Consider the following 115,343-nt stretch of genomic DNA (forward strand, 5'->3'; position numbering starts at 1 on the left):
AGAAAACACCAGATAAAATCCCGAAGTAAAAAGATCTGTCAAATTCTAAATTTGCAAAAAATTCAAAACCAACGATAATCATCATGCCTAATAAAGCTACAACAGTCCCAAACCAGAAATTTGTTTTTGGCTTATCAACCAAAAAGAAGAAAGCGCCAATCCCAACCCAAATTGGAGACAGATTTGTCAATAATGTCGCTTGTGTTGCAGTTGATTCCTCAATTGCGATATTCCACACAGCGACATCAGCACCAAATAACAAACCACATAATAATGATAACAAAATGAGACGACCGGTTGGCCACTTAAATTGTTTTCGGAATATGACAATAGGTAACAGGATGATCAACGCAAAGAACATTCTGTAAAATGCAGAAATCAGACCAGATGTCAGACCTAATTTCACTAAAATTGGGAAGATAGATATTCCCGCTATGCCTATCATTAAGGCGATTCTAGACTTCTTCATCTCAAAAAAATATTTTGCAAAACTAGCTCTAAATTTTAGATGGACAATGTTAAATTTTCATCAAAAAGTAAAATATTTTATGAGCTTAAAATTTGATTTTAAAAGCCTTAAAAAAGACGCTATCTTTGCCACTTATTTAACACACAACACATGACAGCTTTAGAAGCCATTACACCTATTGATGGGCGTTACGCCTCAAAAACAAATTCTCTTACCCCTTATTTTAGCGAAAGTGCTTTAATCAAATATCGCTTGCGTATTGAAATTGAATACTTCATTTCACTTTGCGAACTTCCACTTCCTCAAGTGAAAGATTTTGATAAGAGTTTGTACAAGGATTTAAGGAGTATTTATAAAGATTTTTCTCTTGAAGATGCAGAAAAAGTGAAATCAATTGAAGCGGTCACCAATCATGATGTTAAAGCTGTTGAATACTTTATCAAAGAGAAAATGGATGAACTCGGACTTAAAGATTCTAAAGAGTTTATTCATTTCGGTTTAACATCTCAAGACATCAACAACACAGCCGTACCTTTGAGTTTAAAGGAAGCACTTTCTGAAGTTTATTTAAAAGATTTAGAAGAACTTATTTCTAAATTAAAAAGCTTAAGTGCTGATTGGAAAGAAATTCCGATGTTAGCAAGAACACATGGTCAACCAGCCTCTCCTACCCGATTAGGAAAAGAAATACAAGTTTTTATAACACGTTTAGAAGAGCAGCTTAAAACTTTAGAAGCAACACCAATTGCTGCAAAATTTGGTGGTGCAACAGGAAATTTCAATGCACATGTTGTCGCTTATCCTGATGTTGATTGGCAAATTTTTGGTCAAAACTTTGTTGAGAAAAGTTTAGAATTAAAACACTCCTTCCCAACAACGCAAATTGAACATTACGATCATATTGCAGGTGTTTTTGATGCTTTAAAACGTATCAATACAATTATTCTTGATTTGAATAAAGATATATGGACGTACATTTCCATGGATTATTTCAAACAAAAAATCAAAAAAGGCGAAGTCGGTTCATCTGCAATGCCACATAAAGTTAATCCGATTGATTTTGAAAATTCAGAAGGAAACCTCGGTATCGCAAATGCTATTTATGAGCATTTATCAGCCAAGCTACCTATTAGTCGATTACAGCGTGATTTGACTGATAGCACTGTCTTAAGAAATATTGGCGTGCCGATGGCGCATAGCATTATCGGTTTTAAGTCAAGCTTAAAAGGTCTGAATAAACTTTTATTAAATGAGACTAAAATCAATCAAGATTTAGAACAAAATTGGGCAGTTGTAGCTGAAGCTATTCAAACAATTTTGAGACGTGAAGCATACCCAAATCCTTATGAAGCCCTAAAAGGATTAACACGTACAAATACAGCGATGACACAAAAAAGTATTCATGATTTTATTGAAACATTAGAAGTTTCTGATGACATCAAAAATGAATTAAAGCAAATTACGCCACAAAATTACACAGGACTTTAATGGTAAAAATAAGCGCATGGATTTCAGCGGCAAGACCTCGCACCCTACCGCTTTCCGTTGCTGGAATTTTGGTGGGCGCGGCAACTGCTGCTATTGAAAATAGTTACGATAATTTAATTTTTTGGTTGGCCATTTTAACCACTTTAGTTTTACAAATTTTATCAAATTTTGCTAATGATTACGGAGACGGTGTGAAAGGTACAGATAATCATGAGCGTTTAGGACCTCAACGCGCTTTACAAAGTGGTGCTCTGACTGATAAAGTTCTCAAAAAAGGAATTATTATCACGGTATTTATATGTTTGCTTTCTGCATTAGCTTTAATTTATTCAGCTTTTGGAAAAGAAGACTTCATAAGTTCCTTTTTCTTTTTCTTACTTGGTGTAGCTTCAATTGCAGCAGCTATTAAATACACTGTCGGTAATTCAGCTTACGGTTATCGAGGTTTAGGCGATTTATTTGTTTTTATATTCTTCGGATTAGTGAGCGTCATTGGCTCTAACTATTTAATGACAAAATCCATTAATTTTTGGTTGATTTTTCCAGCGACAAGCATTGGTTTATTAAGTAGCGCTGTTTTGAACCTCAATAATATGCGTGATGAAAATAGCGATAGAAATGCTAATAAAAATACTTTAGTTGTGATCCTCGGAAAAGATAAAGCCAAAATTTATCATTTCTCTCTGATCATCATTGCCTTTTTAAGTTTAATGATTTACGCTGTTTTTCAATTTAATAGTCAACTTCAGTTTCTTTGCTTCATCGGCTTTGTTCCATTGTTTATTCACTTAAGAAAAGTGGCGAATTATTCAAAACCACAAAGTTTAGACCCAGAACTCAAAAAAGTTGCTTTAAGCACTTTCGCCATTGCTATATTAATGTTGATCACACAAATATTTAATTTTTAAGACTTCCTCAAAATTATATTTCTGAAGATATTGTATCTTGTGTGAAAACAATTTTTTATGGATTTTAAAGCAAAGATGTTACGCGATGATGCCCTTAAAGGCAAAACAATTTTGGTCACTGGCGGTGGCTCAGGCCTTGGAAAATCAATGTCAAGATATTTTTTAGAAATCGGAGCAAAAGTGATTATCACCTCCCGAAATCTTGACAAACTCAAAAATACTGCTGAAGAACTAGAGAAAGAAACTAACAGCACATGCATCCCTTTACAATGTGATGTGAGACATTATGATCAAGTTGAGAAAATGCTAGAAGAGGCTCATCAAAAAGTTGATACTATCGATGTTCTACTCAACAATGCCGCAGGAAACTTCATCTCTCCAACCGAACGTTTATCATCAAATGCCTTTGACACAATTATCGATATTGTTTTAAAAGGTTCAAAAAACTGCACCTTGGCATTAGGAAAACATTGGATTGAGAAGAAAGAGGAAAATAAAACTGTTTTAAATATCGTCACAACTTATGCTTACACAGGTTCTGCTTATGTTGTGCCGAGTGCTACAGCAAAAGCTGGCGTATTAGCGATGACAAGATCTCTTGCTGTGGAATGGGCAAAATATGGTATTAGATTTAACGCCATTGCACCAGGTCCTTTTCCTACAAAAGGTGCTTGGGATCGCTTATTACCAGGCGAGTTGAAAGATAAATTTGATCTTGCTAAGAAAGTTCCTCTAAAACGCGTTGGTGATCATCAAGAATTAGCAAATTTAGCTGCTTATTTAGTATCTGATTTTGCACATTATCTTAATGGTGAAGTCATCACAATCGATGGAGGCGAATGGCTAAAAGGTGCAGGACAATTCAATTTACTCGAACAAATCCCAACCGAAATGTGGGACATGCTCGAGGAAATGATAAAAGCCAAAAAATCTAAATAAGATTTCTTTTCTTTAAATCGGTTTGTTTACAAAAATGAACCGATTTTTTTATTTCAGTTGCCATTAATTTGTCGTCTTTTACAATTGGTACTTCTTTTCTAAAATCTTCAATTAGATTTTCTATTTCAGCTGAAGACTTTTCTTTTCTAAAGTGTAAAGCTTGTGAAGCATTAAAGAGTTCGATACCCAAAACGGTGTAAACATTTTCAACAACTTTCAATAATTTGGTTGCTGAATTTGCTCCCATACTCACATGATCTTCTTGCCCGTTTGAAGAGACAATCGAATCAATACTCGCTGGCGTACAATATTGTTTATTCTGACTGACAATACTTGCCGCTGTGTATTGCGGAATCATAAAACCACTGTTCAAACCTGGTTTTTCAACTAAAAACGCTGGTAAATCTCTCAAGCCTGATACCAATTGATAGGTTCTTCTTTCAGAAATATTAGCGATTTCTGCTAATGCCATCGCCAGATAATCCATTGGTAAAGCAATTGGTTGTCCGTGGAAATTTCCTCCTGAAATAATTTTATTTTCATCCACAAAAATATTCGGATTATCCGTGACACTGTTAATTTCAACTTCAACCGTCTTTTTTACAAAATCAAAAGTATCTTTTGAAGCACCATGCACCTGAGGAATACATCTAAATGAATATGGATCTTGCACATGTTTTTTTGGTGCATTCGCCAAAGGACTTTTTTCTCTTAATTTTAAAATACGCCGTGCCGTTTCAACCTGACCTTTATGTGGTCTCACTTGATGAACCAAAGCATCAAATGGAGATAAATTACAATCAAAACCTTCTTGAGAAACAGCAGAAATCACATCGCCTAAATCGATTAGTTTTTCAGTTTGTATTAAAGCATAAACAGCATGTGCGCTCATGAATTGAGTTCCATTCAGCAATGCCAAGCCTTCTTTAGATTGAAGTTCTAAAGCTTTTAAGTCATGAGATTCCAAGACCTCAGCAGAAGTTTTAATGTCACCATTAACTCTAACTTCACCTTCTCCCAAAAGCGGTAAAGATAAATGTGCTAAAGGTGCTAAATCTCCAGAAGCACCAAGCGAACCTTGTGAATAAATTACTGGAAGAATATCATGGTTATAAAAATAAATCAAACGTTCAACAACTTCAAGACTAATGCCTGAATGCCCATAACTTAAAGATTGAATTTTGAGCAATAACATCAGTTTAACAATAATGTCATCAACTTCATCTCCAGTTCCGCAAGCGTGTGATAAAACAAGATTGCGCTGTAATTCTGATAATTTTTCAGAAGAAATCTGAATATTGTAAAGCGAACCAAAACCTGTATTGATACCGTAAAGCGCTTCAGATTTAACAGCTTCATTATTGTCTAAATAATGTCTTGCTTTCTGAATTGCTGCTTTAGACTCTTCACTTAGAGCTAATTTTTGTTCAGAATATATGATTGATGAGATTTTATCAATACTTAAATGAGACGCCTTGATATGATGTATAGCCATATTAGAATTTTCAAATTTGCACGAAATTAAGCAATTTTTTAAGATTGTTTATCGCTCGATTGTAGAAAAAGCATTTCCCAAATAATCAATAAGGTCTGATGCAATTAATGAATTTACTGAAAATTTATCGACGTACAAATCAGCCGACAGACCATGCAAGTAAACGCCCAAAATACTAGCCTGAAGCGAAGTATAACTTTGAGCTATCAGACCTGAAATAATACCTGCCAAAACATCTCCGCTTCCAGCTGTTGCTAAGCCTGCATTTACAGTAGAATTAATGTAAGCTTTATCATGATAAATTACTTTCGTATAAGCTTCTTTAACAACTAAAATACAATCATATTTTTCAGAAAATGATTTTGCTTTATCAAGCATTTCAAAACTGTTATTCCACTCGCCTATCAGTCTTTTTAATTCGCCAATATGCGGCGTTAAAACTGATTTCGCTGGTAAAAGTTGTAATAAATCTTTGTTTTGAGAAATTAAATTCAATCCGTCTGCATCGATTAAAATGGGTTTTTCTGTTTTCTCTAAATAATTTTTTAAAGCAGAAAAAGCATTTTCAGAAGTGCCAATCCCCATCCCGATGCCTAATGTTTGATACGAAAAATCAAATTCCTGATAAGCAATAAAATTTTCACTCTCTGATTCAATTGTCATCGCTTCTGGTAAAATAATATTAAGCATTTCCACAGCTTTTGGTGGACATAAAACTGTCAACTTACCAACGCCAGAACGCATTGCAGCTTTAGCGCTGAGCATGATGCTACCGAACATTCCTTTTTGGCCGCCAATTAAAACTAAATGTCCGTAAGTTCCTTTATGACTGAAGGTTTCACGTTTTTTAAAAATCGATTTAATAAATTTTTGATCAATGAAATTATATTCAGATTTAAGATGATGATTTTGAAGCAAACCGATGTCTAAAATTTTCATTTCTCCAACTTTATTTCCAAAGTCAGAGAATAGAAAACTTAGTTTTGGTGCGTGAAATGTGAGTGTCAAATCAGCATTAAAAACAACATCCTTTTTCTGATTAGCTTGATGCGCATACAACCCAGAAGGACAATCAATCGCAACTTTGTATGCTTCTGTTTTGTTTAAAGAAGAAATAACTTCTTGAACAAATTTGGGCAGTTCACGATTTAAACCCACACCGAAAATAGCATCAATCACTACAGAATTATTTTCAAAATCAGGTAATTCTTCAACTTCAGAAACTTCATGAAATGTTATTTTTTCTTTTAAAATATCATAATTCAGCTGAGCATCAGGACTCAAATTATCAGCGTATTTTAAAATAAAAACTTCAACATTTAAACCTTGATCTAAAAATATTTTAGCCATTGCAAATCCATCACCAGCATTATTACCAATACCACAAAAAACATAGATTTTCTCATTATTATCAAGCTGCTCTAAAAGCAGATCACTCGCTTTTTCTGCAGCAGTTTGCATGAGTTGATGTGAACTGATTTCTTTTTCCTTAATTGTTAGTTGGTCTAATTCTGAAAGTTGTTCTGGCGAATATATTTTCATTGTTTTAAAGTCTTCAATTCTTAAATACAATTTAGCAAAAAACCTAGAGCTATTAGGCTTAAAAGGCTAAATTTGCAAAAAACGAATACAATGAAAACAACAGCATTAAATCATATTCATAAAGAATTAGGAGCTAAGATGGTTCCATTTGCAGGTTACGAAATGCCTGTCTCATACGAAGGTGTTAACGCAGAACACGAAACTGTACGCGAGAAAGTTGGTGTCTTTGATGTTTCTCATATGGGTGAATTTTTTATTGAAGGAAAAGAAGCTCTCGATTTACTCCAAAAAGTTTGCTCTAACGATGCGAGTAAACTTGTTGATGGAAAAGCACAATATACTTGTATGCCAAATGAAACTGGCGGTATTGTTGACGATTTGATCATCTATCGTTTTTCTGAAGAAAAATATTTGATGGTGGTTAACGCTTCTAACATCGAAAAAGATTTCGCTTGGATTACAAAACACAATACTTTTGACGCACAAGTCATAAACCGATCAGACGAATATAGTTTGTTAGCTGTTCAAGGCCCAAAAGCTGTTGAAGCAATGCAGTCTTTAGCAAAAATTGATTTATCAGCAATCAAATTTTATCACTTTGAAGTTGGAGAATTTGCTGGCGCACAAGATGTGATCATTTCAGGTACTGGATATACAGGTAGCGGCGGATTTGAAATTTATTTCAAAAACGAAGATGCTGAGCAAATTTGGAATAAAGTTTTTGAAGCTGGTAAAGATTTTGGCATTAAACCTATCGGTTTAGCAGCACGTGATACTCTGCGTTTAGAAATGGGTCTATGTTTATACGGAAATGATATTGACGAAACAACATCTCCTATTGAAGCAAAATTAGGTTGGATTACAAAATTTACTAAAGATTTTGTCAATGCTGAAGCTTTAAAAGCTGAAAAAGAAGCTGGCTCAAAAAGAAAACTCATTGCTTTTGAATTGAAAGGAAAAGGAATTCCGCGTCAAGGTTATGATATTTTAAATGTTGACGGAGAAAAAATCGGTCATGTCACTTCAGGCACAATGTCACCAAGTCTTAAAAAAGCAATTGGTTTAGGTTATGTTGAAACCGCTTACAGCAAACTTGAAACACCGATTCAGATTCAAATTCGTAAAAAAGCAGTTGACGCAGTCATTGTAAAACCGCCTTTTTACAAAAAATAATTAAAGATTACAGACAAAAAGAAAATACTGATTTTAGGTGCTAGTGGCTTTTTAGGTGGTGAGCTTTATAGAGAGTTACATCCATATTTTGATGTTTATGGCACTTACCATACGCCAGATAAAAAGCTGCTAAAAAATCAAAAATTTATTGAATGGGATTTAGAGATAGATCCCATTCATTATATTCTACAAGATCTAAAACCCGATATCATTATTTCTTGTCTCAAAGGGAATTTTGCAGGTCAAGTTCACGTTCACGAAAGGATTGCTGAGTTTTTATTAACCCATGAAAGCAAGCTCATTTATGTTTCTTCAGCTAATGTTTTTGATACTTTCACCAATTATCCTTCTTATGAATATGACAAAACTTTATCCGGAAGTGTGTACGGAAAATCAAAAATTAAAATTGAAAACGCTTTAATGCGATTGCCAAACGCGCTTTTTACAATTGTTCGCCTACCGATGGTTTTCGGGTATAATTCTCCAAAAGTTAAGGAAATAAAACTGCTTTACGATCTTAATGAAGCCATTGAAGTTTTCCCGAATGTTGTCATTAATGCGACAACACATCAAAAGTTTACGCAACAAATTCATTACATCATTAATCGTGATTTAGAAGGCACTTACCATTTAGGCAGCAGTGACTTGATTCACCATAAAGAATTGATTGAAGAAATATGTGATGCCTTACAGCTTGAAGCTCCGCTTTTTAAAAACGTATATAGTTCCAACAGAGATCGTTATATTGCTGTTCTACCAAAATTTCATAACTTACCTGAGCATCTCACGATAACAATCGAAGATGTGATTTATAATTCAGTAAAAATTTAAATGTTATGGAAAAAATGTCTAAAAACGAAGTTCAAGAAAAATTAAAGAGTCTTAATAATTGGAAACTTCATGATGATGTAATCAAAAAGGAATTCACTTTTGATGATTTTAAATCTGCTTTTGCTTTTATGACGCGTGTTGCTTTTGAAGCTGAAGCATTGACGCATCACCCAAATTGGGAAAATGTTTACAACACTGTCAAAATCAGCTTAAACACGCATGATGCAGAGGGAATAACTGAAAAAGATTTTGATTTGGCAAAAAAAATTGATGCCATTTACAAATAAAAAAGTCACTCCTAGAAGTGACTTTTTCATATTGGCTATCAAATAATTTTATTTTAAATCTCGAATCGCATCCCGATTTGGAAGTTATTTTCATCAACAAGATTATCTTTAAAAACTGGATTTAGGTTATACTGAAAGTAAAGCTGTGCGCCTTCCCAACCGATATAACCACTTAAACCATACAAAAAGTTATTGGTGTTAAAATCGCTTCGCTGTTTGATTTTAAAATGGTCTCCTCCTTCTTTATATTTTAATTTCTGCTTGTTGTGTAAATTTAAACCAACAAATCCACCTAACCCAAGTTTAAAAGCTGGTCTCGTAAAATTAGGAAGTTCAGTATCTTTTCGTTTTGAACTTGTTAATTCTAAATGTAAAGGCATAATCAAATTGTCCATTCTCAGTTTAGATTTGTCAAGATTTATTGCAAAGTCTTGTAACTCAGTTTGGTCTCCATTTTCAACAAAGTATTGATTATCTTCAGGTTTTAGACCATTAAATTGTAATGCCAATCCGTATCTGAACCTTAAAAAATTAGTTTCTTTAAAAACACGCGTACTCCACTGCCAACCGAACTCAAAATACCGACTTGCTGCAAATTTATAATTTGGATTTTCCATAAATTCGCCATCGTTAAAAGTGTTATTAAACCCAACTGCAAAAACCAATTTAGAGAAAGTTCGATCTTGCGCTGTTGGTTTCTTTTCCTTATCATCATCTTCGGAAGAGGAAATAGAAATTTTTAAAGTTTTTAATTCGCCTTCACTATCTTTTTGACTCACTATTCTGAGAGCGCCAACCTTCATGCTATCTGTGACAGATCTCAAATCGTCCATATTTTCTAAATGAACATTATTTCTTTTAGCATAGTTAGCAGAAAGTTTGGCGATTTCTTGACGGTTTTGAATATTTTGGGCTGTCAATTCAGAGGCTTTTTTCTTGAGCTGATCGCTTTCAGATTTAGTGATTTCATCAGCCTTATATCTCGCATCAATCGCTTTAATTTTTGCTTTTAAAGCTGAAACTTCCTCTTTTTCAATTTGATTGAGAAGTTTCTCTAAATTTTCTTGTATTGCCAAGCTCATGCTGTCTTTTGTTGGCGTGACTTGTGCCTGAACATTACCAATGTAAAATAGGCTCAGCACACAGAAAATAAGTGTCATTTTTTTCATCTTTCTTTGTATTTAATAAGTGTTTATAATTTGGTTAAGGCTGATTTAGCCTCCTTAAATTTTTCTTTAATGGCGAACCAGACTTTGGTTCTGAAGCTTTCATCTTCAATATCAGCATTCACTTCTGCTAAAAGTTCTTCTGCAGAAATTTCTGCTATGATTTTCTGATCTTCACTCGTCTTTAATTTTGATTGTGCCTCAGCCAATAAAATTTCAACCTCATCAATTGGAGACATGTTTTCGGCATGAATTTCAGTTTCCACTTGACTTAATAAAGTTTCAGCATAATTTGAAATCTTTTGAGAATTTGAAAAAGCTTGCATTTTTGATGAAGCGATTCGGTAAATTGAAATATTTTGTTTTGGGATTTTAACAAAGGAAACCCCTTGTGATTCTATTAAAGGTAGTTGAGTTTGTTTTGGTAGATTTTGAGTTTGTTTTTCAACAAAATTGTTTTGATTTTGAATTTCAATTTGATTTGATTGTATATCAGACAAGAAATAAATCCCAAAAAATAAAATCAAACCTACTGCTAACCCTCCGATAAAATATAATTTACGGTAAGGTTTTTTTTGAGGCTGATCTAACTCTTCAACCACCTTAAACCACGCATGATCACTAGGCTGAATTTCTCTCTCTTCCATTTGAGACCGAATATTTTTTTCTAAATCCTTCATAAGAATCGATTTTGGGAATGATTCATTTTCTCTTTTAACATTTTTTTCGCCTTGTAAAATTGTGATTTTGATGTTCCTACACTGATATTTAATAAATCTGCAATGGATTGATGCGGATACTGTTCAATAACATGTAAAACAAAAACCGTCCGGTAACCTTCTGGCAATTCATCAAGAAAATGCTAAATTTCACTCTGAGATATGCCAACTGAATCTTCAGTTTCATTAACCTGCTCCATCATAGAAAAATCATCAGTTGGAAACTCTAAACCTTTTAATTTTCTCAAAAAGTCAATAGCTTCACGAATGACAATTTGCCTCATCCAACTGAAAAATGCTTCTTCTGGACCTTTAAAACTTGACATCTTTTTAAAAACTTTGACAAAAGCCTTTGACAAAACATCTTCTGCAAACTGAATATCATTGATATACATCCGACACAAACTCAACATTTTTGGTGCAAATCGCTGATATAACTCATATTGCGCTCGGCGATCATTTCGCTTAGCTTTTTTAATAAGTTGACCGAGCTCGGTATGTAGTTTTATGATTTTCACAATTAAGCTTCTATTTATAAAGACGAAAATAAATGAATGTTGGTTGCCTGAGTGCTCAAAAAAAATATTTATTGGGTTTCTTGATCATTTAATGTGTGGTTTTTCAAATGAGATCATCTGATGTAGTTTCATATATGAGTTGGGTTATGTATTTTTGTCAAAAATTAACTTATGCTCATAATCGGTATTGCTGGTGGAACTGGTAGTGGAAAGACAACGGTTGTTAACCAAATTATTAACCAATTACAACATGATGAAGTTGATGTCATCTCCCAAGATTCTTACTACCAAGACACCTCACATTTAACCCTTGAAGAACGCGTGAAGATTAACTTTGACCACCCAAAATCAATTGATTTTGATCTTTTAGTTGAGCATCTACAAATTTTAAAAACTGGAAAATCAATAGAGCAACCTGAGTATTCATTTACAGAACATAATCGCACAAAAGAAACAATCACTACAAAACCACGTAAAGTAATGATTGTTGAAGGCATTTTGATTTTTACTCATCCGGAGATCAGAAAAATGTTTGACATCAAAATCTTTGTTCATGCAGATAGCGATGAAAGATTGATGCGCAGATTAAAAAGAGACATTGCTGAACGTGGTAGAGATTTACATGAAGTTGTCGATCGTTATAAAACAACATTAAAACCAATGCATCAACAATTTATTGAACCAACAAAAGAATATGCAGACATTATCATTCCAAATAACCGTTACAATACCGTTGCGATTGATATTGTTCAGACAATTATCAAGGAAAAATTGGTTTAATTTTGTAAATTTATACAATGAAGTTTAAGGAAATCAAACAAAAAAGATGGTTTAAAGTACTGGGGAATACTTATGTACTTGTGGGTTTGATTTTTTTAATTTGGATGCTATTTTTAGATACAAATTCATGGTTGACACATCGAGAACTCAATGCAGAAATCAATGAATTAAACAATAACAAAGCTTATTACCTCAAAGAAACTCAAAAAGATAAACAAACACTAAGCACGCTGACTGACAGTATCGAAATTGAAAGATTTGCGCGTGAAACTTACTTTATGAAAAGAAAAAATGAAGAAGTTTATATCATTGAGTACGAGGATAGTTTAAAAAACAACACATCAAAATGAGTGAAGAATTATTTAATGATTTTGAACAAATTTCTGAGAAAGCTTGGAAGCAAAAAATACAAGTTGACCTCAAAGGTTTGGATTATAACGAAACACTTGTAACATCAACGGCTGAAGGAATTGACATCAAGCCTTTTTATCATCAAGATTCGCATCAATCAATTAGTTTACCGCAAACAGATAATTGGCTCATCACCGAAAAAATCTATCTTGAAAACTACACATCTGTCAAGCAAATTGCAACAGATGTTATTGATAGAGGTGCAGAAAGCTTATGGTTAATTTTGCCAGAAGCAAATGAAGAACTCTTTGAATTACTTGATATCATCAACGCAAAAAAAGTTCCCGTTTTTATTGAGGCTTTAAAGTTTGATCGTGATTTTTTTGAAAAATTAGACCAAAAAATAAAAGCTCTTGATATTGATGTTAAGCTATGTTGCGATCCGCTCCATCACTTGGCTAAAACAGGCAACTGGATGAGTAATAAAGAAACTGATCTTAATAATTTCAGTCAATTGATTTCACTTAAAAATCTGAATCATCAGCTTTCAGTAGATGCGCGATTATATCAAAATGCAGGTGCAAACTTAACCGAAGAATTGGCCACTGCGTTATCACATCTCAATGAATATCTCAACATGATTGAATCGAGCCAAACTGATATAAAGAAATTTCATTTGAACCTCATCGTTTCTGTAGGCTCAAATTACTTTTTTGAAATTTCAAAAATTAAGGCTTATAGAATTTTAATAGAAAGTTTAGTTGAGACTTACACTTTTGATTTAGAGATCAATATTATTGCTGAACCCACGAAACGCAATAAAAGTTTATACGATTATAATGTCAACATGCTCAGAACAACAACTGAATGTATGAGCGCAGCTCTTGGTGGTGCAGATTGGATTAACAATTTAGCTTTTGATGAAATTTATCATAAAACAAACGAGTTTGGTGAGCGTGTCTCACGTAATCAACTTTTGATTTTAAAAAATGAAAGTTATTTTGATAAGGTTTCAAATCCAACTGATGGGAGTTATTACATTGAAAACTTGACGCAACAACTTTCAGAAAACGCTTTAGAACTGTTTAAAAAAATAGAAAAAAATGAAGGTTTCATCGATCAACTTTTTAAAGGTCAATTGCAAAAGATGATTAAAACATCTGCCGAAATCGAAGTTTCAAAACTTGAAAATCAAGATTTCGTTATGGTTGGTACCAACAAATACGAGAATAAAGAAGATAAGATGACTCACGAATTGGAGCTTTATCCTTTCCTAAAAAAGAAATCTCGCAAAACTCTTTTTGAACCCATTATGGAAACTCGAATAGCGTCAAAAATTGAACAAGAAAGATTAGCACAAGAAAAATCTAATCTTTAAAAAAGAAATCATGGCACGTCACAATATTCAAGATATCACACTCAAACTTCAATCTGAAAAACAGCAAGAAGTTAAAGAAAAATCCTCAACGGCTGAGGGAATTTCGATTAAGAAAAAATATTCAGAAAAAGATTTAAAAGAGATAAACCATTTGAATTTTGCTGCAGGGATCTCACCTTATTTACGCGGTCCATATTCTACCATGTATGTTCGCAGACCTTGGACAATTAGGCAATATGCAGGATTTTCAACAGCTGAAGAAAGTAACGCTTTTTATAGAAGAAATTTAGCCGCAGGTCAAAAAGGACTTTCTGTCGCTTTTGATTTACCAACGCATCGCGGTTACGATTCTGATCACGAACGCGTTATTGGTGATGTTGGAAAAGCAGGTGTTGCAATTGATTCAATTGAGGACATGAAAGTGCTTTTCGATCAGATTCCGCTTGATAAAATGTCAGTTTCCATGACAATGAATGGTGCTGTTTTACCAATTATGGCTTTTTATATCGCTGCGGCTGAAGAAACCGGGGTGACGACAGAAAAATTATCAGGAACAATTCAAAATGACATTTTGAAAGAGTTTATGGTCAGAAATACATACATCTATCCACCAACACCTTCAATGAAAATCATTTCTGATATTTTTGAATACACATCTCAGAATATGCCAAAATTTAACAGCATTAGTATTTCTGGCTATCATATGCAAGAAGCCGGAGCTACTGCTGATATTGAGCTGGCCTACACTTTAGCTGATGGTGTTGAGTATATCAAAAAAGGACTTGAAGCCGGAATGGATATCGACAAATTTGCACCAAGACTTTCATTTTTCTGGGGAATTGGAATGAATCATTTTATGGAAATCGCTAAAATGCGAGCTGCCAGAATGCTATGGGCAAAACTTGTCAAACAATTCAATCCAAAAAATCCAAAATCATTAGCTTTAAGAACACATTGTCAAACAAGTGGTTATTCTTTAACAGAGCAAGATCCGTTTAACAATGTCGCCAGAACTTGCATTGAAGCTTCAGCAGCTGCTTTCGGCGGAACGCAAAGTTTGCATACCAATGCACTTGACGAAGCCATTGCGCTCCCGACAGACTTCTCTGCGAGAATTGCAAGAAATACACAAATTTATCTTCAGGAAGAAACGCAAATCACGAAAACTGTTGATCCTTGGGCTGGTAGTTATTATGTTGAAAAGTTAACCAAAGATATTTCTGATAAAGCCTGGAAGCATATTCAAGAAGTTGAAAAACTTGGAGGAATGACAAAAGCAATTGAAGCTGGTATTCCTAAACTGAGAATAGAACAAGCGGCTGCGCAAAAACAAGCAAGAATCGACAGCGGAACAGATAAAATTATCGGTGTTAACGCCTACAGACTTCCTAAAGAAGATCCGATTGTTACTCTTGAGGTTGACAACCAAAACGTGCGCCGTCAGCAACTTGAAAAACTTGATAAAATTAAAGCTGAACGCGATCAAAATAAAGTTGATGAAGCTTTAAAAAATTTAACCAAAATTGCACGTGAAGAAAAAGGAAATTTATTAGCAAGTGCCGTTAAAGCTGCAAAAGCGAGAGCAACTTTAGGCGAAATCAGTATGGCATTAGAAAAAGTTTATGGCAGACATGAAGCCAAAATTCAGTCATTCAGCGGTGTATATAGTAAAGAGATGAAAACAGACGAATCATTTGAAAAAGCGAAGCAACTCGCAGACGAGTTTGCAGAAAAAGAAGGCCGACGCCCACGTATTATGATTGCTAAGATGGGACAAGACGGGCATGATAGAGGCGCAAAAGTTGTCTCAACTGGTTATGCTGATGTTGGTTTTGATGTTGATATTGGTCCACTTTTTCAAACCCCACAAGAAGCTGCAAAACAAGCTGTAGAAAATGATGTTCATGTTTTAGGTGTTTCATCATTAGCAGCAGGACACAAAACTTTGGTTCCTGAAGTGATTGAAGAATTAAAGAAAAGAGGGCGCGAAGATATTATGGTTATTGTTGGCGGCGTTATTCCTTCAGCTGATTATGATTATTTATTTGATGCTGGTGCCGTTGCCGTTTTTGGTCCTGGAAGTAAAATCAGTGATGCTGCAATACAAATTCTCGAAATTTTAAATGATTCTTTTTAAGAAATCATTTTTTGTTTTTCTATATATAAAACTATCTCATAATCTTTACTAAGAGTTCTTTGAGTAAATCACCTTGTGGGATTTGATGTGCTCCAACGCCCTTCCCTTTTAAATCTATCATTTTAATATGATGAATATTTTGCGTGGCTTGGCGTAAAGAATAAAATGTAGAAGCCTTGTTATATTCATCTGCAAAGAATGGATGTATGCCCAAGACTTTGGCAATGTTTCCTTTTGATCTATCTTTTAAGGCATGATATTTCACGATTTTTTGAAAGTAAGCGTAAAGTTGTGCTGTTGTTAAAAGCAAAGGATTATTCTTCGGATTTTGAGCAAAGTAGTTTATAATTTTGAAAGCCTTAGTTTCATCCCTCATCCCTATTGCTTTTGTAAGCTCAAAATTGTTGTAATCTTTACTGATACCAATATTTTCCTCTATAATTTCAGGTGTAATACGTGTTCCTGGTTCACAAATGCTTTGTATTTTCTCCAATTCTTTTTGGATGTGAGATAAATTCACACCCAGAAATTCGACCAGCATCATTGATGCTTTTGGTTCGATCGTATAACCTGCAGAATGCATGGATTGTGAAATCCATTCAGGCACTTGATTATCATAAATTGTTTTGGTTTGATAAAAAACAAAATTCTTTTTTAATAATTTAACTGCTTTTTTACGTGCATCAGCCTTTTTATACTTTACCACAAAAACAAGAATAGTTGTTGATTGTGGATTCTCAAGATATGAAACCAAATCGTCAATTTGCTTTAATAAATTCTGAGCTTCTCTGACAATAACAACTTGATGTTCAGCCATCATCGGGAAACGTTTTGCACTCGCGACAACTTCATCCATTGTCACATCCTTTCCGTACAAAACACTTTGATTAAAAGCTTTTTCATCTTCAGACAAAACAGTTTCTTCTATCGTGTCAGCAATTTTATCAACAAAAAAAGTTTCGTTTTCTCCAACCAAAAAATAGACAGGTTTGAAGTTTCTTTGTTTAATATCTTTGATGATTTTGGAAGATTCTTTCATAGGATGAAATCACTTTAAAAATGAAATTATTTAGTAGTTTTGGCGCATGCAAGTCTTAAATTTTCCCGCATATCACTTCGACCTCAAAAGTAATGAAAATAATAAGTTTATTTTTTCAAGACTCAGAAAAAAGTATTTACATTTTACACCAGAAGAATGGGTGAGACAGCATTGCGTTCAATATTTAGTCAAAGAAAAAAACTTTTCCATCAATTTACTCAATGAAGAGAAACAAGTGATGATTAATGGCATGTCTAAGCGTTATGATTTGGTTGGCTATCAGCCCAACGGAAAAATACGTTTACTAGTTGAATGCAAAGCACCTTCAGTTAAAATCACACAAGATACTTTTGATCAGATTGCGAGATACAACATGATATTAAAAGCAGATTACTTGATGGTCACTAACGGCATTCAGCATTATTATTGTCAAATTGATTATGAAAAAGAAACTTATATTTTCTTAAGAAGTTTACCAGATTTTAAATCTTTAAGAAAATGAAAACAGCTGTCGTTATTCTTAATTGGAACGGACGAAAACTATTGAAAGAGTTTTTACCTTCAGTTGTTTCTCACTCACAAGGAGCCAAAATATATGTGATTGATAATGCGTCAATTGATGATTCTGTCTCATTCTTAAAGAAAGAATTTCCTGAAGTTTTTATCATCCAAAATAAAGAAAACTATGGTTTTGCTGGAGGTTATAATCATGGACTAAAACATGTTAAAGAAAAATACTGGGTTCTTTTAAACAGCGATGTTGAAGTTACGCCAAACTGGATTACACCCCTCATTAAAACTTTAGAATCCTCACCAAACATTGCAGCAGTTCAACCAAAAATCAAATCTTATTTAGAAAAAAATAAATTTGAATACGCAGGGGCAGCTGGCGGATTATTAGACAAATTGGCCTATCCTTATTGTCGAGGTCGAATATTTGACATTGTTGAAGAAGACCATCAACAATATGATGAAAACTGTAGAATTATGTGGGCAAGCGGTGCATGCTTTGCCGTGAAGAAAGAAATTTATGAAAATCTAGGTGGTTTTGATGAAGATTATTTTGCACATCAGGAAGAAATTGATTTATGCTGGCGGATGCATAATTTTGGTTTCGAAATTTGGTACACCTTTGAAAGTGAGGTATTTCACCTAGGCGGTGGTACTTTAAACTACAATAACCCTAGAAAGACTTACCTGAATTTTAGAAACTCACTTTACAACATTATTAAAAACACACCAAAGCATACAAATTTTCTTATTTTACAACGATTTATGCTTGATGTTTTAGCGAGTCTTAAATTTCTTTTTGCTTTCCAAATAAAAAATTTTTTTACTGTTTACAAAGCTTATTTCAGTATGATACTGAATTTCAACAAGATGAAAAACAAGAGAAAAAATACGTTTAGTGATGTTAAATATTATAAGATCAAAAGTATAGTTTGGCATAGATATTTCAAAGGAAGGAATCACGAAAGCAGTATTAAATAAAAAAATTGTTAATATCAATCTTAATGCTGTCTAGTGTCGTATTTTTGTTAATCAATAAATTTAAAATTAGAATCTCATGAAAAAATTAATTGGCATTGGTTTAATGGCCGTATTACTAATGGGAACTTCATGTGTGTCGAAGAAAAAGTATTCACAACTTGAAAATGACCTGAAGAAAACCGAAAATGATTTAAAATCAGCTGAAATGGCTCTTAGCGTTTGCGAAGAGAAAAAAGCAAGTTTTAAAGATCAAGTCAATACCTTGAAAAACACCAACGCTGCTTTATTAAACAGTCAAGGAGACTTAGCATCGTTATCTAAGAAAGGTGCTGAAAACTTGGAGCGTTCATTAGAAAGCATTCAAGAAAAAGATTTACAGATCAAAACAATGCGTGATGCAATTAATAAAAAAGATAGTGTCACTTTAGCGCTTGTTACAAGTTTAAAAGGAGCTTTGGATGATGTGAATGATGAGGATATTGAAATTAGTGTAGAGAAAGGAGTTGTTTTTGTCTCTATTTCTGACAAACTTCTTTTCGGAAGTGGAAGTTATAAGATCACTAGCGACGCTAAACGTGTTTTAGGAAAGGTTGCTAAAGTTGTTAAGGACAAATCAGACTTTGACTTTATGGTTGAAGGACATACTGATAATGTGCCAATTTCAAGAGAATGTTTTGAAGATAACTGGGATTTAAGTACTAAACGTGCAACTTCTGTTGTGAGATTATTACAAAACGAATATAACGTTGATCCTAAACGTATGACTGCTGCAGGACGTAGCGAATACTTGCCTGTTGCTAGCAATGATTCAAAAACAGGTCGTGCTAAAAACAGACGTACAAGAATCGTTGTTTTACCTAAATTAGACCAGTTCTTTGGAATGATTGAAGAAGGTATGAAAGACGCTAAATAATTAGAGTTCAAAAAATATTTGATAAAAGCTGTGTTTTTCGAAACACAGCTTTTTTATTTTATTTATGTGAATAAGTCTTGCAGGAATAAATAAAAAGATTAACTTTGCAACCGCAAATTAAGGTCGCATAGCTCAGCTGGATAGAGCACCTGCCTTCTAAGCAGGCGGTCCCAGGTTCGAATCCTGGTGCGATCACTAAAAACCTCTTGATTTTCAAGAGGTTTTTTTGTTTTATGAAGTATATATTTGTCACCTGTTTTGAGAACTAAATCTATGAGTTGAATACTTTATCAAACGCTTTACATACATGTATTGTCAATAGAACTTTAATTTATCTAATTTTTAATGAGCTCCGGCTTTTTCTAAAATAGTTACAATACTTTTATAATCACTTCTTTTTGCATGTTGAAGCGGAGTAATTCCGTTTTTGTCAGGGATGTTAACATCGCAATCTGCTTCTACCAACAATTGAACTATATGCGTATGAATCTCACCTCCATCGCCTAGAACAATAGCTTCCATTAAAGCAGTCCAAGTCAAATTATTAATATGATCAATAGGATAATCTTCAATTTTCAACAACTCTTTTACAACTTCTGTGTGGCCTCTCTCACATGCAGGAATAAGTGCAGTACCTCCATATCGGTTTAAAACCATGTGATCAGCTCTGCCTGTTTTGAGAATAGCCTTAAGTATTTCTATATAACCTAATGCTCCAGCATGTAAAAGCGGAGTTTCAAGTCTATCGTCTTGTGCGTTTACACTTGCACCAAATTTTATAAGTAATTTGGATGCTTCTAGGTTATTTTCATAAGTAGCTACCATCAAAGCTGTTCTTTTATTAGTATCAGTGGCTTCAAGATCAACTCCCTTTTTTAATAGATTTTGTAATTTTTCAATTTCATTATTTTTGGCGGCCTTTATCAACTCCATTTCCATTTTATTATTAGTGTTAATAGATTTTTGTCCACAAACATTAAGAGTACTGAATATCGTGAAACAAAAAATCATTGCTATGTCCTTCATCATCTAAAATTATTTTTTTATTTAAATATAAAATCAAAATTCGTCACAATTATATTTTATTGCTCTGTATTTAATCTCATTTTTAATAAATCCTCTGTAAAACCCTTTTTCTTGTAAGCTTTTAAAGCACTTTGATTCTCGGCATAAACATCTAATTGTACTTCAGTAATGCCATTTGCTTTGTTGATATCAATTAATGCATCAATGATTTTTCCATTAACTCCTTTTCCTCGATGTTGTGGTTTTACAAACATAAAACCTAAGTAGGCATATTTACCTGGCTTTTTAAAAGGCTCTGATGTTTCAATAACAGAATATCCTGTACCGATTATATCATCGTTTAGTGTTGCAACTAATAAGTATGAATCCTTATCATGAATAAGTTTTTCTAAATCGTAGTATTGGATTGGATCATTTTTAAGATTTGGCGCAAATGGTCGTTCGTACATAATAACCTCTTGTTCAAATTTTCTAAGCAAATCGAGATCAGACAACTTGGCTTCACGTATATTAATATCAGTTTTGAACATTATTAAACTTAAAGTTGATATTTGATTTATTGAACTAAATTAATCATCAGTGTGATTAATATTTTTATTCATCTTCAGAAGAATCATTTTCATCAGATGTTTTTAAATTTTGATTTAAATTAAGGGACGCATCTTTTGTCGATAAAAGAGTTCGGTATGGAATGGCCATTTCAATTCCTGCTTTATCAAAATCTTTTTTAATTTGTTCGTTAAGCCCACAACCAAGATCGTAGACATCATCATAATTTTTAGCCCAAGCCCAAACTCGAATTGTAATTGCATTTTTATCTAAACTAACGACAGCCGTTTTAGCGCGCGGCACATCTCTATCAATTTCAAATTGAGAACGAATGTCAATCGATAAAGGATGATTTTCGCAGGCTTCTTTCATAATTTTTCTAGCCAAATCAATATCACTATCATATGCTATAGAAATTTCAAGTCGCTTACAGGCTTTTTTATCATTAAGATTATAATTGATCAACCTTTCTTTATTAATGACAGAGTTAGGGATAACAATCATTTGATTATCAAAATTTCTAATAACTGTGTGTCTTAGGGTGATATCTGAGACTGTTCCCATATTGGTATCTGACAACTCTATAACATCTCCAATTTTGAATGGTTTGAAAGCAATGATAAACAAACCTCCTACAACATTAGATAAAGCTTCTTGTGATGCAAAACCTACAATGATGGTCAAAACTCCTGCTCCACCTAAAGCTGTTTTTGCAACAACTCTTAATGACGGAAAGGCATATAAAACTGAAATAGCTCCTAAAAAATAAATAAAAACAGTAACAAAATATCTAATGAATTTAAGATTGGTTGTATCTCTATTTTGAGATAACCTTTTACTGATATTATACTTTACGATAAAATCTGCAAAAAGAGCAACTAAAATTGTAAAAACAATCACCAAGCCTATATAAGTTGCAAATTTGAATTTCTCAACTAACATGGTGTAGTTCTCTCTGTTTAAAAAAATTGTACTGATTGCAAGAAGCGCTACAGCAATGATGATTACTGAATTAATCCTTCTGACTAAAAGCAAGGCTTTTTCATCATCAGGAGCATAGCGTTCAACAAGCCATTTAAGGGTTTTTTTGTTTAAAGCCAATAAAATTATAGCTACGATTAAAACCACAGCTATAAAAATAATCTTGTCTAAATACTCAATCAGTAAATCCATTGACAGAAGTTTTCACAAAGATAACTGACTTAGGTAACCTAAAAAATAAACAGTTAAAATGGAGACTAATTTAGGCAGCTGAAACTAATTCACCAAGTGCTTGATGAAGTTCATCAATGGTGTTGTAGGTATTAATTTCGGAGATGTCTTTATCAGGATTTCGTCTTACTTCTAAATAATAAGATGACATTAAAAACAAGCTATACCTGATGTTGTTTTCAGAAAAATCTCCAATAAAACGGCCAAAATCGTGTATGGCTTTAATCTTTTGTTCTGTTGACAATTTGTCAAAAATTCTTTTTTTCATAATCATAATTGGTTTGCTTCAAATATAAGGCTTAAAAGACTAACAATCAATCTAAAGAATGAAGAAATGTTTACATAAATGATAAATTTTAGTTAAGAATTTAAAGAGATATTAAATGTTGTTAAATTTACTAAATCAACTTATATTTTTAAATAATTTAAACTAAACAGTTCAAATTGAAGAATCGAATTATCTTTGCAACGCAGGTCGCCTTATCGCACTTTTATAGTGAGGAAAGTCCGGACACCAAAGCACAGCTTAGCGGGTAACTCCCGTCAATTTATAAGCAATTATAAATCGGACCAGTGCAACAGAAAGCAAGTACAGTTCGGCTGTAGTGAAACCAGGTAAACTCTAGGCGGTGAAATACCAAGTAAACCAAGGTTTGAGGCTTGTGCGGTCGATCTTGGAGGGTTGGTAGCTTGAGTTTGGCAGTAATGTCAAATCTAGATAAATGATAAGGCATTAAGTTTGACTTAATGACAGAATCCGGCTTATAGACCTGCATTTTTTTAATGTTTCAATTAGCCATGAACACTTTTACCTTTCTCAAAATTTTTGACAATCTCGGCTTCAAAATCTAGCAACTCATTCCATTTACGATTAACAGTTTCTAATTCGCCATACTGACGAGCAAAATTTAGAAACATTGTGTAATGGTTGGCTTCACTGATCATTAAAGCGCGATAGAATTTACGCAATTTAGGATCTTCTAATTCTACAGACAATAATCTAAAACGCTCACAACTTCTCGCTTCAATTAAACCTGCATAAAGTAATCTATGCACTAATTGATCGGCTCGGCTTCCTCCTTTTGGAAAAAACTTAAGCAACTGATTGACGTATTCATCTTTTCGATCACGCCCTAACTGAATATTGCGCTCTTTTAAAAGATTATGAACCATTTTAAAATGACTCATTTCTTCCTCCACAAGCTCTGTCATTGCAGTGACTAACTCCTCATATTCAGGAAAACTAACAATGAGGGAAATTGCTGTAGATGCTGCTTTTTGTTCACAATAAGCATGATCAATTAATATTTCTGAAATATTCTTTTCGGCAATATTTGCCCATCTTGGATCGGTTGGTAATTTAAGTCCTAGCATAATTATGAAAAATCTAAATCTAATTTTTGACGTAAGTTATCAATCGCTGGATTGATTTCCTTGAGTTTGTTGTACTTTTCTTTATCCGTGTAAACGTACTTTGTTTTTTCAACTTCATTATGATTGATATCAATATGGAGCTCAATATAGGTGTTTTGAAGCTTCTCTTTCAAAAAGGCCATTAACTCACCTTGAGATTGCATAATCTCAACACGCATTGTGTCGTTAGCGACTTCAATTTTTATTTGCTGACCATCAATTTTAGGAGAACACATCCCAATTGTTGAAGCTAAAATTTTTAAACCATTTGCTTCCAATTGATCTCTATAAGCCGTCCAAGCGTTTTCAAGTTCCTCTTGACTGAAGTCATTATCCTTATGTTCAACTTCACTTTTTAATCTTTCCTGCTCTGCTTTTAGTTCTTTTTTGTGACGTAAACCTTTGAGCGATAAGCCTGAAGGCTTATCCGGTTTTCGGGCTGGAGGATTGGATTTAGTTGGCTCTTTATTTTCTGGTTGTTTGATTTCACTATCAGCTAAAACCTCATCTTTAACTTGACTCTTCTGTTCTTTTTCAACCTCTGTTTTTTCTGATGTTTTATTTTCAGATTTCTGCTGAATGGTTTCTGGTTTATTTTCGGAAACTAATGTTGACGATTTTAAATCAGAATTTTGCTCTTCTTTGGTTTTGGGATAATCCTTAGATTCTTCTTTTGTATTATTTCTCTCAGCTTCTTGAGGCGTTATGATTTTGGTATCAAGCTTTTTTTTTTGAAGATTCTCTCCGTTCTGGGCTGTAATTGAAGCCAATTGCATTAAAGAGATTTCAACATGCAAACGTTGATTTCGGCTTAATTTATAATCAAAATCACAATTATTTGTGAGCTCTAAAGCTTCTAATAGAAAGCTTTGAGAGACTCTTTCTGATTGTTCAAAATATTTTGATTTAATCAACTCTCCTACTTCCAAAAGTTTGATTGTATTTTGATTTTGACAAACCATCAAATCTCTAAAATGAGAAGCTAATCCTGATATAAAATGCTGACCATCAAATCCTTTAGAAAGCACATGATTAAAAGTCATGAGAAGATCTGCTATTCGGTTTTCCAGAATTAAATCTGTGACTTTAAAGAAAGTTTCATAATCAAGCACATTTAAGTTTTCAGCAACAGCTTGTCTTGTCAATTCTGTGCCGCAATAACTAACAACTCTATCATAAGTAGAAAGTGCATCTCGCATCGCTCCATCAGCTTTTTGAGCTATGATATGAAGCGCATCATCCTCAGCATTGACACCTTCTTTTATTGCGATTTCTTTAAGGTGTTCTTTAATGTCAGTAACAGTGATTCTTTTAAAATCAAAAATTTGACATCTTGATAATATTGTTGGAATTATTTTATGCTTCTCAGTTGTCGCTAAAATAAAAATAGCATGCTTTGGTGGTTCTTCTAAGGTTTTCAAAAAAGCATTAAAAGCTGATTGAGATAACATGTGAACCTCATCAATGATATAAACTTTATACTTTCCTGTTTGTGGAGGAATCCTGACTTGATCTGTTAAATTTCGAATATCTTCAACAGAGTTGTTTGAAGCGGCATCAAGTTCAAAAATGTTAAAACTATAATCTTTATCTTCAGAAGGAGAGTCGTCTTCTCTTTCGTTAATCGTTTTCGCTAAAATTCTGGCACATGATGTTTTCCCAACACCGCGAGGCCCTGTAAAAAGAAGCGCTTGTGCTAAATGATTATTTTTTATTGCATTTAATAAAGTGTTGCTAATCGCTTTCTGACCAACGACATCTTCAAAATTTTGAGGTCTATATTTTCGTGCTGATACTACAAAATGTTCCATAGCACAAATATAAGTTTATCTCTAAAATTTGTTACTTAAAGCTGATTTATTTTAAGTCTAAAAACATTTGATTATTCTTCAAAAGCTTCTTCTATTTTTTCATCGGCTTCCTTTTCATCTTCTTGATTAGCCTGAGGTTCTTTTTGAACATTTTTAGCTTGAGATGAAAAATAAAGTTGTGTAACAATTGGAAAATGATCAGAATCAATACTAGACAAAACCTTCATGTCTTTCAGCATAAAATGTGATGAGTGAAAAAAGTGATCAAGAGGCCACCGCAAAAAAGGATATTGCGCATGAAAAGTGCTGAAACGCCCTCGACCAATTCTGGAATCCAGAAGTTCACTTATTTTCTTAAAAAGTTCAGTTGATTTTGACCAGGCGACATCATTCAAATCTCCACAAACAATGACAGGTTCATCAACTTGGCTAATTTCTTTAGCAACGACTAATAATTCTGCATCACGATTGGTTGATGTATCATTCTCAGTCGGGCTTGGTGGTTTCGGGTGTAAAGCATAAAACAAAACTTCATTACCATCTTCTAAAACAATTTTTGTTTTGATTGAAGGAATGTCATCTTCTACCAAAAATCTAATATCTGTAGATTTTAGCTCCAATTTTGAATACAAATGCATACCGTATAAATTGTCTTGAGGAATTTTAATTTGAACTGGATAATCTTCTTCTAGAACACGCAATTGATCTTCCCACCATTGGTCGGTTTCCACACAAAGCAATACATCTGGTTTTTCTGAATTAACGTGATTTAATAATTTTCCAGAAGAACGATTTGGGGTTAACACATTACTGACCATAATTTTGATAGTCGGTAAATCTGTTTCTCCTTTCAGCTTTTTCACTTCAACTTTTCTCAATCGTGTGTAGCGCATCACCTTTTTGAGTTGATATGATGTCGCCAAAATCATTGTGATAAAGCTGATGATGTAAACTAAAGAATCATCAAACAAAAATATGTTGATAATGATTAAACTAAAGCCTAGTACTAAAAATTGAACTCGAGGAAAATCAAAGATACGCACTGTCCAATGCGAGATTTTCACAAAAGGCATAATTGCGGCCAATGTGATAAAAAAATTAAGACTAATAAGCCAAAGCATTACTTATCATTTTTTGCAATCACCCAAATCGCATGAACGATGCCGGGTACAAAACCTAAAAGTGTAAGCAAAATATTGATCCAGAAAGATTTACCAATACCCACTGTAAAAAAAACACCTAATGGTGGTAATATAATTGCAAAAATGATTCTTAAAATACTCATATCTATTGAAGTTTATAGTCTGTTAATTTGGTTAAATTCTTTTTTAAATCATGTTTTTTCAGGTTATAAGTCACCGTGTAAAAATAAGATAGCAAAAGTAGTAAAAACGAATGTACTAATATGTATGAATATATTTCAGTAGATCGTGAATATTGTAAAAGAATTTGTGGTAAAAAAATTATAGGAAATATCACCTGAAAAGAATTCTGTATGGTCTCATTAATCAAGCTAGTTGTTTTCCCCAGACGCTTTGATTTGTTTTCTCTGCTGAGCTTAACAAAGTGATAAATAAAGAAAACAAGTAAACCTCCAGAAGAGAAAATAGTGAAAAAATTTTGTATTCCTGTTTGATAAAACACAGTTGCACACAAAATATAAATCAATATTAAAAGAAGATGTTTTTGCTCAAAAAATTTCTTTAAATAATATTTTATAAAATGCTTGGTATAGGCGAAATGTATTTTATTAATATATTTTTCTTCGATATCAGAAAACCCATAAACACCATAGGACTTGAATGCAACCTCTAAAGCTTCTTCAAAACCTATCTTTGGATTTTTCTGACGAACTTTATCTATCTTCTCAGCGAGTTCTTTAACAAAATAGCGTTGAAGCTCAACATAAGTCACAAAGTGTTCTTTTGTAAAAAGGTAGAGTCTTTTCGTTTGTTGATATGTCAGTTTGGATTGCATCCTATAAAAATACACTTTTTAAAAAGACATGCAAATTTCTAAAAAAGTAAATCTTATTTTCAAAAGTAAGTTGATACATTTGCAAAGTTTATTCATAACTAATATCAGCCAAATTGAAATCACGATTTCAAAAACTACTTAACCTCAAACCTTTTGTCATCCAGCCAATTTTTATGCTTTGGGCATTATTGGGTATTATCAGTGGTATCATTGCAGGTGTTTATTGGTTGATACTAGATTTCATCATACATCAAGTTTCTGTTTTTGATAACTGGACTGTCATTCCTTTGATGAGTTTTGCTGGTTTAATGGCTGGTTTAATTATTCATTTTATTGGAGACCCAGGTGAAATACATTTAATTGTTAATAACATTCGCTTTAATAAAGGGAAGCTTGACCCAAAGCAAAATCCATCCATGATTCTTTCTTCTTTATTTTGTGTAGCAGCAGGCGGAAGTTTAGGTCCTGAAGCTCCTTTGGTTCAAGTGACTGGTTCAACAGGTTCATGGCTCGGGAAAAAATTCAATCTTTCAGGTGAAAAGTTACGTTCAATGACAATTGCAGGAATGGCATCAGGATTTACAGCTTTGTTTGGCGCTCCTTTAGGTGGAAGTTTATTTGCTTTAGAAATTTTACATCACAGACACGCAGTTGAATACTACAGAGCAATTATTCCTGCTCTTGTTTCCAGCAGTTTTAGCTTTATTATTTTCGCTTTAATTATTCATTTAGGCTTAGGCGCAACTTGGATTATTGAAACATACGAATATAGCGGTGTTTCTGATTTTGCAAATGTTGTCTTATATGCACTCATTGCCACTATATTTGGATGGATTTTTATACACACGATAAATTTATTTAAAAAATTATTCCAAAAAATCAGTGTCCCTATTTATATCAAAACAACAATTGGCGGTATTTCATTAGGAATCATAGGTTTTTATTTTCCACTAACACGCTATTTCGGTCATTATGAAATCAATACATTGCTAGGAACAGATTTTACACTGTGGTGGTTAATTGCTCTATTAATTTTCAAGATTTTAGCTATTGCTATTACTGTAACCTCAGGTTGGCGAGGTGGTTTCATTATACCTTTATTTTTTTGCGGAGCGACTTTGGGTCTAATTTTAAATTCAATTTTTCCTCAAATTAACTTAAGTCTAGCAATCGTCAGTTGTATGGCCGCAATTAATGCTTGCGTGACGCGTACGCCAATGAGTACAACTATACTTCTAGCGACATTAACGGGTTTTTCTTATTTCATTCCTATTTTATTTGCGAGTTTAACGGGTTATTTCCTTGCACCAAGAATGCCTTTCATTGGTTCTCAACTTAAAAGAACAGAAGATTAAATATAATCAGTAGAAAGAATATCATTCAGTGTAACCTCTTTTAAGTCATCTAACATTTAACTTAATTAAATCAAAAATAGAATTCATTTAAATTTGCATTCCTTAAAAAACCTTTAAATTGCTAGCAAAAATTTAGAAAATATTATGCAATTAAAATTACCCTACTTCGTAATTATGATTTTGATGATTAATCTTTCTTTTGCACAAGAAAACTATTGGTCACAAATTGATGAGAATAAATTAGAACAAAAAGAAATTCTTGAAACCTTCTATGAAGTCAAGTCTAAAAGCACTTACCACTTAAATTTTGATACTGTCAAATCAGAGCTGACAAATGCTCCATATAGATATGAAGCTTCAGATAGTCAGGTTCAAATTGAAATACCTGACGAAAATGGCGATGTGAATACTTATAAAATTTTCAAGGTCAAAACAATGTCAGATGAGCTAGCGGAAAAGTTTCCAGAAATTAGTTCTTACATTGGAATAAGTCAAAAAGAAAAATCACATCGATTAAGAATGACATCAACACCTCAAGGTTTATATGCCATGGTGTTAAGACCGCATTTAGGAAATTTGATTATTAACCCTATCACTCAAGATGCGCAGTATTATTCTGCTTTTAATAAAAAGTACACGAATGAAACTGCTGCTTTTAATTATTGTGACAATACTGAAGAAGTAGATTACAATTCTAATTTAACAACTGACGACTATGAAACTCTTGATGTTGATGACTCAACTTTAAGAACCTACGATTTAGCGTTAGCTACTACTGGCGAATACTCACAATTCCAGATTAATCAAGCCGGTTTAAATAATGCACCTCAAAGTGAGAAAATTACAGCTGTTTTAGCAGCAATGACAGTCACTATTGATCGTGTTAATATGCTTTATGAAAGAGATGTTGCTGTCAATTTACAATTAATAGGTAACACAGATGACCTTATTTATTTAAATGCAAATTCAGATCCTTACACCAACAATAATGGCAGTGCATTGTTAGGTCAAAACCAACAAAATATAGATTCTACAATTGGTTCTAATAATTACCATATCGGTCATGTCTTTAGTACTGGCGGCGGCGGTATTGCATCTTTGGGTTCAGTTTGTATGACAAACTTTAAAGCAAGAGGAGTTACTGGTTCTGCTGCTCCTGTTGGCGATCCTTTTGATATTGATTATGTATCTCATGAAATCGGACACCAATTTGGTGCAAAACATACTTATAACAATTATTGTAATGGTCAAAGATCAAATGATTCATCTGTTGAACCTGGTAGCGGAAACACAATTATGGCTTATGCAGGTATTTGCCCTCCAAATACAAAATCTAATAGTGATGATCATTTTCATCAATTGAGTATTTTTCAAATTTATAATAATATCACCAATGGATTGGGGGCTACTTGTCCAACCATAACTTCTATTCCTAATACTGCTCCGACTATTACAACCGACTTAAGTTACAGCATTCCAAACGGAACGGCTTTTTATTTAGACGCTGAAGCAACTGATGCCGAGAATGATGCTTTAACTTATAACTGGGAACAATATGACGTGGAAGTTAGTAATCAACCACCTTTACCAACCAATATACAAGGACCAAACTTTATATCAAATTCTTCATTAACAGAAACAAGAAGATATTTTCCTAAATTTGAAGATGTCCTTAACAACAACTTAACGCCGACTTGGGAAGTTGTTCCTTCAACGCAACGTAATATGGATTTCACTTTAACAGTGAGAGATAATAATATTAATGGTGGTCAAACAGCGAGAAAAGATGTAACTGTTAGTTTTAAAAGCGTTGGCCCTTTTAAAGTGACCTCTCAAAACCAAACTGACATTAATTGGATTCCTGGTGAAACTGAAACTATCACATGGGATGTTGCTGGTACGACAGGCAATGGCATCAACACATCAAATGTTAACATCCTTTTATCAACAGACAACGGAGAAAATTTTGATACGGTTTTAGCTTCAAATGTTGCTAACAATGGAAGTTATGATATTATTGTACCTAACGAACAAGCTGCTTTTTGTAGAATAAAAATTGAGCCAGTTGATAATATTTATTATGCATTAAACCAAACAACATTTGCTATTGACACAAATATTCAAACAAATTGCGAAACATATACTAACAATACAGCTGTTGATATTCCTGATGGAATAGGCCCAAACCAACAAGGCCCTACTGCTAGCAGTACTATTAATGTAACTCAAGACATGAGTGTTGATGATATTAATATTAATGTTGATGTCACCCACCCTGATGCTGGTGATCTTGTTGTACAATTGGAAGCACCAAATGGTGAAATAATCTTATTGTGGGGCAGAAACTGTGCCGATGGTTCTTTTAATATCACTTTTAACGACAATGGAAGTACTTTACCAGGTCAGGGTTATTCTTGCAACTCTCCTGTAACTGGCACTTATACAGCTTATGATGGTTTGCTTTCGGATCTTACAACTGGAAGTGTTCAAGGAAACTGGACTCTTGCAATAGGTGATTTTTATGATACTGTTACAGGAACACTAAATTCTTGGTCTATTGAAATGTGTACCACAACTTTAGGCCTTGATGATCAAAGTCTTAGTGATTTTAGTATTTATCCTAATCCTACTAATGGAGAATTTAGTCTTAATTTTTCAAAGGCACTAAATAAAAATGCAACCGCAAAAATTTACTCTTTACAAGGTCAAGTGATAGAAGAAATCAATTTAAGCAGTCAATCGACTTCACATCAAATTAAATTAACAAATGCTCTTCAAAGTGGCGTTTACCTGATTGAAGTGAATGATGGTCAATCTAAAAGTGTAGAAAAGTTAATTGTTAGATAAACTTTTTAAATAAATTATTTCATAAAACGCATGGAGTTATTCTTCATGCGTTTTTGCTTTAATCAAGATAACATTTATAAATTTGTTCATCAACAAATGATCGAGAAATGATAAATTCTAAAGACTTAAAGATTATTCCTTTTGAAGAAAAATATGCAGATGATTTTAAGCGCATTAATATAAACTGGTTAACCCCTCAATTTGAAGTAACTCCTTCTGATGAAAAAGCATTGAATAATCCTCTTGACGAAATTATCAACAGAAATGGTTACATATTTTTAGCCCAAAAAGACCATCAAATTATTGGTTGTATCGCTCTAGAAAAAATTGACAAAAAAACTTATATGTTAAGTAGAATGGGAGTTGACTTGAAATACCAAGGCTTAAAAATTGGACAGAGGCTAATGGATGTAAGCTTATCTAAAGCAAAAGAACTAAATGCTAACAAGCTTTTTCTTTATACAAGTTATCAATTAGTTAAAGCAATTAATCTCTATTTTAAAAATGGATTTAAAGCTGTTCCCGTTGGTCAAGCTCCTGTTGACAGAGCAACTTTAAAACTAGAAAAAAGTCTATAGTATTTTGTAACTTATCTGAAAAATAAATTATGAGTAGAGCATTTGTTAAAGAAGGAGATCAAGAAGAACAGCCATTCATTCCACCTCGTGCAGATCTACCTATGAATGTGCCTAACTATGTCACCCCAAACGGACTCGACAAATTAAAAAACGAAAAACAAGAACTCATTGAATCACGTCAAGAAGTTATTGACAATCAAAAAGATGCTGAAAAAAGAAAATCTTTAGCACTGATCGAAGGTAAATTACAACTCTTACAAGAACGGTTGAATAACGCCAAACCAATAGATTTAAAGACACAACCGACTGACAAAATTAAATTTGGTGCACACATTGAACTCAAATTAAATGGTAAAAGCAAACAAAACTTTCAAATAGTAGGTGTGGATGAAGCTGATGTCATGAAAGGGAAAATCGCTTTTACTTCTCCTCTAGCCAAAAAACTCATAAATAAGGAGGAAAAAGACATTGTCGAACTTAATCTCAAAGACCGAACTCAAAGATTTGAAGTGATAAGCTTTAACTATGCTGATAAATAGTGAAACAAAATAATCAAGAGCTTTTACAAAAAGCTTATAAGAATCTAAAGGATTCAATTAAGCTACAAATCATCAACTTAAAAGAAGTCAATCTTATTGAAACTCCTCACTACATGATTTACAGCATCGGTGTTGAAAGCACTGATGCTCATTTGAATGGTGCAATATGTCTCAACGATGACTTTGCCGAAGAAATGATGCATAAAGCTGACAAATTTTTTAATAAACTGAATTTAGATTTTTCAGTTTGGGTAAATAGTGAAGCTAATGCTAAGCTAGAAAAGCTATTGATAAATAAAGGATTAACTGCGAATAGATCACCTGGATCAGCAGTGATGCATATTGATAAAAAAATCAATGATCAAAATTTTAATCACTCTTTTCAAGTCAAAAAAGTTAATTGCAGAAAAGAAATCGACGACTTCGGTGAAGTTATAAAGCAAGCTTTTAGTAAAACTCAACATGTCATTGATAAAATGTTTGAAACAGATAAAACATTGCTGCATAACGATATCATCGCCCACATCATTTATAAAAACGAAAAACCTTTGTCAGCCGTGATGACTGTATTTTCTGAAGATATTGCTGGCATATATTGGGTCGGAACTTTAGAGAAAGCTAGAGGTCAAGGTCTTGGTAGTCTAGCAACTCAAATCGCAACAAATATAGGTTTCGATCACGGTAAAAAACAAGTTATTTTACAAGCTTCTGAACTAGGAGAAAGAGTTTATAAGAGGTTAGGATATAGAACAATTACAAGATACAGAACTTATACTGTGAAAAGATCTTAGTTCTTCGGAGTGGAATCTATGATTAGGCTTAAAAACAAGAAAACCACTGAAAATCAGTGGTTTTGAATTTGAAAGTGACCACGGCAGGATTCAAACCTGCAACCTCCTGAGCCGTAATCAGGTGCGCTATTCAGTTGCGCCACGTGGCCAATAAAAACTAAGTATCTCTTAGCGGGTGCAAATATATTTCTTTTTATATTTATACCAAATTAAAAACGACATTTTATAATGAAACTTGAAAATTATATTCGTGATGTGGAAGATTTCCCTAAAAAAGGAATTCTATATAAAGATATTACGCCTCTTTTAAAATCTCATGAAGCGAGCTCAATGGCTTTAGACCTATTTATTGAAAAGTTAAAAAATCAAAAAATAGATAAGGTTGTTGGCATTGAATCACGTGGGTTTATGTTTGGTATCCTTTTAGCTCAAAGATTAAAGGTTGGGTTTATCCCCATTAGAAAGCCTGGCAAACTTCCAGCTGAAACGCTTCAATCTACTTACGATTTAGAATATGGGCAAGATACAATCGAAATCCATAAAGATGCGATTCAGCCAGGTGAAAAAATATTGTTACATGATGATGTCTTAGCAACTGGCGGAACTGCTGCTGCTGCCTGCAAACTTATTGAAGAATTGGATGGAAAAATTATTCAGATTAATTTTCTTTTAGAAATTGCTAGTTTAAATGGAGCTAAAAAAATTGACAAATATCCCAAGGTGAGTCTTCTTAATTATTAACAAAAAAAGCGCTTCTCATAACAGAAGCGCTTTTTTGCCTTTTACATTATTCAATTATCGTTTAAGGGTAAAGTGAGATTTAAATGTTTTAACCTGATCAGTTCTTGGCTCTTTATATTTAATAGTGAACCAATAATCGTTAGCAGGTAACAATTCTCCTTTATAAGTCCCATCCCACCCCTCATCAGTAGGTGTTGTTGTATAAATGTGTTTTCCATACCTATCGAAGATGTTGATTTCAGCATCTGCTTGATCAATACTTGTAATATTCCAAGTATCATTATAGCCGTCAGCATTTGGCGTGAAGAACTCAGGGAAATCAATTAAAGTAATTGACTTCTGCACCATGCCGCAGCCAAATTTATCTCTAACAATTACTGTGTGCTCACCTCCTATTAGATTATTAAAAATGAGTTGAGTTTGCCCTTCTTCTAAATCAAACCACTCACCATAATCAAGCTTCACCTCATAATCGCCCAAACCAATTAAGGTAAAAATAACGCCAATAGAATGTTCATTATTATGGAAGTTATCAGTTAATACTTCAAGGTCGAAATCAATTTGACCAGTTTCAAGAATTTCAGCTGATGATGTATTATCACATGCAATGTCAGATAATGCATTAGTCACAACAACGGTGTAAACGCCTGGCTGTTCAGCAATTATACTTGGTGATGTTTCACCAGCTAGAGTTGTTCCATCTAATTGCCACTCAAAGTCAAAATCAGTTGCTGACATTCCTGTATCGATTGTTGGAGGAGAGTTTTCTGTAATAACCAAATTTCCGTTTTCATCAATACAAACTGTTCTTCCATCAAAATTTGATATATCAACATTAGGCAGAACATTATCGATTTCAAAACTGACCATATCGGAACGACAGTTTGAACCATTATTAACAACCGCTGCATAAATCTGAGTTTGCCCTTGAGGTAAAGCGTAAGCTGAAGGGTCTTCAATTCTATTATTATTATTAAAGGCATCAATAGAATTATAGTATACTACTTCATCTACTCCATCAGCATTAATGAATGCATCTTGCTGTGTTAAATCAATTTCAGAATCTCCTAAATCATAATTAACACAAACTTCAAGAATTGGTGGAACTGATGCAACAGGTTGAGGTGTTATGAATAATTGTAATGGAGCTGTTTCTGAACAATTTAAATCATTTTGACTCACAACTTCAACAGTAATAATTTGTTCTGTAGAGGTTTCAAACTCTGTCGGATTTCCAATTAAATCCATATTTGCATCATAATAATTAACCTCATAATTATCAAGTGTTTGATTGTTTCCTAAAACCTCATCTTGTCTCAATGTAAGGTCGTAAACAGCAACACCAGACACGGGATCAATACAAGCTTCAAGCGGATTAGGATCTAATGCCTCAACATCATTAATAATTAGAGCAAATGAGCCAACATTATAACAGTTACTATTTGTTGCATCTTCAATTCTAAAGTAAATATCTTGTTCAGCATTACTTGGAGAAAAGTTATTTTTATCTAGACCTTGGTCAGTGATTGAATTTGTCGGAGTTTCTGCTTCATTTTCGGTTAAGTAATATGTAAAGTTATAAGTTCCTGACTGTAAACCTATAATTTCAACTTCATTTTGAGTTAAATCAAAAGTTTGAGATGAAATAAAGTCACCACATTGCGTTAAGTCATTTACATTTTCAATATTAGGAGTCTGGTTGACAATCTCAAAACTCTTCAAATCAGAAATACAAGAAGAATTATCATTTTTTATAGCAACGTATAGCGTTTGACTTCCATCTGCATCAGGTGTAAACTCATATGCATCAGCTGGATTAATTGGGTTATTATCATCAAAATCTGCTTCACTCAAATAATAGCTAACCGACACCGCCATATTTGTACTATTATTATTAAAACTAGAATCATAATTCGTCAAGTTAATAATTGAACCTTCACAAGATTCAATAACAACATCGTTTGAAGTAATCGTTGGCTCTAAGCTAACATTAAAAGAAAAACTTGCGACTGCATCACAATCAGGGTAGTCGTTATTATGTACTGTAATCCAAATTGTATTTGGACCTAAATGACTATTTGTGTCAATTGTATAATTTAAAGGATCATCAATAATTGCATCAGGAAAATTCAAAGGGTCTTTATGAAAATAAGTAACCGTATAATCTGACGGATTTTGGCCATTAAGTGCGTTTGAAGTGTTGTTACCTTCATCTGTTAAATCAATAGTTTCTGTTGAGTTTTCATTAATACAGATATCTTCAGCCACATAACCAGAAGGATTAATGTCAACATCATACTCATATATAACGAATGAAGCAATATTTGTACAACTCGTATTAACTTGATTTGAAAGTTCTACGAAAATTTCATGTACATCTGCGTTTGCTAATGAGTAATTTTCAGGATCTGTGATTTCATCAGTCAGATCGCCAGTTGTTGAATCATATGAACCATAATAAGTTGCATCAAAACCTGTTAAATTATTAAATCCTCCGATGCCTGTTAAATCATAAGTGGGATCATTATAATTACACAATATAATATCTTCAGGATTATCAGTATCAATCTCATCTAGGTAACTTACCTCAACTGATTCTTCAAGAAGACAATTTCCGCCTTCTACAATTACTGAATATATACCAGACTCTGATACGTTTAAATATCTTGATTCTGGATCTGTATCAGGAATTTCTACACCGTCTTTGTACCAAGTATAATAAACTGGGACACTGTTATTTTCAGTAGTATTGATTTCTAACAACAAACCTTCACCATCACAAGGATAAAAAGTGTCTTCAGCGAATTCAATTTCAATGTCACTTTCATAAAGAACATCGATTCTATCTGTAATTGTTGTGACATTACTACAACCATCATCATAAGTGACTTCAGCTGTAAAATAGGTGGTTTCAGTTACTGTTGGACTAAAACTTTCAGAGTCACTCACAACAAAACCATTTTCATCATACCATATGAAGCTTGTAATACTGTTTCCTCCATCGGGCACAAAACGCCATGCTTCTTCCTGCGCACTCCATGGTGTTTCAGGTCCAGCATTTCGACCTGGAGGAACAAATGCTTCATCACCTGTTTTATTTTGAATTCCTACAATTGAACTCCCGTTATTAAAACTACATTCGTCTTTATTTTTGATGTAAACCTCAATCACGTTAGTTGTTTGATACAAAATAATTTGTGAAGTTTGGTGCTGAGTACTACAACTAAATTGAGGAGTATTATAAATATTGAAAACAAAACGGTCGCTCTTTCCATCTTCGCTTTCTATAAATCCATAGTTAATTGATTGGTCTGCAGGATTATTAGGAGAACCTGGATGCAAATCTTGAAGAACACCAAAAATAGAGTTAATATAGGGAGGTCCTGTACCCTGAGAATCATAAGGTATATCATTGTTAAAACTGTAACCCGCTTGGCCACCAGCGGTATAGCGACCATCTGGCAAAACACCAGCAATATCAAAACTGACCGCTCCATTATCGGTAATGATTATATCATCATAGCAATTTCCAAAAAAGTTAACTTCATAAGCTAATTGAAAAGCTTGAGACCAATCATCATCAGTATTCAGCTCATCAAAAACCTCAGAATCTGAAGGATAACACGCATTAAAGATGTAAGGAGTATTAGAAGGGAATTCATCCGAAATATCAATCACCTCGTAAGAAGTTGCATTTTTTACATCCATATAAGTGGCAGATAAATCAACCGTCATTGGTGTACCTGGCTCTTCACACAAACGTATATCATCACCAGCATCTAAATTTACAGAACCTGGGCTGTTATTTGGATTTAAAACTACTCTAACTGTTATCTCAAAATCATCTCGAGGGCAATTATAACCATCTTCTAAAACTAAAGAAATATCAAAATTACAGAGTTCTGAATATCTATAAGTCACCTCTGCTCCAGAACCTGTATCTCCGTTAGCAAAATCCCAATTATATTGAGCGTTGACTTGTGCGGTGTTGTCTTGAAATTGTGAGTTTGTTTCAATCGTAAAATCTTCATTATAATAAACCAAATAGTCAATTCCAGGATAGTTCGGGTCATTTTGAACATTAACTCCTCCAGAAAAACTAATGAGTTCCGGTGCATCAGTAATACACTGAGGCCGCGTACCAATAATTGCCTTCCAGCCTGTAAAAATCGGATTTTCATCTAGTGATGAAAATTCGAATGTTAGACAGCCTGATAGATTACTGTCAGTGCCTGAATAAATTTGATTCAAGTTAGGTATATCTCCTGTATTAGAAAAATCATATAGCAAATCTGCTGAAGTATCGGTACCATCATAAATTTTCAAATGCGCATCTCCAATTTGAAACTCCTCTATAAATTCAATAGTTGTGTACAAATCACCATCTGGGCAAATGGTATAAACAAAGTTTCCAGATTGTATACCAGAATCAGGCGGCCCGGGTTCATAAAAAAAACCAGAGTTTGTAGTTACAGTTTCTCCGTCTTCCATGTAAAAATCTTGAGCAAATGACTCAGAAAAACTGAAAATGAAAAAAAGTATAAAGATGTTAAAATATGTATTAAATTTCATTTTAAATATATTTTATGGGGTATAAATATTAACAATTATTTAGATTTTCGAGCGAAATATAATAAATAAAAGTGAAAGAATGGTTAATCTTTTTTGATTAAAACAACTTATTAGGAATCATTCGAAATTGAAGCGTAAAAAAATTATCTTTGCAGCCTTATATGACATAATAATGAGTGATAATAAAAATACAGAATTCAACGATAATATAGGTGATAATCATGTTGCCACATGCACAGAAAACCCTTTAAAGCCTGATGCTTTTGCGATAAGTGATGACAAGAAAATTGAACTTATCCAAGATGATGTCAAAAAAATTCTTGATACTTTAGGAATGGATTTAAACGACGACAGCTTGAAAGGCACTCCTAAACGTGTTGCTAAAATGTTTGTTAATGAAATTTTTTCTGGTTTAAATCCTAAAAACAAACCAAAAGCCTCTACTTTTGAAAACAATTACCAATATGGTGAGATGTTAGTTGAAAAAAACATTACAGTTTACTCTACTTGCGAACATCATTTGCTTCCTATTATTGGTCGAGCGCATGTGGCTTATATTTCTTCTGGTCGCGTGATCGGTTTATCTAAAATGAATCGTATTGTTAATTACTTTGCTAAAAGACCGCAAGTACAAGAGCGTTTGACAATGCAAATTGTAAAAGAAATGCAAGAAGCACTTCAAACGGAAGATGTTGCATGTGTTATTGATGCAAAACACCTTTGTGTTAATAGCAGAGGTATTAGTGACATTGAAAGCAGTACAGTGACTAGTGAATACGGCGGAAAATTTAAAGACAAGCTTGTTAAAAAAGAATTCTTAGATTACATCAAATTAGACACCAAATTTTAAAGCTTTAAAATGAAAAGATACGAAACTCAAGAATTGAAAATCTACAATTCAATTAAAGGTGAAAAAGAAGTTTTCAAACCTATAAATGACGGCATGGTCGGGATGTATGTTTGTGGCCCAACGGTTTACAACAACGTCCATTTAGGAAATTGTAGAACTTTCATTTCATTCGATCTCGTTTTTCGTTATCTCAAGCATTTAGGCTACAAAATTAGATACGTCAGAAACATTACAGATGCAGGACATTTAGAAAATGACGCTGAAGAAGGTGAAGACAGAATTGCCAAAAAAGCAAGACTTGAAGAGCTTGAGCCAATGGAAATTGTTCAGAAGTATACCATTGACTTTCATGATATTTTGAGTCTATTTAACAATATCCCACCTAGCATTGAGCCAACTGCGACTGGACATATCGTTGAGCAAATAGAAATTATTAAAAAAATTATTGATAATGGATTAGCTTATGAAGCCAATGGGAATGTTTATTTTGATGTTTTAAAATATAATGAAAACAATCATTATGGCATTTTAAGTGGTCGAAAAATCGAAGACCTTATCGCAAACACTCGCTCATTAGCTGGACAAGAAGAAAAGAAAAATCCTCAAGACTTTGCTTTATGGAAGCGCGCAGAACCTCAACACATTATGCGCTGGCCTTCTCCTTGGGGCGTTGGTTTCCCGGGTTGGCATATCGAATGTACTGTTATGAGTAGCAAGTATTTAGGTGATTCATTTGATATTCATGGTGGTGGTATGGATTTAAAATTCCCACATCATGAATGCGAAATTGCTCAAGGAAAAGCAGCTAGTGGTAAAGATCCAGTAAATTACTGGATGCACGCAAACATGTTGACTTTGAATGGTAAAAAAATGGCCAAAAGTACTGGAAATAATATTTTACCTCGTGAACTCTTTACAGGTGAAAATACCAATTTATCTAAAGCTTACGCGCCATCTGTTGCGAGATTCTTTATGCTTCAAGCAAATTACAGAAGTATTTTAGATTTTTCTGATGAAGCATTACAAGCTGCTGAAAAAGGCTTTCATCGATTGATGAATGCGTATCAAGATATCGAATTATTAGAGTCAAGCGCATCATCATCTTTTGATGTTAAGCAATGGAAACAATCTTGCTATGATGCAATGAACGACGATTTCAATAGTCCTGTGTTAATCGCACAATTATTTGAAGCTGTTAAATTCATCAACTCAGTTAAAGCTGAAAAAGCAAAAATCACTGAAGCTGATAAAGCTTTAATAAAAGATACATTGTCAGATTTTATATTTGATGTTCTTGGTCTTGAAGAGGTTGAAAAAACTCAGGATGATGGATCAGGAAAAGTAGATAGTCTCGTTTCTATCTTAATTAAAATTAGAAATAAAGCTAGAGCAGATAAAGATTTTAAAACGGCTGACACCGTTAGAGATCAATTGATTGAAATGGGTATTGAACTTAAAGATGGTAAAGACAGAACAGCATACAGTATCAAATCATGAAAATTCTGAAGGCTTTTATCAAATTTTTACTCAAGTTTTTAATTAAAGGCTATCAATTAATCATATCTCCACTTTTAGGTCAAAATTGTAGATTCCAACCCACGTGTTCACATTATGCAAAAGAAGCTATTGAAAAGCACGGTATCCGTCGTGGTTTACAGTTAGCCATTCATCGTATTTCAAAATGTCATCCATGGGGAAGCTCTGGTTTTGATCCTGTTCCTGAAAATAAAAATAATTTAAAATAATAATTTAAAATATGATGTTACACGCAATTACTTGGGATCCTTCATTAGGAATTGAACTTGGCTTCATCACAATACGTTATTACAGTCTCATGTTTCTTGTAGCTTTTGTTTCTGGATGGTACATCATGAAATATGTTTTTAATAAAGAGAATATTGATGAAAAAAAATTAGACAGTTTATTTATTTATACTGTTATAGCAACACTTTTAGGAGCACGATTAGGTCATGTCATTTTTTATCAAAGTGAGTTGATATTTGAAGACCCACTCTCTATATTTTTACCTTTTCAATTTGTTCCAGAAATAAGGTTTACTGGCTTTCAAGGTTTAGCGAGTCACGGTGCGACAATTGGGATTGCAATAGCCATGTATTTATACAGCAAGAAGGTTTTACATAAAAAGATCACTTGGATTTTAGATCGCGTCATTTTACCCATTTCTTTTGGTGCGATTTTTATTAGAATCGGAAACTTCTTGAATTCAGAAATTGTAGGAGAACCAACTCAATCGGATTACGGAGTTATTTTTACACAATTAGGAGAAACTTTCCCTAGACATCCAGCTCAACTTTATGAAGCTGTTTCATATTTGATTTTATTTATCATTTTATGGTTTTTATATAATAAAACAAAGGTTAAAAATATCAGTGGATTCCTCTTTGGAGTTTTCTTTACTTTGCTATGGACAATCAGGTTTTTTGTTGAATTCATCAAAGAACCACAAGTCCCAGAACGTGCTGATTGGCTTCTTAACACAGGACAACTCTTGAGTTTACCAATGCTCATAATTGGTTTAATTATCATCTTTATATCTTATAAAAAGAAAGCTTAGAGTACTACTTTATTTTATAAAGACACAACAGGCATGGTTACTCAATTGCTCTAAAGCAACTGATTTATTGCTATATACATGAATACTATAAAACTTTATTAAGTCTTGCTATTGAAAGCTTAAGGCTTATCTGAAGTAGGCTAAGTAACTTTCATGAGTTTATATATTATATGATGAAGTTTTAAAGCAAAAATCAACCTATTGATAATTATAAAGTAAGGCTTTCTTCTCTTACAAATAAATCGCTCGTGCTCATCATCAATTATATAGGTTGAGATGAAAGTCTTATCATTTAATTAAATTTAGAACATAAAAAAGCCTGATTTCTTAAATCGAAATCAGGCTTTTTAAAATTTATTTGAAGGTGATTAACTCACTGTTTGAGTTGACTCTTCCTCTTCTTCGTTACTTTTACTAGAATCTGTTAAATCGATTCCTTTCTTTTTGACTGTGTCAAACATAATAGGCGTCGCAATAAATACTGACGAGTATGTCCCGACGATAACACCAATAATCAAGGCAAACATAAAGCCTCTGATACTGTCTCCACCAAAAATGAAAATTGCTAACAGAACAACAAGTGTTGTTAAAGACGTATTCACCGTACGACTAACTGTGCTACTGACTGAAGAGTCAATCAGTTTACGCATAGGCCAACTTGTATGCTCATTAAAGTATTCACGTACTCTGTCAAATACAACAACTGTATCATTCAGTGAATAACCAATAACGGTCAAGATTGCTGCAATAAATGCCTGATCAATTTCTAAGCTAAACGGTAAAACACCATATAATAATGAAAACAGACCAAGAACAATAATAACATCGTGCGTAACTGCAACAACTGCACCTAAACTAAACTGCCATTTTCTAAATCTAATTAAGATATAAAGGAAAACAACAAATAAAGATCCAAATATAGCATAGAAAGAAGCCGTTTTAATATCATCAGCAATAGTAGGACCAACCTTAACGGCAGACATCACTCCTAATTTAGCTTCAGCGTCAGCTGTGTTTTCTACACTAAATTGAGCATAGGTTAGGTCAGCTGGCAAATACTCTTTTAAAGAGCTATAAAGTTTCTCTTGAATTTCTTTGTCAATCGCATCACCTTCTTCATTAATTCTATAATTCGTTGTGATTTTCAGTTGGCTATCGGCACCGTAAGTTTTAGCTTCGATACTTTCAAAAGTTTCCAATAAGTGATTTTCAACCTCAGTAGGATTAACGCCTTGATCAAATCTGACAGTGTAAGTTCTACCTCCGATAAAGTCAACACCTTCGTTTAATCCTTTTGTTGCCAAAGAACCAATACTCACAATTAAAGCGATTGCTGAAATGATGTAAGCAACTTTTCTTTTAGACAAGAATTTAATATCGACATTTTGAAAGAAATTCTTTGTAACTCCAGTCGAGAAGGCTAAAGATTTTCCATTTTTACCATAACCATCAATCAATAAACGTGTGATGAAGATTGCCGTAAACAATGAAGTTAAGATACCTATTAATAAAGTTGTCGCAAAACCTTTAACTGGTCCAGTTCCAAATGTCAATAAGATAATACCTGTCAACCCAGTGGTAACGTTTGCATCTAAAATAGAAGATAATGCATTTTTGAAACCATCTTTTATCGCATCAGCTTGTGCTTTTCCTTTATAAAGCTCTTCTCTGATACGCTCAAAAATAAGAACGTTTGCATCAACAGACATACCAATTGTCAGAACAATACCTGCAATACCTGGTAAAGTCAATGTGGCTCCTAAGCCAGATAAGACACCAAAAATTAAAAGAATATTAAGGATCAATGCAACATCAGCGTAAAGTCCTGCTTTACCGTAGTAGAAAATCATCCATAAAAGGACAAGAACTAAAGCAATCATAAATGAATTGATACCACTATCAATCGCTTCCTGACCCAATGAAGGTCCAACAATTTCACTTTGCACAATGTCAGCTGAAGCAGGTAATTTACCAGCTCTTAAAACATTTGCTAAATCTTGCGCTTCTTGAATTGTAAAGTCTCCTGTAATCTCACTTCGACCTCCAGAGATTGCTCCTGAAGAAACACCCGGCGCTGAATAAACAACATTATCAAGAACAATTGCAATTTGAGTTCCTTGAGCAGATGCACGACCTGTCATGTCTTCCCAAATTTTAGCACCTCTTGCATTCATCTGCATACTCACTGCAACACTTCCAACTTGGTTGTAAGTTTGTTGAGCATCAGTAATAACTGAACCGCTTAATTGTGGTTCATTATTTCTATTATTAATCAATGCATAAAGGTCAATAAACTCGCTATTTTTAGCAGGCTTACCCCACGCAAATTGTAAAAATTTCTTATCAGAAGGCAAAGCGCTTTTGACTTTTGGCATTGCCAAGTATTCATTCACTTTAGCCGTATCTTTCACAGCAAATGTTGCAACAACAGGACCTTCTTGAGCTCCTAAGTTTGCGACTAAGCTTAATAAAGGATTTGATTTAGAGAAATCTGTTGAATCTTCAGATGAAGATAAAAGTTCTTCTAAATCTTCTTCATCAGTTTCGGTAGCTTCTGCTTCTTCTTTTAAAGCCTCAGTATCTTTTAATGATTCTGAAACAATCTGATCAGCTGTCATGATGTATTGCTGAACTTCTCCAGCCTTGTAAACATCCCAAAATTCTAACTGAGCGGTACTTTGTAATAAAGTTTTTATTCTAGAAATATCTTTTGCACCTGGCAATTCAACAAGAATACGACCAGAATCACCTAATCTTTGAATATTAGGTTGAGCAACACCAAATTTATCAATACGCTCTCTTAAAACCTCAAAAGCAGATGTAATACTTTCATTGATTTTACGTCTGACAATAGGCTTAACCTCATTATTAGTCATTTCAAAATTGACCTCATCAGCTAAAGCTTTTGTCCCAAAAACATCAGGAGAAGCAAGTTTAGCACCTTCTATCTTATCAAACTCTTCAAAGAAAAGCTCAAGATAGTTATCTTGACTATTACTTCTTCTATCACCAGCATTAGAAAGCGCTTCATTAAATTTAGGATCTTTTGAATCATTTGAAAGTCCTCTTAATAAATCTGGAACAGAAATTTGTAAGATAACATTTATCCCTCCTTTTAAATCTAAGCCTTTGTTGAGTTCTTTCTGTTGTGCAGTTTCGTAAGTAACACCAGCAAATACAGGTTCTTTAGCGACAGAATCTAGATAATTCTTAACTTCAAGATCTCTTTTTACAGCATAATTTTCAACTGATTCAGGAATTTTGTTTTGTGCAAATTCTTCTGCTTTACTTTCAACATTGCCTGCAATAAAAGTGAATGAAAGTTGGTAAATACTTACCAATCCAAACAGTATCGCAAACAATTTTATTAATCCTTTGTTTTGCATTATTTATAAATATTAGTGTACTTGTATTAAAATCGGACAAATATAGGGTTTCAATAGAGAAATGACAATTATTTTTTTAAAGATAATTTAAGAAATTCAAAACGTGATTTTTTGAGTTTTTCTCTAAAATAAAAAGACCCGAATCCTCAATGAATTCGGGTCTTAAACTCTATTTGTTTTTAAAGTTCAAGAAGTTCATTTGTTTTCTTAACAGCTTCTGCACTTTCTTTTAACTTATTTTTCTCTGCATCATTAAGGTCAAGTTCAACGATTTTTTCGATACCATCTTTACCTAAAATAACTGGCACACCGATACAAAGATCATTTAATCCATACTCACCCTCTAAATATGTAGAGCAAGGAAACATTTTCTTTTGATCACATGCGATGGATTGAACTAAAGCTGATACAGCAGCGCCAGGCGCATACCAAGCACTTGTTCCTAACATTTTTGTCAATGTTGCACCTCCAACTTTCGTATCTTCAGAGACTTTCTCCAAACGCGCATTATCTAGATATTCAGTAACTCTTACACTGTTTCTAGTTGCAAGGCTTGTCAACGGAACCATACCTTTATCACTATGTCCGCCAATAACCATTCCTTGTACATCAGAAGAAGGGCAATCTAAAGCCTCAGCAAGTCTGTATTGAAAACGCGCGCTATCTAAAGCTCCTCCCATACCTATAATTCTATTCTTAGGTAAATTGATTGTTTTATGCGCTAAATAGGTCAATGTATCCATTGGATTACTCACAACAATTAAAGTAACATCAGGAGATTGTTCAACAATTTTTGTAGCGACTTCTTTAACGATTCCTGCATTAATACCGATAAGCTCTTCTCTGCTCATCCCTGGTTTGCGAGGAATTCCGCTCGTAATAACAGCGATATCACTATTTGCAGTTTTCGAATAATCATTTGTAGAACCAACGATTTTCGTATCAAATTTATTTAATGATGCAGTTTGCATCAAATCCATTGCTTTTCCTTCTGCATAATCTTCTTTGATATCTAAAATAACAACTTCAGATGCAAAATTTTTAATTGCAATATACTCGGCACAACTAGCACCAACTGCTCCTGCTCCTACGACTGTAACTTTCATATTATAATTGTTTTTATGTTATGTTAATATTTAATTTCCAAAACTTAGTCCAACACTTAAAGTATTAAAGTCTTGAACACTATATGCGGCATTTAATCTTACAAAACCTAATTTCAATCTTGCACCAACTAAAGCTTTAAAACTATTGACATTTGATTTTACTGAAAAAGGATCTTTAAACCTACCTAAATCTTGTATATCCTGAATCCCTTCATTAAACTCATAAGTTCCCTTCATGGCAGTTGTCGCTTTCCCTGAAACGTAACCAATACTTCCATAAAAATTAATGATCGGCAGCTTAGTTGAAACAATAGCCGCATAATGCCACGAGTTGATGTCAGCGTCAATTAATTGATCATCATAATCAATAAAAATCGGACTTACCTTAGTGAGGTTATAAGTCCCTTTCAATCTTGTATAACCTATAAAACCTGAAATGCCAACAGGTAAATGCTTCATAAAAGGCACCCACTCTGTAAATTCATGTTGTATGCCAAAGCCGTATAAACTTGCCTCAACATCAGATGTTTTAATTTCTGGAAGAAATCGAATTTTAGCTTCAAAATGATAAGGTAAACCCATGCTAAACTGTGCATAAGCGCCTGGCATAAAGTCAATATTTTCTGAAGATAAACCTTGAGGTAGCTCAAAATTGACGAGACCGTTAGTTCCATCTACTAAAACGCTAATATCAGTTTCGTTAGCTCCTAAAGCTGAAGCAACTTGAAGAGATTGAGCACCAGAAGCAAAACTGATGTTATTATAATCACTGGTATTCATCGTAAAACTTCGACTTTCGTCACTTGTAAATGACATATTACCGGCTATAGTAATTTCGAATTGAAAAAGTGATTTTACTTCACCTGAAGTGTACCAATTGTTACTCATATTATTAATCACAGCATCAGTTGCCGGTGAGAAATAACCTTGAGCGAATGTCTGGGCATCTTCGATACCAGCAGACATAAACTCAACTAATTCATCTTGCGCTTTAGCTTTTACACTGAAAAAAATTAAAAATAATAAAACATAGACTCTCATAAATGGTGGATTTTACGCATCAATGTTCGCGTAAATCGCATTTTTCTCAATAAATTCACGACGAGGCGGCACCTCATCACCCATTAACATAGAAAATACACGATCGGCCTCTCCTGAGTTGTCAACAGTCACTTGTCGTAAAATACGATGCTCCGGATTCATGGTTGTATCCCAAAGCTGTTCTGCGTTCATCTCACCAAGACCTTTGTAGCGCTGGACACTGACACTGGTTTTGTATTCTTGAACAATTTCGTTCCTTTCTTTCTCGCTCCACGCATATCGTTTTCTATTTCCTTTTTTAATTAAGTAAAGCGGTGGCGTTGCAATGTAAATATGCCCTGCTTCAATTAATTCTTTCATGTATCTATAGAAAAATGTCAAAATAAGTGTTGCAATATGGCTACCATCCACATCGGCATCACACATGATGACAACTTTATGATATCTTAATTTTGATAAATTTAATGCTTTTGAGTCTTCCTCCGTTCCGACGGTGACACCTAAAGCTGTGTAAATATTTTTGATTTCTTCGTTTTCAAAAACACGGTGTTGCATCGCTTTTTCAACATTTAATATTTTACCTCTTAATGGTAAAATCGCTTGAAATTCACGATCACGACCTTGTTTTGCAGTTCCACCCGCCGAGTCTCCCTCGACAAGAAAAACTTCACACTTCTCAGGATCTTGCTCAGAACAATCTGATAATTTACCTGGCAAACCACCACCGCTCATCACGGTTTTTCTCTGCACCATTTCACGCGCTTTCTTAGCGGCATGACGTGCTTGTGCAGCTAAAATCACTTTCTGAACAATTATTTTTGCATCATTCGGATTTTCCTCCAAATAGATTTCTAACATTTCTGAAACCGACTGAGATACTGCTGAAGAAACTTCTCTGTTTCCTAATTTAGTTTTCGTCTGTCCTTCAAACTGAGGGTTGGCAACCTTAACAGAGACGATTGCTGTCAAACCTTCTCTAAAATCATCACCTGCAACTTCAAATTTTAACTTATCAAGTAAACCAGATGAATCAGCGTACTTTTTTAAAGTTGACGTTAAGCCTCTTCTAAAACCTGATAAATGCGTTCCTCCTTCATGAGTGTTGATATTATTTACGTAAGAGTGTAAGTTTTCAGCATAAGAATTGTTGTAAATCATGGCGACTTCAACAGGAATATCATTCTTTTCGCCTTCCATAGAAATCACATCTCCGATGAGTGGCTCTCTTGTTTCATCCAGAAATCGGATAAATTCTTTCAAGCCTTCTTCAGAATAAAACTCTTCTCTTAAAGATTCACCATTTTCGTCTTTTTGACGATGATCAGTAATACTGATTTTTATACCTTTATTTAAGTAAGCTAATTCTCTTAAACGGCTCGCTAGTGTTTCAAACTTATACTCTACACTATCTTGAAAAATTTCAGGATCTGGCAAAAAGGTCACTTCTGTTCCGTAAAGCTCAGTTTCTTCTGTAGGCTTTACAGGATAAAGTGGTTTCCCTTGCTTATATTCTTGCTCCCAAATTTGTCCATTTTTAAAAACTCTAACATGCGTATGTATAGAAAGAGCGTTAACAACAGAAACACCAACACCGTGCAAACCACCAGAAACTTTATATGAATCTTTATCGAATTTACCTCCAGCACCAATTTTAGTCATCACCACCTCTAATGCTGAGACGCCTTCTTTTTTATGTAAATCTATAGGAATACCACGTCCGTTATCATTTGTGGTAATTGAGCCATTTTCATTAATAATTACATCGATTTTATCACAATGGCCTGCCATCGCTTCATCAATCGAGTTATCTACTACTTCATAAACCAAGTGATGCAAACCTCTATTTCCGACGTCACCAATGTACATCGATGGTCTCATCCTCACATGTTCCATGCCTTCCAAAGCCTGAATACTATCCGCAGAGTAATTATGCTTCTTAATTTCTTCGCTCATAATTTATTTTTAAAATCACTCACAAATATAAGCAAACTGAACGTCACTTATTAACTTTAGTTGACCTAAATCTCAAATTAATCTAACTTAAAAATTTAACCTTACCATCGATTTAGTTTTTAACAATAAATCAAGCCTAAGTTTTATTATTTTCTATTAAACTTGTAAAAAATACGACAATGAAAAAAAGCATTTTCCTTATATTATTCACTTTTGGCATCAGCAGCCTAAGCTTTGCTCAAGATTTCTCAGACCTAGATAAAAGTCCTATGGATGCCGTCATTGTTAGAAATAAAGACAACTCGCCTTTGGTAAGAATTATTTATTCTAGACCTCAAAAAAGAGGACGAAAAATTTTCGGTAACTTAGTTCCTTATGATGAAATATGGCGAACTGGCGCAAATGAGGCCACGGAAATAACTTTCTATGACAATGTTAATTTTGGAGAAAAACATATTATGGCTGGCACATATAGTTTGTTTACGATTCCGGGAAAAGAAAAATGGACGATTATCATTAATGAGATGACCAATGCTTGGGGCGCTTACAACTACGAAAAAGCCAAAGATGTGGTTCGTGTAAAAACTAAAGCTAATCAAACTGCTGCAACTGTCGAAAAATTCTCAATTACTTTCAGGCCGCACAGCGAAGGCGCTCACATGCTAATGGGTTGGGATGACACTTACCTAGAAATCCCTATCACCAATAAAGATTTATAATAAAAAAAGCTCAAAACATTTCCGTTTTGAGCTTTTTCAATTTTATATGACTAAACAAAGATTCTGCTATTCAATCATTGTTTTTAAAATATCTTCAATATCTTTTTCTGTTGTATCAGGGTTGATAAAGCAGAATCTTGCACAAGTTTCATTTTCCTCATTGGTAATCCACTTAGTAGGAGTTACCAAAGCAAAACCTTCGCTATGGTTTTTATAAGTCCAATCACGATAATCTTCAGCTGTCCAACCTATTCTTCTGAATAAAACACAAGATAAACCTGGCTCTCTTATCAATTCTACATGCGGCTGTTGTTTGATTTGTTTTGCAGCATTGTTTGCCAAACTTAAACCTCGCTCAATAGCTTGCGTGTATTTTTCCGTACCGTGCATGGCTAAAGAAAACCACAACGGCAACCCTCTTAAACGACGTGTTAATTGAATTTGATAATCTGAAGGATTAAAACCTTGCGCACCTTCATCTTTAAAAATATCTAAATAAGCACCTTTTTGAGAATGCGCATTTCTTGCCAATTCCATATTTTTATAGATAATCGCACCACAATCATAAGGTGAGAACATCCATTTATGTGGATCAATCGTTACAGAATCAGCTCTTTCAATCCCATCAAATAAATGACGTACTGATGGCGCTGCTAAAGCTGCACCTCCATAAGCTGCATCAACGTGAAACCATAAATTTTCACGGTCACAAATGTCTGCAATACCTGACAAATCATCAATTATTCCAGCATTAGTTGTGCCTCCAGTTGAAATAACAGCAAAAAGTCTTTTTCTATCAAATTCACTGAGTTCAGAAATACATTTATCTAAATATTCTCCTGTAAGTCTATGCTCATTATCATCATCAATTGTAATAATATCTGCATCAATCACCTTTGCCATTGACTTAACTGATGAGTGTGCACCTTTAGAAGTTATCATCAAGGCTTTTAAACCTTGATTATTTTCATCTAAATCCCTCCAATATTCACGCGCAGCAATCATTGCAGAAAGATTTGCGGAAGTTCCTCCACTCGTAAAAACACCAAAAGAATCCTCTGGCATATCTGTTAGAGACACAATCCATTTCATCGCTTGGTTTTCACAGAATATACCGCCGCCGCCTGTCATCCAGTATGCACCGTGAATACTTGCTGCAGATGTGACTAAATCAAATAAAATTGCAGCTCTTGTTGGCGCCGCAGGAACAAATGCCAAGTGTCGCGGATGATCTACTGGAACTGCCGCTTTGACAAGTGTATCTCTAAAAAGTTCGAATGCTTTCTCTCCACCAATACCTTCTTTAGTTATCGTTTCACCTACTAACTTTAATAAATCTTGTTCTTTTTTTGGCTTCCCTAACTCTGGCGATGTATTTGAAATACGGTTAATTGCATATTTCATAATATCTAAAGTCATTTCAACCGTTTCTAGGTCGATGGAGTGCATACTTTTCATATAATTTAGTTTTGAGTCTTATAAACATTCAGGCGAATACAAGCGAATTCCCCTGAAAGTGGTTTTAAATTTTCTTTTAATATATCGATAAAGTCTGGTCCACAATCTGCATAAACCTCACTAAAATTCAAGCTTCTTTCTTGCAAACCTTCATCAGGAAACAAAAGATCTTGCATTAATAAAACACGATTCACTTCATCTTTTAACTTTCTTTTCTGTGCTTTTAGCAGACGTTTTTCTAAATATTTCAGTCCATTGATTTGTTTCTGTTCTTGAGCAGCAACTGCACCTTCAAAAGATTGGTCTGTGCGATGAGCAAGTTGATGCAAATCCGAAAACTGATCTTTTAAATGTACGATTTGTTGACTAAAATCTATTTTAATGTCAGTAACTTGATAAGTTCTTTTATCAGCCAATTGATTTGGTGGCAGAAATAAATCTGACAAATTGAGATCTAAGTTTTTCATCTTTTTCTCCGTTTTATCAGAATAAAGCATCACTGAATTACGAAGTAATAATATTGGAAAGGGAATGTTTTGTGAATCAAAATAAGATTTAAGCTGCAACCAATAAGCCAACTCTCCACCTCCACCGATATAACAAATATTCGGCAAAATCTTTTCTTGGTAAAGTGGTCGCATGATGACATTTGGAGAAAAACGCTCTGGATGATTTTCCAGTTCTTCTAAAAATTCATCTTTTGAGAAACGCAGATCTGTATCAACAAGTTGAAAGCAACTCTCCTCTTCTACAATTCTTAAACGTTGATTTTCTTTTAAATAAAAAAGATTGATTTCTCGCGGATTGACTTGCAACTTATAGCCTTTATCTGCTAATCTTTCAGATTGCTCTTCAACACATATGGAAGCTTTTTGTTGTAACAAATCAGTTTTCATTTCATCAACAAACAAACGTTTCAAACTTGATTTTTGAGGCTCGATAACAACCAAACCATAAGATTGAAACAATTGATTGACGAGATAAAATGTCGCTTCAGATAAAGTAGAATGTTCTAAATAGGCTTTCTTAAAAAGTTGAACTAAATCTTGTCCACGTTTTGAATTTCCAAAAACTACTTCCAGTTCAGGAATTAAATCTTCAAGTGTTTCTGTATTAAACTCTCCAACAGCACCAGTTTGATCAGAATTCCATTGGATTTTTTTTCTTTTAAAGTTGAAAAAATTGATTTCATCAAAATCATGATCTTCTGAAGCCATCCAATATATAGGAACAAAATTCTTATCAGGATATTTTTCATTCATTTCTTCTGCTAAATTCAGCGTAGAAATGATTTTATAAATAAAATAAAGCGGTCCTGTAAATAAGTTTAACTGATGACCTGTCGTTATCGTGAATGTATTTTCAAAAGATAGAGCTTCAATGTTATCTCTAGTTTTCTGAGAAGTTTCAGCATAAGCGTATTGACTTTTTAAAGCATCAACAAGCACTTCTCGCGATGCCTTTAAATATGACTTTCCTTTTTGAATGGCTTGCTTTTCAAGATTTTCATAAGAGGGAAAATTTGAAATAAATTCTTTAAAGCTCTCGCTTTGCTCTACATAATCGTAGACAAGTTCTGAAAAATGTTGCGTCTCACGATATTTAAAACAGTCAATCATAGAAACAGATTTACTACAAAAATAAAACACCTATTCAAGAAGCTTACAAATTAAAAGTTAATTCATTTTTTTAAACAGGTTCACCATAAAGATCAAAATCTTCAGCTTCGGTAATTTTCACCATTGCAAAGTCACCGACCTTTAAGTAATGATCTTTTGCATCTACACGAACTTCGTTATCAACATCAGGCGAATCGAACTCTGTACGACCGACGAAGTAATTTCCTTCTTTTCTATCAAAGATACATTTGAAGGTTTGTCCAATTTTTTCTTGATTGAGTTCCCATGAAATTTGAGATTGAATTTCCATAATTTCATTAGCACGTTGCATCTTGACATCTTCAGGAACATCATCTTGTAAATTATAAGCATGCGTATTTTCTTCATGAGAATAAGTAAAACATCCTAAACGTTCAAATCTCATTTCTTTAACCCAAGCTTTCATCTCTTCAAAATCTTCTTCGGTTTCTCCCGGATAACCAACAATTAGAGTTGTTCGAATTGCCATACCTGGGACAACTTCTCTAAATTTATGAAGTAATTTATTCGTTTTTTCTTTAGTTGTTCCACGACGCATAGATTTTAACAATTTTGTAGAACTATGCTGTAACGGAATATCAATATAATTACAAACTTTAGGTTCATCTCTTATCACATCAAGCACATCAACTGGGAAACCTGTAGGAAATGCGTAATGTAAACGAATCCAATCAATACCTTCAACCTCAGCCAGTGCTTTAAGAAGTTCTGCTAAATTTCTTTTTTTATAAAGATCTAAGCCGTAATAAGTTAAATCTTGCGCAATAAGTATCAATTCCTTGACACCGTTTGCAGCTAATTTTTCAGTTTCCTGAACTAGTTCTTCAATAGGTTTTGATTTGTGACCACCACGCATCAATGGGATTGCACAAAAAGAACAAGGTCTGTCACAACCTTCTGCAATTTTTAAGAAAGCATAGTTTTTAGGTGTTGTTGTCATACGCTCACCAATTAACTCGTGCTTATAATCTGCACCTAAAGCCTTCAATAAAGCTGGCAAGTCCGTTGTTCCAAAATATTGATCAACGTTTGGAATCTCTTTTTCTAAATCAGGCTTATATCTTTCAGATAAACAACCTGTTACAAAAACTTTCTCAACCTCACCTGCTTCTTTTTGCTGAACAAAATCTAAAATTGTATTGATTGATTGCTCTTTAGCATTGTCAATAAAACCACAAGTATTGATGACGACAACATCACCTTCTTGCTCATGAGCAACATCTTTTTGATTAGCCTTAAGCTGCCCCATCAAAACTTCTGAATCGTAAACATTTTTGCTACAACCCAAAGTGACAACATTGATTTTATTTTTTTTGATCGATTTTGTTCGCATAAATTTATGAATTCAAATATGAATGAAGCCAGTGCACAGCTTCAGTTTCGTAATAACGCACAGCCGATATCACAACAATACTTATAATGACAAAAAGCCAGTTAACTTTTTTTATTTTCAGTAAATACCAAGCAGCTAAACCTGTTAGCGCAATTGGTAAGCAAATTATTAAATTCGGGAGTACCCAAGCACCTTGAAAAATGATCACAATCTTCATCGCTACAAAAAATAAGGCATAAAAAACGGTAATTTTAGCGACTGTCAACTTTGTGCGTTCAGCGCTAAATGGTTTGGGTTGGTTTTCCATTAAGCTTTATTAAAAAAAGAATCAACAAACTCAAATTTATTGAAGATTTGTAAATCATCAACACCTTCACCAACACCGATATATTTCACAGGAACTTTAAATTGGTCACTAATCCCGATCACAACGCCACCTTTGGCAGTTCCGTCCAGTTTTGTGACGGCAAGAGAAGTGACTTCAGTCGCAGCAGTAAATTGTTTTGCTTGTTCAAAAGCATTTTGACCAGTTGAACCATCTAAGACCAAGAGAACTTCATTCGGGACATTATCTGTCACCTTTTGCATAACGCGTTTAATTTTAGTCAATTCATTCATTAAATTGACTTTATTGTGCAAACGGCCAGCTGTGTCTAACAACACAACATCAGCGTCTTGCTTAATTGCGCTTTGCACAGTGTCAAAAGCAACAGAAGCTGGATCGCTTCCCATCTTTTGTTTGACAATGGGCACATCAACTCTATCAGCCCAAATTTGAAGCTGATCAATGGCTGCAGCACGAAAAGTATCGCCAGCACCCAACACAACTTTTTTACCTTTGTTTTTGAACTGTTGTGCTAATTTACCAATCGTTGTCGTCTTTCCAACACCGTTAACGCCTACCACCATAATGACATAAGGCTTGATACCGTCAGGAATATGGAGAGATTCATAATTCCCATGTTCTTGCTCACTTAATAAACCAGCAATTTCTTCACGCAAAATCTGATTCAACTCATCAGTGCCCATATACTTATCTTTAGAAACGCGCTCTTCGATTCTATCGATAATTTTGATTGTTGTGGCAACACCAACATCACTAGAAATGAGGACTTCCTCCAAATCATCTAAAACCTCATCATCAACTTTAGACTTACCAGCAACGGCTTTGGTTAGTTTACCGAAAAAGCTCGATTTAGATTTTTCTAAACCTTCATCAAGTTTTTCTTTTTTATCCTTTGAAAAAATTTTTTTAAAAAAGCTCATATCTCAAAAATTAAGCAAAATTCAAAAATGATATTTGCGTGATCGAGTTGCAAATATAGTTAAAAAGAAAAAGCCGTCACTAGAATGTAACGGCTTAAAAATATTGTATTGAGTCGAACTTACTATTTCTTAAAATAGTTATTCACATCTTCAGGAGCCATGATTCTCTCCTCAAATGCATAAGCACCACTTTTTGACGATTTTACCATTTTAATGGCTTTCGTTAAACGTTTGCTTCCTGTTTGAATTGTCGCTACCGATTTCTTTGCCATAACTTAATTATTTAATTTCTTTATGAGTAGTCATTTTCTTCATGATAGGGTTAAATTTCTTTAACTCTATACGGTCTGGAGTATTTCTCTTATTCTTGGTTGTGATATAACGAGACGTTCCTGGTAAACCAGAATCTTTATGCTCAGTACATTCTAATATCACTTGAACTCTATTTCCTTTCTTTGCCATAACTTAATTATTTTTTCAAGAAACCTTTTGCTCTAGCCTCTTTTAAAACAGCTGAAATTCCTTTCTTATTAATTGTCTTTAACGCTGACGTTGAAACCTTCAAAGTAATCCACTTATCTTCCTCAGGAATATAAAAACGCTTCTTGATTAAATTAACGCTAAATTTTCTTTTCGTTCTATTTAAAGCGTGAGAAACATTATTTCCCGTCATCGCTCTTTTACCTGTAAGTTCACAAACTCTAGACATTATTCTTATTTTTAAGTGTTATTTAAAACAGGATGCAAATTAAATACTTTTTTGCGTAATAGCCAAGCAGATAAGTAAACTATATTTAAAAAATATCAGTTTTTTTATTCAATAGCATCGTATATCAGCTCTAAAGCTTTATTGACAGCCTTTTCGGTGACACGCTCACGATTTTTACCAAAATTAAATTCGTGAACCTTTGTTTCTGAGTCAGTTGAAATAGCAATAAAAACTGTACCAATTTCTGCATCGCTATCTCCTTTGGTTGGGCCAGCATTTCCTGTTGTCGCAATTGCATAATCTGCCTTAAACATCATTTTAACGCGCTCTGCCATTTCTTTGGTGATTTCTGCACTCACAACTGAATACTGAGAGATCAGTTCTTCAGAAATTCCTAAAACATCATTTTTTGCTGATGTTGCATAACTGACAACTGCACCTTTAAAGTAATTCGATGCGCCAGGGTTTTCTGTAAATTTGGCAGCCAACCTTCCTCCTGTACAACTTTCTGCGGTTACCAAAGTTTTGTTTTTCAAACGACAGAATTCAGCTATTCTTTCTTCAACACTCGCTTCTTCTTCATAGCCTTTAATAATGTCTCCGATAATACGATGAAGCTTTTCAACTTCGTTATTGAGCGCGTCTTTTAACTGCTGCTCATCATTTCCTCTCGCGCTTAATCGCAAGCGAACACGTCCTAAACTTGGTAGATAAGCAAGCTTGATAAAATCCGGTAAATTAATTTCCCAATCTTGTAATTTATCGGCAATTGCACTTTCACCTAAACCATAAGTCAATACAGTTTTGTGTAAAATATAAGGTGTTTCAAAACGATCTTGCAAGCGCGGAATAGCTTCATTGACGAAAATAGACTTCATCTCGTAAGGCACGCCTGGCATGGATATGAATATAACGTCATCTTCTTCAAACCACATACCTGCTGCAGTTCCAAATTCGTTTTTTAAAGTGATAGATTTTGACGGTAAGTAAGCTTGATTTCTGTTGGCTTCTAAAATAGGTGAATCAATAAATTTTTTAAATAAACTTTCGATGTGCGTCAAAACATTTTGACTTAAAACAAGTTCATCTTTAAAAAACTCACACAATGTATGCTTTGTAATATCATCATTTGTCGGACCTAAACCCCCTGTCATAATAACGATATCAGCACGCTTCTTAGCAGCTATTAACGTATCGAGAATATGTTGCTTTTCATCCTGAATCGATGTGATTTGATAAATGTCAATTCCGATTTTATTGAGTTGCTTCGCTAAAAAAGCAGAGTTGGTATCAATAATTTGACCGATTAAAATCTCATCACCAATCGTAATTATTTCAGCTTTCATCATCTTATTTAATGTTCAAATTTATCAGTTCTTTATTTTCAATTTTTGCAATCAATTTATCATCAGGCTTAACTTGTCCAACACCTTTTGGTGTTCCTGTAAAAATGATATCACCAATTTTTAAAGTGAAATATTGCGACACGTATGAAATGATTTCATCAATTTTCCAAAGCATTTGCGACGAATTTCCTTGCTGAACAATTTCATTATTTTTCTCTAAAGTGAAATTAATATCATTTAAATTTTCAAAATCACTCACTGAAAGCCATTGATTTGACACCACGGCAGCACCATCAAATGATTTTGCTTTTTCCCAAGGCAAACCTTTTTCTTTCAGTTCACTTTGCAAATCACGCGCTGTAAAATCTAATCCAATTCCAATTTGATCATAATATTTATGTGCAAATTTTGGCTGAATATGCTTTCCTAACCTATTGATGCGCACAAGTAATTCAACTTCGTGATGCACATCTTCAGAAAATTCAGGGATAACAAAAGGTTGTTTTTTAGAAAGCAAAGCTGAATCAGGCTTCATAAAAACGACTGGTTCAGTTGGCTTTTCATTTTTCAACTCAGCCGCATGATCTGCATAATTTCGGCCAATACAAATTATTTTCATCTTACTTGGTGGCTAATTTTCGGAGTTTAATTCTCGTTAAAACTTTTTTTGTATAAAGCGGAAAGTCGGCGTTTTGGATCCATCCAAAATAGCCTGGTTCTTTTTCTAAAACATCTTCAACTTTTTTACCTTTATGCTTTCCGAATGAAAAAACTTCTTCTCCTTTTTTATTATAAGTAATAAATCCGGCCAAATCAGCAAACTTTTTATGTGCACTAAATTCTGCTAACCATTTTGTATCATTTTCAAGATCATCATAAAAATCCAATTGAGATTTCAGAACTTCATAAGTTGCTAAAGTATCTGCTTCTGCTGAATGCGCGTTGGTTAAATCCTTTTGGCAATAGAATTTGTAAGCCGCTTCTAATGTTCTCTTTTCCTTTTTATGAAAGATTGTTTGTACATCGACAGCCTGAACTTTTTTAATATCAAAATCAATATCAGCTCGCATCATTTCTTCTGCTAAAAGCGGAATATCAAATCTGTTACTGTTATAGCCAGCGAGATCACATCCTTCGATAAGTTGATTCACTTTAGGAGCTAATTCTTTAAAAGTTGGCTCATTAACCACGTCTTCATCCTTTATGCCGTGCACAGCTGTTGTTTCTGGTGGAATCGGCATTTCAGGATTCACACGCCATGTGTAGCTTTCCTTATTTTGATTAGGGTGTATTTTTAAGATAGATATTTCAACAATTCTATCTTTTGCGATTTTAATCCCTGTCGTTTCTAAATCAAAAAAACATATAGGCCTGTGTAGCTTCAAATCCATAAAACAAATTTATTTACAAAGGTATCAATTAGAATTTATCAGATACTAAAAGCAATCTATTTTAGCGAGATTTTAAAACTCATACAATCGAATTAAGTGATTTAAAATGAACAATTCGAAAAAAAATTTTAATTTTACTGAAAACCAATAATTTAATTGAAATTGAAATTTGTTGCCTACATGAGTTTTCAAACGCAAATGATGACTCAAAAAGATGTTGAAGACTTCCTGTTATATATCCGTGAAAAGAACTCGCGTTTGGGGGTTACAGGTATCTTACTCTTAATACAAGGAAAATTTATTCAATACATTGAAGGCCCATCAACTAAAATTGACGAACTTTATAAAACAATCGAAAAAGATAAGAGGCATAAAGACATGATGCTACTTGACACTGGATCGATTAATGAGCAACAATTTAAGGATTGGTCAATGGCTTATCATGAGATAAGCGAAATGCGAGTAAAAGATGTCATGAAGAACAAAAATATCGACCTTAAAAAAATTTTTACGACTCAAAAAAAAGAGAACCACCCAGCTTTAGAGATTCTCTATAATTTCGTCAATACTTTGACAAAATAAAAACTGCTCCAAAATTAAATCAATTTTGAAGCAGCTCTTTATATCTTAACAGTTGGAAAGAATTATTTACGTTTAATCACTTTCTGTGCTTTCTCAACGATAGCTTTAGCATTTAAACCATATTTTTCCATTAATTGTGCAGGTGTTCCGCTTTCACCAAAAGTATCTTGCGTTGCCACAAATTCTTGAGGTGTAGGTTGATGCTCAACTAATGTGCGCGCAACGCTTTCGCCTAAACCACCTAAGAAGTTATGCTCTTCTGCCGTGACAATACATTTCGTTTTTGAAACAGAGTCCAAAATTGCTTTCTCATCTAATGGCTTAATTGTGTGAATGTTAATCACCTCAGCCGAAACTCCCTTTTCATTAAGTTCTTTTGCAGCCTCTAGCGCTTCCCAAACCAAATGACCTGTTGCAACAATTGTCACATCAGTTCCTTCAGTTAATTGCACAGCTTTACCGATTTCAAATTTCTGATCCTCAGGCGTAAAGTTTACCACTTTTGGACGACCAAATCTCAAATAAACTGGGCCATCATGCTCTGCAACTGCAAGCGTTGCAGCTTTCGTTTGGTTGTAGTCACAAGTATTGATGACTGTCATTCCTGGCAACATTTTCATCAAACCAATATCTTCTAAAATTTGGTGGGTTGCACCATCTTCACCTAAAGTTAAACCTGCGTGAGAGGCACAAATCTTGACATTTTTTCCTGAGTAAGCCACAGACTGACGAATTTGGTCATAAACACGACCTGTTGAGAAATTTGCAAAAGTTCCTGTAAAAGGAATTTTACCACCAATAGTCATTCCTGCAGCGATACCAATCATGTTGGCTTCTGCAATTCCGATTTGAAAAAAACGCTCTGGATGATTTTCTTTAAAAGCATCCATTTTTAAAGACCCAATTAAATCAGCACAAAGTGCAACAACATTTGGATTCTTTTTGCCTAGTTCTTCCAATCCAGCACCAAAGCCAGATCTTGTATCTACGTTACCTGTATTATTATAAGTTTTCATGAAATTCTTGTTTAAAAATTGCTTAGTAATCACCTAAAGTTTCTGGATTTTGCTCAAGAGCGGTTTTCAACTGCTCATCACTAGGTGCTTTACCATGCCAAGCGTGCGTTCCCATCATAAAATCGACACCGTTACCCATTTCAGTTTCCATTAAAATCACAACAGGTTTTCCTTTACCTGTTCTTGATTTCGCTTCATTTAAAGCAGATTTAATTGCATCGCAAGAATTTCCTTCTTTTAATTCAATCACATCCCAATCAAAAGCCTCAAACTTTGCTTTTAAACTTCCTAAAGGCAAGACATCATCAGTGGCACCGTCAATTTGTTTTTTATTATAATCGACAGTTGCGATAAGGTTATCCACCTTATTCCCAGCAGCATACATGATTGCTTCCCAGTTCTGACCTTCTTGCAACTCACCATCACCGTGTAATGTGTAAATCAACTTATCGTCATTGTTTAGTTTTTTAGCAGCAGCTGCTCCAATAGCAACAGATAAGCCTTGACCAAGAGAACCAGATGCAATTCTGATACCTGGCAAAGCTTCATGTGTTGTTGGATGACCTTGTAAGCGAGAATCTATTTTTCTAAAGGTGTTTAATTCATCAACTGGGAAAAAACCAGAACGCGCTAAAACACTATAAAAAACAGGAGAAATATGTCCGTTAGACAAGAAGAATAAATCTTCATTTTCACCATTCATTTTAAAATCTGTTGAGTAATCCATCACTTCTTGGTAAAGTACAGAAAAGAATTCTGCACAACCTAAAGAACCACCTGGGTGACCTGAATTCACTTGATGAACTTGTCTAAGAATATCACGTCTTACTTGCGTGACAAAATCTTGAAGTTGTTGTGTTGTTGACATTATTGTATAAAAAATTAAAGTTGCGCAAAAATAATGTTTTTAATTCAGATTATAAACTCAAGCTGGGGTGAAGTTGTTTTTGTGCTGAGTTTTCTATCAACTTTTCAGTATGGATTGAATTTATTGGCACAATATAAACGACCTCATAAAACCCAAGAACTTAATCCATCAAATTTGAATTAAATTGCACTTAAGTGTTAAAGAATATTATTTCAAATAATAAGCTTTTATTAATTTGATGTTTTAATCTCAAAATCTTCTCTTCTCTTAACTTTTTCAACCAGCAAAAAACATTATCATTTTTTGAATTAGTTTATTTCAACAGCACAACTTTTTTCACTTGAAATCACAAACTTTAAATAAATGACTTATACCCATTCTGTTTTTTGGTTTTAAATGAAATTGAGTTCATTATATTTGCCGTCTATTTAAGATTGATATGACATTTGAAAAATTAGCTGTAGATCCAAATTCAAAAGCCAGAGCTGGCAAAATCACAACAGATCACGGCACAATAGAAACACCTATTTTTATGCCTGTAGGCACAAGAGCCACTGTTAAAGGTGTTCACCAACGCGAGCTGAAAGAAGAAATAAATCCTGATATTATTTTAGGAAACACTTACCACCTTTACCTTCGACCAGGAACTGACATTCTGGAAAAAGCTGGAGGTTTACATAAATTCATGAATTGGGATCGCAATATCTTGACAGATAGTGGTGGTTTTCAAGTTTATTCGCTTTCAGCAAATCGAAAAATAAAAGAAAACGGTGTTAAATTTAAATCCCATATTGATGGTTCAACGCATTTATTTACACCAGAAGGTGTGATGGACATCCAAAGAAAAATTGGGGCTGACATCATCATGGCTTTTGATGAATGCACACCTTATCCTTGTGATTATCGTTATGCAAAACGCTCCATGCATATGACGCATCGTTGGCTTGATCGCTGTGTGAAACGCATTAATGAAACTGATCCGCTGTACGGCCACAATCAAACACTTTTCCCGATTGTACAAGGCAGCACTTATAAAGATTTGAGAGAGCAATCCGCTGAGTATATCGCTAATGTCGGTGCAGAAGGAAATGCAATTGGCGGCTTATCTGTCGGTGAGCCTGATGAAGAAATGTATGCGATGACAGATCATGTTAATTCGATTTTACCCGAAGATAAACCACGTTATTTAATGGGTGTTGGGACACCGATTAATCTTTTAGAAAACATCGCGCTTGGCGTTGATATGTTTGATTGCGTCATGCCTACAAGAAACGCTAGAAACGGAATGTTGTTTACTGCAAATGGCTTTATCAACATCAAAAACAAAAAGTGGGAAGACGATTTTTCTGCTATTGATGAAAATGCTTACACTTGGGTTGACACTGCTTATTCAAAAGCATATTTAAGACATTTATTTAGTGTGAAAGAACTTTTAGGCCTACAAATTGCATCAATACATAATTTAGGTTTTTATTTGTGGTTGATGAGAGAAGCGCGTCAAAAAATTATCGACGGAACTTTCAGAACTTGGAAAGACCAAATGGTAAAAAATATGAATACAAGACTCTAAGCTTTTGAAAATATTAGATTGGTACATACTTAAAAGATATCTCGGTACATTTGGTGTATTGATTCTGCTATTTATTCCTATCGGAATCGTTGTTGACTTATCAGAAAAAGTTGATGACATGATAGAGAATGAAGCACCACTTGATGCAATTTTGCTTTACTATCTTGATTTCACAATTTATTTTGCCAATCTACTCTTCCCTATCCTATTATTCTTATCCATTATTTGGTTCACCTCTAAACTAGCAAACAACACAGAGGTGATTGCATTTTTGAGTTCAGGGGTTTCATTTACAAGGTTTTTAAGACCTTACATTATTGGTGCAACTATTGTTTGTAGCGTCGCCTTACTTTTTAGCTTGTATTTATTTCCTAATGCGAGTGAAGGTTACAATGAATTTAAATATGCTTATCTTAAAAAAGGACGTGAAACGCGTATTACTAAAGATGTTTACACACAAATCAATGACAACGAATTCATTTATGCAACCAATTTTAGACCAGAAAATAAATCCGCTCAAAATTTCACTTTAGAACATTTTGAAGGAGAAGATCTTAAATTCAAAATAAGCGCAAGACGTATTAAGTTTAACGACTCCACTTACACTTTATCAAATTATTTAAGAAGAGATATCGGCGAAAGAGAAGATCAATTTGTTAGAAAATCATCTTATGATACAATCATGCCATTTGATATAGAAGCGCTAACGCCAGTTAATTACATCGCTGAAACTTTAGACTACAACGAACTCAATGAGTTTATAGAACAAGAAAAAAAGAAAGGTTCGGGATTAATCAACACTTATTTGGTTGTTGCTTATAAAAGATGGAGCATTCCTATTTCAGCGTTTATACTCACCATTATAGCTGTTTCTGTCTCCGCCATGAAGCGCCGAGGCGGTATGGGTGTTAATTTAGCGATAGGAATTGTGATTGCATTTGGCTATATTTTTATGGATAAAATTTTCGGAACAATCGCTGAGAAATCTACGTTTTCTCCTTTGCTAGCGGTCTGGTTTTCAAACATTGTCTTTAGCATTTTAGCCATTATTCTCTTACGAAAAGCCAAACGCTAATTAATAATTAAGCTTGAAAGCAAAAATTTTAGCTGAAGTTCGACACTGTTTTATATATTTGCTCATTGATTGATAAAAATCTAAATCATGGAATATTTAGAGTTTGAATTACCTATTAAAGAACTAGAAGAACAATACAAGAAAGCTTGTACAATTGGTGAAGACAGCGAAGTTGATGTCAGCAACACCTGTCAACAACTTGAGAAAAAGATCGAGGATAAAAAGAAAGAGATTTATAAAAATCTAACTGCTTGGCAACGTGTTCAGCTTTCAAGACATCCAAACAGACCTTACACCTTAGACTACATCAAGGCTTTATGTGGCGATACTTTTCTAGAACTTCACGGTGACAGAAATTATGGTGATGACAAAGCAATGATTGGCGGTTTAGGAAAAATCGGAAACCAATCTTACATGTTTATTGGTCAACAAAAAGGACATAACACCAAAACAAGACAATACCGTAATTTTGGTATGGCAAACCCTGAAGGTTACCGAAAAGCTTTGCGTTTAATGAAAAGCGCAGAGAAGTTTGGCATTCCTGTTGTCACTCTTATTGACACGCCAGGTGCTTTCCCAGGTCTAGAAGCTGAAGAAAGAGGTCAAGGTGAAGCCATTGCGAGAAACATTCTTGAAATGAGCCAATTGGAAACACCAATTATTTCAGTCATTATTGGTGAAGGTGCCAGTGGTGGCGCTTTAGGAATTGGCGTTGGTGATAAAATCTTAATGTTAGAAAACACATGGTATTCTGTTATTTCTCCTGAATCTTGCTCATCTATTTTATGGAGAAGCTGGGAGCATAAACAAACTGCGGCTGAGGCTTTAAAGTTGACAGCTAAAGACATGAAGAAACTTAAAATTATCGACCAAATCGTTAAAGAACCATTAGGTGGCGCTCATAAAGATCCTGAAAAGAACTTTAAAACGGTTGCAAATGCGATCACTAAAACTTACAATGAACTTAAGAAACTCACTAGTGAAGATTTAGTCAATGAGCGTATGAATAAATACATCAACATGGGTGTTTACAACGATTAATTATATTCATATTTACATAATTTATTAAAATCCGAACAACTTATTTTGTTCGGATTTTTTTAGCTATCAACACTTTATGAACAAATCGACTGTTCATAAGTCCCCTAACAAATTAACAATAAACCGAGGCTTTAAAAGCTGTATTTTCTTATTTTCGCTTTTATGGAACAAACACGAACAACACCACAAACCTTCAAGAAAAAATCAGAAGTGATTGAGATGCAACGCGGCAAAATACCACCTCAAGCTGTTGATCTTGAAGAAGTTGTCATTGGCGCAATGCTCATTGACAAAAAAGGTGTTGACGAAACAATTGATATCCTAAAACCTGAAGCATTTTATAAAGATGCTCACAAAAATATTTATGCAGCCATTCAAACTCTTTTTGAAAAAGGGGAAGCAATAGACTTATTAACAGTCGCTAACGAGCTTAAAAAAGAAAAAAAGTTGAAATCTAGTGGTGGCGAATATTATCTCATTCAGCTCACCCAAAAAGTTTCATCTTCAGCACATATTGAGTACCACTCAAGAATAATTTTACAGAAATATATTCAACGTAAATTAATTCATATTTCGAGTGAAATCATTGAAGAAGCTTTTGATGAAGCCACTGATGTTTTTGATTTACTTGACCATGCCGAATCTAAACTTTATGAAGTTACTCAAGGCAATATCAAGAAATCTTCAGAAACGGCGCAACAACTTGTTTTACAAGCAAAAAAAAGAATCGAAGAAATTTCAAATAAACAAGGTCTAAGTGGAATTCCTACTGGCTTTACCGACCTCGATAAACTTACTTCTGGTTGGCAACCTAGTGATTTAATTATTGTTGCTGCACGTCCTGGTATGGGTAAAACAGCATTAACCTTATCTATGGCAAGAAACATTGCTGTGGGTCAGGATATTCCTGTTGCATTTTTCTCACTTGAGATGTCATCCGTACAACTTATCACGAGGTTGATTTCCTCTGAAACTGAACTTTCTTCTGAAAAGTTAAGAACAGGAAATTTAGAGAAACATGAATGGGAGATGTTGAATGTCAAGGTAAAGTCACTTGAGAAAGCACCTTTATTTATTGATGATACACCTTCATTATCTATTTTTGATTTAAGGGCAAAAGCAAGACGACTTTCATCACAACATGGCATTAAACTGATTGTTATCGATTATTTGCAATTAATGACTGGTGGTGCAAGTGCAAAAAACGGTAACCGTGAGCAAGAGATTTCTACAATTTCAAGAAACTTAAAAGCTTTAGCAAAAGAATTAAGTGTTCCTGTGATCGCACTTTCTCAGTTATCTCGTGCTGTTGAAACAAGAGGCGGAAGTAAAAGACCTTTACTAAGTGACTTGAGAGAATCTGGTGCAATTGAGCAAGATGCGGATATTGTCTCATTTATCTTTAGACCTGAATATTACGATATTGATACCTGGGATGATGGCTCGGAAGAAAGCACAAAAGGTCAAGCCGAATTTATTATTGCAAAACACAGAAATGGTGGACTTGACAACATCAGACTGAAGTTTATTGGCCAACTTGGTAAGTTTGATAACTTAGATAACTTCGGTTCAGAGTTACACGAAATTAGCTCAAGTATGAATGATGATGATATTTCAACACAAAATTTACCTAAAGGTGAAGATGTTTTTGGACCATCTAGTCCAAATCTTCATGACGACGATGACGGTGTTCCTTTTTAATAAAAAGAAAACTTATGAAAACTAAGCTTTTTATTGTTTTGTTTTGTTTAACTCAATTCACATGGGCGAATTTTATTTTAATTCCTATGGATTATGAATCTCAAAGTCAGCATTTAAAAGCTTATGGTATCACTTATTGGTTGCTTGAAAAAAACACAAAAGTACAATGGTTGCTTAATCATCGGGGTGGCTCGTTTCTAACCACAGCATCAGATGAATTAAAAAGAGAATGCACAATTCGCGGTGTTGATTATGAGATACTTTCAACAAATGAAGCTGAAAACTTATTAAAAGAAATTGACAGCCCTTCACTAAACAAAAGTTCGATCACTTTAGAAAAAGCTCCTAAAATTGCAGTTTATACACCAAGCGGAAAAGCACCCTGGGACGACGCGGTGACGATGGTTTTGACTTATGCTGAAATTCCTTATGAGAAAATTTATGATAAGAATGTTTTAGAAGATGAACTCCTCCTCTACGATTGGCTTCACCTTCATCATGAAGATTTTACAGGACAATATGGTAAATTTTATAGAGCTTATCGTGCAAGACCTTGGTATATTGAACAAAAAAAAGACGCCGAAGCTTTAGCTAAATCTTTAGGTTTTGATAAAGTCTCAGAATCTAAACTTGCTGTTTCTAAAAAAATTCGTGATTATGTTGTCGGCGGCGGATTTATGTTTGCGATGTGTAGCGCGACTGATTCTTTTGACATCGCACTTTCTGCAGAAGGTGTAGATATTTGCGAACCCATGTTTGATGGTGATGCGAGCGAACCTGGCTATCAAAATAAGATTGATTACGAGAAGACATTTGCTTTTACAGATTTTATTCTTGAAAAAGATCCGATGGTTTACGAATATTCATCAATTGATATGACTGACAAAAGAAAGGTTCCTCAGGATAAAGATTACTTTACTTTAAGCGAATATTCAGCAAAATGGGATCCGATACCAACGATGCTTACACAAAACCATACAGCAATGGTTAAAGGTTTTATGGGACAAACAACAGCGTTTAATCCAAACCAGATTAAGTCTCACGTTTTGGTATTAGGAAAAAACAGAATCAATAATGAAGCACGTTATATTCATGGCATTAAAGGGAAAGGATTTTTCACTTTTTACGGTGGCCATGATCCAGAAGATTACAGACATATGGTTGGTGATCCCAAAACAGAGTTGAAGCTTCACCCAAAATCTGCTGGTTATAGGCTGATTTTAAATAATATTTTATTTCCTGCGGCAGAAAAAAAGAAAAAGAAAACTTAATCAAAAAGTTTCTTTTTACGTAATTCAAAGTTTTGTCCTAAATAAACTTTACGCACCATTTCATCTTCGGCTAATTCTTCAGGCACGCCATGCTTTAATATTCTACCTTCAAACATCAAGTAAGTATGATCGGTAATTGCAAGCGTTTCTTGAACATTATGATCTGTAATTAAAATACCGATATTTTTCTTTTTAAGTTGAGCAACAATCTTCTGGATATCCTCAACAGCAACGGGATCAACACCTGCAAAAGGTTCATCTAGTAAAATGAACTTAGGATCAGTAGCTAAAGCGCGTGCAATTTCAGTACGTCGACGCTCACCACCAGAAAGCAAATCACCTCTATTTGTTCGAATATGGTTTAGGCCAAACTCTTCAATTAGGCTTTCCATTTTTTCTTCTCGTTGTTTTTTATTCATTTTAGTCAGCTCCAAGACACTCATTATATTGTCTTCGATACTCAATTTTCTAAAAATAGAAGCTTCTTGTGCGAGATAGCCAATGCCGTTTTGAGCACGTTTGTACATTGGATACTTTGTAATATTCGTATCGTTCAGAAATATCTTCCCGCCATTTGGCTTGATCAGTCCAACAATCATATAGAAAGAAGTTGTTTTCCCTGCACCATTTGGTCCAAGCAAACCGACGATTTCTCCCTGACTCACTTCCAAAGAAACACCTTTCACGACGTTAACTCCTTTGTAAGATTTTATGATATTTTCTGCTCTTAAAGTTGCAACTGATTGATCCATTTTAAATTATTTTAATTTTTTGTGCGCATTGTTTTTACTGATAAACATTTCGATAACACCTATTAGAATCAGCAAGTAAGCAAACAATTCTATACCTTCTTGTGCTCCTGTTTTGAGTGGGTATACAAAATCTTCAAGAGAAATGATTTTTTCACCATTAGCCTCAGCAACACTTTTCATATAAATCGGTTCCATCAACCAATTCCATATTTTTTTACTTCCAAAAAGTCTTGAGAAAACATGTAATGTTAAAAACCCAATAATAAAAATTCCGAATCCGTAAGATTTTGATAGACTAAGAACATCTTTAATAAATGCTTTTCGTTTACTGATTATTAAATAAACAGTGGGTATAAACACAACAAGTGCTAAAATTTGCCATGCGTAATCGAATAGATTATAATTGAGCCAAAAATCAAACTCTCTTATGAAATGCACCATCAGCATGCCTGCCATGGCATAATTGAAAATTTTAAACTTTTGGAATCTCGTCGCAATTAATGAAAAAATAACAGCAAGAATCAAGAAAACTTCTTGAAAAATTTCAATCATCTCTTCCTCAAGAACTTGTCCATTGGCAAAATCTTGCTTGATGATTAGGGCAACTGAAAGCATTGCTAATGCATATAAGACAATTCTAACCGTTAAAGGCGTAAGCTTTTTATAATTATTCATTATTACCCAATTTTTCTTCCAAGGCATCCCAATATTCATAAGCTCTCCTCAAATGTGGAATAACAATTGTTCCGCCAACCAAAGTTCCTATACTCATGGCTTCAACAACTTCAACTTTTGTAAATCCAGCTTTATAGCTTGATTCTAAGTGGTATTTAACGCAGTCATCGCAGCGCAAAACCAATGAAGCTACTAAACCAAGAAGTTCTTTCGTTTTTTTATCTAATGCTCCTTCTGCAAAAGAGTTTGTGTCTAAGTTAAAAATTCTTTTAAGGACTTTGTTGTTATCCTTCAAAATTTTATCATTCATTCGTGCTCTGTACACATCGAATTCTTCTACTAAATCACTCATTCTAAATATCTAATTATAAATTTAACTTAAGCATTTTGACGCTCTCTTCTTTTCTGTCTTCTCACAACAATCCTTGAAATAAAAATACTGATTTCATAAAGAACTAATACAGGAATTGCCACGATCACTTGACTCGCGATATCTGGCGGAGTAATAACTGCCGAGATAATCAGGATAAATACAAGTGCATATTTACGATGTTTTCTTAAAAACTGAGGCGTGACTAGTCCTAATTTTGTCAGAAAATAAATAATGATTGGGAGTTCAAATATCAATCCGCAAGCTAATACAGACGCACGAACCAAACCGATATAAGAATCTAAATCAAAATCATTAAAGACTTCAGAGCTAATTGTATAATTTCCTAAAAAGTTGATAGATAAAGGTGTGATGACGTAATAACCGAATAAAACACCTATGAAAAATAAAAATGAAGAAAAAACAATAAACAAACGTGCGTATTTCTGTTCATTCATACTTAAAGCTGGCTTTAAGAAAGACCAAAACTGATAAATCACATAAGGGAATGCAATAATGAAACCTGCAGTTATGGATGTCCAGATATGCGCACTGAACTGCCCAGCGACTTTTCGACTTTGAATTCGAAAAGGAAGCTCATCAAAACAGAAACTTTTTTCGAAACCTAAGGTTCTAGAGAATTGACACAAAACATCATAAGTTACAAAGCTAGCATCTTTGGGTGCAAACAAAATTCCAAAAGTGATATCCTTTAAAACAAAAGCGACAGCTCCACCTAATAGTATTGCTAAAACAGAACGAACTAAATGCCATCTTAAATCCTCAAGATGATCCATAAATGACATATTTGCTGGATCTTTTTTGCGTTTTTTCTTTGCCATTTTATATAATTCCTTCTTTTACTAGATTATGGATATGCACCACGCCAGCGTATTTTCCATTTTCCTCAGATATCACTTGAGAGATATCATTGGTTTCCAAGATTTCCATCGCATCAATCGCCATCGCATCATTTGAAATAGTTTTAGGATTTTTACTCATAATATCTTTCGCTTTCAGCTGAGAGACATCAGTGTTATTTTTGAGCATTCTCCTCAAATCACCATCTGTGATGATTCCAACAATTTTATCATCTTCTATCACAGCAGCAACACCAAGCATCTTTTCAGAGATTTCAATGATAATATCTCTTAAACTTGCATCGATAGAAACTTGTGGTTTTTGATTATGCTTTGTCACATCGCTAACACGGAGATACAGTGCTTTCCCTAAAGCTCCACCTGGATGATATCTAGCAAAATCAGAACTTGAAAAGCCTCTCAAATTCAATAAAGCTATTGCCAAAGCATCACCCATCACCAATTGAGCAGTTGTGCTGGTTGTCGGTGCCAAATTATTTGGACAAGCTTCTTTCTCTACATGTGTATCCAATACAAAGTTTGCTTCTTCAGCTAAAAATGATTTAAGATTTCCAGTAATGGCAATTAAAGTATTTCCGAAGCTTTGGATAAAAGGAACCAAAACCTTTATTTCTGGTGTTGTGCCGCTTTTAGAAATACAAATAACAACATCATCTTTTTGAATATTTCCTAAATCGCCATGAATTGCATCAGCGGCATGCATATATATAGAAGGTGTTCCAGTTGAGTTAAGCGTTGCCACAATTTTCTGAGCGATAATTGCACTCTTTCCAACACCAGTAATCACAACACGTCCTGAAGAGTTAAAGATAACATCAACCGCTTTTTCAAAATCAATATTAATAGATTCTACTAAAGATGAAATCGCTTTTGCTTGCAACTGAATTGTTTCCTTTGCTAAAGTTTGTATCTTTGATTGAGACATAATTAAATTTTATTGACGCATTTGTCGTTCTTGATTTTATACGTATCTTTAAAGATGCAAATGTAATTAAAACGTAATATAATCTACTAAATTGGCACAATACAATTTACACAAAGAACTAAAAAAGTATTTTGGATTTAACGAATTCAAAGGACTACAAGAAGAGGTCATCAAGAGTATTGTAAACGACAAAGATTCATTTGTCATTATGCCCACTGGAGGCGGAAAATCTCTTTGTTATCAACTCCCTGCATTGATTAAAGAAGGAACGGCCATCGTTGTTTCTCCATTAATCGCTTTAATGAAAAACCAAGTTGACACATTACGTGGTATTTCTGACAATCCTGGTGTAGCGCATGTTCTTAACTCTTCGCTTAATAAAACTCAAGTCAAACAAGTTAAATCAGATATTTCTAACGGCATCACTAAACTTCTTTATGTTGCGCCAGAATCTTTAACAAAAGAAGAGTATGTCGATTTTTTAAAATCAGAAACAATCTCGTTTTTAGCAATTGATGAAGCGCATTGTATCTCTGAGTGGGGACATGATTTTAGACCTGAGTACAGAAATTTAAAGAAAATTATCGGAAGGATTGGAGACAATATTCCTATTATAGGCTTAACAGCAACAGCGACACCTAAAGTTCAAGAAGATATCTTGAAAAATTTAGGTATCACAGATGCTAACACATTTAAAGCCTCTTTTAATAGACCAAACCTTTATTATGAAATAAGGCCAAAAACATCTCAAGTTGATTCTGAAATCATCAAATTTGTTAAGAAGAATCAAGGTAAAAGTGGAATTATTTATTGTTTAAGCCGGAAACGTGTTGCCGAATTAGCACAAACTCTTCAAGTCAATGGCATCAAAGCCATTCCTTACCATGCTGGTTTAGATTCAAAAACCAGAAATAAGCATCAAGACATGTTCTTGATGGAAGACATTGATGTTGTTGTTGCAACAATCGCTTTTGGAATGGGAATTGACAAACCTGATGTCAGATTCGTTATACATAATGACATTCCTAAAAGTATAGAAAGTTACTATCAAGAAACTGGTCGGGCTGGCCGTGATGGTGGTGAAGGACATTGTTTAGCTTTTTACAATTATAAAGATGTTGAGAAGTTAGAAAAATTCATGAGTGGTAAACCTATCGCTGAGCAAGAAATAGGTCACGCTTTACTTCAAGAAGTTGTCGCTTTTGCTGAAAGTTCCGTTTCTAGACGTAAATATATTCTTCATTATTTTGGTGAAGAGTTTGACACTGAAACTGGCGCTGGTGGTGATATGGATGATAATGTAAGATATCCAAAAAAGAAAGTAGAAGCTAAAGATGAAGTAGTTCTTTTACTCAATACCATCAAAGAAACAAAAGGTATTTATAAATCTAAAGATGTCGTTTCTACCTTGACAGGAAACGTCAATGCCTTAATCAAATCTCACAGAACAAACGAACTGCCAATTTTTGGTCAAGGAAAAAATAAAGATAGTAATTACTGGAAAGCACTTCTCAGACAAGTTATTGTCAATGGAATGCTTCGCAAAGATATCGAAAGTTATGGTGTTGTAAAATTAACAGATCAAGGCCGTTCATTTCTTGAAAAACCTGAATCATTTATGATGACGGAAGACCATACTTATTATGAAGATGTTGCTCAACCTAAAAACAATAAAGTTGCCGTAAGCGATGAACAGCTACTAAAAATTTTAAAGGACCTCCGTAAAAAAGTAGCCAAGAAAAAAGACGTTCCTCCATTTGTTGTTTTTCAAGATCCTTCTCTAGAAGATATGGCTTTAAAATATCCGATTACTCTAGAAGAAATGGCTAATATTCATGGTGTTGGAGAAGGGAAAGCTAAAAAATATGGGCGAGAGTTTGTTAAATTAATCGCTGATTATGTTGAAGAAAATGATATTTTCAGACCAGATGATTTAGTCGTCAAAACCACAGGATCAAATAGTAAGAGCAAACTCTATATTATTCAAAACGTTGATCGTAAGCTTCCGCTTCCAGATATTGCTTCATCAAAAGGAATGGAAATGAATGAGTTTATTCAAAAGATGGAAGCCATTGTTTATAGCGGTACAAAATTAAATATCACTTATTGGGTTGATGAAATTTTAGATGAAGATCAACAAGAAGAAATTCATGAATATTTCTTAGACGCGTCAACTGACAAGATCGACGAAGCTTTAGAGGAGTTTGATGGCGATTATGACGAAGAAGAATTACGCCTTTACAGAATTAAATTCATCAGCGATATCGCTAATTAGATATAAAAAACTGTCTTGAAAACAACACTATCATTTTGAAATGATATGTAATTAGTTTTCAAGACAGTTTTTATTTTTAAGCTTTCGGATTAAAAATCTCAGCTAACATACAGCGAGCGCTGCCTCCTCCATGAGTTTCTATGGTATGGAGATCAGCGTATAAAATTTTAGAAGTTCTTTCTATTGTTTTAATCTGTGCTTCAGTCAAAGATTTAAAAGCACTTTCACTCATCACCAAATACTTATCCTTATCGCCTTGAACTTGCAACATGTTTCCTGCAAACTGATGCATTTGATCTTCTGTGATGTCAATGATTTCTTTACCATCTTGCTTTAAAGCTTTAATCACAGTCTTTTTTTCTTTTTTATCATCTATACTTGCTAAGCAAACGATAGCAAATTCTTCTGCTAAGCACATCATCACATTTGTGTGGTAAATTGGTAAACGTTGATCGTTAACCGTTTGATAGGCTTTAAATAAAACAGGAGTAAATTCAAAATCTTCACAAAACTCAATACATAAATCCTCATGCGCACGAGGAGAAAGCGCACAATATGCTTTCTGATTTGCACGATCTAAAATCAAGTTGCCAGTCCCTTCAAGAAAAACACCTTCATCTTCAGCAGATGTATAATCTACAATATTTTTAATTTGAAAACCATCTTTTTCAATAGCCTCAATAATTTCTTGACGACGTTCAGGACGTCTATTTTCAGCAAACATTGGATATAGCGCGATGTCACCATTTTGATGAAAAGAAATCCAATTATTAGGAAAAATTGAATCGGGAATATTTAGATTTTTGTCATCATCTACAACAATAACATGAACACCAACGGCTCTTAATTTATCAACAAAGTTATCAAATTCTTCTTGGGCTCTAATATTAATCGTCGCCTCTAAATCTGATGTTTTCTTCTGGAAATAATTGTTAACGGCTGTCTGTTCATTCATTCGGAATGCAACAGGTCGAATCATTAAAATTGAATTCGTGATTTGTTTCATATATTAATTTCTTATAAGTGGAAGTGTTGAGCATCTCAACAAACCTTCCTGTTTAGCAATTTCTCTATAGTTAACTTCTTCAACAGTAATGTCATGCGATCTCAACCAGTCATTTAAACGCGTGAAATGCGCATCTGAAATAACAACATCAGGCGCAATAGAAAAAACATTACTCGTCATATCATACATCTCATCTTTGGTAATTTCAAAAACATTCTCAGCACTAAAATAATCAACTAACCATTGGTATTCTTCTTCTTCAAGAAATCCATTTCGATGAATAATCGCTTTATCCTTTCCGATAGGCTGAAAACAACAGTCTAAGTGCAAAGCATTATTTTTAGGATCTTCATTATCCTTCCTTAAATTAAATGACTTAACTTTTTTATTGGGAAATTCATCTTGAAGCGCTTTAACAGCAACAGGATTTGTTCTTGCTGTGATATAATCAGAATAATCTTTACCGCGGTATGTTCCTACAAAAATATAATCGCCATGCGGCATAACATCTCCACCTTCAATATGACAATGTTCTGGTAATTCTATAATTTTATCTTGATCTATTTTTTCTAGAACATAATTAATCGCTTCGATTTCTTGATCGCGATCAGGAAGTATATTTGCTTTCACAAATTTGTCTTCAATTACAAAACCTATATCGCGGCTAAAGATTTGATTATAATCTTCAATCATTTCAGGTCTGTAAACATCAATATCGTATTTCTTAAAAATTTCAGCAACAGCCTCCATTTCTTTAACCATATCCTCATTTCTAGGATAAGTTCCATTTTTGATATGCAACTTTGATTTAGGATCATAAGCATCTTCAAGTTTTGGTTGGTCACCAGATGATTTTGCAGTTCCTAAAACAACGGCTTTTAATCGTGAAGTTTCGTCTTGTATATTTAGTTTTAACATCGTCAAAAATTTAGATTGCAAAGGTAATAAACCTAAATGTGATTCCCTTTATTTTAAATGATAAGTCCTGTTTAGTCATTCTCAAGCAAAAAAAATCCTCAACTTAAATTGAGGATTTTTATAGAGATATTTTTATACTTTATTGATCAAGTAAAAGATTTAAAGTGACATCTATATTGTCGCGAGTTGCGCGAGAGAATGGACAAATTACATGTGCCTCATTCATCAACTTCTCTCCCGTTTCAACAGAATCAGCTCCTGGAATATAAGCGTCGATGACAGCAGCTAGCTGAAAGTTATCTTCTTCAGTTTTACCAATACTTATATGTGCTTTCACTTTAAAATCACCAAGTTTTTGATTTAATTTTTCAGCAGCAGCTTCTAAAGCGCTACCATAACAAGCCGAGTATGCAGATGCAAAAAGTTGCTCAGGGTTGACACCATCGCCTTTACCACCCATTTCTTTAGGCATGGCAACATTCATATCAATAGGTCCATCTTCTGTTTTTACATGTCCTTTTCTTCCACCAGTTGCGGTGGCTTTAGCTGTGTATAGAGTATTCATAAGATATATTTTTATTTTAAATAAATGTAACATAGTTTTGTAAGCTTAGCGAAGATAACTTGCTAAATTTGTATTAAATATTATCGAATTGGCAGCAAAACAAACACATTCAACAGCTTTAGGAAATCGAGAAAATTCAGCATGCGAAAATTTGAGTCAAAAATCTGCTGAAAGGATTAAAAAACTAAGACGTCAGAAAGTTGATATAAAGAAACTGTCTAACGAATTATTAAACTCAAACTTAACAGCTTTAAGTCAGGCCATTACTTTGGTTGAAAGTCAAAGTAATAGACATGAGGATAGCGTTAAAAAACTGATAGAGAATTGCTTACCTCATGCAGGGAACTCAATTAGAATAGGAATCACAGGTGTACCCGGAGTTGGCAAAAGCACGTTTATTGAAAGTTTTGGCATGCATTTGATTACACAAGGTCATAAAGTTGCTGTCCTTGCTGTTGACCCCTCAAGTTCAATATCTGGTGGAAGTATTCTCGGTGATAAAACACGCATGGAGAAATTAGTTCAATCACCGCATTCTTATATCAGACCCACTGCTTCTGGGACTTCTCTCGGTGGTGTTTCCAGAAAAACACGTGAGAGCATAGCTTTATGTGAGGCTGCTGGTTTTGATATTATTCTTATAGAAACAGTTGGTGTTGGTCAAAGCGAGACTTTGGTTCACAGTATGACGGACTTTTTCCTTTTACTCAAACTTGCTGGTGCAGGTGATGAACTTCAAGGGATTAAAAGAGGAATTATTGAAATGGCCGATGCCATTGTTATCAACAAAGCTGATGGTAACAATATTGATCAAGCGAAAAGTGCAAAATTAGAGTTTAACAGAGCGCTTCAGTTATATCCTCCAAAATCAAATGATTGGAAACCGAAAGTTCTTTTAGCCAGCGGACTCAAGCATCAAGGCATTGATAAAATCTGGGAGTTAATCGAGCGATTTGTCAAACAAACAAAAAGCAATCAGTCTTTTGATGATAACAGAGCTCAACAAGCGAAATATTGGTTGACGCAGAGCATAGGGGAAAATCTAAAAAAAGACTTTTATTCACATTCAGAAATCAAAATTGCTTTGAAAAAAGAATTATTAAAAATTGACCAGAAAAAAACGACAGCTTTTGAAGCAGCAGAGAATTTACTTAAACTCTACAAAAAAACTAAGCTTTAGTCAGATTCATCTTCTTTCTAGCCCAAACATTGAGTTTATAAAAAAGCGTACCGATAATTGTTCCAAAAAGTGCGCCGACAATAATATCTCCAGGATAATGCACGCCAACATAAATGCGACTATAAGCAATAACAAAACCCCAAATTAAAAGAAAGGTAAAGATATATTTGACTTTATTTTTCAGCAGATTTCCTATAAAAAATACAACTGCAAAAGAGCTGACAGCATGTCCTGAAAAGAAGCCAAAATCACCACAGCGTTTTGCAACAAAACGGGCTTGCATCATAAAATCTTCGTTGCAAGGTCTTGGACGCATAATCGTGTCTTTGAAAAGATTTGACAATTGATCTGTTACTGTTATCATCAAAGCAACAGTAATCATAATTGTTCCTAAACCTTTTAAACCATAATGCTTGTAGCACAAAAACAAAAAGACAGCGTAAAGCGGGTAAGAAGTTTCTTTTTCTGTGATAAAAACCCAAAAAACATCCCAAGTACGAGACCCAAGATTATTGAGGTATAAAAAGAGTTGGTGATCTAATTCAACAAGCGTATGCATGATTAATCTTGGTATCTATCAACTTCGCGATCGTAAAATTCAGAAGCTTCTTTGATTAAATTATTTGTCTCTTCAATAAAATCATCTTGATTATCAGCGTTAATATCTTCAAGCCATTCGATTTCATCATCTTTTAAATCAATAATAAATCTAGGATATTCCGTGTGAATGATAAAAATTGATTCAGGTAAATCAGTGTTGTCACCAAGTATAAATCTAGGTAGTTTCATAAGCTTTTTTTAATTTTTCTTTCTTAGGATGAGTCAAATTATTGAAACGAATATACAATAATATTGCAGAAACTGTAAGGCCGGCCAATAGACCAAACCATATTCCTGCACTTCCATAATATTCTTCTTGCCCAAAATAAATAGAAATCGGGAAGCCGATTAACCAATACGCTACAAAGCAGATTATGGTTGGTATTTTTACATCTTGCATTCCACGTAAAGCTCCTAAAAATGCAACTTGCAAACCGTCACTTAATTGAAACAATGCTGCGACAACAAGTAGTTGAGCTGCTAAATTAATGACCTGCTGATCATCTATATAAAGCGTTGGCAAGAAAGATTTCAAAAGAATAAAAGCAACTGTAAATACAGCAGAAATTAAAAAGGTTTGTAGGTAAATCGAATTTGCAATACGTCTTAAATTGATATAATCTTTTTTTCCTTTTTGATTAGCAACACGTATTGTGGCTGTCACACCTAAACCTGTTGCTACCATAAAAGTCATCGAAACCAGGTTGAGTGCAATTTGATTTGCAGCTTGTGCATTTGTTCCTATTGTTCCCGCTAATATAACCGATGCGGTAAAAATTCCGCCCTCAAACAACATTTGCAAAGCGGTTGGGAAACCAAGACTTAATAATTTTTTGAAGGTTTCTTTTTTTAGAGAACGCTTCATCAAAACAAAATAAGGTTTGAGTTTAGATTTATTTTTGAGAATAAAGTAAAGCATGACCATCATAAATACACGCGATAATAAAGTTCCAATCGCTGCTCCTTCCAGTTCTAATCTCGGGAAAAACCATATCCCATAAATCAGTAGATAGTTGAATATAACATTTATAACATTTGCAGCAATTGTTGCGTACATGGCATATTTTGTCATTGATAAACCGTCGGCAAATTGTTTTAATCCCTGAAATATCATCATAGGAATCATGGAGATAGCGACAATATTTATATAAGGAATCGCTAAATCAACAACTTCTGCAGGTTGATCTAAATAATATAAAACAGGTCTTGCAACAATGAGAAATAGAAATAAGAGTATGCCGTTAACTCCACACATGACCATACCATGCTGAAAAAAAGACCTCCCTTTTACAATATCACCTTCACCATCAGCTTCAGCAACTAAAGGTGTAATTGCAAAACTAAATCCCAATCCAATCAGCAAAGCAAAAAAGATCATGGTATTCCCTAATGAAACCGCAGCAAGCTGTGCTGCACCTAACCTCCCGATCATAACATTGTCAACAAAGCCGACAAGAACGTGGCCGAGTTGGCCTAGCATTACAGGCAAAGCAAGATTAAGGTTTTGCTTAAATTCTTTTGTATAAATTGATATATTCAAAGCTATTTTTTTCAGGCTGCAAAAGTAAGACTTGTCTTTGAGAAATAAGCCAAATCATCAAAATTTAAGTTTTAAGCATTAATAGTTTTTTTTGAATTAGAGTTAAAGTAAATTTGTCATAAATTTTTTAAAGTTGAACAAAGAACGAATCATTTCAAACGTCGCTAAGCTTTTGCAAGAAATCCCTACTTCAATGGAAATTGTAAAAGACGACCATAAAAAAGAACAACGTTTTCAATACCTGGCTAAACATATGGTTGAGAAAGCCATCAAAAGAGATGCTCTACTCACCTGTGATGATGATAGCGGAATCGCTATTTTCTTTAAAGAAGATGGCACATCTGAAGGGTTTTGGTACGAAATGATTAACGATATCAAGCTTGCCTTAAATGTCACAGGCATCAAAAAAGGTTTAAAAGCTTTAAAAAATCAAAAGTTCATCCGTAAACAAAGACCAAATAAAGGTGCTTATCTTTATTGTTGGTTTTGGGGAGTTTTACCAGATTCTAGAGGCTTGACCGATAAGAAAACGCCTTATAAAATGAAGGACCAGATGTTTGAAATTGCAAAGAAAGAGCAATTACCAATCTATGCTGAAACTAGATTAAGAAGGGTTTCTGTTGCCTATAGAAGATATGGTTTTGAACTTCTTAAAGAATGGGAACACCCAAGCGGAGACACGATGTACTTTTTAAAATATGATCCGACTAAACATTAATTCTTGAAAACAGTCGTAAAAGATTAGCTTCATTTAAAAGTAGAGTTTCATATCTTCTTCATCGATTTTTTGTTTCCCAAGAATCATTAAGCGTTCTATCACATTTCTTAATTCTCTGATATTTCCTGGCCAATCATGTGCTATGAGAATGTCAAGAGCTTTACCTGATATCGCTTTTGTTTTCACACCTTGCTGTTTAGCTATAGATTCCAAGAAATAATTTACCAATAATGGAATATCGCTTTTTCTATCCTTAAGTGCAGGCACATTAATTAAAATCACTGCTAATCGATGGTATAAATCTTCTCTGAAAAGAGATTGTTTTATCTCAGTTTTTAAATCTTTGTTCGTGGCGGCAATAACGCGAACATCAACCTTGATATCTTTATCGCTACCTACTCGCTGAATTTTATGTTCTTGCAAAGCTCTCAGTACTTTGGCTTGGGCTTTCAAACTCATGTCTCCAATTTCATCTAAGAAAAGTGTTCCTCCATCAGCAGCTTCAAATTTTCCAGCGCGATCTTTATTGGCCGAAGTAAAAGCGCCTTTAACATGACCGAACAACTCACTTTCAATAAGTTCAGAAGGAATTGCAGCACAATTGACTTCTATAAATGGCTTTTTTGAACGGTCACTCTGTTCGTGTAACCAATTTGCTACCAATTCTTTCCCAGTACCATTTTGACCTGTGATAAGAACGCGAGCATCTGTTGGTGCAACTTTAGCAATAATTGTTTTAATCTGGTCAATCTCCTCTGACTCACCAACCATCTTAAACTTCTTACTGACTTTTTTCCTTAATTTTTTATTTTCTTGATGTAAATCATTATGAGATAATGCAATTCGGATTGTATTTAATAAGCGATTTAAATCAGGTGGTTTAGAAATATAATCGAAAGCTCCCATTTTCATGGTTTCAACAGCAGTTTCTATGTCGCCATGACCAGAAATCATAATCATAGGAAGATCGATTTCTTGTTCTTTGACATAACTCAAAACTTCAACGCCATCTTTTTTTGGCATTTTGATATCACATAAAACTGTATCTAACTTTTCAGACTCAATTATCTTAATAGCTTCCTGGCCATCTTTAGCTTCAAATATTTCAAATTTAGAATCTTCTTCCGTTAAAATATTTTTCAAAACTCTTCTGATGCTTGCTTCGTCTTCTGCTATTAAAATCTTCGCCATATTTTGTGTTTTAAATCAAAAATTAATTGAATTGACAATATAAGAAAAAATATGAGCTAAAGTTTAAAGAAAGATAAGAGCAGGTATAAAATACAAAACCCATCCGACGAATCGAATGGGAAAAAAATTGCTATGAAAAAGAAAACGTCACTACGAGTTAGGAAGTGACGTTCAAATATATAAAAATTTGTTAATATTTAATGATTATGAAAACATATCTTTCACTTTTTCGAAAAATGATTTATCAGATTTCTCTGGACTTGGTTCAAAATTTGAATCCTCCATATTCTTTTCAAAGAATTGCTTCTGTTCTTTTGATAAAGTTTTTGGCGTCCAAACATTAACATGCACAAGTAAATCACCTGTTCCATATCTGTTTAAGCTAGGTAAACCTTTATGACGCAGTCTCAAAATCTTTCCACTTTGTGTACCTGGTTCAATCTTGATACGAACTTTTCCATTCACTGTAGAAATTTCTGTGCTTGCACCTAAAGCAGCTTCTGGAAAACTCACATATAAATCATAATGTAAATTATTTCCATCTCTCTTCAATTTCTCGTGTTCTTCAACCTCAATCAGCACAAGCAAATCACCACTGATGCCTTCGCCTGCAGGTTCATTTCCTTTGCCAGAAACTTTCAGCTGCATACCATCTTCAACACCTCCAGGTATTTTAATGGAAACAAGTTCTTGCTCCATTTTTAATCCACTAGCGTCTGTCCCTTTACCTTTTTTGTCAAGCATTTTACCAGTTCCGCTACAATTTGAACAAGGTGCAGAAGTCTGCATACGCCCTAAAATTGTGTTTTGGATCTTTGTCACTTGACCAGAGCCATTACAAGATGAACAAGTTTTGTAGGTGGTATCAGCAGGTTTCTTTTTACGAGAGACTTTAATTTTCTTTTCGACGCCAGAAGCAACTTCTTCTAATGTCAACTTGACACGAATACGCAGGTTACCGCCTTTGGCTTGTCTGCGACCGCCGCCGCCAAAACCGCCGAAGCCGCCAAAACCTCCGCCGCCTCCGCCGAAGATATCGCCAAACTGGCTAAAGATGTCGTCCATGTTCATGCCGCCACCGCCAAAGCCGCCAGATCCATCAAATGCACCATGACCGAATTGATTATACTTTTGACGTTTTTCTTGATTCCCAAGTATTTCATAAGCTTCGGCTGCTTTCTTAAACATGTCCTCAGCTTTAGAATCGTCAGGGTTTTTATCTGGATGATATTTTATGGCAAGTTTTCGATATGCTTTTTTAATTTCGGCTTGAGAAGCATCTTTAGAAACGCCTAATATATCGTAATAATCTTCTTTCATAAATGTTTATTTTCCTGTTACAACTTTTGGATAACGAATGATTTTATCGCCTAAAGTGTAACCTTTTTCAATAAGGTCAATAATTTTTCCTTTTAAATCATCAGAAGGAGCTGGAATTTGTGTGACAGCCTCATGTAAATCAGCATCAAAAGTATCGCCTGACTTTACAGCAATAGGTTCTAAACCTTTTGACCTCAATGTTTCTCTAAACTTATTGCTAATCAACTCTACTCCTGAAAAGCTTTCTTTATCTTTAGATTTTTTAAGTTCAACTAATGCTCTATCAAAATCATCTAAAATCGGCAATAAAGCTTGCATGACCTCTTCTCCAGCCGTTTTGAATAGCTCAATGCGTTCTTTACTGGTTCTTCTCTTATAGTTTTCAAACTCAGCAAATAAGCGTAGATACCTATCTTTTTCAGCATTTAAAGACTCCTCCAATTGCTCCTCTTTACTTAATTCTTTCTTTTCCTCTACATCTTGAGCCTCTTGCTCATCATGAGATTCTTTTTGATCAACATCTTTTTCTTCTTGAGGTTTTGATTGTACATCTACATCTTCCTTTTTAAGCTCTTGATCTATATCTTTTTGATTTTGCTCTTTTTTCATCACAAATAATTTAATTCTGTTATTTCAAATCCATTGCCACATTGATAATAATGTCAAAATGTCAGCGTAAAAAGTTTATAAGAATAAATTTAAAGTTTTAAAATAAGATGTAACTTTACAACAAAAATTACAAACATGAAACGATTAAGATTACCAATTTATGCCCTTGCATTTGGTCTGATTTTGACATCTTGTCAAAATACTGAAACAACAAAAACTTCTGAAAAAACTGAAGTTGCTGAAAAAAGTGAAAAAGCGACAATTTACACTCTTAACACAAGTGATTCTCATATAGAGTGGGAAGGAGCAAAACCAGCTGGAAAACACTATGGAAAATTAAGTTTTAAAGAAGGTGAAATTTCAGTCAATGGAAAAACACTTGAAGCTGGAAACTTCAAAATTGATATGGCTTCTATTACAGTTGAGGACTTAGAGGGTGATGACAAAAATGATCTTGAAATGCACCTTAAAGGAACTGCTCAAGGCAAAGAAGATCACTTTTTTGATATCAAAAATCACCCAGAAGCAAACTTTGAAATCACAAAAGTTAGCAAGACTGAATCAGGTCAGAAAATCAATGGAAACTTAACGATTAAAGGTGTGACTAAAAACATCAGTTTTCCTGCTGATTTAAGTTTTGATGATAATGAAAAAACATTGAAACTATCAACAAGTGAAGCTGTTGTTATTGACAGAACTGAATGGGGCATCAACTTTATGTCTAAATCGATTATGGACGATGTTAAAGACAAATTCATCAATGATGAAATCAAAATTAATTTTGTTTTAAAAGCTAAAAAGTAATAGAGTTTAGTTTTAGAATAAGAAAAAGGGCTGCAAATTAATTTGCAGCCCTTTTTTGGTTTTTAGTGAAATTTATTATGCTTCACCTGTGGGTCCGAAGTTAAGAGGAATATTCTGGCGTTCTTCTTTTTGAATTTCACCATGTCTCTTCTCATACTTATCGATATTATCCTTTAAAGCATTCAACAAGCGCTTTGCATGTTGAGGTGTTAAGATCACACGTGATCTGACTTTGCTCTTAGGCGTCCCAGGCATAACATTGACATAATCTAATACAAACTCAGTTGGTGAGTGATTAATAATCACGAGATTACTATAAATCCCTTGCGCGATATCTTCATCTAATTGAATATTTAGTTTCTGACGTTTATCGTCTTTTTGATCACTCATAACTTATTGTTTAATTAAAATTAACTTTTGTATCTTGATTTTGTTGCATCATTTCGTTTAACTCTTCTTTAGAACCAACGATGATGTCATCAAACTCTCTAAGGCCTGTTCCTGCAGGAATTTTATGTCCTACAATAACATTCTCTTTTAATCCTTCTAGCTTATCAACTTTACCACTCACTGCTGCTTCGTTAAGAACCTTAGTTGTTTCTTGGAAAGAAGCGGCTGATATGAATGATTTAGTTTGTAAAGAAGCTCTTGTAATTCCTTGTAATATTGGTTTTGCAGTTGCTGGCTCTACGTCACGTGCATCAACTAGGTTCTTGTCTTCACGTCTTAATAAAGAATTTTCATCTCTTAAATCACGTAAAGTGACAATTTGACCTGGTTTTAGGTTAACGCTATCACCTGCATCTTCAACAACCTTTTTACCAAAGATATTATCATTTTCTTCAATGAAGTCTTGCTTGTGAACCAATTGATTTTCAAGGAAAATAGTATCACCTGGATCTTGTATTTTCACTTTTTGCATCATTTGACGAACAACGACTTCAAAGTGCTTATCATTAATTTGTACACCTTGTAAACGGTAAACCTCTTGAACTTCATTGACTAAATACTGCTGAACAGCACTTGGCCCTTTAATATTCAAGATATCTTCAGGTGTTACTGAACCATCAGATAAAGGCATTCCTGCTCTAACATAATCATTTTCTTGAACAAGAATCTGATTTGAAAGTTTAACAAGATATTTCTTGATTTCACCTAGTTTAGACTCAACGATAATCTCACGGTTACCTCTTTTGATTTTTCCGAATGAAACAACACCGTCAATCTCACTGACAACAGCTGGGTTTGATGGGTTACGTGCTTCAAATAGCTCAGTCAATCTTGGAAGACCACCTGTAATATCACCAGCTTTAGATGATTTACGAGGAATCTTCACTAAGACTTTACCTATCTTAATACCTTCTTCATCATCCACCATTAAGTGAGCGCCAACTGGTAAGTTGTACGATCTGATGATTTCTCCTGAGTTATCTTTAATATGTAATGTCGGAATCTTACGTTTATTCTTAGATTCTGTAATTACTTTTTCTTCAAAACCAGTTTGTTCATCACTTTCAACTTCGTAAGTCACACCTTGTGTAATGTTTTCAAACTCAACTTGACCAGCAAATTCAGAAATAATCACACCATTATAAGGATCCCACTTACAAATAACATCACCTTTAGACACTTTTTGACCAGGTTTAACAAATATCTGAGAACCGTAAGGAATAACATTAGAACTTAATGTGATTCCGGATTTTTTATCAACAACTTTAGCTTCAGAAGTACGTGAAATCACGATATCCACTTCCTTACCTTCATTATCTTCACCTTTAACGGTTTTTAAATCTTCAATCTCAACAACACCGTCGTATTTAATTTCTAATTTACTTTCTTCAGAAATGTTTCCTGCAATACCACCCACGTGGAAAGTACGCAGTGTTAACTGAGTTCCTGGCTCACCAATTGATTGAGCAGCAACAACACCAACAGCTTCACCTCTTTGAACAGTTTTATTAGTTGCGAGGTTACGTCCGTAACACTTCACACAAATACCTTGTTTAGCCTCACATGATAGTGGAGAACGAACTTCAACAGAATTTAATGGAGATACCTCAATTTTATCAGCGATATCTTCCGTAATTTCTTCACCTGCAGAGACAATTAATTCTTGTGTAATTGGCTCAATAATATCATTAAGCGCTGTACGGCCAATGATTCTTGCACCAAGTTTTTCAACAACTTCTTCATTCTTCTTCAAGGCTTGAACTTCAATACCTCTTAAAGTTCCACAATCTGATTCTCTGACGATGACGTCTTGAGAAACATCAACCAAACGACGCGTTAAGTAACCAGCATCGGCAGTTTTAAGAGCCGTATCGGCAAGACCTTTACGAGCACCGTGAGTAGAGATAAAGTATTCTAGAATTGATAAACCTTCTTTAAAGTTTGCAAGAATTGGGTTTTCAATAATCTCTCCACCTCCTGCTGTCGATTTCTTAGGCTTAGCCATCAAACCTCTCATACCAGTTAACTGACGGATTTGTTCTTTAGAACCCCTCGCACCAGAGTCAAGCATCATAAATACAGAGTTGAAGCCTTGATCATCTTCACGAATACGCTTCATTGCAAGCTCTGTTAAGTTTGCATTTGTCGCAGTCCAGATATCAATAACTTGGTTGTAACGTTCGTTATTTGTAATCAGACCCATGTTATAGTTACCTGTAATACCTTCAACTTGGCTTTCAGCATCACGAATCATCTCTTGCTTTTCAGCTGGGATAATAATATCACCTAATGAGAATGAAAGTCCACCTCTAAAAGCAGAGTTATAACCAAGAGACTTAATCTTATCTAAGAACTCAGCTGTTTCAGGAACTGAAGTGACTTTAAGTACACGTGCAATAACGTCTCTCAAAGCTTTCTTTGTCATGACATCATTGACAAAACCAATTTGTTCTGGCGTTGCTTGATTAAACAAGACACGACCAACGGTTGTATCAATTATTTGGTTAACTAATTCGCCTTCGTCATTAAAATCTTTTGTTCTGATTTTAATACCAGCGTTTAGTGCAACACGGTTTTCGTTATAAGCAATTTCAACTTCTTCATCAGAATAAAAAGTCAGGCCTTCACCTTTCACTGGCTTTTCTTCAGTAGAAATTCTATGCTTTGTCATATAATATAATCCAAGAACCATATCCTGAGAAGGAACAGTAATTGGAGAACCATTTGCTGGGTTAAGGATATTGTGAGAAGCCAACATTAATAATTGTGCTTCAAGAATAGCCTCAGGCCCTAAAGGTAAGTGAACAGCCATCTGGTCACCATCAAAGTCGGCGTTAAATGCCGTACAAACTAATGGGTGAAGACTAATCGCTTTTCCTTCAATCAACTTAGGTTGAAAAGCTTGAATACCAAGTCTGTGAAGTGTAGGCGCACGGTTTAATAAGACCGGATGTCCTTTCAAGACATTTTCAAGAATATCCCAAACCACTGGTTCTTTCTTATCTATAATCTTCTTTGCTGACTTCACAGTTTTCACAATACCTCTTTCGATTAATTTACGAATGATAAAAGGTTTGTAAAGCTCTGCAGCCATGTCTTTAGGAAGACCGCACTCGTACATTTTCAATTCTGGTCCAACGACGATGACAGAACGTGCAGAATAATCAACACGCTTACCAAGTAAGTTTTGTCTAAAACGTCCTTGCTTACCTTTCAATGAATCTGAAAGTGATTTTAATGGTCTATTAGAATCTGTTTTAACAGCAGATGACTTTCTTGTGTTGTCAAACAATGAATCGACAGACTCCTGAAGCATACGTTTTTCGTTACGTAAAATAACCTCAGGTGCTTTGATTTCCATCAAACGCTTTAAACGGTTGTTACGGATAATCACACGACGGTAAAGATCATTCAAGTCAGAAGTAGCGAAACGACCTCCATCTAATGGTACTAAAGGACGTAATTCTGGTGGTATTACCGGAATTGCCTTCATGATCATCCATTCTGGATTGTTTTCACGATTTTCTTTTGAATCTCTTAAAGCTTCAACAACCTGAAGTCTTTTCAGCGCTTCAGTCTTACGTTGTTTTGAAGTTTCATTATTTGCTTTGTGTCTTAAATCGTAAGATAATTGATCAAGATCAATACGTCTTAAAATTTCTAATAAGCACTCAGCACCCATTTTGGCGATAAACTTATTAGGATCATCATCATCAAGCATTTGATTGTCCTGAGGAAGCGTCTCTAAAATATCAAGATATTCTTCTTCAGTTAAGAAATCCATTTTATTGATTTCTTCACCCTCAGCATTTTTAGCAATACCAGGCTGAACGACGACATATCTTTCATAATAAATGATCATATCGAGCTTCTTAGAAGGAATTCCAAGAAGGTAACCAATTTTGTTAGGTAAAGATCTGAAATACCAGATGTGTGCAACAGGAACAACTAAATTGATATGTCCGACGCGATCACGACGCACTTTCTTTTCAGTGACTTCAACACCACAACGGTCACAAACGATACCTTTGTAACGGATTCTTTTATATTTACCACAAGCACATTCGTAATCTTTAACTGGGCCAAAAATACGCTCACAGAAAAGGCCATCACGTTCAGGCTTATGTGTTCTATAGTTAATAGTTTCAGGTTTAAGCACTTCACCTCTAGAAGCAGAAAGTATACTTTCTGGAGATGCTAAACCTATTGAGATTTTATCAAATCTCGGTTGTGTATTCTTTTCATTATTTCTTGCCATAATACAAGTTGCTAAAGAATTATTCTAAAAATTTATTACTAACAATTATTACTTGTTATCCCCTTCAAGTTGGATATCTAATCCAAGTCCTTTTAACTCATGCATTAATACATTGAAAGACTCTGGTAATCCTGGTTCTGGCATTGGCTCACCCTTAACGATTGCTTCGTAAGTTTTAGCTCGACCGATCACATCATCAGATTTAACAGTTAAGATTTCTCTTAACGTGCTTGATGCGCCATAAGCCTCAAGTGCCCAAACCTCCATTTCACCAAAACGCTGACCACCAAACTGTGCTTTACCACCTAATGGCTGCTGCGTAATCAATGAATAAGGCCCGATAGATCTCGAGTGCATCTTATCTTCAATCATGTGACCAAGTTTCAGCATGTAAATCACACCAACAGTTGCTGGTTGATCAAAACGCTCACCTGTACCACCATCATAAAGGTATGAATGTCCGAAACGTGGAATACCAGCTTCGTCAGTCAATTCATTGATATGATCTAGAGAAGCACCATCAAAAATAGGTGTTGCGAACTTCTTACCTAATTTTTGACCAGCCCAACCAAGAACAGTTTCATAAATCTGACCGATGTTCATACGAGAAGGTACACCCAGTGGGTTTAAAACAATATCAACCGGTGTTCCATCATCTAAGAAAGGCATATCTTCTTGACGTACAATCTTAGCAACAATACCTTTGTTACCGTGACGTCCTGCCATCTTATCACCTACTTTAAGTTTACGTTTTTTAGCAACATAAATTTTAGCAAGTTTTAAAATTCCTGATGGAAGTTCATCTCCAACAGTAATTGTAAACTTCTCACGTCTTAAAGAACCTTGTAAATCGTTTTGTTTGATTTTATAGTTATGCAACAAGTCAGCAACAAGTGAGTTTGTTTTAGCATCTGTTGTCCAAGTTCCTCTTGTTAAATGAGAAAAATCTTCAACTGAGTTCAACATCTTTTGTGTGTACTTTTTACCTTTAGGAAGAACATCTTCACCTAAATCATTTTGTACACCTTGAGCTGTTTTGCCACCAACAAGAGAGAAAAGTTTTTCGATAAGAATGTTTCTTAATTCTTCAAACTTCACCTCAAATTTAGATTCTAACTTCTCAATTTCTTGCTTATCTTGAGCACGTCTGCGTTTGTCTTTAACAGCACGTGAAAATAATTTTTTATCAATAACAACACCGTTTAATGAAGGAGAAGCTTTTAATGATGCATCTTTAACATCACCGGCTTTATCACCAAAAATAGCGCGCAATAATTTTTCTTCTGGCGTTGGATCGCTCTCACCTTTTGGTGTAATCTTACCAATTAAGATATCACCTGGCTTGATTTCTGCACCAACACGGATCATTCCATTTTCATCAAGGTCTTTTGTTGCCTCTTCTGAAACGTTAGGAATATCACTTGTCAATTCTTCATTACCAAGCTTTGTATCTCTGACTTCAAGAGAGTACTCATCAATATGAATAGATGTCAAGATATCATCACGAACAACTTTTTCAGATATTACAATAGCATCCTCAAAGTTATAACCTTTCCATGGCATAAAGGCCACTTTCATGTTACGACCAAGTGCTAATTCACCTTTTTCAGTTGCGTAACCTTGACAAAGAACCTGTCCTTTATCAACTCGATCACCAATTTCTACAATTGGCTTCAAGTTGATAGATGTTCCTTGGTTCGTTCTTCTAAACTTAATAAGATCATAAGTTTTAGAATCAGTATCAAAGCTAACAAGTCTATCATCATCAGTACGATCATACTTGATTGTGATCTGTCGTGCATCAACATATTCAACCACACCTGGACCTTCAGCGTTAATCAACACTCGAGAATCTTGTGCAACACGTCTTTCAAGACCTGTTCCAACGATTGGTGAATCAACACGCAATAATGGAACTGCTTGACGCATCATGTTAGATCCCATCAAAGCACGGTTGGCATCATCATGTTCCAAGAATGGAATTAAAGATGCTGAGATTGATGAAATCTGGTTAGGTGCAACATCAACGTAGTGAACCTCTTTAGGATCTACAACTGGGAAGTCACCTTCCATACGTGCAATAACCTTTTCGGCATCAATCACGTTATCCTTTGTTAAAGGAATATTTGCTTGAGCAATTAATTTATCTTCTTCTTCTTCAGCAGAAAGATAAAGTGGTTCTGATTCAAAATCAATTTTACCATCTTCTACTTTACGATAAGGCGTTTCGATAAAGCCCATCGAGTTGATCTTTCCATAAACAGACATGGAAGAAATCAGACCAATGTTTGGTCCCTCAGGTGTTTCAATAGGACATAAACGACCATAATGCGTATAATGTACATCTCGCACCTCAAAGCCAGCTCTTTCACGTGATAGACCTCCTGGCCCTAAAGCTGATAAACGACGTTTGTTTGTCAGTTCAGCAATTGGGTTGGTTTGATCCATAAATTGAGACAATTGGTTTGTCCCAAAGAAAGAGTTAATGACAGATGAAAGCGTCTTCGCGTTGATCAAGTCAATAGGTGTAAACACCTCGTTGTCACGAACATTCATTCTTTCACGAATCGTACGTGCCATACGTGCTAGACCAACACCAAACTGTTGAGATAATTGCTCACCAACTGTACGTACACGACGGTTAGATAAGTGATCAATATCATCAACTTCTGCTTTAGAGTTAACTAACTCGATTAAATATTTAATAATAGTGATGATATCATCATTAGTCAATACACGACTTTCCATGCTGATATCAAGACCTAATTTTTTATTCATTCTGTAACGACCAACTTCACCTAAGTTGTAACGTTGCTCACTAAAGAAAAGTTTATCGATAATGCCACGCGCAGTTTCCTCATCAGGCGGCTCAGCATTACGAAGTTGACGGTAAATATGCTCTACAGCTTCTTTTTCAGAGTTTGTAGGATCTTTTTGCAATGTGTTATAAATAATTGCATAATCACCTGTCGTATTATCTTCTTTATGAAGTAAGATTGTTTTAGAACCTGTTTCTAAAACTTCTTCAATATGTTCTTTTTCAAGAATTGTATCTCGATCAAGAACGATTTCATTTCTTTCGATAGAGACCACCTCCCCTGTATCTTCATCAACAAAGTCTTCATACCAAGTATTTAGGACTCTTGCAGCAAGGCTTCTACCAATATGTTTTTTTAATCCTGTTTTTGAAACTTTAACCTCTTCTGCTAGGTCAAAGATTTCAAGAATGTCTTTATCACGCTCGTAACCAATCGCTCTAAAAAGCGTTGTTACTGGAAGCTTTTTCTTACGGTCGATATAAGCATACATGACAGAGTTGATATCTGTTGCAAACTCAATCCATGATCCTTTAAAAGGAATAACTCTGGCAGAGTAAAGTTTAGTTCCGTTAGCATGAAATGATTGTCCAAAAAAGACACCTGGTGAACGGTGAAGCTGAGATACAACAACACGTTCAGCACCATTTATGACAAAAGTACCACTAGGTGACATGTAAGGTATTGTTCCTAAATAAACATCTTGAACGATAGTTTCAAAATCTTCGTGCTCAGGATCAGTACAGTAAAGTTTTAATCTTGCCTTTAAAGGCACGCTATATGTTAAACCACGCTCAATACACTCTTGAATAGAGTAACGCGGAGGGTCGACGAAATAATCTAAAAATTCTAATACAAACTGATTTTTTGTGTCTGTAATAGGGAAGTTTTCTTTGAAGGTTTTGTATAAACCTTCGTTAGATCTTTCTTCTGGCTTAGTTTCAAGTTGAAAAAAATCTTGAAAGGATTTGACTTGTATGTCAAGAAAATCTGGATAATCGGGTTGATTAACCGAAGAAAAACTGATACGATTGTTTTGCAATGCTAACATCTAAAGAAAGAATTTAATGCTTTTTCTCAAAAGCAAAATTAACCAAAAAATAATGTGTTTTCACACCCTACGTATAAATACGCAAAATGGTTTAGACCTACAGATTAATATCTGAGGTCTAAACCTATAAATCTAAGTGAACTTAAATTACTTAAGCTCAACCTCTGCTCCTGCTTCTTCTAATTGAGCTTTTAAAGCTTCAGCTTCGTCTTTTGAAACACCCTCTTTTACTGGAGCTGGTGCGCCATCAACTAATGCTTTAGCATCTTTTAATCCTTGACCTGTTAATTCTTTAACAAGTTTTACAACTGCTAATTTTGAACCACCAGCTGCTTTAAGAATAACATCAAATTCTGTTTGCTCTTCAGCTTCAGCACCACCATCTGCAGCACCTCCACCAGCAACAGCTACTGCCGCAGCAGCAGGCTCAATGCCATATTCTTCTTTTAAAATATCAGCTAACTCATTAACTTCTTTTACTGTTAAGTTAACTAATTGTTCTGCGAAATCTTTTAAATCTGCCATTTTCTATCGTTTTAAAAAAAATTATTATTTAGTATTTAGTGTATTTTATTCTGTTTTTTCTGAAAGTGTTTTCAACACACCTGATAATGTTTGTCCGCTCGACTTAAGAGCTGAAATAACATTTTTAGCAGGCGATTGTAACAAGCCAACAATATCTCCGATAACTTCTTCCTTAGACTTGATATTAACAAGTGCTTCTAAGTTTTCATCACCAATATAGACGGCCTCTTCAACGTAAGCACCTTTCAATACAGGCTTATCGTTTTTCTTTCTGAAATTTTTAATAATCTTAGCTGGAGCATTTCCAGTTTCTGATAACATAATTGAAGTGTTACCAACTAAAGTTGTATTTAACTCTTCAAACTCTTTATCAGAAGCCTCCATTGCTTTTGCAAGGAGTGTATTCTTAACCACCATTAGCTTCACATCAGCCTTAAAACAAGCACGTCTAAGAGCTGTCGTAGAACCCGCATCTAAGCCAGAAATATCTGCTAAGTAGATGCTCGATGTTTCGGCTAACTTTGCAGTTATGTCTTCAATTACTTTTGATTTTTCTTCTCTTGTCATAACTTAAATTATTGCTCAGTAAACCTTTTTGTATCGATTTCTATACTCGGACTCTGCGTTGCTGTCATAAAAATACTCTGAATATAAGTACCTTTAACAACCTGAGGCTTAAGTTTTACCAATGTCGTTAATAATTCTCTTGCATTGCCTGCAATCTGATCTTTATCAAAAGATGCTTTACCGATAGCTGCGTGGATAATTCCTGATTTCTCAACTCTAAAGTCAATCTTACCAGCTTTTACATCAGCAACAGCTTTAGCGATATTCATCGTTACCGTACCAGTTTTAGGGTTTGGCATTAAACCTCTTGGTCCTAAAACACGACCTAAGGGACCTAATTTACCCATCACACTTGGCATAGTCACAATCACATCAACATCCGTCCAACCACCTTTGATTTTCTCAAGGTACTCATCAAGACCAACGTAATCTGCACCAGCATCTTTAGCTTCTTGCTCTTTATCAGGCGTTACTAAAGCTAAGACTTTAACATCTTTACCAGTTCCGTGAGGAAGCGTTACAACACCTCTCACCATCTGATTTGCTTTACGAGGATCAACATTAAGTTTAACAGCTAATTCAACAGACTCGTCGAAATTAGCAGAAACAACATCCTTCAACAAACCAGCTGCTTCAGCAACAGTATAAGTAGATGTCTTATCTATTTTACTGATTGCTTCTTTTCTCTTTTTCGTAAGTTTTGCCATTTGTCTTTATTTTAGAACGGTGCATTACCTTTTACTGTTATACCCATAGATCTCGCTGTCCCTGCAACCATTTTCATTGCAGACTCAATCGTAAAAGCATTTAAATCTTGCATTTTATCTTCTGCAATAGCCTTTACCTGATCCCAAGTCACACTTGCTATCTTCTGTCTATTTGGCTCTCCAGAACCTTTTTTAGATTTTGATGCTGACAATAACTGTACAGCAGCTGGAGGAGTCTTAATAATAAAGTCAAAAGACTTATCCTTAAAAACAGTGATAACAACCGGAAGAACTTGACCAGCTTTATCTTGTGTTCTACCATTGAATTGCTTACAGAATTCCATGATATTAACACCGGCAGCACCTAAAGCAGGACCAACTGGTGGCGACGGGTTAGCGGCACCTCCACGAACCTGAAGCTTAACTACTTTACTTACTTCTTTTGCCATTTTTGTTAAATTTAATTTGGATTACAGACAGAGGGAAGCAATGTTTGCCTGCAATTCATTATTTAGTGTAACACTTATATTTTCTCTACTTGCATATAGCTAAGCTCAACTGGTGTTTTACGACCAAAGATTTTAACCATAACCTGAAGTTTTCTTTTATCTTCGTTCACTTTTTCAATCGTTCCAGTGAAACTATTAAAAGGACCATCGATCACTTTTACAGACTCACCAATTGAATAAGGAATCGCAACTGTCTCGCTTTGAACAGCAAGATCATCAACACGACCCAACAGACGATTTACTTCTGACTTTCTCAATGGAACAGGATCACCACCTTTGGTTTCACCTAGAAACCCAATCACACCATTAACATTTTTAATAACGTGAGGAACTTCACCCTCAAGATTGGCCTGAACCATAATATAACCAGGAAAGAAAACTTTTTCTTTATTGACTTTTTTTCCATTGCGAATCTGAACTACCTTTTCAGTAGGCACCAAGATATCGTCAACATACTCCTCAAGACCTTGAGAAGCAATTTCCTTCTCTATATAATCTTTTATCTTATTTTCAGATCCACTAATAGATCTTACAACATACCACCTCTTCAAACTAGCGTCCGCCATCAATTAAAATTTTACCCAATTATAATACTGCTTGATAAGACCACTAAAAAGCTCATCGATTCCCCATATCGCTAAAGAGAATAAAATTGAAAAAACTGCAACAACAACCATTAGTCGTTGCGCCTCACTAGCCGTTGGCCAAGTGACGTGGTTTTTAAGCTCATCATATGAGCCAGATAGATATGATTTAAAATTTGCCATCTTCGTTAAGATTTGCACGGGTTGAGAGGCTCGAACTCCCGACACCTGGTTTTGGAGACCAGTGCTCTACCAACTGAGCTAAACCCGTAAATTATTGGTTTGCAAATAAACTAAAAATATTTTAAATACAAAACAATTTAAGTCAAAAAAATTAAGGTGCCGAATAGACACCTTAATTTCATATATTCTAACAGACTAAATTAGTCTAAAATTTCAGTTACCTGACCAGCACCAACTGTACGACCACCTTCTCTAATTGCGAATCTTAATCCAACATTTAAAGCAATTGCTTGTAACAATTCAACTGTAATCGTTAAGTTATCACCTGGCATAACCATTTCTACACCATCAGGTAAAGATATTGTACCTGTAACATCAGTTGTTCTTACATAGAACTGAGGTCTGTAGTTATTATGGAATGGCGTGTGACGACCACCCTCTTCTTTCTTCAAGATATAAACCTCTGCTTTGAATTTAGCGTGAGGCGTAACAGAACCTGGAGTTGTAATAACCATCCCACGTGTAATCTGAGACTTCTCAATACCTCTCAATAAGATACCAACGTTATCACCAGCTTCACCTCTATCAAGAATCTTACGGAACATCTCAACACCTGTGATTGTTGATTTCAATTTTTCAGCACCCATTCCGATGATGTCAATTGTATCACCCGTGTTAGCAACACCAGTCTCAATACGACCAGTTGCAACAGTACCACGACCTGTAATTGAGAATACATCTTCAATTGGCATTAAGAAATCTTTGTCAACATCTCTTTCTGGCTGCTCGATATACTCATCAACAGCATCCATCAACTCCATAATTTTTTCAGCCCACTTCTCATCACCATCTAAAGCACCAAGAGCAGAACCAGAAATAACAGGAGCGTTATCACCATCATATTCGTAGAAAGAAAGTAAATCTCTCACTTCCATTTCAACTAATTCTAATAATTCTTCGTCATCTACTAAGTCAACTTTGTTCAAGAAAACAACAATTTTAGGAATACCAACCTGGCGTCCTAATAAGATGTGCTCACGTGTTTGTGGCATTGGACCGTCAGTCGCAGCACAAACTAAGATAGCACCATCCATTTGAGCAGCACCAGTTACCATGTTCTTTACGTAATCGGCGTGACCTGGACAGTCAACGTGTGCGTAGTGACGATTTGCAGTTTGATATTCAACGTGAGAAGAGTTAATAGTAATACCACGCTCTTTTTCCTCAGGCGCGTTATCAATCTGATCATAAGCACTCGCTTCAGAGTAACCTTTATCAGCAAGAACCTTAGTGATTGCTGCAGTTAATGTCGTTTTTCCGTGATCGACGTGACCAAGCGTACCAATGTTTAAGTGCGGTTTGGAACGATCAAAATTTTCCTTTGCCATAGTAGTAATTATTTAATAATCTTAGTTTATATATAGTGTTCAATATTATTAACCACGTAAAAGTCACCAAAAATAAATTTTGAGACTTATATGAGCCAACGACGAGAATTGAACTCGTGACCTCTTCCTTACCAAGGAAACGCTCTACCCCTGAGCTACGTCGGCAAAAAATTAAAGAGCGGGAGACCGGGTTCGAACCGGCGACATTCAGCTTGGAAGGCTGACGCTCTACCAACTGAGCTACTCCCGCGTATTCTTCATTTTTCCGACTTGGTTGTGGGGAGAGCAGGATTCGAACCTGCGAAGTCGAAAGACAGCAGATTTACAGTCTGCCCTCGTTGGCCGCTTGAGTATCTCCCCGAGTAATTGTGAGCCGATGGAGGGACTCGAACCCACGACCTGCTGATTACAAATCAGCTGCTCTAGCCAGCTGAGCTACATCGGCTTTTCAATATGTCAAAACTACTTTCGTTTAACGGAGTGCAAATATATGTCCGATATTTAAATCTGCAAAATAAAAAACATATTTTTTTTTACTTTTTTTCATTTTTGTTTTTAGAAATTGATCTAGGATGCTTATTCCTAACGACTTGCTTCAATTTGACTAAATTATTTTTTGTGTAATGTTGTGTAGATGCCAAACTATCATGTCCCATCAATTCTTTAATCGATACCAAATCTGCTCCTTTCTCAAGTAAATGTGTGGCAAAACTATGCCTTATCATGTGAGGACTGCATTTTTGTTTAACTGAAACCGATTTAAAATAAGCATGAACAACTCTGTAAATCAAATTAGGATAAGCTTGCTTGCCTTTCTCTGTTGTGATTAAATATGTTGTCCTAGATTCGGCCTTATCATTCTTTCTATTGATATGTTCCTTGATCTTATTTAATAAACTTTCTGAGGCTGGAATTAATCTTTCTTTGTTTCTCTTTCCAAGAACTTTGATTTGTTTTTGAGAAAAATTGATATCGGAGATTTCTATATTCATCAATTCTTGGCGCCGCATCCCTGTTGCATAAAGAATTTCAACAATCAACTGGTCTCTTTGTCCTTGCCAAGTTTCTGTATCAAACAAATCAAAAACACCATTGATTTCTTTTGAGCTAAACGCTAACTCTTGTTGCTTTTGACTTTTAAGAGATTTATGAGAGGCCATCGGGTTTTTCTTAATCTCCCCTATTTTTAATAAGTAATTATAAAACACCTTAAGACTTGTCAACTTTCGGTTAATCGTACTTTTACTAAGATCTTGATCAAACAAATGAACTATCCAGGAACGTATCATCGGGTATTGAACCTCATCAAGCTGATTTGAATCATATGTTTGAATCACATATTTCTGAAAAGAGACCAAATCAGCGCGATAAGCTGTCAAGGTGTGCTTGGCGTATTTCTTTTCGAAAGCTAAATAATCAAGAAATTTAGAAACGTAATCCATATTGACAAATTTAGACAATTTATAGCTTATTCTAAATTCATAAAAAAAGCAGCTTCATCAACTGAAACTGCTTCAAATTATTTATTAAAGTACAATTTATTAAGTTGCAGGTTTATAATCTTTATTATCAATTATCATTTTTGATAAAATTTCTTTGAGTATTTCTGAAGTTCCTCCACCTATAGGACCAAGTCGGCTATCACGAAGCATTCTTGCAAGCGGATATTCTTCAATATAACCATAACCTCCTAAAAACTGAAGACAATCGTAAATGGTTTCATCAGCAACTTTAGTCGATTGTAATTTAGACATCGTTGCTTCTTTTACAACATATTCACCCGCATCTAAGCGTTTAGCTGTTGTGTAATTAAAGTTTTTAGAAATTTCAACTTCTGTTGCGCGTTCAACAATGCGATGACGCAATGCTTGAAATTGATTGATTGACTTGCCGAATGCTTCGCGTTCGGACATATACTGCAAGGTATATTCAATCGCATATTCTGCTCTTGCATGTGCGTTGATTCCCATAATTAAACGCTCAAGTGCAAAGTGTTGCATGATGTATGGAAAACCCATATCTTTTTCCCCCATCAATTGAGACTTCGGTATTTTGACATTATCAAAAGATAATTCAGCAGTGTCAGAAGCTCTCCACCCAAGTTTATTTAATTTAGTTGCATTGATGCCTGGCGTGTCACTATCGACGATGAACATACTGATGCCCTTACCTCCTTTCTCTGGGGAAGTTTTTGCTGCAATCACTAAATAATCCGCGTAAACACCATTTGTGATAAATGTTTTCGATCCATTAAGTATATAATGATCACCTTCGTCTTTAGCTGTTGATCGCATCGCTGCAACATCAGATCCACCAAAAGGCTCTGTAATACATAAGCCTCCTATTTTTTCGCCAGCGATAGAAGGCGCTAAATACTTCTCCTTGATATCATCAGAACCTTCTTTATTCACGTGTGTCATGGCCAAATAAGCATGTGCCCAAATCGCAGCAGCAAAACCGCCAGAATTGATACGCTGAAGCTCTTCAAGTAAAATCACTGTATAAAATAAATCAAGATCTAAGCCGCCATACTTTTCTGGATAAGCCAAACCGAAATAACCCATTTCGCCAAACTTCTCCCATATAAAGCGCTCAATTTTGCCATCTTTCTCCCATTTATCAATATGAGGAGCAACTTCTTTTTTAAGAAAAGCTCTCAAGCTTTCCCTAAACATGTCGTGCTCTTCTGTAAAATACAATCTATTCATTCTCTTTTAGTTTTAAATATAGTTTCAATTGTGGGATTTGATAAGCTTTAAAGTCTTGAATTTTAGACAGTTCTTCAAAACTTTCAATACCACCTCTTAATTTGATAAAAGTATTAATTTCTCTCGCTAATTCATAATCGAAATACGGAACATCTGCTAATTCGATTACACTTGCTTTATTAATGTTAATTCTAGGAATTTCATTCCCAGACTTTACAGTCATTTTTGCAAGAATCTTTGCTTCAAGTTCTGCTTTTAAACCATAAATATCTTTGAGTTGACTATCACCCCTAAAGCCACCTATTTTGTTTCGATAACGCAAGATACGTTGAGACAAAACAGAGCCAATTCCAGATATCTCAGTTAAATCATCAGCTTCAACTTTGTTCAAATCTTTTTTCGCTGTGTAACTCAATTCACTTGGTTGTGACCTTCTGTTTTCTCGCTCTCTAGCTTGCTGCTCAATCACCCAATCGGGAAATTTAAAGTATTTAGAATACTTATTCAGCCAAGTTTGAGAAACACCTGTCACTTTCTGAAAATCTTCCACAGAGTTGATCCATTGATCAGCTTCTCTATAAGCTTTTAATTTATCATACTCAGCAGGCTTCATCTCTAAACGATAAGATTTCTCATCGGTTATAAAATTAGGGTTAAAAGGATAAATTTTCGGAACATAAGGCTTGTTTTGTTCTTTTTTTAACGAATCCAAAAGAACATTCATGCGGTCTTGTGCTTTCTTGTCAAGTTGAAATATGTCTTTAGGTTTTGAATAAGTATTAACGAGATAAATGCCAACACAGCCGATAATCAAGATGCCGATAAAAATCAAAATCCCATTTCGATCAGTTTTACTCATCACAAAATGGGATTTAAGTTTCATATTTTTTATTTTAATCAAGCATTCTTCTTAAAAAGCTTACCTGTTTTTAAATCTGATAAATATTGTCGTAGGTCTTTACGGACTTCTCCTGATAAAATATAAAGTCCAATAATATTAGGGAATGACATCGCAAGAATCATCATATCTGAAAAGTCAAGAACTGCGCCTAAACTTGCAGAAGACCCCACGATAATGAAAAGCAAGAATAAAATTTTATAAACAAATTCTGTCTTCTTTCCTCTTCCAAAAATATAAGACCAAGCTCTCATTCCGTAATAAGACCAGGAGATCATTGTTGAAAAAGCGAATAAGAACACAGCCAATGCTAACACATAAGGAAACCAAGAAATCACACTACCGAAAGCATCAGTTGTCAACTGTACACCTGAAACACCTTCCACTTCGTGCATTCCTGTAAAAATCAATACCAAAGCTGTTAAGGTACAAACGACAACTGTATCGATAAATGGTTCCAATAAAGCAACAAAACCTTCAGAAGGTGGATGATGCGTTTTTGCAGCAGAGTGAGCAATTGCAGCAGAACCAACACCAGCTTCGTTTGAGAAAGCTGCACGCTGGAAACCAACAATTAAAACACCTATAAAGCCACCTTTAAGCGCGCCTGGTGAAAAAGCACCATTAATAATCGCTGAAATTGCAGGTCCAAGATTTTCAATATTGATAAAAATAACGATTAATGCGCCGATGATATAAACCAAAGCCATGACAGGCACGACTTTACCAGTTACGTTTGCAATACTATTGATTCCGCCAATAATAACAACACCAACAAGGATAGCCAAGAAAACACCAAAAGCAAATCCATGGCCATCTAAAAATGGAATTTGATTAGACAATATGGCATAAGATTGGTTGGACTGGAACATATTTCCACCTCCAAAAGAAGCGCCAATAGCAAGAACAGCAAAAAAGGCTGCTAAAAATTTACCCAGTTTCGTCAGGTTTCTCTTTTCAAGACCATAACGCAAATAGTTCATCGGGCCTCCAAAGATTCGCCCCTCTTTACCAATAAATCTGTACTTAACACCAAGTGTACATTCTACAAATTTAGATGACATCCCGAGCAAACCCGCAACAACCATCCAAAACGTAGCGCCTGCACCACCTAAAGAAACAGCAACAGCAACACCCGCAATATTTCCTAAACCAACTGTTGCAGAAACAGCAGTTGATAAAGCTTGAAAATGCGTAATACGACCTGGCGCGTTCGGATCATCATATTTTCCTTTTGCTAAATCAAGCGCATGTCTAAAACCTCTGAAATTGATGAAGCCCATTTTTAAAGTAAAAAATAATGCTCCCAAAACTAGCCAAACGACAATAAAGGGTATTCCTTTTGTTTTTTTAGTGCCATTAGCATTGAGTAAAGCTATTGGTTCATCATATTTTACTTCAGCAAATTTATGCGCATTTTGTTGAATAACATGTGATTTATTGTCAGGATTATAAATCATCTCTCCTTCTTCAACAAGATGTTTCAGTTGACCAGATGTGGTGGCTTTTACTTCAACATCACCCAAGTCTCCTCTTGAGATTATCGCAATAGGATCTCCTTCATTAATTCGAGTTCCCTTTTTGACCAACCACTTTTTTAATTTAAATTGATTTGAAGTCCCAGCTGTCCAGCCTGGTACAAAAATAAGTTTTGAATCAGAGTACATCACAGGATCATAAATTCCGACTGCAGCAAACGGATCCCAGAATAAAACTGAACCAAGTCCATCAACTGCTGGCTTTAGCGTTCCGTTTAATTTCTCTGTAATTGACTCTGCTTTTAATTCATAAGTCACCTCTTTTTTCAAACCATTAGCATCCTCAATCACAATTGTATAAGACATACCTTCAACCAAGTTTGTAGAAATTGATGATGATAAAGGCGTGTCTGGGTTTGACCAAAAATATTCATAAGGTTCTTGACCTCCGGAAACATGAAGTTCTATTTGTCCGTCATTAATCGTTTTTGAAGGATTGATTAAATCGGCTTTAACTTCTAATTCCTGAGAAAAACTCGTTAAACTTAAAAAAGAAATGAGTAGTAATAGGAAGTATCTATGGGTCATCTGAATGTTAATTTTATATAAAATACATCGCAATATATAAAATTGTTTAATCTCATCTAAGAAATTAATTGATTAATCTAGCTTAATATCAATGAATCCCTTAAAGATCGAAAACTGAGCTTCTTTTTGTTGAAACTAAATCTTTAAGTCTCAACCAGAAAGCCAAGATTAAGTAAGCGACAAAGCCCATCCCGAAAGTTGCAAAAGAACTATAAATAAAAAACAAACGTACCCACTTAGCTCTGATCCCTAGACGATCAGCTAAACGACTGCTGACATAAAACCCACGTCGCTCTAGAAAAAAACGAAGCTTTTCGATTTGTTTATTCATCCTCTCACTAATTTGAGTCCAAAATTACAACTTAAACAGCGATTAAGATCACAATAATTCTTCTTTAAATGTATCAAGGCTTGTGTTTCTAGAGCTGAATTCATTTGATGACGCCTCAGTTTTTCAAACTTTTGAATAATAGAATTTTGTTCTGGCTTAATGCTATTGATCAATTTAAAGATATGCTCTTCAAATTCCAATTGCCCTAAATGCTGATAGTAAGCGAATTCCAAAGGAATGATTGCGTTGATCATCATTAAATCTACAAAAGAGTGACTTAATTTTTTAGGTGACTTTTTAGACTCTTTTTGAAAAGTATAATGTGTTTTCCAGAAATCAGACACTTCAACCTTAAAGAAATCTCTTGCCGACTTTTGAGAATCGATATGCATCAATGCTTCACAAAGATGACTTGATTTAGACAATAATGCTGCCAACTGTGCCAATCGAATGCTCGGAAAGTTAGAAGGTCGTAACCTGAAAAATTCCAATACTTCTTGCCTCGGTTTTAAATCATATTTCACTTTTAAAAATTGATAGTCTTTCTGGAGCTGCTTGACGTAAATTTCATCAGAATCTTCAGGAAGTAAACCAGATTGGCCAAATATAAGCGCTTCTATTTGTGATTGATTCCCTTGTAATTTCTGTATGATTTTAAAATCAAAGCTTTGCGCAATATTCAAAAATTGATTTCCGTTGGAATTCAGTCCAAAGTTTTTAGCCAAGAATTGAAAGCACACAGCATCCCAATGGTTTTTGGTTTTCACCAATAAATCTTGAACCAATTGAGATTTTTCTTCTAAACGTTCAATATAAATCCGCTCCAACCAGTGATCGAAAGTGAATTTTGAAAATGTGTGAAAATCTTGAGCGCAATTAATCCACTTTTTATCATTTTGAGAGAGCAAAAGTTTATAATTTTTTAAGGCTTCAGCGTTCACAAAATCAGAAATAACTAATGTTGAGATTGGATTTTGGTTGAAATCAAAAACTTCAAGATCGTGTTCCCATACAATATGCAAAATCACATTATTGTAATTTGAATCTGTTTCGTGTTTGTGCGCGTACCAATCTGATGATTTGATATGAATTTCAATTTGTCCTGCCCATTTCTGACCATTGATTTCTATAATGGCTTCTTTGAAATCAGGGCCAGACTCACTTTTGTTATGATAGCCTTTTTGGATCACGTGCAGCTTTTCACCATCTGTTGTTTGAAGGTGTAGTGTATCAAGCTTTTGATACTGCCAGACGTAATGCAAAAAATCTTCATTCATGCTTTAAATGTGAAAAATCTTTATTAAAATTTTCTATAAAATGATTCACCCATTTTTGATATTGCTTCGCACTAGGATGCAAGTCATCTTCAGCTAACATTTCTTTTTCAGAGTTGATTTCAGACGAAAGATCAGTAACATCATAAAATGGAATTTCATATAATTCACAGAGTTGTTTTGCGTAAGCATTATATTGGTTAAGCTCTTCTCTGATGTTTTTTTTATCAGATTTTTTGGCAAATGTTGTCGTGCTATAATCTGGGATTGACACAACAAAAACACCTTTGGTTTTATGTTTTGAAAAGTGAATCGCTTTATTAAGAAGTTCTTGAAATTCTTCTTTATAAACTTCTAAAGCAATTGATTGATATTGATTGTTAACACCTATGAGAAGAGAAACGAGATCATAAGAAGCATCAGCGATATTTTCAGATGCAATAGCAGAAATCAGCTCATCGGTTCGCCAGCCTGTTTTAGCGATGGTTTTAGGGTTTTTAATATTGAAATCATGTTCTTGAGAGTCTTTCATTAAGAGATGAGGCCAAGATTTTTCAAGTGGTACGGATTCACCAATGGTATAAGAATCACCGAGTGCCAAATAGCTTATCTGAGGTTGTGCCATAGAAATTTGTATTGTTAGGTATAAAAGAAATGCGAATTTAAAATGCATCAATTTGTTTTGATATTCTAAGTTACAAAAAGTTTTCGGTTATCTGTTACCTGTTGTCGGTTGTTCGTGGTTCGTGTAATCGTTTATTCGACTATTCCTTTATTCGGTTATCTGTTCTCGGTAATCAGTTTTCTGTTATCAGTTCGATTTCTCAGGACACACGATCCACGACTTTTTGACCCATGACTAAATCAGTTTTCGGTTGTCGGTTTTCAGTTTACCGTTTTCTGTTCTCTGTTGTTAGTTGATCGTTTATAGTTTTTCGATTTCCGTGTAATCGTTTATTCGACTATTCGATTATTCGGTAATCAGTTTTCTGTTATCAGTTCGATTTCTCAGGACACACGATCCACGACTTTTTGATCCACGACTAATTCAGTTGTCGGTTGTCGGTTTTCAGTTTATCGTTTTCTGTTTTCTGTTGTTAGTTGATCGGTTATAGTTTTTCGTGTATTCGTGTAATGGTGTAATCGTGTCTTGCAAAATATCTGTCATTCTGGAAAACATCGACGATAGGAGATATTTATTCAGAATCTCACGATTTATAAAGACATCAGGTTAGACATAAGACTTTTGAAATCTAGCATCTCATATCTAGTGTCTGTTTATCTTTTAAACAGAATAATATAAGAAATAGTCTGTCAAACAAGCGAAAGTGCGTTTTGCATTTTCGCAAAAAAGAGCATGAAGCACAGTTTGAACAGCGGTTTCACGAAACGATAGTGAAGTGAAAATTTCCTCATTTTATTCTTGATTTTTTGCTTCGTTTTTTATCAAGAAAAAATGAAGGGAATACATTTAATAGGTTATCGGTTATCGGTTGTCTGTGACTTGTGATTCGTGATTGGTGAATAGTGAATCGGTTTTCTGTTCTCAGTTTTTCGTTCTCAGTTTTTCGTTCTCAGTTTACAGTTATCGGTTTACAGTTATCTGTCATTCTGCCCCGCCCCGAATAACTCGGGGGTCGGGATCAGAATCTCATGAGTTGTTAGTCCCGAGTTATTCGGGATAAATTCGTTAATTTGCTGATTCGTGTATTTGTGAATTCGTTAGTCCCGATCCCGAATGGTCGGGAGGATTGATTCGATTTTTACACTATAAGCGGTAGGCTTTAGGCGGTATGTTTTAAACCTCATATCATTATTGTTTAGTGAGAGGAATAATATAAGAAATAGTCTGTCAAACAAGCGAAAGTGCGTTTTGCATTTTCGCAAAAAAGAGCATGAAGCACAGTTTGAACAGCGGTTTCACGAAACGATAGTGAAGTGAAAATTTCCTCATTTTATTCTTGATTTTTTGCTTCGTTTTTTATCAAGAAAAAATGAAGGGAACTTCTATTGATATTCCCTCTTCTTTTCCATTGCCGAAAAGAAGCACCCCGAAGGCTCGGGACTACGAAAGTCTAGGCTTACGAACTTAATGCTAAATTGTATGTTCATAAGCTAAATTTTAGGAAACTCACCTGATTCCATCAGGCTTAAACAGCCTAAAATTTAACGCTTATTTCACTGCCAATTTTACACATTATTTTCGATAGGCCGTTGTCTTCAATTATGAATTTAAAATTTTAAATTTTGAATGACTCTTATCCCTGCTAGGAAGTTTGCAATAGCTCAAAACAACGAAAATGAGTTAAGAAAGCAAATGACTAATTTAAAGAAATACCTGTGGCTTTCGCGAAAGTGCTTGACGAAGTCATAAGCATGTAGCGAAAAAGACATCAGGGGTTTTGCATAGTGCAACGAAGCAAAAATTTCATAAAAATTTAGTCTAGATTTTTTTGTTTCGTTTTTTCATCAATGGAAAAAATGAAAGAAATCACTATGTAATATTCAATAATGATTTAAAGGAAGACTTCGATACAATTATTAATTCGTCTCCAATTGATGGTATTCTGAATGACACTCCCATACTCGTGTCTTCAGAATGACAAGAATAAAGATGAGATACTGAATCGCACTTCGCCTATGGCGGCGTTTGTTCAGCATGACAGTACTAATTTAGAATTCAAAATTCTAAATTCTGAATTTCTAAAGTCTCACCACTCAAAAACTCATTGACTCAAAAACCCACTTCTCACCACTCACCTCTCACCTCTCACCTCTGTTATCTAAAATCTATTTCTCAAAAACATCAAAGACTGCGCTTCTGATTCTTTCTAAATCTTTTGGTTCTAAATTAGACCCACTTGGTAGGCAGAGGCCTTTTTCAAAGAGTGTTTCTGCGACATCACTTCCGTAATAGTCGGCGTCTTTAAAAAATGGCTGCATATGCATAGGTTTCCATAAAGGGCGGGTTTCTATATTTTCCTTTAATAAAGCTAAACGAATATCCTCTCTTGTAACACCTGCTTTTTCTGGATGTATCAAAACTGTGGATAACCAACGATTACTTTTCAAGCCTTCAGATTCTTCAAGAAATTCAAAGCCTTTTAATTTTGAAAGCTCTTTAAGATAAAAATCATAATTTGAACGTCTAGCCGCAACTCGATCTTCAATCACCTCCAGCTGCCCACGACCTATACCAGCTGCAACATTCGACAGGCGGTAATTAAACCCGAGTTCTGAATGTTGATAATGCGGGGCTTCGTCTCTGGCTTGTGTTGAATAGAATATAGCTTTCTGCTTTTCCTCTTCTGTCTGGCAAACTAAAGCGCCTCCGCCTGAAGTTGTGATGATTTTATTACCATTAAAAGATAAAATACCATAATCGCCTAAGCTTGCGCAGTTTCTTCCTTTATACTGACTCCCCAAGGCTTCAGCGGCATCTTCTATTACTGGAATATCATATTCTTTTGCAATAGCATTCACCTCATCTGCTTGATAAGGCATCCCATATAAATGAACGCCAATAATGGCTTTGGGCTTTTTACCATGCTTTTTAATAGTGCCTTCTATGGCTTTTTTAAGGTGAACCGGACAAATATTCCAGGTTTCCTCTTCGCTATCTACAAAAACAGGATGCGCGCCTTGATAAATAATCGGATTGGCCGAAGCTGAAAATGTCATCGATTGACAAATGACATAATCATCTCTTTGAACACCTGCCAAAATCAAAGCTAAATGAATAGCTGAAGTCCCTGAACTCAATGCAGCTACAGACTTATTTGAGTTGACATATTGTGAAAGTTCTTTTTCAAAATGATTAACATGTGGACCAAGAGGAGCAATCCAATTGGTTTCAAAGGCTTCATTGACGTATGCTTGCTCTTTCGTTCCCATATGTGGGGAAGAGAGCCATATTTTTTCATTCATATTTTTAATGCTTGTTTGTTAGATGAGTTAGTGAACAACAAAAGTATAAATTTAAAGCTAATTAGGAGTTTCTGAGTTGATAGTTTTTTGGAGGTTCGTGTTTCGTATATTCGTGTATTCGTGGTTCGTGATTCGTGATTGGTGAATAGTGACTAGTGAATCGGTTTTCTGTTGTCTGTGATTTGTGATTCGTGACTAGTGACTAGTGAATCGGTTTTATTTAACTCTAAAATCTCAATATAACTCAAGTGACTAATTTAAAGAAATACCTGTGGATTTCGCGGAAGTGCATCACGATAGTGATAAGCATGAAGCGAAAAAGACATCAGGGGTTTTGCATAGTGCAACGAAGCAAAAATTTCATAAAAATTTAGTCTAGATTTTTTTGTTTCGTTTTTTCATCAATGGAAAAAATGAAAGAAATCACTATGTAATATTCAATAATGATTTAAAGGAAGACTTCGATACAATTATTAATTCGTCTCCAATTGATGGTATTCTAAATGACACTCCCATACTCGTGTCTTCAGAATGACAAGAATAAAGATGAGATACTGAATCGCACTTCGCCTATGGCGGCGTTTGTTCAGCATGACAGTAGTTTACGTTTTGTCATTCTGCCCCGCCCCGAATAACTCGGGGGTCGGGATCAGAATCCCATGCTTTGTTAGTCCCGAGTTATTCGGGATAAATTCGTGTATTCCTTTGTCCCGATCCTTCGGGATTGATTCGCTAGTCCCGATCCCGAATGGTCGGGAGGATTGTTTCTCCCGATCCTTCGGGATTGCGTCAAGGAAAATGAAAGGAACTTCTATTGATGTTCTTTTACTTTTTTTCATTGCCAAAAAAAGTAACAAACCCCGAAGGCTCGGGACTAGCTTATTTTTCTGTTTTAGAAAAGCAACGAAAGCATCTCTGCCCCCGCAACGCGAACCGTTTCACTCGCGCATTGCTCCCTCTGCCTTTCTTCAACGCTTTCTAGTTTCCTAAAAAACATAAAAAATAGGCCGTTGTCTTCAATTGTGAATTTTGAATTCAAAATTTAGAATTTATCTTACCCCTGCTAGGAAGTTTGCAATAGCTCAAAACAACGAAAATGAGTTAAGAAAGCAAATGACTAATTTAAAGAAATACCTGTGGCTTTCGCGAAAGTGCATCACGATAGTGATAAGCATGAAGCGAAAAAGACATCAGGGGTTTTGCGAAGAGAAGCGAAGCAAAAATTTCTTGAAATTAGTCTTGTCCCGATCCCGAATGGTCGGGAGGATTGATTTGTTTTTTCATCAATGGAAAAAATGAAAGGAAAACTATATTAAAGTTCGCTATAAAAAAAAACACCTTCCGTTGCCGAAAGGTGTCTTTATTAAAATTTAATAAAATATGTGTCAATAAATTATTTGATTTCAAACACAACTCTTCTCATTAATTTTCTAGCATTTGAAGAATCTTTATTTACTGAAGCATCAACTCCGCCTCCATTGTAAGACAGGCGATCTTCACTAATTCCTGAAGCAACTAATACATCATAAACGTATTTAGCTCTTTTTTCAGAAAGTTGTTTGTTGTAAGCTTTATTACCAATTTCATCAGCATAACCTACCAAATTCGCTGATGCATCTGGATTAGACTTCATATAAAGCACGATCTTATTAATTGATGCATAAGAGTGATCAACTGGCTGAGCGCTATCAAACTTAAAGAATACACTAATTAGACCTGAATTAGCCATAGATTTTACACTATTGATATCGCCACCACCTTTGTAGTTTTCTTCAAAGTCAGATTTTGACATGTATCTCTCCTGTAATGATTTATCTATTTCGTCCGGAATACCATTGCCATCAGTGTCAATTGCTTGTCCTTTTGTATTCACAGCAACACCATTGATTGTGTTTGGCTCTTGATCAAGGTAGTTCGGCACACCATCACGATCATCATCAGCTAAATCATTTTCAATTTTGTCTAACTTGTTTTCTGCATTAGTCAAACGCTCATTCATCATATTAGATTGACCTGCAGCAGCCCAATCAGCGTGGTAGTCATTTCCACCTAAATAAACAGAGATACCAGCAGAAACAGTTGTTACCATTCCTTTAAAGTGGTGTACTGAAGATTTGCCTGAGTACTGCATACCGTCCATTGTCATATCTTGTTTTAAGTTTCCTTGCATCGCAAGATCAAGGAAAAGAGAAACACGGTCACTTACTCTAAATTGTGGTGTCACACCAAAGATTAAGTTGATCGCTTTTTCATCTTCTACTAAAGCAGCATCATCATAAGATAAAAAAGTTACTCCAGCACCACCATGTGCTAATAAACCTAAACGCTTAGTCCATGTGTTGAAGTTAAGAACCGATCCTAAATTAACAACACCTTGTAAGCCTAAACGTGTGTATTTAGTTTCAAAATCAAAAGCTGATGCATCATCACCTTCAACCTGACCAAAACCTCCGTCAAGCATTAGACCAAACTTATCATTGAACATATAACGTACGCCTAAACCGTAGTTCATGTCAGATAAATAATCTGAATGACCATCTTTATAAGGACCAGATGCAGTTAATAAACCAACATTTCCATTGATAGACCATTTATTATAGTCCATAGAGGAGTCTTCATTCTCGGGAGTTTGTGCCTGTACTACCATTCCAGTAAGAAGAGCAGCTAAGGTTAATAATGTAAATTTTTTCATGATTATCTTTATTTTGATTATATACAAATATAAATGTTTTAAAAATACAAAATCTATGTGAATTTTATTTAATTTATGCTAAATTCAGTTAAATTAAATCTAGGCTAAGAGAGCTTTTTTGTATCTAAGCTTTCATATATTGAATTTTCTGAGACATACTCTGGGGCAAGTTTTTTAATTACACTCACCAACTTCATATTCATCTGTTTTTCACCTTCTTTAAAGTCAAATTTAATTAAATCATTGACAATCACCTCAAAATTTTCAATTTTATTATCACGCACCTCTGCTTTTAGGATCTTCTCATGATGTGTTTGCAATGTATTTTCACCATCGGCTAGCAGTTCCTCATAGATCTTTTCGCCTGGGCGTAGGCCTACAATCTTTATGTCAATATCTTGCGGGTAGTTTAAACCGCTTAACTGAATCATGCGTTTGGCAAGATCATAGACCTTAACGCTCTCTCCCATATCAAAAACAAAAATCTCTCCACCTTCTCCCATAGCACCAGCTTCAAGTACTAATTGACAAGCTTCCGGGATCGTCATAAAGTATCGCGTCACCTCTCGATGTGTCACGGTTAGCGGTCCTCCATTTGACAGTTGTTTCTGAAATAAAGGAATAACGGATCCATTACTTCCCAAGACATTTCCAAAACGCGTGGTGATAAACTTGGTGTGTTTGTGTTTTTTAGACATCTGCGACACATATAATTCCGCAATACGCTTGGTTGCCCCCATTACATTTGTTGGGTTCACAGCTTTATCTGTCGATACCATCACAAATTTCTCAACTTGATGCGCAATGGCACAATCAACAATATGCATGGTTCCCTTTATATTGGTGCTAATCGCTTCACAAGGATTATCTTCCATCAATGGCACATGCTTATAAGCGGCGGCATGATAAACAATATCTGGCTGATAGTCTTGAAAGATCGACTGCATACGTGCTTTATTCCTGATATCCGACACAATATACTTCACTTGCACATCTTTTGCTTCTGCCGTCAGTTTTGATAAGCACTCTTGCTGCAAATTATACATAGGTGTTTCTGCTTGATCTACCAGTATTATTTGTTTACAAGCATAGTTTGTCACTTGGCTTGTAATCTCACTCCCAATAGAGCCGGCAGCACCAGTAATCAAAACAGTCTTTCCTTTAAGCTGCTGAGAGACACTTTCTTTTTTGAGTTCAATCGGATCTCGACTCAATAAATCCTCAATACGAATATCTTTAATCTGTTGCGCTTCCAAATCGCCATCAATCCAATGACTCAAGGCTGGCACAATCTTTAAGGAAACCGGGAAGTTTTCAAAATTGGAAACCAGTTTATTGAGCTCTTTTGAAGTGATGTTTTGAATAGAAAATATAATTTCAGAAACCTCATATTTCTTAACAAAATGAAGATCGATATGTGCAGGCGAATAAACAGGCTTTCCATTAATTTTATTCTTTTGCACCTTCGTATTATCATCTATAAAGCCAAGGATATGCTTTGCCATACCCCTGTCATTCTGCAAAGCATTATAAGTGATAATTCCTGAATCACCAGCACCATATATCAAAACATGATCTTGTTTCGACTTGCTTTCTATCAACTGAAAGTAAATTGACTTATAAACTAATCTTAAGAAAATAAGACTCATGCTACAGATCAAGAAATGAACAAGCAATATGGAGTAAATCAGGTTAGCGCTTTCAAAACCTGAAAGTGCAACATAAATGGATAAGAGTCCTAAGGCAATAAGGCACACCCACAAGACTTTTAGCATATCATTAAAACCTGTGTGGCGAACAATACCTCTGTAAGTTTTAAAAACAACAAAGACAAAGAAGTAAACAAGCAAGCTTGCACAAATCAATTTGATAAAGTCAATTGAAAAAGGCTCCCAATTGAGTTTAAATATCAATAAATAAGCTGGCAAGAACGTCATTGCTACCACATGAAGGTCGATAATAAGAACGAGCCACCTAGGCGTTTGGCGTTTAAGCCTTTTTTTTAGAAGTTCTTTCACAAAATCTGATATTAAAGTTAGTTATTGCGAAATTAAGTTTTTTCCTGTTAACAATCAACATTTCTTGTATCTGATGTTAGATGTTAGGGATTAGGCCATTCTCTTCAATTATGAATTTTGAATTAAAAATTTTGAATTACTCTTATCCCTGCTAAGAAGTTTGTCATAGCTCAACTCAACGGAAATGAATTATGAAAGTAACTGACTCATTTAAAGAAATATCTGTGGCTTTCGCGGAAGTGCTTGACGAAGTCATAAGCATGAAGCGAAAAAGACAACAGGGGTTTTGCGTCAAGGCAAAATGAAAGGAACTTCTATTGATGTTCTTTTACTTTTTTTCATTGCCAAAAAAAGTAACAAACCCCGAAGGCTCGGGACTAGGCTTATTTTTCTGTTTTAGAAAAGCAACGAAAGCATCTCTGCCCCCGCAACGCGAACCGTTTCACTCGCGCATTGCTCCCTCTGCCTTTCTTCAACGCTTTCTAGTTTTCTAAAAAACATAAAAAATAGGCCGAATCTTTAAATTCTAAATTTTGAATTCAAAATTTAGAATTTATCTTACCCCTGCTAAGAAGCTGATAATACTTCACGTCAACGGAAAGAAACTAAGAAAGCAAATGACTAATTTAAAGAAATACCTGTGGCTTTCGCGAAAGTGCATCACGAAAGTGATAAGCATGAAGCGAAAAAGACATCAGGGGTTTTGCGTCAAGGCAAAATGAAAAGAACTTCAATTCATGATTGTTCTTTACTTTTTTACATTGCCTAAAAAAGTAACAAACCCCGAAGGCTCGGGACTAGGCTTATTTTTCTGTTTTAGAAAAGCAACGAAAGCATCTCTGCCCCCGCAACGCGAACCGTTTCACTCGCGCATTGCTCCCTCTGCCTTTCTTCAACGCTTTCTAGTTTCCTAAAAAACATAAAAAATAGGCCGTTCTCTTCAATTATGAATTTTGAATTAAAAATTTTGAATTTATCTTACCCCTGCTAAGAAGATGATAATACTTCAACTAGACGGAAAGAAACTAAGAAAGCAAATGACTCATTTAAAGAAATACCTGTGGCTTTCGCGGAAGTGCTTGACGAAGTCATAAGCATGAAGCGAAAAAGAC

At 34.6% G+C, this 115,343-nt stretch carries 103 protein-coding genes, 7 tRNA genes and 1 other RNA gene (1 of these 111 only partly in view); 36 read left to right on the forward strand and 75 right to left on the reverse strand.

Going from position 1 to position 115,343, the window contains the following annotated elements; genetic code table 11:
• Window positions 1-469: the 5' portion of a DMT family transporter gene (locus CAP47_RS04690; protein WP_100775606.1), read on the reverse strand. 458 nt of this gene lie to the left of the window's left edge; the window shows 469 of its 927 coding nt (coding positions 1-469); it begins with the start codon at window positions 467-469; its stop codon lies beyond the left edge, outside the window.
• 150 nt (window positions 470-619) lie between these two features.
• Here CAP47_RS04690 and purB point away from each other — a divergent pair, with 150 nt between their 5' ends.
• Genes purB through CAP47_RS04705 form a run of 3 tightly spaced genes read left to right on the forward strand, consistent with a single transcriptional unit; the run spans window position 620 to window position 3,804 of the window.
• Window positions 620-1,957 (forward strand): adenylosuccinate lyase, encoded by a 1,338-nt coding sequence (purB, locus tag CAP47_RS04695; protein ID WP_100775607.1) that lies wholly within the window; start codon window positions 620-622, stop codon window positions 1,955-1,957.
• Entirely contained in the window at window positions 1,957-2,865 is a 909-nt protein-coding gene (gene menA / locus CAP47_RS04700) for a 1,4-dihydroxy-2-naphthoate octaprenyltransferase (RefSeq protein ID WP_100775608.1), read from the forward strand. The genes purB and menA overlap by 1 nt, the downstream gene beginning before the upstream one ends.
• A gap of 57 nt (window positions 2,866-2,922) precedes the next feature.
• A complete protein-coding gene (locus CAP47_RS04705) occupies window positions 2,923-3,804 on the forward strand; it encodes an SDR family oxidoreductase (protein WP_100775609.1) in 882 nt (293 codons plus the stop codon).
• Here the strand turns inward: CAP47_RS04705 and hutH are convergent.
• On the reverse strand, window positions 3,797-5,299 hold the full coding sequence (gene hutH / locus CAP47_RS04710; protein WP_100775610.1) for a histidine ammonia-lyase: 1,503 nt from the start codon (window positions 5,297-5,299) through the stop codon (window positions 3,797-3,799). The genes CAP47_RS04705 and hutH overlap by 8 nt on opposite strands.
• A 48-nt stretch (window positions 5,300-5,347) precedes the next feature.
• Entirely contained in the window at window positions 5,348-6,841 is a 1,494-nt protein-coding gene (locus CAP47_RS04715; RefSeq protein ID WP_153043489.1) for an NAD(P)H-hydrate dehydratase, read from the reverse strand.
• Between the two features lie 90 nt (window positions 6,842-6,931).
• Between CAP47_RS04715 and gcvT the strand changes: the two genes are divergently transcribed.
• Genes gcvT through CAP47_RS04730 form a run of 3 tightly spaced genes read left to right on the forward strand, consistent with a single transcriptional unit; the run spans window position 6,932 to window position 9,132 of the window.
• A complete protein-coding gene (gcvT, locus tag CAP47_RS04720; protein ID WP_100775612.1) occupies window positions 6,932-8,014 on the forward strand; it encodes a glycine cleavage system aminomethyltransferase GcvT in 1,083 nt (360 codons plus the stop codon).
• Window positions 8,015-8,044: 30 nt separating this feature from the next.
• Complete coding sequence (locus CAP47_RS04725) at window positions 8,045-8,845, forward strand: sugar nucleotide-binding protein (RefSeq protein WP_317042692.1); 801 nt, start codon at window positions 8,045-8,047, stop codon at window positions 8,843-8,845.
• A gap of 5 nt (window positions 8,846-8,850) precedes the next feature.
• The gene (locus CAP47_RS04730) at window positions 8,851-9,132 is read left to right on the forward strand and encodes a 4a-hydroxytetrahydrobiopterin dehydratase (RefSeq protein WP_100775614.1); all 282 of its coding nucleotides are present in this window, start codon (window positions 8,851-8,853) and stop codon (window positions 9,130-9,132) included.
• A gap of 53 nt (window positions 9,133-9,185) precedes the next feature.
• Here CAP47_RS04730 and CAP47_RS04735 read toward each other — a convergent pair whose 3' ends face one another.
• Genes CAP47_RS04735 through CAP47_RS04745 form a run of 4 tightly spaced genes read right to left on the reverse strand, consistent with a single transcriptional unit; the run spans window position 9,186 to window position 11,535 of the window.
• Complete coding sequence (locus tag CAP47_RS04735) at window positions 9,186-10,301, reverse strand: hypothetical protein (protein ID WP_100775615.1); 1,116 nt, start codon at window positions 10,299-10,301, stop codon at window positions 9,186-9,188.
• 23 nt (window positions 10,302-10,324) lie between these two features.
• The gene (locus tag CAP47_RS04740; RefSeq protein ID WP_100775616.1) at window positions 10,325-10,978 is read right to left on the reverse strand and encodes a hypothetical protein; all 654 of its coding nucleotides are present in this window, start codon (window positions 10,976-10,978) and stop codon (window positions 10,325-10,327) included.
• Window positions 10,975-11,145, reverse strand: coding sequence for an RNA polymerase sigma factor (locus tag CAP47_RS12490; RefSeq protein ID WP_238140954.1), 171 nt, complete (start codon window positions 11,143-11,145; stop codon window positions 10,975-10,977). The genes CAP47_RS04740 and CAP47_RS12490 overlap by 4 nt, the downstream gene beginning before the upstream one ends.
• Window positions 11,146-11,160: 15 nt before the next feature.
• Window positions 11,161-11,535 (reverse strand): RNA polymerase sigma factor, encoded by a 375-nt coding sequence (locus tag CAP47_RS04745; protein ID WP_238140955.1) that lies wholly within the window; start codon window positions 11,533-11,535, stop codon window positions 11,161-11,163.
• A 171-nt stretch (window positions 11,536-11,706) separates the two neighbouring features.
• Here CAP47_RS04745 and udk point away from each other — a divergent pair, with 171 nt between their 5' ends.
• The 4 genes from udk to scpA are packed head-to-tail and all read left to right on the forward strand — an operon-like array spanning window position 11,707 to window position 16,181.
• Entirely contained in the window at window positions 11,707-12,315 is a 609-nt protein-coding gene (gene udk / locus CAP47_RS04750; protein ID WP_093245747.1) for a uridine kinase, read from the forward strand.
• Window positions 12,316-12,332: 17 nt separating this feature from the next.
• Window positions 12,333-12,665 (forward strand): FtsB family cell division protein, encoded by a 333-nt coding sequence (locus tag CAP47_RS04755; protein ID WP_093245752.1) that lies wholly within the window; start codon window positions 12,333-12,335, stop codon window positions 12,663-12,665.
• Entirely contained in the window at window positions 12,662-14,044 is a 1,383-nt protein-coding gene (locus tag CAP47_RS04760; protein WP_100775617.1) for a methylmalonyl-CoA mutase subunit beta, read from the forward strand. Before CAP47_RS04755 ends, CAP47_RS04760 begins: the two co-directional genes overlap by 4 nt.
• Window positions 14,045-14,054: 10 nt before the next feature.
• Window positions 14,055-16,181, forward strand: coding sequence for a methylmalonyl-CoA mutase (gene scpA / locus CAP47_RS04765; protein WP_100775618.1), 2,127 nt, complete (start codon window positions 14,055-14,057; stop codon window positions 16,179-16,181).
• 31 nt (window positions 16,182-16,212) lie between these two features.
• On the opposite strand, the gene holA is transcribed toward scpA, so the two are convergent.
• Window positions 16,213-17,220: a DNA polymerase III subunit delta gene (gene holA / locus CAP47_RS04770; RefSeq protein WP_100775619.1), complete on the reverse strand. Its 1,008-nt coding sequence runs from the start codon at window positions 17,218-17,220 to the stop codon at window positions 16,213-16,215.
• Window positions 17,221-17,266: 46 nt separating this feature from the next.
• Between holA and CAP47_RS04775 the strand changes: the two genes are divergently transcribed.
• From CAP47_RS04775 to CAP47_RS04790, 4 genes are all read left to right on the forward strand, one after another.
• A complete protein-coding gene (locus CAP47_RS04775) occupies window positions 17,267-17,722 on the forward strand; it encodes a type I restriction enzyme HsdR N-terminal domain-containing protein (protein WP_093245771.1) in 456 nt (151 codons plus the stop codon).
• A complete protein-coding gene (locus tag CAP47_RS04780; protein ID WP_100775620.1) occupies window positions 17,719-18,711 on the forward strand; it encodes a glycosyltransferase family 2 protein in 993 nt (330 codons plus the stop codon). The genes CAP47_RS04775 and CAP47_RS04780 overlap by 4 nt, the downstream gene beginning before the upstream one ends.
• A gap of 76 nt (window positions 18,712-18,787) precedes the next feature.
• Window positions 18,788-19,624, forward strand: a complete 837-nt coding sequence (locus tag CAP47_RS04785; RefSeq protein ID WP_100775621.1) for a flagellar motor protein MotB — start codon at window positions 18,788-18,790, stop codon at window positions 19,622-19,624.
• A gap of 121 nt (window positions 19,625-19,745) precedes the next feature.
• Window positions 19,746-19,819: transfer RNA gene (locus tag CAP47_RS04790), tRNA-Arg, on the forward strand.
• 147 nt (window positions 19,820-19,966) lie between these two features.
• Here CAP47_RS04790 and CAP47_RS04795 read toward each other — a convergent pair.
• The 4 genes from CAP47_RS04795 to CAP47_RS04810 all read right to left on the reverse strand — a co-directional run bounded on the left by CAP47_RS04795 (window position 19,967) and on the right by CAP47_RS04810 (window position 22,679).
• Window positions 19,967-20,557, reverse strand: coding sequence for an ankyrin repeat domain-containing protein (locus tag CAP47_RS04795; protein WP_202820548.1), 591 nt, complete (start codon window positions 20,555-20,557; stop codon window positions 19,967-19,969).
• Between the two features lie 149 nt (window positions 20,558-20,706).
• Entirely contained in the window at window positions 20,707-21,180 is a 474-nt protein-coding gene (locus tag CAP47_RS04800; RefSeq protein WP_093244483.1) for a GNAT family N-acetyltransferase, read from the reverse strand.
• A 64-nt stretch (window positions 21,181-21,244) separates the two neighbouring features.
• Window positions 21,245-22,372, reverse strand: coding sequence for a mechanosensitive ion channel family protein (locus tag CAP47_RS04805; RefSeq protein WP_100775623.1), 1,128 nt, complete (start codon window positions 22,370-22,372; stop codon window positions 21,245-21,247).
• 70 nt (window positions 22,373-22,442) lie between these two features.
• Entirely contained in the window at window positions 22,443-22,679 is a 237-nt protein-coding gene (locus CAP47_RS04810) for a hypothetical protein (protein WP_100775624.1), read from the reverse strand.
• Window positions 22,680-22,878: 199 nt separating this feature from the next.
• Between CAP47_RS04810 and rnpB the strand changes: the two genes are divergently transcribed.
• An RNA gene (rnpB, locus tag CAP47_RS04815) (RNase P RNA component class A) lies at window positions 22,879-23,192 on the forward strand.
• 11 nt (window positions 23,193-23,203) lie between these two features.
• Here rnpB and CAP47_RS04820 read toward each other — a convergent pair.
• From CAP47_RS04820 to CAP47_RS04840, 5 genes are all read right to left on the reverse strand, one after another.
• The gene (locus tag CAP47_RS04820; protein WP_100775625.1) at window positions 23,204-23,785 is read right to left on the reverse strand and encodes a tRNA-(ms[2]io[6]A)-hydroxylase; all 582 of its coding nucleotides are present in this window, start codon (window positions 23,783-23,785) and stop codon (window positions 23,204-23,206) included.
• Between the two features lie 2 nt (window positions 23,786-23,787).
• The gene (locus tag CAP47_RS04825) at window positions 23,788-25,635 is read right to left on the reverse strand and encodes a DNA polymerase III subunit gamma/tau (protein ID WP_100775626.1); all 1,848 of its coding nucleotides are present in this window, start codon (window positions 25,633-25,635) and stop codon (window positions 23,788-23,790) included.
• A 71-nt stretch (window positions 25,636-25,706) separates the two neighbouring features.
• Window positions 25,707-26,756, reverse strand: coding sequence for an endonuclease/exonuclease/phosphatase family protein (locus CAP47_RS04830; RefSeq protein ID WP_100775627.1), 1,050 nt, complete (start codon window positions 26,754-26,756; stop codon window positions 25,707-25,709).
• On the reverse strand, window positions 26,756-26,920 hold the full coding sequence (locus CAP47_RS04835; protein WP_093244477.1) for a YqaE/Pmp3 family membrane protein: 165 nt from the start codon (window positions 26,918-26,920) through the stop codon (window positions 26,756-26,758). Before CAP47_RS04835 ends, CAP47_RS04830 begins: the two co-directional genes overlap by 1 nt.
• Window positions 26,921-26,922: 2 nt before the next feature.
• The gene (locus CAP47_RS04840) at window positions 26,923-27,612 is read right to left on the reverse strand and encodes a hypothetical protein (protein ID WP_100775628.1); all 690 of its coding nucleotides are present in this window, start codon (window positions 27,610-27,612) and stop codon (window positions 26,923-26,925) included.
• Between the two features lie 173 nt (window positions 27,613-27,785).
• Between CAP47_RS04840 and CAP47_RS04845 the strand changes: the two genes are divergently transcribed.
• The 5 genes from CAP47_RS04845 (at window position 27,786) to CAP47_RS04865 (ending at window position 33,722) form a co-directional block, all read left to right on the forward strand.
• Window positions 27,786-28,967 carry a chloride channel protein gene (locus CAP47_RS04845; protein ID WP_100775691.1) on the forward strand — a complete coding sequence of 394 codons (1,182 nt, stop codon included), beginning with the start codon at window positions 27,786-27,788 and terminating at the stop codon, window positions 28,965-28,967.
• 144 nt (window positions 28,968-29,111) lie between these two features.
• The gene (locus CAP47_RS04850) at window positions 29,112-31,814 is read left to right on the forward strand and encodes a reprolysin-like metallopeptidase (RefSeq protein ID WP_100775629.1); all 2,703 of its coding nucleotides are present in this window, start codon (window positions 29,112-29,114) and stop codon (window positions 31,812-31,814) included.
• Window positions 31,815-31,921: 107 nt separating this feature from the next.
• Window positions 31,922-32,392, forward strand: a complete 471-nt coding sequence (locus tag CAP47_RS04855) for a GNAT family N-acetyltransferase (protein WP_100775630.1) — start codon at window positions 31,922-31,924, stop codon at window positions 32,390-32,392.
• Between the two features lie 29 nt (window positions 32,393-32,421).
• On the forward strand, window positions 32,422-32,931 hold the full coding sequence (locus tag CAP47_RS04860; RefSeq protein WP_100775631.1) for a GreA/GreB family elongation factor: 510 nt from the start codon (window positions 32,422-32,424) through the stop codon (window positions 32,929-32,931).
• Window positions 32,931-33,722 carry a GNAT family N-acetyltransferase gene (locus CAP47_RS04865; protein WP_100775632.1) on the forward strand — a complete coding sequence of 264 codons (792 nt, stop codon included), beginning with the start codon at window positions 32,931-32,933 and terminating at the stop codon, window positions 33,720-33,722. Before CAP47_RS04860 ends, CAP47_RS04865 begins: the two co-directional genes overlap by 1 nt.
• Before the next feature lie 75 nt (window positions 33,723-33,797).
• Here the strand turns inward: CAP47_RS04865 and CAP47_RS04870 are convergent.
• Window positions 33,798-33,871, reverse strand: a tRNA-Arg gene (locus CAP47_RS04870).
• 79 nt (window positions 33,872-33,950) lie between these two features.
• On the opposite strand from CAP47_RS04870, the gene CAP47_RS04875 reads away from it, so the two are divergent.
• Entirely contained in the window at window positions 33,951-34,463 is a 513-nt protein-coding gene (locus tag CAP47_RS04875) for an adenine phosphoribosyltransferase (RefSeq protein ID WP_100775633.1), read from the forward strand.
• A 54-nt stretch (window positions 34,464-34,517) separates the two neighbouring features.
• On the opposite strand, the gene CAP47_RS04880 is transcribed toward CAP47_RS04875, so the two are convergent.
• Window positions 34,518-39,035, reverse strand: coding sequence for a T9SS type B sorting domain-containing protein (locus CAP47_RS04880; RefSeq protein ID WP_100775634.1), 4,518 nt, complete (start codon window positions 39,033-39,035; stop codon window positions 34,518-34,520).
• Window positions 39,036-39,207: 172 nt separating this feature from the next.
• Here CAP47_RS04880 and folE point away from each other — a divergent pair, with 172 nt between their 5' ends.
• From folE to lgt, 4 genes are read left to right on the forward strand one after another with little or no spacing between them, the layout of a single operon-like run.
• Window positions 39,208-39,885 (forward strand): GTP cyclohydrolase I FolE, encoded by a 678-nt coding sequence (gene folE / locus CAP47_RS04885; RefSeq protein WP_093244468.1) that lies wholly within the window; start codon window positions 39,208-39,210, stop codon window positions 39,883-39,885.
• 9 nt (window positions 39,886-39,894) lie between these two features.
• The gene (cysS, locus tag CAP47_RS04890; protein WP_100775635.1) at window positions 39,895-41,382 is read left to right on the forward strand and encodes a cysteine--tRNA ligase; all 1,488 of its coding nucleotides are present in this window, start codon (window positions 39,895-39,897) and stop codon (window positions 41,380-41,382) included.
• The gene (gene yidD / locus CAP47_RS04895; protein WP_100775636.1) at window positions 41,379-41,630 is read left to right on the forward strand and encodes a membrane protein insertion efficiency factor YidD; all 252 of its coding nucleotides are present in this window, start codon (window positions 41,379-41,381) and stop codon (window positions 41,628-41,630) included. The genes cysS and yidD overlap by 4 nt, the downstream gene beginning before the upstream one ends.
• 11 nt (window positions 41,631-41,641) lie before the next feature.
• On the forward strand, window positions 41,642-42,460 hold the full coding sequence (gene lgt, locus CAP47_RS04900) for a prolipoprotein diacylglyceryl transferase (protein ID WP_192869943.1): 819 nt from the start codon (window positions 41,642-41,644) through the stop codon (window positions 42,458-42,460).
• 368 nt (window positions 42,461-42,828) lie between these two features.
• On the opposite strand, the gene secDF is transcribed toward lgt, so the two are convergent.
• The 4 genes from secDF to gyrB all read right to left on the reverse strand — a co-directional run bounded on the left by secDF (window position 42,829) and on the right by gyrB (window position 49,946).
• Window positions 42,829-45,846, reverse strand: coding sequence for a protein translocase subunit SecDF (secDF, locus tag CAP47_RS04905; RefSeq protein ID WP_100775637.1), 3,018 nt, complete (start codon window positions 45,844-45,846; stop codon window positions 42,829-42,831).
• A 179-nt stretch (window positions 45,847-46,025) separates the two neighbouring features.
• The gene (locus tag CAP47_RS04910; RefSeq protein WP_100775638.1) at window positions 46,026-46,952 is read right to left on the reverse strand and encodes a malate dehydrogenase; all 927 of its coding nucleotides are present in this window, start codon (window positions 46,950-46,952) and stop codon (window positions 46,026-46,028) included.
• Between the two features lie 30 nt (window positions 46,953-46,982).
• Complete coding sequence (locus CAP47_RS04915) at window positions 46,983-47,993, reverse strand: DUF6588 family protein (RefSeq protein ID WP_100775639.1); 1,011 nt, start codon at window positions 47,991-47,993, stop codon at window positions 46,983-46,985.
• Window positions 47,994-48,005: 12 nt separating this feature from the next.
• Complete coding sequence (gene gyrB / locus CAP47_RS04920; RefSeq protein ID WP_100775640.1) at window positions 48,006-49,946, reverse strand: DNA topoisomerase (ATP-hydrolyzing) subunit B; 1,941 nt, start codon at window positions 49,944-49,946, stop codon at window positions 48,006-48,008.
• 179 nt (window positions 49,947-50,125) lie between these two features.
• On the opposite strand from gyrB, the gene CAP47_RS04925 reads away from it, so the two are divergent.
• A complete protein-coding gene (locus CAP47_RS04925) occupies window positions 50,126-50,665 on the forward strand; it encodes a DUF2911 domain-containing protein (RefSeq protein ID WP_100775641.1) in 540 nt (179 codons plus the stop codon).
• A 66-nt stretch (window positions 50,666-50,731) separates the two neighbouring features.
• Here CAP47_RS04925 and CAP47_RS04930 read toward each other — a convergent pair whose 3' ends face one another.
• From CAP47_RS04930 to CAP47_RS04980, 11 genes are all read right to left on the reverse strand, one after another.
• Window positions 50,732-52,123, reverse strand: coding sequence for a pyridoxal phosphate-dependent decarboxylase family protein (locus tag CAP47_RS04930; RefSeq protein WP_100775642.1), 1,392 nt, complete (start codon window positions 52,121-52,123; stop codon window positions 50,732-50,734).
• Between the two features lie 5 nt (window positions 52,124-52,128).
• Complete coding sequence (gene bshC, locus CAP47_RS04935) at window positions 52,129-53,742, reverse strand: bacillithiol biosynthesis cysteine-adding enzyme BshC (RefSeq protein ID WP_100775643.1); 1,614 nt, start codon at window positions 53,740-53,742, stop codon at window positions 52,129-52,131.
• Window positions 53,743-53,812: 70 nt separating this feature from the next.
• Window positions 53,813-55,114: a 30S ribosomal protein S12 methylthiotransferase RimO gene (rimO, locus tag CAP47_RS04940; protein WP_093244458.1), complete on the reverse strand. Its 1,302-nt coding sequence runs from the start codon at window positions 55,112-55,114 to the stop codon at window positions 53,813-53,815.
• A gap of 4 nt (window positions 55,115-55,118) precedes the next feature.
• A complete protein-coding gene (locus CAP47_RS04945; RefSeq protein ID WP_100775644.1) occupies window positions 55,119-55,421 on the reverse strand; it encodes a hypothetical protein in 303 nt (100 codons plus the stop codon).
• On the reverse strand, window positions 55,421-56,380 hold the full coding sequence (gene ftsY, locus CAP47_RS04950; RefSeq protein ID WP_100775645.1) for a signal recognition particle-docking protein FtsY: 960 nt from the start codon (window positions 56,378-56,380) through the stop codon (window positions 55,421-55,423). Before ftsY ends, CAP47_RS04945 begins: the two co-directional genes overlap by 1 nt.
• Before the next feature lie 122 nt (window positions 56,381-56,502).
• Entirely contained in the window at window positions 56,503-56,652 is a 150-nt protein-coding gene (locus CAP47_RS04955; protein ID WP_093244455.1) for a DUF4295 domain-containing protein, read from the reverse strand.
• A gap of 7 nt (window positions 56,653-56,659) precedes the next feature.
• Window positions 56,660-56,842 carry a 50S ribosomal protein L33 gene (rpmG, locus tag CAP47_RS04960; protein ID WP_093244454.1) on the reverse strand — a complete coding sequence of 61 codons (183 nt, stop codon included), beginning with the start codon at window positions 56,840-56,842 and terminating at the stop codon, window positions 56,660-56,662.
• A 7-nt stretch (window positions 56,843-56,849) separates the two neighbouring features.
• Complete coding sequence (gene rpmB / locus CAP47_RS04965; RefSeq protein ID WP_093244453.1) at window positions 56,850-57,089, reverse strand: 50S ribosomal protein L28; 240 nt, start codon at window positions 57,087-57,089, stop codon at window positions 56,850-56,852.
• A gap of 104 nt (window positions 57,090-57,193) precedes the next feature.
• Entirely contained in the window at window positions 57,194-58,435 is a 1,242-nt protein-coding gene (locus CAP47_RS04970) for a competence/damage-inducible protein A (protein ID WP_100775693.1), read from the reverse strand.
• A gap of 4 nt (window positions 58,436-58,439) precedes the next feature.
• Window positions 58,440-59,054 carry a fumarylacetoacetate hydrolase family protein gene (locus tag CAP47_RS04975; protein WP_100775646.1) on the reverse strand — a complete coding sequence of 205 codons (615 nt, stop codon included), beginning with the start codon at window positions 59,052-59,054 and terminating at the stop codon, window positions 58,440-58,442.
• Window position 59,055: 1 nt separating this feature from the next.
• Window positions 59,056-59,826, reverse strand: coding sequence for a 3'-5' exonuclease (locus tag CAP47_RS04980; protein ID WP_100775647.1), 771 nt, complete (start codon window positions 59,824-59,826; stop codon window positions 59,056-59,058).
• Between the two features lie 156 nt (window positions 59,827-59,982).
• On the opposite strand from CAP47_RS04980, the gene CAP47_RS04985 reads away from it, so the two are divergent.
• Window positions 59,983-60,408, forward strand: coding sequence for a BLUF domain-containing protein (locus tag CAP47_RS04985; protein WP_100775648.1), 426 nt, complete (start codon window positions 59,983-59,985; stop codon window positions 60,406-60,408).
• 62 nt (window positions 60,409-60,470) lie between these two features.
• On the opposite strand, the gene CAP47_RS04990 is transcribed toward CAP47_RS04985, so the two are convergent.
• On the reverse strand, window positions 60,471-61,424 hold the full coding sequence (locus CAP47_RS04990; RefSeq protein ID WP_100775649.1) for a transketolase family protein: 954 nt from the start codon (window positions 61,422-61,424) through the stop codon (window positions 60,471-60,473).
• A 22-nt stretch (window positions 61,425-61,446) separates the two neighbouring features.
• Complete coding sequence (locus CAP47_RS04995) at window positions 61,447-62,292, reverse strand: transketolase (protein WP_093244448.1); 846 nt, start codon at window positions 62,290-62,292, stop codon at window positions 61,447-61,449.
• 439 nt (window positions 62,293-62,731) lie between these two features.
• Between CAP47_RS04995 and tgt the strand changes: the two genes are divergently transcribed.
• The 5 genes from tgt (at window position 62,732) to CAP47_RS05020 (ending at window position 68,950) form a co-directional block, all read left to right on the forward strand.
• On the forward strand, window positions 62,732-63,862 hold the full coding sequence (tgt, locus tag CAP47_RS05000; protein WP_100775650.1) for a tRNA guanosine(34) transglycosylase Tgt: 1,131 nt from the start codon (window positions 62,732-62,734) through the stop codon (window positions 63,860-63,862).
• Window positions 63,863-63,866: 4 nt separating this feature from the next.
• Window positions 63,867-64,937, forward strand: a complete 1,071-nt coding sequence (locus CAP47_RS05005; protein ID WP_100775651.1) for an LptF/LptG family permease — start codon at window positions 63,867-63,869, stop codon at window positions 64,935-64,937.
• Between the two features lie 87 nt (window positions 64,938-65,024).
• Window positions 65,025-65,978, forward strand: coding sequence for an acetyl-CoA carboxylase carboxyltransferase subunit alpha (locus tag CAP47_RS05010; RefSeq protein WP_093244442.1), 954 nt, complete (start codon window positions 65,025-65,027; stop codon window positions 65,976-65,978).
• Between the two features lie 162 nt (window positions 65,979-66,140).
• Window positions 66,141-67,679, forward strand: a complete 1,539-nt coding sequence (dnaB, locus tag CAP47_RS05015) for a replicative DNA helicase (protein WP_093244441.1) — start codon at window positions 66,141-66,143, stop codon at window positions 67,677-67,679.
• A gap of 14 nt (window positions 67,680-67,693) precedes the next feature.
• Window positions 67,694-68,950, forward strand: coding sequence for an asparagine synthetase B (locus CAP47_RS05020; RefSeq protein ID WP_100775652.1), 1,257 nt, complete (start codon window positions 67,694-67,696; stop codon window positions 68,948-68,950).
• Here the strand turns inward: CAP47_RS05020 and lptB are convergent.
• The 5 genes from lptB to CAP47_RS05045 are packed head-to-tail and all read right to left on the reverse strand — an operon-like array spanning window position 68,947 to window position 72,556.
• A complete protein-coding gene (gene lptB, locus CAP47_RS05025; RefSeq protein ID WP_093244440.1) occupies window positions 68,947-69,702 on the reverse strand; it encodes an LPS export ABC transporter ATP-binding protein in 756 nt (251 codons plus the stop codon). The two genes, CAP47_RS05020 and lptB, sit on opposite strands and share 4 nt — an antisense overlap.
• Window positions 69,703-69,708: 6 nt before the next feature.
• Window positions 69,709-70,377: a hypothetical protein gene (locus tag CAP47_RS05030; RefSeq protein WP_153043490.1), complete on the reverse strand. Its 669-nt coding sequence runs from the start codon at window positions 70,375-70,377 to the stop codon at window positions 69,709-69,711.
• Entirely contained in the window at window positions 70,370-70,729 is a 360-nt protein-coding gene (locus CAP47_RS05035; protein ID WP_093244438.1) for a carboxymuconolactone decarboxylase family protein, read from the reverse strand. Before CAP47_RS05035 ends, CAP47_RS05030 begins: the two co-directional genes overlap by 8 nt.
• Before the next feature lie 26 nt (window positions 70,730-70,755).
• Window positions 70,756-71,589, reverse strand: a complete 834-nt coding sequence (gene tatC / locus CAP47_RS05040) for a twin-arginine translocase subunit TatC (protein WP_093244437.1) — start codon at window positions 71,587-71,589, stop codon at window positions 70,756-70,758.
• A gap of 1 nt (window position 71,590) precedes the next feature.
• A complete protein-coding gene (locus CAP47_RS05045) occupies window positions 71,591-72,556 on the reverse strand; it encodes an SIS domain-containing protein (protein WP_410523961.1) in 966 nt (321 codons plus the stop codon).
• Between the two features lie 88 nt (window positions 72,557-72,644).
• Here CAP47_RS05045 and recQ point away from each other — a divergent pair, with 88 nt between their 5' ends.
• Window positions 72,645-74,828 (forward strand): DNA helicase RecQ, encoded by a 2,184-nt coding sequence (gene recQ, locus CAP47_RS05050; protein ID WP_100775655.1) that lies wholly within the window; start codon window positions 72,645-72,647, stop codon window positions 74,826-74,828.
• A 76-nt stretch (window positions 74,829-74,904) separates the two neighbouring features.
• Here recQ and ctlX read toward each other — a convergent pair whose 3' ends face one another.
• From ctlX to CAP47_RS05065, 3 genes are all read right to left on the reverse strand, one after another.
• Window positions 74,905-75,834 carry a citrulline utilization hydrolase CtlX gene (ctlX, locus tag CAP47_RS05055; protein ID WP_100775656.1) on the reverse strand — a complete coding sequence of 310 codons (930 nt, stop codon included), beginning with the start codon at window positions 75,832-75,834 and terminating at the stop codon, window positions 74,905-74,907.
• 3 nt (window positions 75,835-75,837) lie between these two features.
• Entirely contained in the window at window positions 75,838-76,752 is a 915-nt protein-coding gene (locus tag CAP47_RS05060; RefSeq protein WP_100775657.1) for a dimethylarginine dimethylaminohydrolase family protein, read from the reverse strand.
• Window positions 76,753-76,891: 139 nt separating this feature from the next.
• Window positions 76,892-77,317 carry an organic hydroperoxide resistance protein gene (locus tag CAP47_RS05065; protein ID WP_100775658.1) on the reverse strand — a complete coding sequence of 142 codons (426 nt, stop codon included), beginning with the start codon at window positions 77,315-77,317 and terminating at the stop codon, window positions 76,892-76,894.
• An 88-nt stretch (window positions 77,318-77,405) separates the two neighbouring features.
• On the opposite strand from CAP47_RS05065, the gene meaB reads away from it, so the two are divergent.
• Window positions 77,406-78,497, forward strand: a complete 1,092-nt coding sequence (gene meaB, locus CAP47_RS05070; RefSeq protein ID WP_100775659.1) for a methylmalonyl Co-A mutase-associated GTPase MeaB — start codon at window positions 77,406-77,408, stop codon at window positions 78,495-78,497.
• On the opposite strand, the gene CAP47_RS05075 is transcribed toward meaB, so the two are convergent.
• The 3 genes from CAP47_RS05075 to CAP47_RS05085 are packed head-to-tail and all read right to left on the reverse strand — an operon-like array spanning window position 78,487 to window position 80,637.
• A complete protein-coding gene (locus CAP47_RS05075; RefSeq protein WP_317042691.1) occupies window positions 78,487-79,056 on the reverse strand; it encodes a phosphatase PAP2 family protein in 570 nt (189 codons plus the stop codon). The genes meaB and CAP47_RS05075 overlap by 11 nt on opposite strands.
• Before the next feature lie 2 nt (window positions 79,057-79,058).
• The gene (locus tag CAP47_RS05080) at window positions 79,059-79,286 is read right to left on the reverse strand and encodes a hypothetical protein (protein ID WP_093244429.1); all 228 of its coding nucleotides are present in this window, start codon (window positions 79,284-79,286) and stop codon (window positions 79,059-79,061) included.
• Complete coding sequence (locus CAP47_RS05085) at window positions 79,273-80,637, reverse strand: MATE family efflux transporter (RefSeq protein ID WP_100775661.1); 1,365 nt, start codon at window positions 80,635-80,637, stop codon at window positions 79,273-79,275. Before CAP47_RS05085 ends, CAP47_RS05080 begins: the two co-directional genes overlap by 14 nt.
• A 133-nt stretch (window positions 80,638-80,770) precedes the next feature.
• Here CAP47_RS05085 and CAP47_RS05090 point away from each other — a divergent pair, with 133 nt between their 5' ends.
• A complete protein-coding gene (locus CAP47_RS05090) occupies window positions 80,771-81,355 on the forward strand; it encodes a hypothetical protein (RefSeq protein WP_100775662.1) in 585 nt (194 codons plus the stop codon).
• Between the two features lie 33 nt (window positions 81,356-81,388).
• On the opposite strand, the gene CAP47_RS05095 is transcribed toward CAP47_RS05090, so the two are convergent.
• The 3 genes from CAP47_RS05095 to CAP47_RS05105 form a co-directional block, all read right to left on the reverse strand.
• A complete protein-coding gene (locus CAP47_RS05095; RefSeq protein ID WP_100775663.1) occupies window positions 81,389-82,546 on the reverse strand; it encodes a sigma-54-dependent transcriptional regulator in 1,158 nt (385 codons plus the stop codon).
• A gap of 204 nt (window positions 82,547-82,750) precedes the next feature.
• Window positions 82,751-83,866: a molecular chaperone DnaJ gene (gene dnaJ, locus CAP47_RS05100; protein WP_100775664.1), complete on the reverse strand. Its 1,116-nt coding sequence runs from the start codon at window positions 83,864-83,866 to the stop codon at window positions 82,751-82,753.
• Between the two features lie 6 nt (window positions 83,867-83,872).
• A complete protein-coding gene (locus CAP47_RS05105) occupies window positions 83,873-84,475 on the reverse strand; it encodes a nucleotide exchange factor GrpE (protein ID WP_100775665.1) in 603 nt (200 codons plus the stop codon).
• Window positions 84,476-84,610: 135 nt separating this feature from the next.
• Here CAP47_RS05105 and CAP47_RS05110 point away from each other — a divergent pair, with 135 nt between their 5' ends.
• Window positions 84,611-85,279 (forward strand): YceI family protein, encoded by a 669-nt coding sequence (locus CAP47_RS05110; RefSeq protein WP_100775666.1) that lies wholly within the window; start codon window positions 84,611-84,613, stop codon window positions 85,277-85,279.
• A gap of 75 nt (window positions 85,280-85,354) precedes the next feature.
• Here the strand turns inward: CAP47_RS05110 and CAP47_RS05115 are convergent, their stop codons facing one another.
• From CAP47_RS05115 to CAP47_RS05240, 25 genes are all read right to left on the reverse strand, one after another.
• Entirely contained in the window at window positions 85,355-85,669 is a 315-nt protein-coding gene (locus tag CAP47_RS05115; RefSeq protein WP_093244422.1) for a DUF3467 domain-containing protein, read from the reverse strand.
• A gap of 10 nt (window positions 85,670-85,679) precedes the next feature.
• Window positions 85,680-89,987: a DNA-directed RNA polymerase subunit beta' gene (rpoC, locus tag CAP47_RS05120; RefSeq protein ID WP_100775667.1), complete on the reverse strand. Its 4,308-nt coding sequence runs from the start codon at window positions 89,985-89,987 to the stop codon at window positions 85,680-85,682.
• Window positions 89,988-90,035: 48 nt separating this feature from the next.
• Window positions 90,036-93,854 carry a DNA-directed RNA polymerase subunit beta gene (rpoB, locus tag CAP47_RS05125; RefSeq protein ID WP_093244420.1) on the reverse strand — a complete coding sequence of 1,273 codons (3,819 nt, stop codon included), beginning with the start codon at window positions 93,852-93,854 and terminating at the stop codon, window positions 90,036-90,038.
• A 147-nt stretch (window positions 93,855-94,001) separates the two neighbouring features.
• Window positions 94,002-94,379 (reverse strand): 50S ribosomal protein L7/L12, encoded by a 378-nt coding sequence (rplL, locus tag CAP47_RS05130; RefSeq protein ID WP_093244419.1) that lies wholly within the window; start codon window positions 94,377-94,379, stop codon window positions 94,002-94,004.
• 45 nt (window positions 94,380-94,424) lie between these two features.
• The gene (rplJ, locus tag CAP47_RS05135) at window positions 94,425-94,946 is read right to left on the reverse strand and encodes a 50S ribosomal protein L10 (protein WP_093244418.1); all 522 of its coding nucleotides are present in this window, start codon (window positions 94,944-94,946) and stop codon (window positions 94,425-94,427) included.
• An 8-nt stretch (window positions 94,947-94,954) separates the two neighbouring features.
• Window positions 94,955-95,653 (reverse strand): 50S ribosomal protein L1, encoded by a 699-nt coding sequence (gene rplA / locus CAP47_RS05140; RefSeq protein ID WP_100775668.1) that lies wholly within the window; start codon window positions 95,651-95,653, stop codon window positions 94,955-94,957.
• A gap of 11 nt (window positions 95,654-95,664) precedes the next feature.
• Window positions 95,665-96,102, reverse strand: a complete 438-nt coding sequence (gene rplK / locus CAP47_RS05145; protein WP_100775669.1) for a 50S ribosomal protein L11 — start codon at window positions 96,100-96,102, stop codon at window positions 95,665-95,667.
• Between the two features lie 74 nt (window positions 96,103-96,176).
• Complete coding sequence (gene nusG, locus CAP47_RS05150) at window positions 96,177-96,728, reverse strand: transcription termination/antitermination protein NusG (RefSeq protein ID WP_093244415.1); 552 nt, start codon at window positions 96,726-96,728, stop codon at window positions 96,177-96,179.
• 3 nt (window positions 96,729-96,731) lie between these two features.
• Window positions 96,732-96,929, reverse strand: coding sequence for a preprotein translocase subunit SecE (gene secE, locus CAP47_RS05155; protein ID WP_093244414.1), 198 nt, complete (start codon window positions 96,927-96,929; stop codon window positions 96,732-96,734).
• A gap of 15 nt (window positions 96,930-96,944) precedes the next feature.
• A tRNA-Trp gene (locus CAP47_RS05160) sits at window positions 96,945-97,017 on the reverse strand.
• Between the two features lie 112 nt (window positions 97,018-97,129).
• Window positions 97,130-98,317: an elongation factor Tu gene (gene tuf / locus CAP47_RS05165; protein ID WP_100775670.1), complete on the reverse strand. Its 1,188-nt coding sequence runs from the start codon at window positions 98,315-98,317 to the stop codon at window positions 97,130-97,132.
• A gap of 93 nt (window positions 98,318-98,410) precedes the next feature.
• Window positions 98,411-98,482 (reverse strand) — tRNA-Thr (locus CAP47_RS05170).
• 12 nt (window positions 98,483-98,494) lie between these two features.
• Window positions 98,495-98,567, reverse strand: a tRNA-Gly gene (locus CAP47_RS05175).
• Between the two features lie 27 nt (window positions 98,568-98,594).
• A tRNA-Tyr gene (locus tag CAP47_RS05180) sits at window positions 98,595-98,677 on the reverse strand.
• Window positions 98,678-98,688: 11 nt separating this feature from the next.
• Window positions 98,689-98,762, reverse strand: a tRNA-Thr gene (locus tag CAP47_RS05185).
• A gap of 88 nt (window positions 98,763-98,850) precedes the next feature.
• Complete coding sequence (locus CAP47_RS05190; protein WP_100775671.1) at window positions 98,851-99,759, reverse strand: tyrosine-type recombinase/integrase; 909 nt, start codon at window positions 99,757-99,759, stop codon at window positions 98,851-98,853.
• A gap of 99 nt (window positions 99,760-99,858) precedes the next feature.
• Entirely contained in the window at window positions 99,859-101,025 is a 1,167-nt protein-coding gene (locus CAP47_RS05195) for an acyl-CoA dehydrogenase family protein (RefSeq protein ID WP_093244411.1), read from the reverse strand.
• Window positions 101,018-101,908 (reverse strand): helix-hairpin-helix domain-containing protein, encoded by an 891-nt coding sequence (locus CAP47_RS05200; RefSeq protein ID WP_093244410.1) that lies wholly within the window; start codon window positions 101,906-101,908, stop codon window positions 101,018-101,020. The genes CAP47_RS05195 and CAP47_RS05200 overlap by 8 nt, the downstream gene beginning before the upstream one ends.
• 14 nt (window positions 101,909-101,922) lie before the next feature.
• Window positions 101,923-103,989 carry an amino acid carrier protein gene (locus CAP47_RS05205; protein WP_093244409.1) on the reverse strand — a complete coding sequence of 689 codons (2,067 nt, stop codon included), beginning with the start codon at window positions 103,987-103,989 and terminating at the stop codon, window positions 101,923-101,925.
• Between the two features lie 100 nt (window positions 103,990-104,089).
• Complete coding sequence (locus CAP47_RS05210) at window positions 104,090-104,320, reverse strand: PspC domain-containing protein (protein ID WP_100775672.1); 231 nt, start codon at window positions 104,318-104,320, stop codon at window positions 104,090-104,092.
• Window positions 104,317-105,597, reverse strand: coding sequence for a DUF2851 family protein (locus tag CAP47_RS05215; protein WP_100775673.1), 1,281 nt, complete (start codon window positions 105,595-105,597; stop codon window positions 104,317-104,319). Before CAP47_RS05215 ends, CAP47_RS05210 begins: the two co-directional genes overlap by 4 nt.
• Window positions 105,590-106,267: an SGNH/GDSL hydrolase family protein gene (locus tag CAP47_RS05220; RefSeq protein WP_100775674.1), complete on the reverse strand. Its 678-nt coding sequence runs from the start codon at window positions 106,265-106,267 to the stop codon at window positions 105,590-105,592. Before CAP47_RS05220 ends, CAP47_RS05215 begins: the two co-directional genes overlap by 8 nt.
• Window positions 106,268-108,384: 2,117 nt before the next feature.
• Window positions 108,385-109,521, reverse strand: coding sequence for a DegT/DnrJ/EryC1/StrS family aminotransferase (locus CAP47_RS05225; protein WP_100775675.1), 1,137 nt, complete (start codon window positions 109,519-109,521; stop codon window positions 108,385-108,387).
• Between the two features lie 1,393 nt (window positions 109,522-110,914).
• Window positions 110,915-112,213: an OmpA family protein gene (locus CAP47_RS05235; RefSeq protein WP_100775677.1), complete on the reverse strand. Its 1,299-nt coding sequence runs from the start codon at window positions 112,211-112,213 to the stop codon at window positions 110,915-110,917.
• 104 nt (window positions 112,214-112,317) lie between these two features.
• Entirely contained in the window at window positions 112,318-114,231 is a 1,914-nt protein-coding gene (locus CAP47_RS05240) for a polysaccharide biosynthesis protein (RefSeq protein ID WP_100775678.1), read from the reverse strand.
• Between the last annotated feature and the right edge of the window lie 1,112 nt (window positions 114,232-115,343).

Source organism: Psychroflexus sp. S27 (genome assembly GCF_002810405.1).
GTDB classification, from domain to species: Bacteria; Bacteroidota; Bacteroidia; order Flavobacteriales; family Flavobacteriaceae; genus Psychroflexus; species Psychroflexus halocasei_A.

Coding starts and splice junctions, on each gene's coding strand:
- hutH (WP_100775610.1), bottom strand. CDS start 5,299: ATGGCTATACATCATATCAAGGCGTCTCATTTAAGTATTGATAAAATC.
- rplL (WP_093244419.1), bottom strand. CDS start 94,379: ATGGCAGATTTAAAAGATTTCGCAGAACAATTAGTTAACTTAACAGTA.
- CAP47_RS04995 (WP_093244448.1), bottom strand. CDS start 62,292: ATGTCAACAACACAACAACTTCAAGATTTTGTCACGCAAGTAAGACGT.
- rpoC (WP_100775667.1), bottom strand. CDS start 89,987: ATGGCAAGAAATAATGAAAAGAATACACAACCGAGATTTGATAAAATC.
- lgt (WP_192869943.1), top strand. CDS start 41,642: ATGATGTTACACGCAATTACTTGGGATCCTTCATTAGGAATTGAACTT.
- rimO (WP_093244458.1), bottom strand. CDS start 55,114: ATGCGAACAAAATCGATCAAAAAAAATAAAATCAATGTTGTCACTTTG.
- CAP47_RS04785 (WP_100775621.1), top strand. CDS start 18,788: ATGAAAAAATTAATTGGCATTGGTTTAATGGCCGTATTACTAATGGGA.
- CAP47_RS04795 (WP_202820548.1), bottom strand. CDS start 20,557: ATGGAGTTGATAAAGGCCGCCAAAAATAATGAAATTGAAAAATTACAA.
- tuf (WP_100775670.1), bottom strand. CDS start 98,317: ATGGCAAAGGAAAATTTTGATCGTTCCAAACCGCACTTAAACATTGGT.
- CAP47_RS05065 (WP_100775658.1), bottom strand. CDS start 77,317: ATGAATACTCTATACACAGCTAAAGCCACCGCAACTGGTGGAAGAAAA.
- dnaB (WP_093244441.1), top strand. CDS start 66,141: ATGGAACAAACACGAACAACACCACAAACCTTCAAGAAAAAATCAGAA.
- CAP47_RS04825 (WP_100775626.1), bottom strand. CDS start 25,635: ATGGAACATTTTGTAGTATCAGCACGAAAATATAGACCTCAAAATTTT.
- rpmG (WP_093244454.1), bottom strand. CDS start 56,842: ATGGCAAAGAAAGGAAATAGAGTTCAAGTGATATTAGAATGTACTGAG.
- CAP47_RS04925 (WP_100775641.1), top strand. CDS start 50,126: ATGAAAAAAAGCATTTTCCTTATATTATTCACTTTTGGCATCAGCAGC.
- CAP47_RS04850 (WP_100775629.1), top strand. CDS start 29,112: ATGCAATTAAAATTACCCTACTTCGTAATTATGATTTTGATGATTAAT.
- CAP47_RS05220 (WP_100775674.1), bottom strand. CDS start 106,267: ATGCATTTTAAATTCGCATTTCTTTTATACCTAACAATACAAATTTCT.
- CAP47_RS05075 (WP_317042691.1), bottom strand. CDS start 79,056: ATGCATACGCTTGTTGAATTAGATCACCAACTCTTTTTATACCTCAAT.
- CAP47_RS05035 (WP_093244438.1), bottom strand. CDS start 70,729: ATGAGTGATTTAGTAGAAGAATTCGATGTGTACAGAGCACGAATGAAT.
- CAP47_RS05190 (WP_100775671.1), bottom strand. CDS start 99,759: ATGGATTACGTTTCTAAATTTCTTGATTATTTAGCTTTCGAAAAGAAA.
- CAP47_RS05225 (WP_100775675.1), bottom strand. CDS start 109,521: ATGAATGAAAAAATATGGCTCTCTTCCCCACATATGGGAACGAAAGAG.
- ctlX (WP_100775656.1), bottom strand. CDS start 75,834: ATGAAACAAATCACGAATTCAATTTTAATGATTCGACCTGTTGCATTC.
- CAP47_RS04875 (WP_100775633.1), top strand. CDS start 33,951: ATGAAACTTGAAAATTATATTCGTGATGTGGAAGATTTCCCTAAAAAA.
- CAP47_RS04930 (WP_100775642.1), bottom strand. CDS start 52,123: ATGAAAAGTATGCACTCCATCGACCTAGAAACGGTTGAAATGACTTTA.
- CAP47_RS04740 (WP_100775616.1), bottom strand. CDS start 10,978: ATGAAGGATTTAGAAAAAAATATTCGGTCTCAAATGGAAGAGAGAGAA.
- secDF (WP_100775637.1), bottom strand. CDS start 45,846: ATGCAAAACAAAGGATTAATAAAATTGTTTGCGATACTGTTTGGATTG.
- dnaJ (WP_100775664.1), bottom strand. CDS start 83,866: ATGAAAGAAGATTATTACGATATATTAGGCGTTTCTAAAGATGCTTCT.
- CAP47_RS05010 (WP_093244442.1), top strand. CDS start 65,025: ATGGAATATTTAGAGTTTGAATTACCTATTAAAGAACTAGAAGAACAA.
- folE (WP_093244468.1), top strand. CDS start 39,208: ATGAGTGATAATAAAAATACAGAATTCAACGATAATATAGGTGATAAT.
- CAP47_RS04715 (WP_153043489.1), bottom strand. CDS start 6,841: ATGAAAATATATTCGCCAGAACAACTTTCAGAATTAGACCAACTAACA.
- rplA (WP_100775668.1), bottom strand. CDS start 95,653: ATGGCAAAACTTACGAAAAAGAGAAAAGAAGCAATCAGTAAAATAGAT.
- rplJ (WP_093244418.1), bottom strand. CDS start 94,946: ATGACAAGAGAAGAAAAATCAAAAGTAATTGAAGACATAACTGCAAAG.
- CAP47_RS05115 (WP_093244422.1), bottom strand. CDS start 85,669: ATGAGTGATCAAAAAGACGATAAACGTCAGAAACTAAATATTCAATTA.
- purB (WP_100775607.1), top strand. CDS start 620: ATGACAGCTTTAGAAGCCATTACACCTATTGATGGGCGTTACGCCTCA.
- CAP47_RS05080 (WP_093244429.1), bottom strand. CDS start 79,286: ATGAAACTACCTAGATTTATACTTGGTGACAACACTGATTTACCTGAA.
- secE (WP_093244414.1), bottom strand. CDS start 96,929: ATGGCAAATTTTAAATCATATCTATCTGGCTCATATGATGAGCTTAAA.
- tatC (WP_093244437.1), bottom strand. CDS start 71,589: ATGGCAAAGAAAAAACGCAAAAAAGATCCAGCAAATATGTCATTTATG.
- CAP47_RS05215 (WP_100775673.1), bottom strand. CDS start 105,597: ATGAATGAAGATTTTTTGCATTACGTCTGGCAGTATCAAAAGCTTGAT.
- CAP47_RS05210 (WP_100775672.1), bottom strand. CDS start 104,320: ATGAATAAACAAATCGAAAAGCTTCGTTTTTTTCTAGAGCGACGTGGG.
- CAP47_RS04800 (WP_093244483.1), bottom strand. CDS start 21,180: ATGTTCAAAACTGATATTAATATACGTGAAGCCAAGTTGTCTGATCTC.
- lptB (WP_093244440.1), bottom strand. CDS start 69,702: ATGGATCAATCAGTTGCAACTTTAAGAGCAGAAAATATCATAAAATCT.
- CAP47_RS04775 (WP_093245771.1), top strand. CDS start 17,267: ATGCAAGTCTTAAATTTTCCCGCATATCACTTCGACCTCAAAAGTAAT.
- CAP47_RS04760 (WP_100775617.1), top strand. CDS start 12,662: ATGAGTGAAGAATTATTTAATGATTTTGAACAAATTTCTGAGAAAGCT.
- bshC (WP_100775643.1), bottom strand. CDS start 53,742: ATGATTGACTGTTTTAAATATCGTGAGACGCAACATTTTTCAGAACTT.
- CAP47_RS04810 (WP_100775624.1), bottom strand. CDS start 22,679: ATGAAAAAAAGAATTTTTGACAAATTGTCAACAGAACAAAAGATTAAA.
- nusG (WP_093244415.1), bottom strand. CDS start 96,728: ATGGCGGACGCTAGTTTGAAGAGGTGGTATGTTGTAAGATCTATTAGT.
- CAP47_RS04860 (WP_100775631.1), top strand. CDS start 32,422: ATGAGTAGAGCATTTGTTAAAGAAGGAGATCAAGAAGAACAGCCATTC.
- CAP47_RS04845 (WP_100775691.1), top strand. CDS start 27,786: ATGCTTTGGGCATTATTGGGTATTATCAGTGGTATCATTGCAGGTGTT.
- CAP47_RS04830 (WP_100775627.1), bottom strand. CDS start 26,756: ATGCTTTGGCTTATTAGTCTTAATTTTTTTATCACATTGGCCGCAATT.
- CAP47_RS04980 (WP_100775647.1), bottom strand. CDS start 59,826: ATGGATTTGAAGCTACACAGGCCTATATGTTTTTTTGATTTAGAAACG.
- CAP47_RS04835 (WP_093244477.1), bottom strand. CDS start 26,920: ATGAGTATTTTAAGAATCATTTTTGCAATTATATTACCACCATTAGGT.
- CAP47_RS04955 (WP_093244455.1), bottom strand. CDS start 56,652: ATGGCAAAGAAATCGGTAGCGACAATTCAAACAGGAAGCAAACGTTTA.
- CAP47_RS04705 (WP_100775609.1), top strand. CDS start 2,923: ATGGATTTTAAAGCAAAGATGTTACGCGATGATGCCCTTAAAGGCAAA.
- CAP47_RS04880 (WP_100775634.1), bottom strand. CDS start 39,035: ATGAAATTTAATACATATTTTAACATCTTTATACTTTTTTTCATTTTC.
- CAP47_RS04910 (WP_100775638.1), bottom strand. CDS start 46,952: ATGAAAGTTACAGTCGTAGGAGCAGGAGCAGTTGGTGCTAGTTGTGCC.
- CAP47_RS04820 (WP_100775625.1), bottom strand. CDS start 23,785: ATGCTAGGACTTAAATTACCAACCGATCCAAGATGGGCAAATATTGCC.
- CAP47_RS04970 (WP_100775693.1), bottom strand. CDS start 58,435: ATGAAAGCTGAAATAATTACGATTGGTGATGAGATTTTAATCGGTCAA.
- rpmB (WP_093244453.1), bottom strand. CDS start 57,089: ATGTCTAGAGTTTGTGAACTTACAGGTAAAAGAGCGATGACGGGAAAT.
- cysS (WP_100775635.1), top strand. CDS start 39,895: ATGAAAAGATACGAAACTCAAGAATTGAAAATCTACAATTCAATTAAA.
- CAP47_RS05060 (WP_100775657.1), bottom strand. CDS start 76,752: ATGTTAAAACTAAATATACAAGACGAAACTTCACGATTAAAAGCCGTT.
- ftsY (WP_100775645.1), bottom strand. CDS start 56,380: ATGAGCTTTTTTAAAAAAATTTTTTCAAAGGATAAAAAAGAAAAACTT.
- CAP47_RS04855 (WP_100775630.1), top strand. CDS start 31,922: ATGATAAATTCTAAAGACTTAAAGATTATTCCTTTTGAAGAAAAATAT.
- CAP47_RS04840 (WP_100775628.1), bottom strand. CDS start 27,612: ATGCAATCCAAACTGACATATCAACAAACGAAAAGACTCTACCTTTTT.
- yidD (WP_100775636.1), top strand. CDS start 41,379: ATGAAAATTCTGAAGGCTTTTATCAAATTTTTACTCAAGTTTTTAATT.
- CAP47_RS05200 (WP_093244410.1), bottom strand. CDS start 101,908: ATGAAACTTAAATCCCATTTTGTGATGAGTAAAACTGATCGAAATGGG.
- CAP47_RS05095 (WP_100775663.1), bottom strand. CDS start 82,546: ATGGCGAAGATTTTAATAGCAGAAGACGAAGCAAGCATCAGAAGAGTT.
- gyrB (WP_100775640.1), bottom strand. CDS start 49,946: ATGAGCGAAGAAATTAAGAAGCATAATTACTCTGCGGATAGTATTCAG.
- CAP47_RS04780 (WP_100775620.1), top strand. CDS start 17,719: ATGAAAACAGCTGTCGTTATTCTTAATTGGAACGGACGAAAACTATTG.
- rpoB (WP_093244420.1), bottom strand. CDS start 93,854: ATGTTAGCATTGCAAAACAATCGTATCAGTTTTTCTTCGGTTAATCAA.
- menA (WP_100775608.1), top strand. CDS start 1,957: ATGGTAAAAATAAGCGCATGGATTTCAGCGGCAAGACCTCGCACCCTA.
- tgt (WP_100775650.1), top strand. CDS start 62,732: ATGACATTTGAAAAATTAGCTGTAGATCCAAATTCAAAAGCCAGAGCT.
- CAP47_RS04730 (WP_100775614.1), top strand. CDS start 8,851: ATGGAAAAAATGTCTAAAAACGAAGTTCAAGAAAAATTAAAGAGTCTT.
- CAP47_RS05020 (WP_100775652.1), top strand. CDS start 67,694: ATGAAAACTAAGCTTTTTATTGTTTTGTTTTGTTTAACTCAATTCACA.
- CAP47_RS05030 (WP_153043490.1), bottom strand. CDS start 70,377: ATGAATAATTATAAAAAGCTTACGCCTTTAACGGTTAGAATTGTCTTA.
- CAP47_RS05110 (WP_100775666.1), top strand. CDS start 84,611: ATGAAACGATTAAGATTACCAATTTATGCCCTTGCATTTGGTCTGATT.
- CAP47_RS05195 (WP_093244411.1), bottom strand. CDS start 101,025: ATGAATAGATTGTATTTTACAGAAGAGCACGACATGTTTAGGGAAAGC.
- CAP47_RS04990 (WP_100775649.1), bottom strand. CDS start 61,424: ATGAAAACTTATAATAATACAGGTAACGTAGATACAAGATCTGGCTTT.
- gcvT (WP_100775612.1), top strand. CDS start 6,932: ATGAAAACAACAGCATTAAATCATATTCATAAAGAATTAGGAGCTAAG.
- CAP47_RS04755 (WP_093245752.1), top strand. CDS start 12,333: ATGAAGTTTAAGGAAATCAAACAAAAAAGATGGTTTAAAGTACTGGGG.
- rplK (WP_100775669.1), bottom strand. CDS start 96,102: ATGGCAAAAGAAGTAAGTAAAGTAGTTAAGCTTCAGGTTCGTGGAGGT.
- CAP47_RS05105 (WP_100775665.1), bottom strand. CDS start 84,475: ATGAAAAAAGAGCAAAATCAAAAAGATATAGATCAAGAGCTTAAAAAG.
- CAP47_RS04915 (WP_100775639.1), bottom strand. CDS start 47,993: ATGAGAGTCTATGTTTTATTATTTTTAATTTTTTTCAGTGTAAAAGCT.
- holA (WP_100775619.1), bottom strand. CDS start 17,220: ATGAAAGAATCTTCCAAAATCATCAAAGATATTAAACAAAGAAACTTC.
- udk (WP_093245747.1), top strand. CDS start 11,707: ATGCTCATAATCGGTATTGCTGGTGGAACTGGTAGTGGAAAGACAACG.
- CAP47_RS05205 (WP_093244409.1), bottom strand. CDS start 103,989: ATGACCCATAGATACTTCCTATTACTACTCATTTCTTTTTTAAGTTTA.
- scpA (WP_100775618.1), top strand. CDS start 14,055: ATGGCACGTCACAATATTCAAGATATCACACTCAAACTTCAATCTGAA.
- CAP47_RS05235 (WP_100775677.1), bottom strand. CDS start 112,213: ATGAAAAAATTTACATTATTAACCTTAGCTGCTCTTCTTACTGGAATG.
- CAP47_RS04945 (WP_100775644.1), bottom strand. CDS start 55,421: ATGGAAAACCAACCCAAACCATTTAGCGCTGAACGCACAAAGTTGACA.
- CAP47_RS04805 (WP_100775623.1), bottom strand. CDS start 22,372: ATGGATTTACTGATTGAGTATTTAGACAAGATTATTTTTATAGCTGTG.
- CAP47_RS04975 (WP_100775646.1), bottom strand. CDS start 59,054: ATGAAAATAATTTGTATTGGCCGAAATTATGCAGATCATGCGGCTGAG.
- CAP47_RS04735 (WP_100775615.1), bottom strand. CDS start 10,301: ATGAAAAAAATGACACTTATTTTCTGTGTGCTGAGCCTATTTTACATT.